General features: G+C 65.4%; 72 protein-coding genes and 3 pseudogenes. 34 read left to right on the plus strand and 41 right to left on the minus strand.

Translation table 11 applies throughout. The features are described from left to right. Window positions 1–302: 302 nt before the first annotated feature. The 8 genes from ACTOWJ_RS12940 to ACTOWJ_RS12975 form a co-directional block, all read right to left on the minus strand. Window positions 303–875, minus strand: a complete 573-nt coding sequence (locus ACTOWJ_RS12940; RefSeq protein ID WP_441335029.1) for a nucleoside 2-deoxyribosyltransferase domain-containing protein — start codon at window positions 873–875, stop codon at window positions 303–305. Between the two features lie 61 nt (window positions 876–936). After that, on the minus strand, window positions 937–2,316 hold the full coding sequence (locus tag ACTOWJ_RS12945; protein ID WP_441335030.1) for a leucyl aminopeptidase family protein: 1,380 nt from the start codon (window positions 2,314–2,316) through the stop codon (window positions 937–939). Continuing rightward, window positions 2,313–3,029, minus strand: a complete 717-nt coding sequence (locus ACTOWJ_RS12950; protein ID WP_441335031.1) for an HAD-IA family hydrolase — start codon at window positions 3,027–3,029, stop codon at window positions 2,313–2,315. Before ACTOWJ_RS12950 ends, ACTOWJ_RS12945 begins: the two co-directional genes overlap by 4 nt. Window positions 3,030–3,317: 288 nt before the next feature. After that, window positions 3,318–4,343, minus strand: a complete 1,026-nt coding sequence (locus ACTOWJ_RS12955; protein ID WP_441335111.1) for an AI-2E family transporter — start codon at window positions 4,341–4,343, stop codon at window positions 3,318–3,320. A gap of 559 nt (window positions 4,344–4,902) precedes the next feature. Next, on the minus strand, window positions 4,903–5,298 hold the full coding sequence (locus tag ACTOWJ_RS12960; RefSeq protein WP_441335032.1) for a hypothetical protein: 396 nt from the start codon (window positions 5,296–5,298) through the stop codon (window positions 4,903–4,905). Further along, complete coding sequence (locus ACTOWJ_RS12965; RefSeq protein WP_441335112.1) at window positions 5,295–5,777, minus strand: phage holin family protein; 483 nt, start codon at window positions 5,775–5,777, stop codon at window positions 5,295–5,297. Before ACTOWJ_RS12965 ends, ACTOWJ_RS12960 begins: the two co-directional genes overlap by 4 nt. Before the next feature lie 20 nt (window positions 5,778–5,797). Further along, window positions 5,798–6,160: a hypothetical protein gene (locus tag ACTOWJ_RS12970; protein ID WP_441335033.1), complete on the minus strand. Its 363-nt coding sequence runs from the start codon at window positions 6,158–6,160 to the stop codon at window positions 5,798–5,800. A gap of 225 nt (window positions 6,161–6,385) precedes the next feature. Beyond that, window positions 6,386–7,825, minus strand: coding sequence for a Do family serine endopeptidase (locus ACTOWJ_RS12975; protein WP_441335034.1), 1,440 nt, complete (start codon window positions 7,823–7,825; stop codon window positions 6,386–6,388). 871 nt (window positions 7,826–8,696) lie between these two features. On the opposite strand from ACTOWJ_RS12975, the gene ACTOWJ_RS12980 reads away from it, so the two are divergent. The 3 genes and pseudogenes from ACTOWJ_RS12980 to ACTOWJ_RS12990 all read left to right on the plus strand — a co-directional run bounded on the left by ACTOWJ_RS12980 (window position 8,697) and on the right by ACTOWJ_RS12990 (window position 12,596). After that, window positions 8,697–10,850 (plus strand): adenosylcobalamin-dependent ribonucleoside-diphosphate reductase, encoded by a 2,154-nt coding sequence (locus ACTOWJ_RS12980; protein WP_441335035.1) that lies wholly within the window; start codon window positions 8,697–8,699, stop codon window positions 10,848–10,850. Between the two features lie 314 nt (window positions 10,851–11,164). Then, window positions 11,165–11,671, plus strand: a pseudogene (locus ACTOWJ_RS12985) (hypothetical protein); the annotation flags it as partial. A 136-nt stretch (window positions 11,672–11,807) separates the two neighbouring features. Next, window positions 11,808–12,596, plus strand: coding sequence for a TSCPD domain-containing protein (locus ACTOWJ_RS12990; protein ID WP_441335036.1), 789 nt, complete (start codon window positions 11,808–11,810; stop codon window positions 12,594–12,596). An 82-nt stretch (window positions 12,597–12,678) separates the two neighbouring features. Here the strand turns inward: ACTOWJ_RS12990 and ACTOWJ_RS12995 are convergent, their stop codons facing one another. From ACTOWJ_RS12995 to ACTOWJ_RS13005, 3 genes are all read right to left on the minus strand, one after another. Next, complete coding sequence (locus tag ACTOWJ_RS12995; protein ID WP_441335037.1) at window positions 12,679–13,626, minus strand: FAD binding domain-containing protein; 948 nt, start codon at window positions 13,624–13,626, stop codon at window positions 12,679–12,681. Further along, on the minus strand, window positions 13,623–16,289 hold the full coding sequence (locus ACTOWJ_RS13000; protein WP_441335038.1) for a molybdopterin-dependent oxidoreductase: 2,667 nt from the start codon (window positions 16,287–16,289) through the stop codon (window positions 13,623–13,625). The genes ACTOWJ_RS12995 and ACTOWJ_RS13000 overlap by 4 nt, the downstream gene beginning before the upstream one ends. A 148-nt stretch (window positions 16,290–16,437) precedes the next feature. Next, complete coding sequence (locus ACTOWJ_RS13005) at window positions 16,438–17,283, minus strand: SDR family NAD(P)-dependent oxidoreductase (RefSeq protein ID WP_441335039.1); 846 nt, start codon at window positions 17,281–17,283, stop codon at window positions 16,438–16,440. Window positions 17,284–17,470: 187 nt separating this feature from the next. Between ACTOWJ_RS13005 and ACTOWJ_RS13010 the strand changes: the two genes are divergently transcribed. Further along, a complete protein-coding gene (locus ACTOWJ_RS13010) occupies window positions 17,471–18,097 on the plus strand; it encodes a TetR/AcrR family transcriptional regulator (protein ID WP_441335040.1) in 627 nt (208 codons plus the stop codon). Window positions 18,098–18,267: 170 nt separating this feature from the next. Here the strand turns inward: ACTOWJ_RS13010 and ACTOWJ_RS13015 are convergent, their stop codons facing one another. Both ACTOWJ_RS13015 and ACTOWJ_RS13020 read right to left on the minus strand, forming a co-directional pair. Next, window positions 18,268–18,594 (minus strand): hypothetical protein, encoded by a 327-nt coding sequence (locus tag ACTOWJ_RS13015; RefSeq protein ID WP_441335041.1) that lies wholly within the window; start codon window positions 18,592–18,594, stop codon window positions 18,268–18,270. Between the two features lie 600 nt (window positions 18,595–19,194). Then, window positions 19,195–20,097: a LysR family transcriptional regulator gene (locus tag ACTOWJ_RS13020; protein ID WP_441335042.1), complete on the minus strand. Its 903-nt coding sequence runs from the start codon at window positions 20,095–20,097 to the stop codon at window positions 19,195–19,197. 146 nt (window positions 20,098–20,243) lie between these two features. Between ACTOWJ_RS13020 and ACTOWJ_RS13025 the strand changes: the two genes are divergently transcribed. Continuing rightward, window positions 20,244–20,801: an ester cyclase gene (locus ACTOWJ_RS13025; RefSeq protein ID WP_441335043.1), complete on the plus strand. Its 558-nt coding sequence runs from the start codon at window positions 20,244–20,246 to the stop codon at window positions 20,799–20,801. A 28-nt stretch (window positions 20,802–20,829) separates the two neighbouring features. Here ACTOWJ_RS13025 and ACTOWJ_RS13030 read toward each other — a convergent pair whose 3' ends face one another. Continuing rightward, window positions 20,830–21,579, minus strand: a complete 750-nt coding sequence (locus ACTOWJ_RS13030; RefSeq protein WP_441335044.1) for an SDR family NAD(P)-dependent oxidoreductase — start codon at window positions 21,577–21,579, stop codon at window positions 20,830–20,832. A 143-nt stretch (window positions 21,580–21,722) separates the two neighbouring features. Next, window positions 21,723–22,568: an SDR family oxidoreductase gene (locus tag ACTOWJ_RS13035; RefSeq protein ID WP_441335045.1), complete on the minus strand. Its 846-nt coding sequence runs from the start codon at window positions 22,566–22,568 to the stop codon at window positions 21,723–21,725. 123 nt (window positions 22,569–22,691) lie between these two features. On the opposite strand from ACTOWJ_RS13035, the gene ACTOWJ_RS13040 reads away from it, so the two are divergent. Next, a complete protein-coding gene (locus ACTOWJ_RS13040) occupies window positions 22,692–23,270 on the plus strand; it encodes a TetR family transcriptional regulator (protein ID WP_441335046.1) in 579 nt (192 codons plus the stop codon). A 20-nt stretch (window positions 23,271–23,290) separates the two neighbouring features. Here ACTOWJ_RS13040 and ACTOWJ_RS13045 read toward each other — a convergent pair whose 3' ends face one another. Both ACTOWJ_RS13045 and ACTOWJ_RS13050 read right to left on the minus strand, forming a co-directional pair. Further along, window positions 23,291–24,004, minus strand: a complete 714-nt coding sequence (locus ACTOWJ_RS13045; protein WP_441335113.1) for a LysR substrate-binding domain-containing protein — start codon at window positions 24,002–24,004, stop codon at window positions 23,291–23,293. A 60-nt stretch (window positions 24,005–24,064) separates the two neighbouring features. Continuing rightward, window positions 24,065–24,247, minus strand: a pseudogene (locus tag ACTOWJ_RS13050) (helix-turn-helix domain-containing protein); the annotation flags it as partial. 111 nt (window positions 24,248–24,358) lie between these two features. Between ACTOWJ_RS13050 and ACTOWJ_RS13055 the strand changes: the two are divergent. The 3 genes from ACTOWJ_RS13055 (at window position 24,359) to ACTOWJ_RS13065 (ending at window position 27,663) form a co-directional block, all read left to right on the plus strand. Further along, a complete protein-coding gene (locus ACTOWJ_RS13055) occupies window positions 24,359–25,777 on the plus strand; it encodes an aldehyde dehydrogenase family protein (protein WP_441335047.1) in 1,419 nt (472 codons plus the stop codon). Window positions 25,778–25,898: 121 nt separating this feature from the next. Next, window positions 25,899–26,645 carry an SDR family NAD(P)-dependent oxidoreductase gene (locus ACTOWJ_RS13060; protein ID WP_441335048.1) on the plus strand — a complete coding sequence of 249 codons (747 nt, stop codon included), beginning with the start codon at window positions 25,899–25,901 and terminating at the stop codon, window positions 26,643–26,645. A gap of 538 nt (window positions 26,646–27,183) precedes the next feature. Then, entirely contained in the window at window positions 27,184–27,663 is a 480-nt protein-coding gene (locus ACTOWJ_RS13065) for a hypothetical protein (RefSeq protein ID WP_441335049.1), read from the plus strand. Window positions 27,664–27,752: 89 nt separating this feature from the next. Here the strand turns inward: ACTOWJ_RS13065 and ACTOWJ_RS13070 are convergent, their stop codons facing one another. Continuing rightward, window positions 27,753–28,646, minus strand: coding sequence for an AraC family transcriptional regulator N-terminal domain-containing protein (locus tag ACTOWJ_RS13070; protein WP_441335050.1), 894 nt, complete (start codon window positions 28,644–28,646; stop codon window positions 27,753–27,755). A 135-nt stretch (window positions 28,647–28,781) separates the two neighbouring features. Between ACTOWJ_RS13070 and ACTOWJ_RS13075 the strand changes: the two genes are divergently transcribed. From ACTOWJ_RS13075 to ACTOWJ_RS13090, 4 genes are all read left to right on the plus strand, one after another. Then, entirely contained in the window at window positions 28,782–29,534 is a 753-nt protein-coding gene (locus tag ACTOWJ_RS13075; RefSeq protein ID WP_441335051.1) for an SDR family NAD(P)-dependent oxidoreductase, read from the plus strand. Between the two features lie 49 nt (window positions 29,535–29,583). Beyond that, a complete protein-coding gene (locus ACTOWJ_RS13080) occupies window positions 29,584–29,895 on the plus strand; it encodes a hypothetical protein (RefSeq protein ID WP_441335052.1) in 312 nt (103 codons plus the stop codon). 387 nt (window positions 29,896–30,282) lie between these two features. Next, a complete protein-coding gene (secF, locus tag ACTOWJ_RS13085; protein WP_441335053.1) occupies window positions 30,283–31,224 on the plus strand; it encodes a protein translocase subunit SecF in 942 nt (313 codons plus the stop codon). Window positions 31,225–31,358: 134 nt separating this feature from the next. Then, window positions 31,359–31,811, plus strand: a complete 453-nt coding sequence (locus ACTOWJ_RS13090; protein ID WP_441335054.1) for a hypothetical protein — start codon at window positions 31,359–31,361, stop codon at window positions 31,809–31,811. A gap of 24 nt (window positions 31,812–31,835) precedes the next feature. On the opposite strand, the gene ACTOWJ_RS13095 is transcribed toward ACTOWJ_RS13090, so the two are convergent. Then, on the minus strand, window positions 31,836–33,752 hold the full coding sequence (locus tag ACTOWJ_RS13095; protein WP_441335055.1) for a potassium transporter Kup: 1,917 nt from the start codon (window positions 33,750–33,752) through the stop codon (window positions 31,836–31,838). 236 nt (window positions 33,753–33,988) lie between these two features. On the opposite strand from ACTOWJ_RS13095, the gene ACTOWJ_RS13100 reads away from it, so the two are divergent. The 5 genes from ACTOWJ_RS13100 to ACTOWJ_RS13120 all read left to right on the plus strand — a co-directional run bounded on the left by ACTOWJ_RS13100 (window position 33,989) and on the right by ACTOWJ_RS13120 (window position 40,867). Then, window positions 33,989–35,050 (plus strand): hypothetical protein, encoded by a 1,062-nt coding sequence (locus ACTOWJ_RS13100; RefSeq protein ID WP_441335056.1) that lies wholly within the window; start codon window positions 33,989–33,991, stop codon window positions 35,048–35,050. 380 nt (window positions 35,051–35,430) lie between these two features. Continuing rightward, entirely contained in the window at window positions 35,431–38,433 is a 3,003-nt protein-coding gene (locus ACTOWJ_RS13105) for an outer membrane protein assembly factor BamB family protein (RefSeq protein ID WP_441335057.1), read from the plus strand. Between the two features lie 714 nt (window positions 38,434–39,147). After that, complete coding sequence (locus tag ACTOWJ_RS13110; RefSeq protein WP_441335058.1) at window positions 39,148–39,351, plus strand: hypothetical protein; 204 nt, start codon at window positions 39,148–39,150, stop codon at window positions 39,349–39,351. Between the two features lie 522 nt (window positions 39,352–39,873). After that, window positions 39,874–40,233, plus strand: coding sequence for a BON domain-containing protein (locus ACTOWJ_RS13115; RefSeq protein WP_441335059.1), 360 nt, complete (start codon window positions 39,874–39,876; stop codon window positions 40,231–40,233). Between the two features lie 181 nt (window positions 40,234–40,414). Further along, on the plus strand, window positions 40,415–40,867 hold the full coding sequence (locus tag ACTOWJ_RS13120) for a PA2169 family four-helix-bundle protein (protein WP_441335060.1): 453 nt from the start codon (window positions 40,415–40,417) through the stop codon (window positions 40,865–40,867). Between the two features lie 140 nt (window positions 40,868–41,007). Here the strand turns inward: ACTOWJ_RS13120 and ACTOWJ_RS13125 are convergent, their stop codons facing one another. From ACTOWJ_RS13125 to ACTOWJ_RS13155, 7 genes are all read right to left on the minus strand, one after another. Then, window positions 41,008–42,321, minus strand: a complete 1,314-nt coding sequence (locus ACTOWJ_RS13125) for an FG-GAP repeat domain-containing protein (protein ID WP_441335061.1) — start codon at window positions 42,319–42,321, stop codon at window positions 41,008–41,010. A 78-nt stretch (window positions 42,322–42,399) separates the two neighbouring features. Beyond that, the gene (locus ACTOWJ_RS13130) at window positions 42,400–44,070 is read right to left on the minus strand and encodes a DUF1565 domain-containing protein (protein WP_441335062.1); all 1,671 of its coding nucleotides are present in this window, start codon (window positions 44,068–44,070) and stop codon (window positions 42,400–42,402) included. A gap of 155 nt (window positions 44,071–44,225) precedes the next feature. Further along, window positions 44,226–45,908 (minus strand): AMP-binding protein, encoded by a 1,683-nt coding sequence (locus tag ACTOWJ_RS13135; protein ID WP_441335063.1) that lies wholly within the window; start codon window positions 45,906–45,908, stop codon window positions 44,226–44,228. 3 nt (window positions 45,909–45,911) lie between these two features. Continuing rightward, on the minus strand, window positions 45,912–47,093 hold the full coding sequence (locus ACTOWJ_RS13140; RefSeq protein ID WP_441335064.1) for a lipid-transfer protein: 1,182 nt from the start codon (window positions 47,091–47,093) through the stop codon (window positions 45,912–45,914). Then, entirely contained in the window at window positions 47,090–50,182 is a 3,093-nt protein-coding gene (locus ACTOWJ_RS13145) for an SDR family NAD(P)-dependent oxidoreductase (protein WP_441335065.1), read from the minus strand. Before ACTOWJ_RS13145 ends, ACTOWJ_RS13140 begins: the two co-directional genes overlap by 4 nt. 28 nt (window positions 50,183–50,210) lie before the next feature. Then, complete coding sequence (locus tag ACTOWJ_RS13150; RefSeq protein WP_441335066.1) at window positions 50,211–51,362, minus strand: acyl-CoA dehydrogenase family protein; 1,152 nt, start codon at window positions 51,360–51,362, stop codon at window positions 50,211–50,213. A 94-nt stretch (window positions 51,363–51,456) separates the two neighbouring features. Next, the gene (locus ACTOWJ_RS13155; protein WP_441335067.1) at window positions 51,457–52,710 is read right to left on the minus strand and encodes a CaiB/BaiF CoA transferase family protein; all 1,254 of its coding nucleotides are present in this window, start codon (window positions 52,708–52,710) and stop codon (window positions 51,457–51,459) included. Window positions 52,711–52,835: 125 nt separating this feature from the next. On the opposite strand from ACTOWJ_RS13155, the gene ACTOWJ_RS13160 reads away from it, so the two are divergent. Next, complete coding sequence (locus ACTOWJ_RS13160) at window positions 52,836–53,918, plus strand: AraC family transcriptional regulator (RefSeq protein WP_441335068.1); 1,083 nt, start codon at window positions 52,836–52,838, stop codon at window positions 53,916–53,918. A 54-nt stretch (window positions 53,919–53,972) separates the two neighbouring features. Here ACTOWJ_RS13160 and ACTOWJ_RS13165 read toward each other — a convergent pair whose 3' ends face one another. The 4 genes from ACTOWJ_RS13165 to ACTOWJ_RS13180 all read right to left on the minus strand — a co-directional run bounded on the left by ACTOWJ_RS13165 (window position 53,973) and on the right by ACTOWJ_RS13180 (window position 57,502). Further along, window positions 53,973–55,265 carry a lipase family protein gene (locus ACTOWJ_RS13165; RefSeq protein WP_441335069.1) on the minus strand — a complete coding sequence of 431 codons (1,293 nt, stop codon included), beginning with the start codon at window positions 55,263–55,265 and terminating at the stop codon, window positions 53,973–53,975. 226 nt (window positions 55,266–55,491) lie between these two features. Then, window positions 55,492–56,379, minus strand: a complete 888-nt coding sequence (locus ACTOWJ_RS13170) for an RNA polymerase sigma-70 factor (protein WP_441335070.1) — start codon at window positions 56,377–56,379, stop codon at window positions 55,492–55,494. Window positions 56,380–56,516: 137 nt separating this feature from the next. Continuing rightward, a complete protein-coding gene (locus tag ACTOWJ_RS13175; RefSeq protein ID WP_441335071.1) occupies window positions 56,517–56,939 on the minus strand; it encodes a cupin domain-containing protein in 423 nt (140 codons plus the stop codon). Window positions 56,940–57,022: 83 nt separating this feature from the next. Further along, window positions 57,023–57,502, minus strand: a complete 480-nt coding sequence (locus ACTOWJ_RS13180) for a carboxymuconolactone decarboxylase family protein (protein ID WP_441335072.1) — start codon at window positions 57,500–57,502, stop codon at window positions 57,023–57,025. A gap of 169 nt (window positions 57,503–57,671) precedes the next feature. Between ACTOWJ_RS13180 and ACTOWJ_RS13185 the strand changes: the two genes are divergently transcribed. From ACTOWJ_RS13185 to ACTOWJ_RS13200, 4 genes are all read left to right on the plus strand, one after another. After that, the gene (locus ACTOWJ_RS13185) at window positions 57,672–57,944 is read left to right on the plus strand and encodes a sigma factor-like helix-turn-helix DNA-binding protein (RefSeq protein WP_441335073.1); all 273 of its coding nucleotides are present in this window, start codon (window positions 57,672–57,674) and stop codon (window positions 57,942–57,944) included. After that, window positions 57,941–58,960 (plus strand): LysR family transcriptional regulator, encoded by a 1,020-nt coding sequence (locus ACTOWJ_RS13190; RefSeq protein WP_441335074.1) that lies wholly within the window; start codon window positions 57,941–57,943, stop codon window positions 58,958–58,960. The genes ACTOWJ_RS13185 and ACTOWJ_RS13190 overlap by 4 nt, the downstream gene beginning before the upstream one ends. Before the next feature lie 166 nt (window positions 58,961–59,126). After that, the gene (locus tag ACTOWJ_RS13195) at window positions 59,127–59,897 is read left to right on the plus strand and encodes an SDR family oxidoreductase (RefSeq protein WP_441335075.1); all 771 of its coding nucleotides are present in this window, start codon (window positions 59,127–59,129) and stop codon (window positions 59,895–59,897) included. 52 nt (window positions 59,898–59,949) lie between these two features. After that, window positions 59,950–60,480, plus strand: a complete 531-nt coding sequence (locus ACTOWJ_RS13200) for an Ohr family peroxiredoxin (protein WP_441335076.1) — start codon at window positions 59,950–59,952, stop codon at window positions 60,478–60,480. Between the two features lie 40 nt (window positions 60,481–60,520). On the opposite strand, the gene ACTOWJ_RS13205 is transcribed toward ACTOWJ_RS13200, so the two are convergent. Beyond that, window positions 60,521–61,672, minus strand: coding sequence for an oxidoreductase (locus ACTOWJ_RS13205; RefSeq protein ID WP_441335077.1), 1,152 nt, complete (start codon window positions 61,670–61,672; stop codon window positions 60,521–60,523). Window position 61,673: 1 nt separating this feature from the next. Further along, on the minus strand, window positions 61,674–62,072 hold the full coding sequence (locus ACTOWJ_RS13210; protein WP_441335078.1) for a RidA family protein: 399 nt from the start codon (window positions 62,070–62,072) through the stop codon (window positions 61,674–61,676). Window positions 62,073–62,213: 141 nt separating this feature from the next. Here ACTOWJ_RS13210 and ACTOWJ_RS13215 point away from each other — a divergent pair, with 141 nt between their 5' ends. Then, entirely contained in the window at window positions 62,214–63,140 is a 927-nt protein-coding gene (locus ACTOWJ_RS13215) for a LysR substrate-binding domain-containing protein (protein WP_441335079.1), read from the plus strand. A gap of 22 nt (window positions 63,141–63,162) precedes the next feature. Here the strand turns inward: ACTOWJ_RS13215 and mqo are convergent, their stop codons facing one another. Beyond that, window positions 63,163–64,854 (minus strand): malate dehydrogenase (quinone), encoded by a 1,692-nt coding sequence (mqo, locus tag ACTOWJ_RS13220; protein ID WP_441335080.1) that lies wholly within the window; start codon window positions 64,852–64,854, stop codon window positions 63,163–63,165. A gap of 612 nt (window positions 64,855–65,466) precedes the next feature. Here mqo and ACTOWJ_RS13225 point away from each other — a divergent pair. Both ACTOWJ_RS13225 and ACTOWJ_RS13230 read left to right on the plus strand, forming a co-directional pair. Next, window positions 65,467–65,994, plus strand: a complete 528-nt coding sequence (locus ACTOWJ_RS13225) for a hypothetical protein (protein ID WP_441335081.1) — start codon at window positions 65,467–65,469, stop codon at window positions 65,992–65,994. Window positions 65,995–66,111: 117 nt separating this feature from the next. Then, window positions 66,112–66,366, plus strand: a pseudogene (locus tag ACTOWJ_RS13230) (alpha/beta hydrolase); the annotation flags it as partial. 71 nt (window positions 66,367–66,437) lie between these two features. On the opposite strand, the gene ACTOWJ_RS13235 reads toward ACTOWJ_RS13230, so the two are convergent. Further along, the gene (locus tag ACTOWJ_RS13235) at window positions 66,438–66,650 is read right to left on the minus strand and encodes a hypothetical protein (RefSeq protein WP_441335082.1); all 213 of its coding nucleotides are present in this window, start codon (window positions 66,648–66,650) and stop codon (window positions 66,438–66,440) included. Window positions 66,651–67,016: 366 nt separating this feature from the next. Here ACTOWJ_RS13235 and ACTOWJ_RS13240 point away from each other — a divergent pair, with 366 nt between their 5' ends. Further along, window positions 67,017–67,964, plus strand: a complete 948-nt coding sequence (locus ACTOWJ_RS13240; protein WP_441335083.1) for a DUF6929 family protein — start codon at window positions 67,017–67,019, stop codon at window positions 67,962–67,964. 138 nt (window positions 67,965–68,102) lie between these two features. Next, on the plus strand, window positions 68,103–69,797 hold the full coding sequence (locus tag ACTOWJ_RS13245) for an ArnT family glycosyltransferase (protein ID WP_441335084.1): 1,695 nt from the start codon (window positions 68,103–68,105) through the stop codon (window positions 69,795–69,797). 15 nt (window positions 69,798–69,812) lie between these two features. On the opposite strand, the gene ACTOWJ_RS13250 is transcribed toward ACTOWJ_RS13245, so the two are convergent. Further along, window positions 69,813–70,235, minus strand: coding sequence for an OsmC family protein (locus ACTOWJ_RS13250; RefSeq protein ID WP_441335085.1), 423 nt, complete (start codon window positions 70,233–70,235; stop codon window positions 69,813–69,815). 283 nt (window positions 70,236–70,518) lie between these two features. On the opposite strand from ACTOWJ_RS13250, the gene ACTOWJ_RS13255 reads away from it, so the two are divergent. Next, window positions 70,519–71,682, plus strand: coding sequence for a YncE family protein (locus ACTOWJ_RS13255; RefSeq protein WP_441335086.1), 1,164 nt, complete (start codon window positions 70,519–70,521; stop codon window positions 71,680–71,682). A gap of 22 nt (window positions 71,683–71,704) precedes the next feature. Here ACTOWJ_RS13255 and ACTOWJ_RS13260 read toward each other — a convergent pair whose 3' ends face one another. Further along, the gene (locus tag ACTOWJ_RS13260) at window positions 71,705–73,507 is read right to left on the minus strand and encodes an acyl-CoA dehydrogenase (protein ID WP_441335087.1); all 1,803 of its coding nucleotides are present in this window, start codon (window positions 73,505–73,507) and stop codon (window positions 71,705–71,707) included. A gap of 76 nt (window positions 73,508–73,583) precedes the next feature. Here ACTOWJ_RS13260 and ACTOWJ_RS13265 point away from each other — a divergent pair, with 76 nt between their 5' ends. Then, entirely contained in the window at window positions 73,584–74,408 is an 825-nt protein-coding gene (locus ACTOWJ_RS13265; protein ID WP_441335088.1) for a QsdR family transcriptional regulator, read from the plus strand. 713 nt (window positions 74,409–75,121) lie between these two features. Here ACTOWJ_RS13265 and ACTOWJ_RS13270 read toward each other — a convergent pair. The 3 genes from ACTOWJ_RS13270 to bla all read right to left on the minus strand — a co-directional run bounded on the left by ACTOWJ_RS13270 (window position 75,122) and on the right by bla (window position 81,524). Next, window positions 75,122–78,013 carry a LysM peptidoglycan-binding domain-containing protein gene (locus ACTOWJ_RS13270; RefSeq protein ID WP_441335089.1) on the minus strand — a complete coding sequence of 964 codons (2,892 nt, stop codon included), beginning with the start codon at window positions 78,011–78,013 and terminating at the stop codon, window positions 75,122–75,124. A gap of 394 nt (window positions 78,014–78,407) precedes the next feature. Continuing rightward, window positions 78,408–80,525 carry a gluconolaconase gene (locus tag ACTOWJ_RS13275; RefSeq protein WP_441335090.1) on the minus strand — a complete coding sequence of 706 codons (2,118 nt, stop codon included), beginning with the start codon at window positions 80,523–80,525 and terminating at the stop codon, window positions 78,408–78,410. Between the two features lie 117 nt (window positions 80,526–80,642). Further along, window positions 80,643–81,524: a class A beta-lactamase gene (bla, locus tag ACTOWJ_RS13280; RefSeq protein ID WP_441335091.1), complete on the minus strand. Its 882-nt coding sequence runs from the start codon at window positions 81,522–81,524 to the stop codon at window positions 80,643–80,645. A gap of 158 nt (window positions 81,525–81,682) precedes the next feature. On the opposite strand from bla, the gene ACTOWJ_RS13285 reads away from it, so the two are divergent. Together ACTOWJ_RS13285 and ACTOWJ_RS13290 are read left to right on the plus strand one after the other, a co-directional pair. Next, window positions 81,683–82,591 (plus strand): hypothetical protein, encoded by a 909-nt coding sequence (locus tag ACTOWJ_RS13285; RefSeq protein ID WP_441335092.1) that lies wholly within the window; start codon window positions 81,683–81,685, stop codon window positions 82,589–82,591. A gap of 154 nt (window positions 82,592–82,745) precedes the next feature. Then, entirely contained in the window at window positions 82,746–83,234 is a 489-nt protein-coding gene (locus ACTOWJ_RS13290) for a VirK family protein (RefSeq protein ID WP_441335093.1), read from the plus strand. Here the strand turns inward: ACTOWJ_RS13290 and ACTOWJ_RS13295 are convergent. Further along, window positions 83,228–84,778: an MFS transporter gene (locus tag ACTOWJ_RS13295; RefSeq protein WP_441335094.1), complete on the minus strand. Its 1,551-nt coding sequence runs from the start codon at window positions 84,776–84,778 to the stop codon at window positions 83,228–83,230. The genes ACTOWJ_RS13290 and ACTOWJ_RS13295 overlap by 7 nt on opposite strands. A 421-nt stretch (window positions 84,779–85,199) precedes the next feature. On the opposite strand from ACTOWJ_RS13295, the gene ACTOWJ_RS13300 reads away from it, so the two are divergent. After that, complete coding sequence (locus ACTOWJ_RS13300) at window positions 85,200–86,084, plus strand: LysR family transcriptional regulator (protein ID WP_441335095.1); 885 nt, start codon at window positions 85,200–85,202, stop codon at window positions 86,082–86,084. A 323-nt stretch (window positions 86,085–86,407) separates the two neighbouring features. Beyond that, entirely contained in the window at window positions 86,408–88,060 is a 1,653-nt protein-coding gene (locus ACTOWJ_RS13305; RefSeq protein WP_441335114.1) for a M28 family metallopeptidase, read from the plus strand. A 60-nt stretch (window positions 88,061–88,120) separates the two neighbouring features. On the opposite strand, the gene ACTOWJ_RS13310 is transcribed toward ACTOWJ_RS13305, so the two are convergent. Further along, a complete protein-coding gene (locus ACTOWJ_RS13310; protein ID WP_441335096.1) occupies window positions 88,121–88,921 on the minus strand; it encodes a hypothetical protein in 801 nt (266 codons plus the stop codon). Window positions 88,922–89,062 lie beyond the last annotated feature (141 nt).

An 89,062-nucleotide genomic window follows, 5' to 3' on the forward strand; every position in this document is an offset into this window, starting at 1 on the left:
CCAGGGTCGCCGTTTAGTGATGATCGGCGCTAAACAAATGTGCCGCAAATCACATTTTGTAGGAAAGGCGGGGCGAATGCCAAGTCTGGCCGCGGGGTATGTTTGAAACGGCTGAATCTGGGGCGTCTCGCGCCGAGGCGTCGGGGGTGCTCGGCCGGCAATGGCGGAAGGCTGGCGCCGAGGCGGGGACGTCGGCTTTTCAGGGGGCAGCGGCCGAACCCGGCCGCATCCGGGCCCGATCGGGCCGTGAGTAGCGGAAGCCGGAACTTGCGCGCGGCTCGGCTGCGCCGGCCGAGGCGGCCTCAGCCGGCGCGCTTGCGGCGCAGTTCGGCCAGACGTGCGCGCACCGCGTCGATCAAAGCCGGCAGCGACTCGTAGCGCGGCACGCCGTAGCGATCTGCGGTGATGTCGACATTGCCTTTGCGCCAGAACCCGTCCGGGCAGGCCAGCAACACCTTGCCCGAGCCGGCATGCAGGCCGAGTTCCAGCAGGCTGATCGGGCTTTGCGAGCCCGGCTGCAGGTACATAAAGATCACGTCCGCGCGTTGCAGCGCGGCCAGTTCCCATTCGACCTGACGGCGGAACTCCGGTTCGCTCGCCACCGGTTTCCAGGCCGGGTTCCAGTCTTCGCGGCGCGGATTGAGCAGCACTGCGCCTTCGTCGGCGAGTTCGCGCGCGACTTGCGCCTGCCAGTCGCTGGATCCGCCCATGTCGATGCTGCCGGCCAGGAACACGCTGAGCCGTCCGTCCTGGGGCAAGGCTTGCGGCGAGCGCACCACCTCCGAGGCCTTTGTGGCGGGTTCGGCGCCGAGCGCGGGCGTCGTCGTCATCGCCACGGTCATCGTCAGGGTCGCGAGCATCAGCAGTGCCTTCATCGGTGGGAACTCGAAAGCTGAAACCAGGGAGCGAACCGCGCGCGCGCGGCCGCCGCGGCGATCACGCCGCCGCGCGCGCCTTGAGCATCGCGTACACCGCGCGCAGCCCCTGCGCTTCGCCGCCGGCCGGGCGGCCGGCGCGGTCGGCGTCGTTCCAGCTGTACACGTCCAGATGCGCCCAGGCCAAATCGGCCGGAACGAAGCGCTCCAGGTACAGCGCGGCGGTCACCGAACCGGCCATCTTCGAGGGCCCGCCATTGGCGATGTCGGCGATGTGGCTGGTCAGGTAACGCAGGTACGGACGCCACAACGGCATGCGCCAGACCGGATCGCGTTGTTGCGTGCCCGCTTCCAGCCACTGATTGGCCAGCGCATCCTGATTGGAATACAGCGCCGGCAGATCCGGGCCCAGCGCGATCCGCGCCGCGCCGGTCAGAGTGGCGAAGTCGAGCAGCAATCCGGGCTTTTGTTCGCCGGCGTAGGTCAGCGCGTCGCACAGGATCACCCGGCCCTCGGCGTCGGTGTTGTCGATCTCCACGCTGATGCCTTGGCGCGTGGCGATCACCTCGCCGGGACGGAACGCATCCGGACCGACCGCGTTCTCCACCGCCGGCACCAGCATCGTGATCCGCAGCGGCAGCTTGCGCGCCATGATCAGCTCGGCCAGCGCGATCGCGTGCGCCGCGCCGCCCATGTCCTTCTTCATCCAGCGCATACCGTCGGCCGGCTTGAGGTCCAGGCCGCCGGTATCGAAGCACACGCCCTTGCCGACGATGGCCACGTGCGGATGCGCTTCATCGCCCCAGCGCAGCGCGATCAGACGCGGCGCGCGATGCGAGGCGCGGCCGACCGCATGGATCGCGGGGAAGTTCTGCGCGATCAGTTCATCGCCGGCCACCACCTCGATCTTGGCGCCGTGGCGCTGGGCGATCTCGCGCGCGATCGCTTCGAGTTCGTCCGGGCCCATGTGTTCGGTGGGCGTGTTGACCAGGTCGCGCACGCGCAGGCTGGCGGCGAGCACGGCGAAGACTTCGTCGTCGGCCGCGGCATCGGTGAGCAACAGCGCCGGTGCGCGCGAAGGCGTCTTGTAGCGGCTGAAGCGATAGCTGCCCAGGCCCCAGCCCAGCCGCGCCGCATCGCGGGCGGCATCGTCGTACTCGCCGTGCAGGCGCCAGCTGCCCGCGGGCAGCGCGAACGGCGCGTGGCCGTAGGAATACGGATCCAGCGCATCGCCGATGCCGAGCGCGGCGCCGGCCAGTTCGCCGTGCGCGCCGGGCAAGACCAGCACGCTGCCGGCCGAACCGTCGAAGCCTTGCGTCTGCGCCCAGGCGGCGGCCGCGGGCGTGAGCGCGTCGTGCCAGGCCTTGAAGCCGGCGCGGTCGACCAGGGCCAGCGGCAGTGCGCCGGCGTCGGAGGAAGTGAAGCCCAGGGGCAGAGTCATGCGGCAGCGGTGTCCGTGCGATGCGCCGTGTCCAGCCAGTCGGCCAGTTCGGCGAGGGTGGTGAATTCCAGATCGGGGCGCAGGTGATCGTGCGGCCAGGTGCGGTCTTCGCGATTGATCCAGCAAGTGCGCAGGCCGGCGCGCAGGCCGCCGACGACGTCGAGTTCGATGTCGTCGCCCACGTGCAGCACCTGCGCGGGCTCGAGCTCCAGGCGCGCGCAGGCGGCATGGAAAATGCTTGCGTCGGGCTTGGCGCGGCCGTGTTCGCGAGCGCCGAGCTGGAAGCGGAACAGCGGCATCAACCCGATCCGCACCAGGTCGGCGTTGCCGTTGGTCAGCGCCGCCAACGGCACGCGCGCGGCGAGGCGGTTCAATGCGGCTTCGCTGTCGGCGTAGTGCTCGACCTGGCAGCGCGCATCGAAGAACACGTCGAAGGCCGCCGCGGCCAGCGCGGTGTCGTCGCCGGCTTCGCCCAGCATGCGTTCCAGGGTCAAGCGGCGCTGCGCGGTGAAGTCGTGGGCCAGATCGGGGCGCTGCGCCGAGATTTCATCGCGCAACAGGCGCATCGCCTCGACCGTGAAGCGCTGCGAGGTGCGCGGCGCGTGTTGGCGCAGCCAGTCGGCGAGAACGCCCTCGGCGCGTTCCATGACCGGCGCGATCGGCCAGATGGTGTCGTCGAGGTCCAGGGTGATGGCGCGGACGGGAAAGTTCATCCGCCCATTTTAGCCCGTGCCGCGCCGCTGAATGGGTGATGCAGGGCAATTCGCGCCAGTAGAACTCGCCGGGCACGTAGTCGGCGACGTCTTCGCAGATCAACGCGTGGCGCGAGGCCGGCCGCGCATCGTCCCAGTGCGCGAACAGCACACCGGCCACGGTCGCATCGGTGGGGCGGTAGTGGACGTCGACGGCGAGGATCATGCGCGTGAAGTTTTCTTCGCGGTGGAATGCAGCGGACGCAGTGCGGCCGCCTCAGCGTCCGAGCGCGCTCGCATGAGCGCGCATCACTCCAGCAACCGCGCCCAACCGTCCATGCCTTCGATCCGCGCCAGCACCAGCTTCACGCACACCAGCATCGGCACCGCCAGCAACAGGCCGACGATGCCCCACATCCAGCCGAAGAACATCAGCGCCAGGATCAGCACCAGCGGCGACAGGCGCATGCGCCGGCCGAGCACGATCGGCGTCACCGCCTGCGATTCGATGGCGTGCAGCAGCAGATACAAGCCCGCCGGCAGCAGCGACGCGCCGGGATCGTCGAAGGCGACGAAGCCCATCAGCAGCATCACCCCCATGCCGATCAACGGGCCCACGAACGGGGCGAAATTCAGGATCGCCGCCATCGTGCCCCACAGCAGCGATTCGGGCAGCGGCACGCCCAACGCATACAGCGCGCCGGCCAAGGCCAGACCCAGGCCGGTGTTGATCAGGGTGATGGTGAGCACGTAGCGCGAGATTTCGCGCTCGATCGAATGCAGGATGTCGATGGTGAGTTTCTTCTTCTGTTGGCTCGGCAGCAGCGCGATCGCGTTGCGTTGCAGCGATTCGCCGAACACCATGAAGAAGAACGTCAGCAGCACCACCGCCAACACCTGGGCCACGTACTTGGGCGTGGAAGTCAGCGAGCGGTAGGGATCGTTGAGTTCGGTCTTGACCACCTGCACCGGCTTGGCGGTGCTTTCGCCGCCGGCGGCGCGGGCGAAGTTCTGCGCCGCGCGGTTGGCGTCCTGCAGCGGCTTGGTCATCTGCCGCAGCTTGGGGCCGACCTGCTTGAGTTCGCGCGGCACCTGGCGCACCCATTCGCTGGCCGGCTCGGCCAGTTGCAGGCTCAGCGCGCCGGCCACCGCCAGCCCGCCGATCAGCACGATCAGCGCGGCGATGAAACGCGGCAGGCGCAGTTTGCCGAGCAGGCGCAGGATCGGATTGCCGACCAGGGCGAAGAACGCGGCCAGCAGGATCGGCAGGATCAGTTCCTGCGCCGCCCACAGGGTGTAACCGACCGCCAGGGTGGCCAGGACCAGCAGCGAGATCGGCCCGCGCGGACGCGGCGGGGCGGCTTGCGGTGCGGCGGTGTGCGCTGCGCCGTCGTCTGCGTCGGCCGACGGCGGTGGCGCGGTCGTCGCGGACGGCGTCGGCGCTTGCGGCGCGGCAGGATCGGGCGATGGCGGCGTGGACGGATTCAAGGCGGCGGGATCGTGCGTTCGGCAGACGCGCACTGTGCGCCGTCGTGCGGGAGCGCGCCACTACGAATTGCGCCGGCGCATGAACGGGAACATGGGGCGTTCGGCCGCAATGCCGCGGCCGCGATCGAGGCTTCGAGGTCGGTCGCGGGAGGGCCTTCAGGCCCGACGCTTTTCGATCCGGAGTGGGGTATGAAGCAAAAGCGTCGGGGCTGAAGCTCCCTCCCACAAAAGACCTCGTCGATGCGTCGTGTCCGGTGCGTCGTGCGCGCGGCGCGCGGGTTTTGCCGCGGCTGCGGTCAAGGCTGTGAAGTTTTTTGTGGGAGGGCCTTCAGGCCCGACGCTTTTCGATCAAGACTTTTCGATCAACACAAGGCGGCGGCCTGTGATGCGATATCCGCGCGCAAACTCAAGCCGCATCGCGCCGAGGCGCCGGCCCGGATGCGCCGGCCGCGACTTGCGCGCTGTCGGCCGCATGCCCGGCCTCGCGCGCGGCGTGGCCGGCCTGGCTTGCGGCCTTGTCGGCCTGTTCGGCCGCTTCCTGAGCGCCGCTGCCGGCGAACAGACCCGACAGCATCGTCACCATCTGCATCAAGGTGCCGCTCTTGACCGCGATCTTGACCGGCTCGGCGCGGCCCATGACGAAGCCGCTGACCACGCCGGCGATGATGATCCGAGCGGGCGTCCAAGCCTCGCGCCAGGTTTTCTTCAAGATGTCCTTGCGCTCCACCGCCTGCTGATACCGCCCTTCCAGCAACTGCTCGCGCTTGTCCACCCGCCGTTGCAGACGATCGAACCGGCTCATCGCGCCTCCGTCTTGTGCGTTTCGATCTCGCGATCGTCGTCGTCGTCGTGCCCCAGGCCCAGCCGGCGCAGTTGCCGGCGTGTGGCCGACAAGCGGGTGTATTCGAAGTAACGCAATGCCTGCCAGGCGCCGATGCCGGTCACGATCAGGCTCAGCCCGGCCGCGGCGGACATCGAGGCCAGCCACGACCAGCCCAGCACGCCCTGCAGCAGCGCGATCAATGCGGCCATCAACAGCAACCACGAGGAGGCGCCGAAGATGATCGCCACGCTGACCCACATCAACGCCCGCCCCAGCGCGCTGCGCGCCAGGGCGAGGTCGGCGATCAACAGGCCGCGCAGGGCGCGGCCTGTATCGAGCGCGGCCGAGAGGCCTTCGCGCCCGGCATCGTGGATCTCGCGGAAGGCGTCGTCGAACGGCGGCGGCCCCTGACGGGGCTCGCGGCCAGCGCGCGAACCTTCTTCCGCGTCGCGGTCCATGCCTGGCGTGTCGCTCACGCTTACTTGTCGCCGCTGCGCGCGAGCTTGGCGATGATGAAGCCGGCGGCGAAGGCCACGCCGAAGGAGGCCAGCGGACGCTCGCGCACCAGTTCGGCGGCGCTTTCGATCAGATCGCGGCCTTTATCCATCAGCACATCGACCTGTTCGCGCGCGGCACCGCCGGCGTTCTCGGCTGCGGCGATGCCGGCCAGCGCACTGTCGGCCAGGCCGGACTTGACGTTGGCCTTGCCGATCTTGAGTTCTTCGCCGGCCACGCCGGCGGCGTTGCGGATCGCTTCGCCGGCATCGCTGGCGGCTTGCTTGAGGTGGCTGCCGGCTTCGCCGAGGTTGCTCTTGATGGCGTCAGTCGAGGTAGGGGTCATCGGGTGTTCCTCCGTGCTGCATGAGTGAACCGCTGAACGAGTCCAGGGTCCTAGCGGGTCGTCGAAGGGCCGGACGTTGCCGGCCTTGGACGGGGGTGAGCCGAACGCGCCGGGTAGGGCGCTGAAGTGGAACGATTCGCGGCGATCGGTTGCAGGTCGGATTTCATGCCCACTGCAAACCGATTACTGCCGGGCCGATCTTACCGGCCTGCCGCGCCGCTGCGGTTACTGCATTCGCACATCGCCACCGCCGTTGCCGCGGCGAATGCGCAGGATCAACTGTGCCGGAGTGCGTGTGAAGCTCGCGCGGAAGCCGGGAAGATCGTCGAATTCGCCGCTGCTGGCAGCAAGAATGATGTCGTCCTTGCGTAAATTGTTGGCTTCTGCGCGACTTCCGCGTGTCACGCTTTCCACCACCACGCCCGACAGGCCGGATTGGCGCAGGCGTTCGGGCAGCTCGCCGAAGGTCGCGCCGGTCAGGCGCGGATCCAGTTCGGTACCGGCGATCGACTTGGGTTGTTCGCGCAAACTCGCATTCAGTTGCAGCGGCTGGCCGTCGCGTCGCACGTCCAGCGCGATCTTGCTGCCGATCGATTGCAGGCCTTCGAAATTGCGCAAGGCATCGCGCCCGTCCAGGCGCTGGCCGTTGGCGCCGAGGATCACGTCGCCCGGACGCAGCCCGGCGGCCGCCGCGGCGCTGCCGGCGAACACGCGCGAGACCAGCGCGCCGCGCGGTTCGCCGAGCTTGAGCGCGGCGGCCAGTTGCGGGGTCACGTCCTGCGTCTCCAGACCCAGGGTGCCGCGGCGTACGACGCCGTTGTTGGCGATCAGCTGATCCTTGATGTTGCGCGCCAGATTGACCGGAATCGCGAAGCCCAGGCCGATATTGCCGGCCATGCTGCCCTGCGGGTTGAAGCTGGCGGTGTTGATGCCGATCAACTCGCCGTTGAGATTGACCAGCGCGCCGCCGGAGTTGCCCGGGTTGATCGAGGCGTCGGTCTGGATGAAGTTCTGATAGCCCAGCCCGCGCAGACCGCTGCGGCCGACCGCCGAGACTATCCCTGAGGTGACCGTCTGGCCGATGCCGAACGGATTGCCGACGGCGACCACGAAATCGCCGACCTTGAGCCCGTCGGAATCGGACAGGGCGATCGCGCTGAGGTTCTGCGCCGGGATCCGCATCAGCGCCACGTCGGTGTCGGGGTCCGAGCCGATGAAGTCGGCCTTGACCGTGCGCCCGTCGGCCAAGGTCACCGAGACCTCGTCGGCGCCTTCGATGACGTGGTGGTTGGTCAGCACGTAGCCGTTCTTGGCGTCGATGATGACCCCCGAGCCCAGCGACTCGTTGATCCGCTCCTGCGGGATGTTGGGGAACATGCGGCGGAAGAACGGATCGTTGGCGAAAGGATTGCGGATGCGCACGGTCTGCTTGGTGTGCACGCTGACCACCGCCGGGGTCACCTTCTCCAGCATCGGTGCCAGCGAGGGCAGGGTCTGTCCGCCCACCGAAGCCGGCAGCGCGGCGGTGGTCGGCAGCGGCAACACCGCGGCGGCGGCCGGCGAGGCCTGCGCCGGGGCCTGCAATCCTTCGCGGATCGCGGTGGCGGCGAAGCCGCCGAAGGCAGCGGCCAGGGCAAGAGTCAGCAAGGTCGGCAAGGGGCGCATCGCGTTGCGGTTCCGGGTTGCGTGGATGGGGGCGGAGCGAATGTTCCTGGCGGGCGATGAAGCGGGCGGGCATCGGGCGGGTGCCCGGGTCCGCTTCGCCTTTATTCCAGATCGTGGCGGCGGCCGCTGCGATCAAGCATCGCAGACGACGGTCTTCGACCGCGGCCGCCGAGACAGGTTCAGCGACGCGGGTGGGCAGTGTCGGAGACGGTCGATAAATAAGCGATGAAGTGACTGCGCGCAGGGTCCGCGGTCGTGGCACCGGCGAGGTCGCGATCGCTCATATCGGGCGCTGACGCAACCGCACACCGGATCGACGATCTGTGACAGGACTACGACGCAAAAAGCGTGATAGTCATCAACAAGCCGTTGACTTCCAGGAAAGCCGGGCGTAGCTTGAGTTCCCTGCGGGGCCACAACATCTAGTGGTTGGTTCTGTGGAGGGAGCCCAAGCGTAGGGGTTCAGCTTGGGACGGTCTCAGCGTCTCCTTAGAAGTGAGCGGGCTCATGACGAGAGCGGACGCGAACCTCAAATCATCCAATTCGGCCGCACGCGGCGCGTCTCCAACGCGACCGTGTGCATCGTCGTCGGTGGGGGGCTGACGGCGGCTGGAAATCCCCGCACCGGGCCCCGGCCTGGCGCAGGCTGCAAGACCCGCGACGGTTCCTACACACATGACTCGATACACAACATGTAGGTAAGGAAGTCCGAAGCGGGACACAAATAGATCGTCCCGATTACCGGTTCCACCGATCCACCCGCTGTACCGCGACACCCAGATACACCCCGATTACCTCGTACAAAAAAGAAACCACCGGCGGCGGGCGCAACCCAACGGCCCGCCGCCAATAGAACGGAGACGAAACAGGCATGAGCACCGTGCGCCTCGAGGCGGTCAAGAATCCGGCGGCAGAGCAAGAGATCGCCCTGCAGCCCGCGTCCCAGGACATCTGGGACAAGAAGTACCGCCTCAAGACCAAGAGCGGCGAAGCGGTAGACGCCGATATCGACGGCACCTATCTGCGAGTCGCCCGCGCTCTGGCCGACGCCGAGCCCAACGCCGAGAAGCAGCAGTACTGGTACGAGCGCTTCGCCTGGGCGCTGCGCCGCGGCGCGATCCCGGCCGGCCGCATCACCTCCAACGCGGGCGCGCTCGAGCACAAGCCGGCGACCTCGACGATCAACTGCACCGTCTCGGGCACCATCGAAGACTCGATGGACGGCATCCTCGAGAAGGTCCACGAAGCTGGCCTGACCCTCAAGGCGGGTTGCGGCATCGGTTACGAATTCAGCACCCTGCGGCCCCGCGGCGCCTTCGTCGCCGGCGCGGGCGCGTATACCTCCGGTCCGATGTCCTTCATGGATATCTACGACAAGATGTGCTTCACCGTGTCCTCGGCCGGCGGCCGTCGCGGTGCCCAGATGGGCACCTTCGACGTCAGCCACCCCGACGTGAAGGACTTCATCCGCGCCAAGCGCGAAGACGGCCGCCTGCGCCAGTTCAACCTGTCGCTGCTGATCACCGACGGCTTCATGGAAGCGGTCAAGTCAGACGCCGACTGGCCGCTGGTGTTCCCGGTCAACACCAAGGAACGCGGCGACGTCGATCTGGACAACGCCGAGCAAGTGATCTGGCGCGAATGGCCGACCGCGCGCAACTACATCGCGCGCGAAGACGGCCTGGTCGCCTGCAAGATCTACGGCCACATCCGCGCGCGGCACCTGTGGGACATGATCATGGTCTCGACGTACGACTACGCCGAGCCCGGATTCATCCTGATCGACCGCGTCAACGAGATGAACAACAACTGGTGGTGCGAGACCATCCGCGCGACCAACCCCTGCGGCGAGCAGCCGCTGCCCCCGTACGGCGCCTGCCTGCTGGGTTCGGTCAACCTGACCAAGTTCGTGCGCAACGCCTTCACCGACCGGGCCGAGTTCGACTGGGAGGAATACAAGGAAGTCGTGCGCGTGTTCACCCGCATGCTCGACAACGTGGTCGAGGTCAACGGCCTGCCGCTGCAGCGGCAGCGCGACGAGATCGTGCGCAAGCGCCGCCACGGCATGGGCTTCCTCGGCCTGGGCAGCACGGTGACCATGCTGCGGATGAAGTACGGCTCGGCCGAATCCTGCGAGTTCACCGAGCGCATCGCTCGCGAGATGGCCGTGGCCGGCTGGGAAATGGGCCTGGCGCTGTCCAAGGAGAAGGGCGCGGCCCCGATCATGGAAGAGCGCTTCGAGGTCACCGCCGAGATGCTGCGCAAGCGTCCGGAAATGAAGGCCGATGGCTGGAAGATCGGCCAGGACATCCCGGGCAAGGTGTTGCACGCCAAGTACTCGCGCTATATGCAGCGGGTGGCCGAAGTCGCCCCCGAGCTGGTCGAGGAACTGGCCGACATCGGCGCGCGCTTCACCCACCACAGCTCGATCGCGCCGACCGGCACCATTTCGCTGTCGCTGGCCAACAACGCTTCCAACGGCATCGAGCCGTCCTTCGCCCATCACTACAGCCGCAACGTGATCCGCGAAGGCAAGAAGTCCAAGGAAAAGGTCGACGTCTATTCCTTCGAGCTGCTGGCCTACCGCGAGCTGATCAACGCCAAGGCCATGCCGTTCAGCGAGGAGGCCGAGTCCAAGCTGCCGGACTACTTCATCTCCGCCGACGATATTTCCCCGAAGGAACACGTCGACGTCCAAGCCGCCGCGCAGAAGTGGGTCGACAGCTCGATTTCCAAGACCGCGAACGTCCCCACGGACTACCCGTACGAGGACTTCAAGGACATCTACCGCTACGCCCACGAGCAAGGCCTGAAGGGCTGCACCACCTTCCGCTTCAATCCGGCCGCCTTCCAGGGCGTGCTGGTCAAGGAAGCGGATCTGGAGAACACCACCTACCGCTTCGAGCTCGAAGACGGCAGCGTGCTGGAGGTCAAGGGCAACGAGCAGATCGAATACGACGGCGAGATGCATACCGCCGCCAACCTGTTCGACGCCCTGAAAGAAGGGTATTACGGCAAGTTCTGACGGCGCGCGAGCCGCCTCGCCCCGGACGTCGGATCGACTCCGGGGCCGACGCGGCCCGACCCGCCGCATTCAGCGTCACGGCCCGGCGACCGTCTTCGCCGCCGTCGGAATCCGGGCCGGTTCCGCGCGCGGAACCCGGCGATCGGGCCAGTCCCGACGCGCTGACAACCGCGACGAATCTCCCGGATGCGAACCGGTATGAGCGGCCACTGTTTTTCTCGCGCGCCGCGGGTATAGCATCACTCCGGCAACACCCCGATTGCTGCACGTAGCCACGCGTACCGCCATTAGAAATCGCCCACCAGGAGGGCATCATGAGCAACGGTAATGGAGTGACGGCAACCTTGACCCAGGCCGCCGAGAACGTGAAAGAAACCGCGTCCAACATCGGCGGCGCAATTGCGACCCGCGCCGAAGAAGCCGTGGCCTCGGTCAAGAAGACCGCGACCAAGGCGCGCAAGGCCGCCAAGAAGGCGGTCGGCACGGCGAAGAAGAAGCTCGCCGCCGCCAGCGCCAAGGCCAAGAAGGAAGCTTCGGCGCTGAAGGCCAGGGCCACCGGCAAGAAGCCGGCCAAGAAGGCCGCGAAGAAGGCCGCCAAGAAAGCCGCGCCGAAGAAAGCCGCCAAGAAAGCGGTGAAGTCGGCCAAGAAAGCAGTCAAGGCGGTGAAGAAGACCGCCAAGAAAGCCGCCAAGAAAGTAGCGGCCAAGAAGGCGCCGGCGAAGAAGGCCGCCAAGAAAGCCGTGAAGAAGGCCGCCGCCAAGAAGGCGACCAAGAAGGCACCGGCGAAGAAAGCTGCAAAGAAGGCCGCGAAGAAGAAAGCCTGACCGCGACCGACCTGTTCCCTCTCCCGTTCGCGGGAGAGGGTTAGGGTGAGGTCCGCTGCAGGCGCGCCGCACCCCTTAGCAAGCTCCAGTCTCACCCCACACAAGAACAAGCACCGCAGCAGGAGTCGGGCCCATGGCCGTCAAGATCGAAAAGAAAATCAAGGGCTACAGCGTCGTCACCCCGGAAGACAAGGCCAAGGAGGCCGCAAAAGCAGCCGCAGCCAGCGTGTCGGCCGTGAAAGCAGAAGAACTTGCGGTCGACAACGTCATCCAGATGCACGAACGCATCGAGCGTCCCGAGATCCTGATCGGCTCGACCTACAAGATCAAATCGCCGCTGTTCGAGCACGCGTTGTACGTGACCATCAACGACATCGTGCTCAACGCCGGCACCGAACACGAATTGCGCCGTCCGTTCGAGATATTCATAAACTCCAAGAACATGGACCACTTCCAGTGGATCGTTGCGCTCACGCGCATCATGTCGGCGGTGTTCCGCAAGGGCGGCGACGTGACCTTCCTGGTCGACGAGATGAAAGCCGTGTTCGACCCGCGCGGCGGGTACTTCAAAGCGGGTGGGGTTTACATGCCCTCGTTGGTCGCCGAGATGGGCGCCATCGTCGAAGACCACCTCAAGTCGATCGGCATGATCCACGACCCGGAAATCAGCGACGCGCAGCGCGCGCTGATCGCCGAGAAGCGCGCCGCCTACGAGCAGCGCGGCGCAAAAAAAAACTCTGAAGTGACCTCGTCGGCCACGATCACCGTGGTCGGGCCGCGCAACGAAGACGTCACGGTCACCGGCGATGGCGCCTCGTTCCCGCCCTCGGCCACGGTCTGCCACAAGTGCAGCACCAAGGCGCTGGTGTTGATGGACGGCTGCGCGACCTGCTTGAACTGCGGGTATTCCAAGTGCGGTTGAGGCAGGGCTTAGGTGAGCGATGGACCGCAAAGTTGTTGCCAGCCTCCACGCGACCTAGTCGCCGACTCAAGCGGCCGTTCGACTATTCATGTCCGCATTCGGCCAGTAGCAGCCGCTCGAACACGTCCCGAACCAATCCCTTCATCAGCGCTAATTTGTAACGGGTCATAGGTAAGGGCATTGCTCCGGAAAGCGCCTGGTTGGCCATCTCTGCGATGGTTGACTGGTTAACCGGCGCGCCCTGTGCGGCAGCTTCTGCAGCGAACAAGCGAAGCGGCACTGGCGCTACGCCGCCTGCTACAAGGCGAAGCAGTTCAAACGACCCGTCGGAGATTGTCGCGCGCGCCACGATCTCGACCAACGGCCATTCCGCGCGGCTGCGGCTGATCGCACGCTTGTAGAGTGCACGTTCGTTCGCGAGCGGAGGAGGCAGGTGTACGCTTTTGATGATCTCCCCGGGCTGAAGCAGATTGTCGACGAGGCCGTTGGAGCCGTCGCCCAATAGGTCGGTTATGGCGAGCATCGCTCTTAGATTGGTCATGACCGTTGCGTCGTAGGCCAGCAGCGCCGCCGCCAGTGTCGAAGGATGTGGCGCCACGCAGGGCCCAAGGTCGAACGCGACGCCATACAGATGATTGCCCGCGCGCGCGGGGCAAATCGGGTCGCCTTTCTTGAGGCACATCGTCTGCGGATTGCGGTAATACCAACAGCGGGAGCGCTGGGCGAGGTTGCCGCCAACGGTCGCCACGTGCCGGATTTGCGGAGTCGCAAGACCCTTGGCGGCGCCTGCAAGGCCCGGATAGGCGTCTGCAACCCTCGGATCGTTCGCTACTTCGGCGATACTTGTGAGAGCGCCGATGCGTGCAGCGCCACTGTCGTCCCAAGCAACTCCCTTCATGTCCGGCGACGACTGCACATCGATCAACCGGCCGCGCGAGACCCCGCTTCGCCGACGCTCAGAAAGATCTGTGCCGGCGGCCCGAAGTTCCGCCGGTTGTTCGGCGGTTATCGCCCGCGCCCGCGCATTCATGCCGCTGTCCTCAACATTGCGACAAGTCGATCGGGCCGAATGGGCGCTTGCTGCGGTCTGACGCCAATCGCATGGCGGATCGCATTGGCGATCGCGGCGGATGTTGGCACGGTGCCCACTTCGCCCAATCCGATGCCCCCACCAGGAACATGTTCGAAGCCGCCCTCATCGAAGTGGACCTCGATCATCGGCGTGTCCGAGATTCCGGGAATGCGATACTCCTCAAGATTGGTCGTCAGGATATCTCCTGTCTTGTCGTCGATCTCGCGACCTTCATAGAGCGCGTAACCAATGCCCTGGATCACGGCGCCGGCGACCTGACTACGCGCGAGTACGGGCGCAATGATCCTTCCGACTGCGATGCCGACCCGGACATCGAGTACACGGACATGGCCGAGCCAGGTATCGACCTCGACCTCAACCATTTGTACTGAACTCGGCACCCCGGCTCCGATCACGCGATGCGAAGCATGGCGCAGCATCCAGCCGAACACTGAACCCATGACGCCTCGCAACGGAGAGCGAACACCAGGTGCCGTCTGCGTGCTGTCTTCCGGACGCTCGGCTGAAACGCGCATGTCAGACGAAGCAGCAATCAATTCTCGCCAAAGTACATTCGAGCTTGTGACTGGCGTATGCCTTGTCTTCTGCTCGATCGCGGCTTTAAGCTTCTTAACCGCCAGCAGTATCGATGGAACAATTGAGGCTGTTGTCCTGCTGCCGCCAGACCCCGGTCCCTCGGGAAGTCGTGAGTCTCCGATGCGGACTTCGATCTCGGCGGGATCGAGCCCAAACTCGCGCGCAACCGTATTGGCGATCACCGTGCGAATGCCTTGACCCATGTCTTGCACGGCGGTACTGGCGACGATACGGCCGCTCTTAATCCCAAGTTGCACCTTGGAGCCAGGCTGCCAGATATAGAGCCAGGAGCCGGTGGCGACTCCCACGCCGCGTCGATAGCGGCCAGTCTTCGGCGTCTTGGAAGCGTTGCGCCACAGGTCGAGACTCGCCGCCCAATCATAGAGACGCTGGCGGTTGGGATCGGGATCCCAACGCTTACGCAGCGCGATTGGATCGACGTTCAAACGTAGCGCCGCCTCATCGACCGCCTGCTCGAGCGCGAAGGCCATCTGCGGTCCACCTGGCGCACGAAACGGCGCGCCAGGCGGCAGATGACTGATGACGTCATGGTCGACAAGATGCTTGAGTCTGCTCGGGTAGATGAAGCGAGCCAGCATGGCGACCGTTGAATTCACCGACGTTCCGGTATCGGCATAAGCCGCCATCGAGAGCGCTTTCAGCTTGCCGTCCTGCGATGGCAGCAGCGCGATCGCGATCTGCGAGGCGGGTCGGTAGCCGGTGACGGTGAGCTCTTCGTGTCGGTCATAGACGACCCGAACCGGCGCACTGGCTTCGCGGGACAGCGCTACGGCCGCGATGGTCTCCATGCCGACGGTCGATTTCGACCCGAACCCTCCGCCGACATGCTCAGCGATGATGCGCACGTTCTCCGTTTTGAGCTTAAACCGCTTGGCGATGCGATCCTTCAACTCGAACACGGCTTGGGTGGAGGCGTGAACTGTGAGCTGATCGCCGTCGAAGTGTGCGACGGTCGCATGAGGCTCCAGGCAAGTATGTGATTGCGTAGCGGTGCGGAAGATAGTCTCGACGAGCAGCGGGTCTTGCGCGTCGCGTGCAGTCTGAATTGCGCCAGCGACTTCCTTAGCTCCCCGCGCAGCCGCGCGCCGTCGCATCTTCATTTGCCAAGCCGCCGGAACGTCCGCACCTTCCGACACATTGCCCGGCGTCTTGTGCGATCCGGCAAACACGATCCTCGCATCCGGCTTGCGCTCCGCATCGAACCCCACAACCGCAGGCAAGCTCTCGCTGACAATGCGGATGGCCGCGAGGGCCTCTTGCGCGGTCTTGCGATCTTTCGCGGCGACAGCCGCGATCGGCTCGCCAACAAAGCTGATGATACGGTCGTCGCCAAGCAGCGAGACAGCCGCCGCCACGCCCGGAATCGCAAGCGCAGGCTTCAGGTCGAGATGATCGATGCGAGCGTGCGCCGAGCGCGAGCGAAGGATGAGTCCTTCGAGTCGTCCTTCACAATCGATGTCTGCGGTGTATTTCGCAGCACCAGTCACTTTTTCGCGTGCCTCGATGCGCGGCGAGGCGATCGCGTCCCCGTCGAAGTCTCCGGTGCAGGCCTGCGCGACCGCGCGCAGGATGTTGTCGTAGGCGCCGCACCGGCACAAGTGACCGGACAGCGCCGCTGCGATCTCATCCCGCGCGGGGGTTGCATTAGCCTGCGTATGCCGCCACTTATCGTGAAAGGCCGCGGCTTCGACGATGAATCCCGGCGTGCAGAACCCGCATTGCAGGGCATCGAGGGCCATGAACGCCTTTTGCACTGGATGCAACTTCCGCGCGCCGATGCCCTCGACGGTCACGACGGATTTGCCCACCGCCGCGTTGACCGGCATCAGGCAGCTCACCACCGGAACGCCATCGAGCAGCACAGTGCAGGCGCCGCAAACGCCAGAGCCGCAAACGAGTTTGGTACCGGTAAGTTTGAGATCATCGCGCAGCACATCGACAAGCAAGGCATCTGGGTCGTCAGACACCGTCTCGACGCGGCCATTGATGGTCAGCGCGTTCATTGCCGATCTCTGAATCCCATGCGTACGGGAAGTGGCAGTTTTTTTTGGCGCGAGACCTGCTTTCGCGCGGTTACCACCCGCCACCAACGTACGCACCATGATGTCGCCCTGGGCTGGAACGCATTGGCGAAGCGATTGGACAGAATGCTCATCGGCTAGGCGCCGTGCTCTGCGAGCCGCCACGGCGAATGATCGTGCTGGTCAGATCGGCGTGTTTGGAGACGCGCTTGGAAAACCTGCGACCCAAAGCGGGAAAGCGATCAATCCACTTCAGCGCGCGTGGGTAAAAGGCAAAGCCCGATTTTCCTGCCTCCACCGCGCTGACGATCGCGTCGGCTGCCTTCTCTGCCGAACCGAGTCCTGCCGGACCATCAAGCCAGTGCTCGACGCCCGCGATCTGCCGGACCTCTCGTGAGGCTGCGGTGTCGATCGCGCCGAAATCGAGTTCGACTACGCGCACGCCGCGCGGGCCAAGTTCCAGCGACATCATGGTAGACAGGGCCGCCAGCGCTGCGCGGGACGACGAATAGTGTCCAAGGTGCGGAAAAGCGGACACACGAGCCATCGAACCGATATTGACGATAACGCCCTCGCCGCGCTCGACCATGGCAGGGGCAAGGCCCGCGATAAGCGCAAGCGGACTCCAGACATTGGTTTCTAACTGGACGCGCGCTTCGTCACAGTCACCAACGACCCAAGTGAGTCCTTGCATCGTGGTGCCGGCGTTATTGATCAGGATGTCGACGCCGCCCAAGGCGTTCATTGCCTCCTGAGCAAGGCGGTCGGCCTCGCCGCGCTGACCGAGATCGGCCGGCAGCACGTGCGGCACGGTGCCGCCTTCGCGAGCGATCTCCGCCGCCAGGGCTTGAAGTCGCTCCTCCCGGCGCGCCGACAGGGCCAGGACCGCACCGGCCTTCGCCAACTTCTTTGCGGCGGCCCAACCGACACCGCCGGAAGCACCCGTCAGGAGAATGCGTTTTCCTTTCAGATTCATGAGCTTCGTTCTTCCACGAGGTCAATGGCATGGCGTGTTGCCGCGATGGGCCGCGGAGCCTATGATTACTTCTAACGACAGCGATCACTGTCGTTACTTGCGACAGTGATCGCTGTCGTTTGTAATGTCAAGTACTCGGAGCTTTCAGATGCGGACGTGGGCCAACGACGACCCCAAGGCGGCCTTGATGACCCGCAAGCGCGCGCAGATCGTCGAGGCCGCATTGAAGGCATTCCTCAACCACGGCTACGCGGAAAGTTCAGTCAACAAGATCGCCGATGCGGCCGGGGTTTCGATCAAGACGCTCTACCGCCATTTCGAGACCAAAGACGAACTCTTCAGCGCGGTGATGCAATTGGCTTGCTCGCGCCGACTCCCTGGCGCAGAAGGTTCCGAGTCGGGCCCGGACAACGCGGCTGATCCTGCCTGGTACGCCGAACGTCCCCAGGTCGCGCTGGTGCTCGCCGGCGAGGACTATTTGCGGCATGCCCTGTCAGAGGAACAACTCGCGATCTATCGCGTGGTCACGCGCGATGGGCACCGGTTTCCGGAACTAAGGCAGCGCTACCGTAAGGAAATCGTTGGCCACCAAGCCGTGTTGTTCGCCACCTATATTGGTCGGTGGCAGCCGTCGATGGGTTGGACGGTCGCTGACAAATACGGCGCCGCCGCCGCGTTTGGCGGCTTGCTGAAAGCAGCCTTCTTCGATGATGCGGTACAAGGTGGCCGCAAACCCACAGAAGAGGAGATATCCCAGTGCGCGCGGCGCGCGGCGGCGTGCGTGTTGAACTTGCTCGAAGCGGGGTTGCTGTAGGGAAGGTCCTAAAAACTTCCAACGCTCCCTAAAAGCGAGCTATGGGCTCGTGCTTGAAGAAGACAATCCGCGACGCTACTTCAGCATACCCTCCCTAAGCCCGGCCGCAGGCGCGTATGAACTATTCGTGGGGATCTGTACCGGACGTCGCAGCATGCCGCGAGTCCCTGTTAACCCGTCGCACCTGTAGCCAGATTAGTGACGTAGCGGCGAATCGATTCGGTCTTTCCGTTCGCCACGCAATGCCCGGTGGTCTCGCCACCGAGCTCAGTCAACAGCACGTTGCGAAACCAGTAGATCGCACGCTCCGCGTCGCCGCCGTTTGAATCCAGAAGTATGGCACTCACGCTGACCGAGTTCCGCATGTAGTCCTGCAGCTTCTCCGACTCTGGAGCGCGCAGGAGGGCCGTGCGATGCACGTGCGCAAGGTCGGCCAGACGTCGCACACTGATGCGCAGGCGTTCGGCGTAGGCCTTCGGAAATGATCGAGCTTTCACGCAGGCCTTCAGCGAAACGGGTTGAGTCTTCTCGCAGCACGGCACTCATGCGCCCGCTCTATGTAGAAAATATGATGCAATCACGATGCTCTCATGTGGGGGGCCAATCTGTCCCTGCCGTGCCGCTAAGTCGTTGAATCAGAAGGCGCTGGCCAGCGAACAGGTGAGAGTAGCGCTTTATGCGTAACCGTTGATGCGGAACTAGTGCCTTTTGCGGGCCTGGTACTAGAAGATCAGATGAGCGCGCATGTGTCATACGCTGTTGGTACGGGCTCATGATCAGCGCCTTACGGGCGAACCCACAGAAGTCCGGCGCCCCGGCTCAATCGGATTACCTGATCGGACTTCTCAAGGTCGGATTCTTATCGACGCGGGCAGGCGGTAAAAAATAAGTGCAGCACGTAAAGTCGTCGAGCGCAATCAGGCGCGCTGGCTCAAACGCAGTCCTACATGGCCGCGGCGACAAGACTCTGGTCTTCCTCGACAAGTAGTCATTGGTTCGATTGGTTGACGAGGACAGCCGCTCTTGAAGAGTCAACAGATACCGGATGACATAAGTGGGAAGAAGCGGGTCAAAATTGCCAGTAGGCATGACCCTTTCTATAGCGATCCCCAACGCCATGCTTCACGCAAACGCTCGATCAGGTAGTCAATGAACGTCCGCACGCGTGGTGTTAGATGGCGGTTGTGCGGATAGATCGCATGCAGCGGCGCGGCCGGTATGGAATATGTTGGCAACACGCGCCGCAACCGCCCAGCAATGATGTCGTCGCCTACGTCCCAGATCGATTTCAGCGCGATGCCGGCGCCCTGGAGTGCCCAGTGATGGGCCGCGCCACCATCGTTGGTGATCAGCGAACCTGTCACGCGCACCGCGGTGTTGTCGTTTCCTTCGAATCGCCACTCGGCGCGTGGCTGATCGCCGATCAGGATGCAATGGTGCTTGAGCAAGTCGCTTGGGGAAGCGGGGTCGCCGTGCTTTTCCAGATACGCGGGCGTTGCGCACAGCACACGATAGTTCGGCGCCAATGGGCGTGCGACCAACGAAGAGTCGGCCAGGCTGCCGAAGCGTACGGCCATGTCGAGACCGCTATCGAGCAGGTTCACTACGGTATCGGTGAGTTCCAGTTGCACCGAAAGTTGAGGGTGTTCTTGCTGGAAATCCGCAACGATCGGCGCGATCCATTGCCGGCCGAGATCGTTCGGTGCGGTGAGCCGTAGCAATCCATCCACGCTCTGGCGCCGCCGCGACATCAAAGCCTCGGCTTGCTCGACCTCGGCCAGGATGCGCAACACTTGGGCGTGGAACAGCGCCCCTTCTTCGGTCAGGGTCTGCCGACGCGTCGTGCGTTGAATCAGGCGTACGCCGAGACTCGTCTCCAACTGGGACAAGCGTTTACTGACCACCGCTAGCGACAGATCCAGTTCGCGGGCGGCTTCGGACAAGCTGCCGGCGGACACGATGCGCGCAAAGACCACGAGACTCGACAGGTTGTCGATCATGGCGGGCCCTATTCTCAATATTTCAGAAAGTATTCTTTCGCTTTGGCAGCGTATTTCATACCGAAAGGGAAAGCCACAATCGCGATCAACCGGCGAATCGCGTTCGACCGGACATCCAACCCTGCCTTATCGAACGGAGAATCCCCATGTCGTTGTCGCCCGCCCACCTGGCCCGTAGAAGTTTCTGGCTGCCTGTTTTCCTGGCCGCTGCGATGGCGACGCCCGCCTTCGCCGCAACCGATCCACTGGTACAGCCCGGTACCGTGATCGTGGACCATAGCCTGCCCAAGACGCAGGTCGCCGCCCAGCTATTGGCCGCGCGCCGCTACGGCACCTTCTGGAACAATGGAGCTGAAGCGCTCGCTCGCGCCGCGCTTGCGCCTGATTTCAAGGATTCCACGCTGCCGCCAGGCCGTGCGCAAGGTATCGCCGGGCCGCTAGCGGCATCCAAAATGATGCATGCGGCCGTGCCCGACCTGCGCTGTGAGATCAAGCAGATGATGGTGGTCGGCGACCGGGTCGTTTCTCATCTGCGCTTTACCGGCCACTTCAGCGGCCAGTTGAAGGGTGTCCAAGGCAAAGGACAGCCGATCGATTTCATCGCGACGGATATCTATCGAATCGTCGACGGGCGCATCGCCGAGAACTGGCATCTCGAAGACAATTTGACGTTCATGCAGCAAGTCGATCTGGTCGCCAAATAGAAGGGGATCGTAAGAAGAAAGCGCCAGCTCACGCTGGCGCTCCTCCGGCGACGAGCAAGTGCTGGCCGCTTACGAACGACGCCAAGTGTCCAGCCAGATATTCGGCGGCGTCGGCCACATCCTCCATCGTGCCCATGCGCTGAATCGGCCGGAAGGACTTGATGAAATCGCGGAATTCCGCGTTGACGCCTTCGCTGAAGACGCCCGCGCCTTCGATGGCGGTGGGCAGGATCGAATTGGCGGTCACGCCGCGGTGTCCGATTTCCTTGGCCAACACCTCGATCAGGAACTGCGCCGCGATCTTGCTGCCGCCATACAGGCCGCGTCCGGGCAACGGGTAGGCGGTATTGCTCGACCCCACGTAGATGATGCGTCCATGATCGGCGATCAGTCGTGCGGCGGCCTGCAAGGTGAAGAACGCGCCCTTGGTGTTGATGCCGAACAGACGATCGAAATCGGCTTCGGTGAAGTCGATGATCGGCTGGCCGACGAGCTCCACGCCGGCGTTGGCGACCACGATGTCCAGCGCACTGAAGCGCTCCAATGTTTCGCCGAACAAGCGCTCGATGTCGCCGACTTTCGATACGTCGGCCTGCACGGCGATGGCTTTCGCACCCAGCCGTTCGATAGACGCGACGGTATCCAGCGCGCTTTTAGAATCCGATTGATAGTTGACGACGACGTTCGCGCCCAACGCGCCGTAGCGTTCGGCGATGGCCTTGCCGAGGCCACGCGCTGAACCGGTGACGAGCGCGACTTTGTTCTTTAGATCGGTCATGAGATGTTTCTCCGGGCATGCGCACTCATGCCGCGAGAGCGGCACGAGTCGACGAGTGCTATGTGCGCGGTTGTGCCGGCGAGCCGAGCCTGCGAGGGCTCGGCGCATTACTGAGTGCCGGTAGTGCCCCGCGGCTGTCGATCTCAGGCCGAGGCCGGAAGATCGGTCGAGGACGCGGTGTCCTTCTGCGCTTCGACCTCGTTCAAACGCTCGGTCAGCGCCTTGTGGATCGCAGCGAACGAGTCGCTGCCCAACACCAAGCGCTTGGGCGCGGGCGTCTGTTCAACGCTGGCGATCATCGCGCTGGCCATCTTGGCCGGATCGCCGTTGGGCAGGCGCGTGGTGTCCTGCAGGATCGTGCGCACCATGCCGGCCGGCGTGCCCGCATAGGCATCGTTCTGGGCCGAACCGATTTGGGCGCTGCCGGAGCGGAACTGTGTGCGCGCACCACCGGGCTCGACGATGGTCACGCCGATGCCGAACGGCGCGAGTTCCTGCGCCATCGAATCGAAGAAGCCTTCCATGCCCCACTTGCTGGCGTGATAGAGCGAGGCGCCGGCGTGGGTGGCCTGGCCGCCATAGGTCGACAGCGCGAGGATGCGGCCGCCGCCCTGCGCGCGCAGATGCGGAAGCGCCGCGCGCACGACCTGGATCGGTCCGACCAGGTTGGTGTTGATCTGGTGGACGATCTGATCGTCGCTCAGTTCTTCGGCCGCGCCGAACAGGCCGTAGCCGGCGTTGTTGACCACCACGTCGATCTTGCCCAGGTCGGCGAAGGCTTGATTGACGACACGATGGATGGCCGGCGTATCAGTCACGTCGAGCTGTGCCAGCCACAGCCGGTCGCCGTACTGGGCCTGCAAGTCGTCCATCGACTCCAAGTTGCGGACGGTCCCGGCGACGCGGTCGCCGCGGGCCAGCAGTTGTTCGGTCATATGGCGGCCGAAGCCGCTGTTCACGCCAGTGATTAGCCAGGTGCGCTGTGTCATCTCGGGATCCTCGAAAGTGAATGGACCGGCTAACTAACTAGACGGTTAGATGTAGGTTGCGCCTATCTAACCGGTTAGTCAAGTGCTAGAATGCAGGCATTACGGACTGGTTGGGAGCGATTAATGCGGAACGCCGAAGCCTCACGCGAGCGGATACTGGAGGCGGCCATGGCGGAGTTTTCCGCCTATGGCATCGCCGGGGCTCGGGTCGATCGGATCGCCAAGACGGCTGGGTGCAACAAGAACCTGATTTACATCTATTTCGAGAGCAAGGAAGCGCTGTTCACCACGATTCTGCGCAAGCACCTGACCCGGGTTTACGAGGAGCTCGCGTTCGCGCCCGATGATCTGCCGGGTTATGCGGAACGAGTATTCGACTTCGCGTTAGCCAATCCCGATCTGATGCGGCTGATGGCCTGGTCTGGCCTGGAGCAGCCGCCCGAAGGCATGCCCGAGCGTGGCGCGTCGCGGGACGGAAAGGTGGCTGCGCTGGAGCAAGAGCAACTCGAAGGCCGGGCGGGTAACGCGTTCCCGGCCGGCTTTCTGCTGACCACGGTGATGACCCTGGCCACCGCCTGGTCGGCGGCCAATCCGTTCGGACCGTCGTTCGATCCGCAGGCGAGCACCGATCCTGAGACCTTGCGCAAGAACATCGGCAGAGCGGTGCGGTTGCTGGTGCAGGCTGACGAGCCTGACGCCTGATCGGTCAGGTCAGGCTTGGATCACTTCTTCGGTTTGGATGCCCTGAGCGGCTTTCGGCGGCCGATGCCGATCCCGTCGCTTGTCGCAGCGTTGAACTCATGGATGAGATCGATGAAAGCGCGCAGTCCGGCGGGAATGTGTCTGCGTCCCGAGTAGTAGAGACACAATCCGGCGAACGAAATCATGCACTCGTCCAGGACCCGCACGAGTCGCCCGCTCGCGACATCTGCCTCGATATACCACTCGGCGACCTGCGCCAAGCCGAGTCCCTGTCGCGCCGCTTCCAGCATCAGAATCGGCGCATCCAGGATCAAATTGCCGGGCACGTCGATGGTCTGCAGGTCGCCTTGCACCATGAACTCCCATGGCGATGGCGCACCGCTGGGGAGCCGGGCGCGGATGCATTGGTGCGCGGACAGATCGGCGAGCGAACGCGGCGGCCGATGCTGGACGAAGTAATCAGGCGCCCCGACCACCGCCATGCGCAGGTCCGATCCTATCGGCACGCGAATCATGTCGCGGGGTACGAGTTCGCCGACGCGAATACCGACGTCGAATCCTTCCGCGACGATATCGACCATGCGCCCCTCGGTGACGATATCGATCGTCATCGTCGGATAGCGGCGCAGGAATTCGAGCACGATCGGCTGGAAGATCATGCATGCCGCGCCGAGTGAGCTATTGATCCGGATGCTGCCGCTGGGCGTGGAGCGATGGTCGTTGATCGCGCTCATCGCGCTTTGAATCTGCGCGAACGCCGGCCCGACCTGGGCCAGGAATTCATGGCCGGCTTCGGTCAGCGACACGCTGCGGGTGGTTCGATGAAACAGACGCACGCCCAGACGCGCTTCCAGCCCGGCCACGGCGTTGCTGAGCGCGGAGGTGGACATATCCAGCTCCACGGCCGCGGCGCGAAAACTATGCCGCCGCGCCACCGCGAGCACCGCCTCGAACTCAATCAGGCCCGTCTTGTACATTGTCCATCATTCCAGGATGACGCATTCTTGTTTATGCGTCTTATCAAGATAATAGCGTGCCCATAGACTGCCTGCGACCCCGGGAATTCCGGACCCGATCGGAGCAGTCCCATGTACCACCTCTCTCAGGCTTATATCGACGGCGCCTTCGTGCCGGTGCAAGGCACCGAGGTCGTCGACATCATCAACCCGGCCACCGAGCAAGTGATCGGCACCGTCACTCTGGGTAACCGGGACGACGTGCGCCGGGCGATCGCCGCCGCTCAGCGCGCCCAGTCCGCTTTCGGACGTACGACCAAGCAAGAACGCATCGACATGCTCCGCCGGCTGCAGGCGGCGGTCCTGGCGCGCACGGACGACATCCGCGAAGCGACCATCGACGAGTACGGCGGCCCGCTGTCGCGCTCCCAGTGGGTCAGCGAGTACGCCTCGCAATGCTTCGCCACTGCAGTGAAGACACTCGAGTCCTATGAATTCACTCGCCAAGTGGGCGACGCCACCGTGGTCATGGAGCCGGTCGGTGTCGCCGCGCTGATGACGCCCTGGAACAGCACCGCCGGTTCGATCTGCAGCAAACTGGCCAGCGCGGTCGCCGCCGGCTGCGCGAGTGTGATCAAGCCCAGCGAGTTGAGCCCGATCCAGACCCACGTCATCGCGCAGGCGATTCACGAAGCAGGCTTGCCGCCCGGCGTGGTCAATATCGTGATCGGTCGCGGCGCGGATGTCGGCGCTGAAATCAGTACCAACCCGGGCATCGCCAAGATTTCCTTCACCGGCTCCACGCCTACCGGCAAGGCGATCCTGCGCGCCGGGGCAGAGACGATGAAGCGCGTGAGTCTGGCGCTCACCGGAAAATCCGCGACCGTCATCCTGGATGACGCGGATTTCAACGATGCCATCCCGAAGGCATTGAGCGCGGGCTTTCTCAACAACGGCCAAGCCTGCATCGCGGGCACCCGCATTCTGGTGCCGCGTGCTCGACTTGCCGAGGCCGTCGGGCTCGTAAAATCCACGGTCGCCAGCCTGCAAGTAGGCGATCCGCGCGCTCCGACGACGGTGATCGGGCCCTTGGTCAGCCAGGCCCAGTACGACCGCATCCAGCATTTCATTCGTGCTGGATTGGAGGAAGGCGCCACCCTCATTGCCGGCGGCGAAGGCCGCCCGGAGCGGTTCACGCGCGGATATTTCGTCAAACCGACGGTGTTCGTCGACGTGCGTAACGATATGGAAATCGCGCGGGAGGAAATCTTCGGGCCGGTGCTGTGCTTGCTGACCTACGAAAATGAAGACGAGGCCGTGCGCATTGCCAATGATTCGGCCTACGGATTGCAGGCCTATGTGTTTTCCTCCGATGTCGAACGCGCGCGCCGGATCGCATCCCGGTTGGAAGCCGGCGGCGTGATGATCAACGCGCTCAAGCACGAACTCACCGCACCGTTCGGTGGATTCAAACAATCCGGTCTGGGCCGGGAGTACGGCACCGCTGGCTTGGAGGCCTTCCTCGAAGCCAAAACCATCGTTTCGGCGTGAGCGACCACCGATACGCATTGGTGTCCAAGCAAACCTAAAGCCATTCGTTTCTCCGCTCTGCCGGCATGGCCGGACAGTGCAGAGATCTCACGCATTGAATCATTATTGGATGAAAACGCACATGAACAATCTGGCGAACAAAGTCTCCATCGTCACTGGCGCTTCGAAAGGCATCGGTGCCGCCATAGCCAAAGGCCTGGCCGAGAACGGCGCGGCCGTCGTGGTCAATTACGCAAGCGACAGGGCCGGCGCCGATCAAGTCGTCGCGCAGATCATCGAAGGCGGCGGGAAGGCCCGGGCGATCCAAGCCGACGTATCGAAGAGAGAAGACGTACTTCGCCTGTTCAAGCAAGCCAACGACGCCTTCGGCACGGTGAACGTCCTGGTCAATAACGCAGGCGTGTTTGCGCCCGGCCCGCTGGAGACGATCACGGAAGAGGGCTTTCATCGGCATTTCGACATCAACGTTTTGGGAACGCTTCTGGCCACGCAGGAATTCGCCAGGCAGAGCGGGGAAAACGGCGGCAGCGTCATCAACATCACTTCTTCGAGCGTCGAGAACGCCGGGCCCAACAGCGCTCTTCCGGTCGCATCGAAAACCGCGGTCGCGGCGATAACCAGGGTGCTTGCCGCTGAGTTGGGGGCGCGCAAGATCCGCGTCAACTCCGTCGCACCGGGCCCTACCGACACCGAAGGTCTGCGGAAGCTGGGGGTCGGTTCGGCCATCGTCGATTACGTGGTCTCGACTACGCCGATGGGGCGCATGGGCCAGACCGAAGACGTCGCGCCTGTGGTCGTGTTTCTCGCCTCCGACGATGGCGGCTGGGTGACGGGCAACCATATTCTCGCATCGGGCGGAGCGCGTTGAAGAAAGACAATAGCCCTGCCTGTCGGCGAAAAGCGCCCGTTTACCGCGTCGCCAGTTTCATCGAAGTACCCATCTCTTTCCGGCGGCGATTGCTGTCAAAGGCCATGAGTGATATGACCCGCCACGCTTGGCTGGACGCAGACGCCTCATTACCCGTCACAAGCTTGAACTAGCCTGGCCGCGGACCGGTTTCGGTTTGGATAAATCATCAGATATCCTCGGACGCGTGACCGGTTGCGTTGTTCTCTCTACTATTCTCCATCTGCCTAATGCGTGGGCCGAGGCTGTGCAGCACTGTGCGGGACTAGAGTAAGGCCACACAAAGTTCTACACACGCTTGTTCTTCAGGACGCGCTATGGTCATTCGATAAAATCACGTTTCGTGGCTCGACCTGGCTCGAGCGTAAGGTAGAAGATGATGCGATGGCCGTCGACAATTTATGGGGTTCACCTCATCACTTCTGCCGCAGCGGAGCCAGCGCTTTATCGTTGGAGCCATTGGCAAAGAGCCGTTCCAATACTAGACGATCTCGTGGGCTTGACTGCCGAGACTACCGCCATTCGCAGCTTCCAATTGCTGAAAGGCGACTCGAAGTGGCTCCCGTTCGGCCGGATGACATGGAACAAAAAAAATAACGAGAAATGGGCGGATAAATATTGGTCCGGTGAACACATCGGCCAGGAGCCAAATTTCACGAGCACTGAGATATGGGCGCCGGACTGGAACGCCGCCGCGAAGAAAGAGCGCGCGCCGGACGTGTTTGCGATGTTGGAGCGATTTGATTCGTCTCCTATCCGGCAAGCGCTCACTATTGCAATACGTGAGCCGATCTACAGCGACAATGCGGCTAAAATCAGAGACGCCGTTACTCGACTCGGGGCGCTGCTGCCAGACCCGGTTCACTACTTCGGGCACCAGCCCTGGGCGGAAAGCGTCTGGGATTCCTTTTACAGCAATGGCCTTAGTGATCGCGGCGCGTCCACACTGGTAAAGCAACTGGTCCGCTCTAGTGCTTAGTAATTAGAAGACGTTTTTTCTCGCATCGGGCGGAGCGCGTTGAGGATCGGCGATCAACGGAAGACACTCGATCGAAAGCTCTGCCACTCTTAGCGCCTGGTTGCCCTCAATGTCGCCCGAATCAGCGAGGCATCCTTGGCTGGCGGACGCCCGAAGAAACGCGAATAGTCCCGGGTGAATTGCGACGCGCTTTCGTAGCCGACCTCGAATGCGACCGAAGAGGCGTTGTGTGCATTGGCGATCAGCAACTGCCGCGCGTGCAACAACCGAATCTGTTTCTGAAACTGGATCGGACTCATGGAGGTGACGGCCTTGAAGCGGCGATGAAACGCCGAAGGACTCATCACCGCCGTCTTGGCCAGGGTTTCGACATCGACCGGTTCGGCATAGTGCTTTCTGATCCATTCGATCGAACTTCGCACCCTGGAGAGCGCGCTGTGCGGCATCGCAATGTCGCGCAGCATCCAACCCTGCGGCCCTTGCAGTACGCGGTAGAGGATCTCTCGCTCATAGGCCGGTGCCAGCGCGGAAATCTCGTCGGGACGACTCATCAAACGCAGCATCCTGACCCAGGCGTCGATCAGTTCCGGCGTAACCGGGCAGACACAAAAGCCGCTGGCCTCATCGGCGACCTGCGCTGGCGCAGGAAGATCGGCCAATAGCGCGGCGATCTTGTCCGCAGCGAGGGTCAGGCTGACTGCCAGATAGGGCCGTTCCGGGCCGGCTTGATGGACCACGCCCGTAGCGGGAACATCGATCGTCATGACGAAGTAGCTTGCGGCGTCGAAGTGGAGTACACGATTCCCAATCGTCAGGGTTTTACCGCCCTGCACAATCAGATTGATCATCGGCTCGTAGACACCCGCGAGCTGATGTTCCGGTATCTCTCCCTTGACCATGGCCACGCCGGGAATCCCGGTTTCGGTCCGGCGATTCCCAGCCGTCGCTGTCAAAAGGCGAAGTTCTTCTATTGCGGTGTACATACAGCGATTCTGCGCCATCGCTCGCGCCACGGCCAGACAGCGAGCAGGAATAGGCAAGAACCCAGCAGGATTTGCGGGAACACACCGCAGTCTTCGGACCTAGCCTGAGGCCCTTCAGAACGGTTGGAACAGCAGATGCAAATCGTCATCATCACCGGTGGCAGTCGCGGCATCGGTCGAGCGGCCGCGATCGCTTGCGCGCAGCGCGGGCTGGACGTGATCGTCACTTACAACACGCATAAGCCCGGTGCGGATGCCGTGGTTCGCGAGGTCCAGGCGGTGGGACGCCAGGCCGCGGTGTTGGCACTGAATGTGGCCGACACTTCCAGTTTCGATATTTTCGCCGAACAACTGACGCAGGTGCTCGGCGAAACCTGGGGTCGGACGTCGTTCGACGGTCTAGTCAACAACGCCGGCATCGGCGGATTCAATCCGATCGAATCCGTCAGCGAAGCCGAGTTCGACGGTTTATTCAACGTGCACTTGAAGGGGCCGTTCTTCCTCACCCAAAGGTTGCTGCCGATGATGGCCGACGGCGGCGCCATAGTGAACGTGACCAGCGCGACGACGCGCGTGGCGACGGCCGGGGTGGCGCCGTATGCCGCCTTCAAGGGCGGGCTGGAGGTATTGACGCGTTACATGGCCAAGGAATTCGGACTACGCCGTATTCGCGCCAATGCCGTGTCGCCCGGCGCGACCCGGACCGATCTGGGCGGCAATCCGCTCGACAATCATCCCGAGTTCGCCGAGCTTCTCGCCTCGCAGACCGCTCTGGGGCGTGTCGGCGAGCCGGAGGATGTCGGCCGCGTGATCGCAACGTTGCTGAGCGGCGACAGTAGCTGGATCAATGCGCAGTCGATCGAAGTAGGCGGCGGCTACTGCATCTGATACTCAGCTGTTCTATGCGCCTATATGGCGTGTCTTGATGGGCGACCCAATGAACCAAGCTATCGAAATCACCACATTCAAGTTGACCAAAGGTCGATCGGCGGCAGACTTCATCGCGGCCAATGCACAGGTCGATCCCTGGTTGCAGCGCCAGCCCGGCTTCATATCGCGGATCATGATCGAACAGGCTGGCGGCGGCATCATGGATCTGGTGATCTGGGAGCGCCCGCGGCAGGCCGAGGACGCTGCCCGGCGACTCATGATCGAACTGAAAGATGCCGCGGTCCACGACGCGATAGATCAGCGAACCGTCTCATGGTCGGTCGCGTCGATCATTCATCGTCTTGGACAGCAATCCTAAGCTTCATCCGGCGTGCGTAGTGATGCCCGTGGAGCTTTAACTGTTCGAGCAACGGCCGATCGGCAGCGACATATGACTCGCTCTCGCATGGTGCCTGGGAACCTTCGTTCTGGCTTACGTCCTCGCCATGACGGTCTACAGGCGCAAGATCGCCTGAGGGTGGGTCGGACAAACCGCGCGTCCACCCACCCATCGCATGACGGGGTGGGCGGGCGTGGCGCCTGCTCCCAATGCGCTCCCATGGTTCCGCCATTCGCGCAGGCCTGAGCCGTCGCGGCGCGACTGAGCCTGTTTACGCGGGATATACGCCCGAGCCGCAATTATGGAATGGAGTGTTTACGCCATCTGCCAGGACACTGCCTGCGATTCGTCCTGTGAGCGTACTCGGTGTTCTTCCCGCTTCGATTGGTCCCGCACGAAACGCGGATAAATTTCCTCGGCGTCAAGCACGTGACGCTGAGCGTGGCGGTGTTGATGCTGCTCGCGTCGATCGCGATCATCGCGATCAAGGGTTACGATCTGGCGCTCGAATTCACCGGTGGCGTCGCCACCGAGGTCAGGCCCAATGCCGGTGTCACGATCGACAAGATCCGCGAACGCGCGGCCGAGCAAGGCCTGCAATCGCTGCAAGTGCAGACCTTCGGCGGTGGCCACATCCTGATCCGCGCCGAAGCCGGGCAGGCCGAGCACGCGCAGGCGCAACAGGCCATCGAGCGCGCACTCGATCAGGCCGGAGGCGGGACGATCGTGCGCAACGAACTCATCGGTCCCCAGATGGGGCGCGAACTCGCGACCAACGGGGTGACGGCGCTGCTGTTCGTGCTGACCGGATTCCTGCTGTTTCTCACCGTGCGTTTCGAATGGAAGTTCGCGGTGGCCGCCAGCGCGACCTTGATGTTCGACTTGTCCGTGGTCGCTGGCACCGCATCGCTGCTCGAGTGGTCGATCGATCTGACGGTCATCGCCGGCCTGCTGTCGGTGATGGGCGTTTCGATCAACGACAAGATCGTGGTGTTCGATCGCGTTCGCGAGAACCTGCGACGAAGTCGCGACACCACGGCCAACATCATGAACAGCTCCATAAATCAGACCCTGTCTCGCACTATGATCACTTCTCTCGTTGTGTTTCTGTCGGTTCTCGCGCTGTTCTTCTACGGCGGAGAGAGTCTGCGCGGCATGTCGTCGGTGCTGATGACCGGCGTGGTCGTGGCGACGCTGTCGTCGATCTTCGTCGCCTGTCCGCTGTTGACCGACCGTTTCCTGGGCTTGCGTTCGCAGGATATGGTCCGCAAATCCGGCGGCGCCGACGATCTGGACCGACGCCCCTGAGATCCGATGCCGCGGCGCGCCATGCGCCGAGGCATTCGTCGTCGCCCGGGCCTGCGCGCATGCGCAGGCGTTGCCCGCAACCGCGTCGCCCGCTGCGGGTCTGCACGCTGCCCGGTATTCCCCCGGAGGCAATCATGTCGATCGTTCTGTTGCGTGGCCCGAAGCGGCCTAATGGCATGTACCGCGATCAGTGCGAAATCGATCGTCTGCTGCTGGTGCAGCTCATCATTCGCGCCCGTCGCGCGGGCCGGCGCATCGCCGTCCGCAATCTGGCCAGCGACAAGGCGATGATCGCTGCGATCGAGGAACAGCAAGTGCCGCAAGTCGAGGCGATTCTGCTCGATACCGGTGCCTGCGTGCGCGACCGCCGTATCCTGCAAGCTCTGCAGGCCTGTCGTCTGCCTTACGTGGAGATTCGCCCCAGCCATTTGACCGATGCGCGTTTGTGCGAGCCGGAAGGCATCGAGAACCGCATCGCTCTGGTGCGCGGCGTGCAGTCGCAGGCCTATGTTCTGGCGCTGTCCATCGCCCTGGAGCATCTCACCCGCGATGCAGGACTTGTGCCGCGCGACGCGATGGCGTCCTGACGGGGCGGCTGAGACGGGAGGGCGCTAGATCGCGACGCGACGGCCGATCTCTATGAGCCGGTTGTCCGGAATGCGGAAGAACGCCGTCGCCGGCATCGCGTTTCGCGCCAGATAAGCGAACAGCTTGTCGCGCCAGGCCATCATGCCGGTGCGATCGCCGGCGATGATATTTTCGCGGCTGGTGAAGAAGGTCGTCTCCATCGTGTCGAATCCCAGTCCGCGCACCGCGCAGGCGTCCAGCGCGGCCATGACATCCGGATCTTCGGCGAAGCCGAAACTGGCGCGGATGCGGTAGAAGTTCTCGTCCAGCCTCTCCACGACGACTCGTTGCCCGGGTTCGGCATAGGGCTCGTCGAGCACCTCGACGGTGAAGATCACATTGCGCTCGTGCAGGACCTTGTTGTGCTTGAGGTTATGCAGCAGCGCCTGCGGCGCCAGCTCGGGTTCGGTGGTCAGGAAGATCGCGGTGCCGGGCACCCGTACCGGCGGATGCGCGGTCAACGAGGCCGCGCACGGTCCGAGTGGAATGCCCTGGCCGCGGATATGTTGGGTCAGCAGTTCGCGCCCGCGACGCCAGGTGATCATGAGCGTGAACGCGACGACGCCCAGTACCAACGGGAACCAGCCGCCGCTGCCGATCTTCATCAGATTGGCGCCGACGAAGGCCAGGTCTATCGTCAACAACACCACCGCCAGCGGCAGCACCGCCAGCCACGGCCAATGCCACAGCCGACGCGCGACCAACAGGGCCAGGCAGGTGGTCATCAGCATGGTGCCGCTGACGGCGATGCCGAACGAAGCCGCCAGCGCGCTGGACGAACGGAAGCCCAGCGTCGCAGCCAGCACCAGGACCAGCAGGATCGAATTGACCGCCGGCAGATAGACTTGCCCGCGCAGCTCCGGCGAGGTCTGAAGTACGCGCATGCGCGGCAGATAGCCCAACTGCATGCCTTCGCGCATCATGGAATACGCGCCCGAAATCACCGCCTGCGATGCGATCACTGTGGCGCAGGTGGCCAATGCGATCATCGGATACAACAGCGCCTGCGGGACCATGCGATAGAACGGGCCGACGGATGCGGCGGGATCGTTCCACAGCAAGGCGCCCTGCCCGAAATAGCTCAGCAGCAAGCAAGGCAGAGCGACCGTGCTCCAGGCCAGACGGATCGGTTTGGCCCCGAAGTGACCCATGTCGGCGTACAGCGCCTCCGCACCGGTCAGCACCAGCACCGTGGCGCCCAGCGTAGTGAAGCCGGCGAAGCCGTTGCGCAGGAAGAAATTCACCGCGTGATGCGGGCTCAGCGCCGCCAGCACCTGCGGAGCGCGCAGCAGCGAAAGCAAACCCAGCACGCCGATGGTGAGCAGCCATATCAGCATCACCGGACCGAACAAGCCGCCGACCCGTGCGGTACCGAAACGTTGCACCGAGAACAGGACGAGCAGAATGACCACGCTCAACGGAACGATCCACGCGTCCAGTCCGGGTGCGGCGATCTTCAGACCTTCCACCGCCGACAGCACGGAGATGGCTGGGGTGATCACGCTGTCGCCGAAGAACAACGATGCGCCGGCCAGTCCGGCCATCACCGCCCACCAGCGCAGCCGCGGGTGTTCCTTCAACGCACGTTGAGCCAGGGCGAGCAGGGCCATGATCCCGCCTTCGCCCTTGTTGTGCGCGCGCATGATGAACAGCACGTATTTCAGCGATACGATTCCGATGAGCGACCAGAACGTCAAAGACAAGATGCCCGTCACGTTGTCGCGCGTAGGCCGCACGCCATGCGCACCGAAGGCTTCCTGCAGCGCATACAGCGGACTGGTGGCGATGTCGCCGAACACGATGCCCAGCGCTGCGACCGCCAGCACGGGAAGCGCCTTGGTGCCCGCGGATTCGTCGGTCGGCGCTGCCGCGTCTGGGAGGGGGCGGTGGCTGGAGGTCACTGGCAATGCTCTTTTTGATCGCAAAGCGCAGTTTCGAGCAGCTGCGCGTAAATTTGTCGTAAAAAATAGAGGCGCCGCTCACGAGTCTGGCCGCATCTGGCGCCATATGGGCGAACCCACACGGAACTTCAGGTTCCAGTCGACTAGGGCTTCCCCCAGGTGGGGACTCCAGCAGGTTGTGACGAGATCGGCTTCGCTGTTAGCGTGCGGCAACTTGCCAAGATTGCGATTTCGATATGAGCGTCATCTCCGGGTCCGGCGGTTATCTGCCTCAGGTCAACACGCAGCCCGCCGCTTCGAACTACGCGTCGACCGCGACTCGCGATGCCGCATCTCCGAGCCCCGGCCCCGTGGCGGCCGCGGAGGAAATCGAGCATATCCACCAGGGGGAGGGCTCTCCCTGGACCGCGCAAGGGCTTGGTTACGACGAAGCCGAACGGACCTTCTTCACCACCTACTATCGGGACGATCCGCCCGACACGATCACCATCGATCCAGGCAACAACGGCACGCAGATCGAGACGGCCAATCCTAGTCCTCAGGCCGATCTTCCGAACGTGCGGTTGTCGGTGCAGGATCGCGTCACCGGCGCTGAACTCCCGGATGTCTACCTTGCCGGCCCCGACGGCCGCCAGGAGCTGAGCAAGGGCGGCGGCGTCGCGGTTGCCGGCGAATACGTCTATGTGGCCGATTCGTCCCAGGTCTATGTCTATCGACGCGATGACATTTACAACGCCAGGCCCGGGCAGATCGTCGAGGCCGTGCGGGTGAACGAAGTCGAAGAGGGTTCGGCCAGCTACATCAACATCCACGACGGGAAGGCGTATGTGGGGCGCTGGGTCGAGAACCATCCGTGGCAGAGCGCCGCAGACGGCGACCCGGAAGTCCACGTGTACCAGATCGATCCCGAAACGGGACGCTTCGTCAACGAGGGCGGTGGCTATACCTACAACGTGGAAGATCCGCGCCGGACTTCCGCCGCACCGCTCGCCACGATCCAGACGCCGTACAACGTCCAGGGCATTGCAGTCGACGACGACGGCATCGCGTTCAGCGCAAGCTTCGGCGACTTCGGCCCGGCACCGAGCGATCTGATCTGGCAGGACTGGTCCGACCGGTCGAACTATGAACTGAGCGGCGATCGCCGCGAATACGACGTTCCGGACTACAACGAGGGTATCCAGATCGTCGACGGCGAAATTTTCGTCGCCACCGAAGAAGGCGCTGAAAAGTACGACGGCGAGGGTGGACTGAACGAGATCCGTCGCTACGACCTGGATGACGTCAAGGAAGGTTGAGTATCGTCCGATAGCCGTATCGGGACGGCCGTATCGGCAAGCAGCGCGCACGGACGAATACAGCGCAATCGCTACATCCATGGTCGCCGCCAGAAATCTTCTGGCACTGGCGATTCTTTGCGCCGAAGCCGCTTCATGCCGCAGCTCAGTCGTGGCGCGCATGGTCTGCCGGCGAGTTCGCCAGACATTTCCTCTGCAGCCGCCCATCCGATGTGCAGGTCGGCATGGGATGGCCATCACTCTTGTTCGCGCGACTCGAACAGGAACGGCGACAGAAAGCGCCAATTTGGGCTGACTGTCTACGCCGCGCCGCCGCTTTGTCACCCTTCGCTCCGCACGATGGCCGCCTACCGAACTACTCGGTTCCCGGAGCCTGTACGATGAAAAAGCGCGTTCACATTGGCCTGGCGGTTCTGTTCGTTCCCACGCTTGCGGCAGCGGCATTTGCTGCGTATCGATACGGCGAATCGGCTGCCGCACCCGGCGTCGGTGTCGGCATCTCCGCTCCGTCAGGCGCAACGGCCGCGGCACCCGCCGACAACGCAGGTATCGCGTATGCGGCGGCCTCGGACGTTGCACCGAATCCCGTCGTCACCGTCGCGGTCACCGGCACGGTATTTGCCGATACCGACGCAGACGGACAACGCGACGCGGGCGAAAGAGGTCTGTCCGGAATATCGGTCACCGACGGAAAGCTCTGGGCGACCACCGACGCCGACGGAAGGTACCGGATCGACATCGATCCGAAGCGGCGCAAAACCGATATGGTCTTCGTCGTGTCGCCCAACGGATACACCCCGACATTGCGCGCCGACTACGTGCCGCAATTCTTCCGTCCGATCGCGGAGAGCGCCGGACCGGTGTCGGGCGTCGATTTCGCGATGGTCCCCGATGCCGGTGCGAAGAATCCGAACGAACGATGGTTGATGGTGTCGGACATGGAAACCGACAACCGGATCGTCGACGGCGAGGTCCGGGCAGTGCGCACGCTTGCGAACTGGACCCGCCACGTCAAAACCCTGTCCGCGGTCGACGACGCCGGCCTGACCATCACCACCGGCGACATCACCGTCACCGACTACACGCCCGAGGCGCGGCGACAAGGTTCCTACGATGTCCTGCGTCGCGGTCTGACCGATGGCCGGCTCGGCCATCCGTTCTATCCGGTGATGGGCAACCACGATGCCACCGGCGCGGCCGACTACAGCAGTTCGATGGAATATTGGCGTCGCAATCTCGGCCCGGAGTGGTACAGCTTCGACCGTAACGGCCGGCATATCGTCGTGTTGGAGAACAACTACGATACGTCCAACATCGCTCCGCAGTTGGAATGGCTCAGGGAAGACCTGCGCCGTCATGCGGCAGGCAAGCAGGTGTTCGTGTTCGCTCACCGCTCGCTGTTCTCCGTGTGGAGCGGCGGTGCGAGCATCCAGCCCATCGTCGACGAGCTCGCCAAGTACAACGTGCGCATGTTCGCCGCCGGCCACAACCAACAGGCGGGATTCCGACGCGGCGCGTTCAAGCGCTCGGTCGAGGTCAACAACATGGGCGTATACGGCCTCGATGGCGCGCGTCCTGACTTCAAGGTCCTGGATTTCAGCCAGATCAGCGACGACCCCCGCACCCGGCGCAATGAAGACGTGGGCTATGTCACCGGCGTCCATCGTCAGTTCGAGGTGTACGACGTTACCGCGCTGGTGAGCCCGGCGCAGAACGGCCGCTACGGCGCTTTCGGTACTGTTCCGATCGAACTGTATGCCGAAGACGGCGGCAGAACGCCGTCGAGCGCTTCGCTGACGATTCGCAACGCGTTCGGCTGGGTGGTCTGGCGCAATCGATCGATGCCGTTCGGCCGGAAGTCCGCGCCGACCGGCGTTGAGAATTGCTACATCGCGCCCGAAGCGGGCGCGAAAGCCGAGCCCTGCCCGCGCGCGCGCCACGCCTGGACGCGCGTGAGCGATCAGATCGCGGGCTTGCCTGCCGGCCGTTACAGCGCCGAGATGGTGGCGGTCGACACCCAGGGACGGGCATGGCCCACGCAGCGCACTCGTTTCGAGGTATTGCCGCGCTTCGCCATCGCCGAACCCAGAGCGGGCCAGGAATGGGCGCGACAAGGCGGCGACGAAGCCGGCCGTTCGGCCAGCCAGGACGATCCCGGCGCGTGGTTGGATCTGCGCTGGACCGCGCACACCGGCGAGCAATTCCATCTCAACGGCGCCGCGGTCAGCCGCGGCCGCTTGATCGTGGCCTCGCAGGCCTTCGACTCGCCCTACAACATGATGCTGGCTTACGACCTGCGCAACGGTCGCGAACTGTGGCGGACCTATCTCGACGGCGACGCCGAATCCTTTCCGACCGTGCATGCCGGTCGCGCCTACCTGACGACCGGCGTCGGCCGGACCTATGCGCTCGATGTCGCCAGCGGACGCGTGGCCTGGGAAACCATCGACGACGAGTATCGCTTCGGCCCGACCGTGCGCCGCTACGCGCAAACCGGCGGCCCGCTGAGCGTGTTCCGCTTGCCGTCCGGAAACTCGTCGTCGCGCGCACGCAACGTGGGCGTGTATCAGAACTGGGAACAGATCATCTGTCGCGATGCCGATACCGGCGAACGCCTGCCGGGCGGCTTCAAGGCACCCACCGGCTGGGGCGAATTTCACAGCACCGCGGTGCGTTTGCCTGGTTCGACTTACGCGTACCTGCACTCCGGCTCCAGTCAAACGTTGATCCAGATGGATCTGTCGACTTGCAGCCAGGTCGCGAAGGCGGACACCGGCGGCGATCTTTTCTCGCACTCCTCGCCGACCTTCACCCAGCCCGCCAACGGCGTGCCGCAGGTAGTCACCGCGACCTGGAGCGGCGTTCGCGGACACGATCTGAACACCAATGCGGTGAAGTGGTATGCGAACCTCGGCGCGGGCACCAGCACCGGTGCCTGCCCCGCCGGCCCGCCGCCCGTGACCAGCCCCGCGACGTGGGGCGACATGGTCTACGTCGCCAGCCGCGACGGTGTGGTGCGTGCGTACGATACGCAAAGCAGTAATCCGGCCACGCCGGTGTGGACGACCGAACTGGGCTACGCGGCCGGCAGAAGTCCGGTGGACGATGTCACCCGCGTCGAACCCGGTTGCGCCAACATCGAAGTCGGCGCGCCCGCCATGCATGCGCTGGTCACCTCCAGCGTGGTCTATGTTGGCACCTGGGACGGTCGCCTGATCGTGCTCGACCGAAAAAGCGGTAAACAGATCACCCAGTACAACCTGGGCGCCGGCGTGGCCTCGGCGTTGTCGGTCAGTGGCGATTGGCTATTCGCACTCACCGACGACGGCACGGTGCACGCGCTGGTGGCTCGACGCAGCCGTCTGCCGTGGTCACCCAGGTAACGGCAGGAGTCCCGCCCCACTCTTGTTCGGTACGCGAACAGGAATGGCCATAACCGGGACGGTACCGTCCGCTTGGAGCAGTTTCGGGGCTGCGAATCGGCTTCGGCTCGCTACTTGAAGAGCGTCATCTTCAATCAGCGGGGTCGCAGTGGCGGCCCTGCAGTTCGGAGGGGCTGGGTTTTCAGTTATCCGATCCCCACGACAAGGGCCGCCGATGCGGCCCTTGTCGTATCCGGGATTCGGGAGACAGTGTCCGGCCCGAGGGCCGGCAGGGCGCTGTCTTGGCCTTGCATCCAAGCAGTCACAAGCCGTTTCCATCAATGAGCGCATACTGCGCCGGCATTCGGTAAGCCCGAGAATGCGCCGCGGTGCCGGTGCGAAGCTGGACGAGACGTCTTCAAGGGCGAATACAGCGCAAGCGCTACTTCGGTTCGAGATGAGCCATGGCCGACCAGAGAACACGCACATGAGCAGGCCCAACCAACGAGAGTGGAATCTGGCCATGGCGCGCGGCGTGGCTGCGCGCCAAGCCGGACGGCCCATCACCGCCGTGCCGGAGCGCGGCGCGAACGAAAAATCCCGCGTGCTGAGGGAGGCATGGGAAAGCGCGTGGCGGATAGAGGACGTGCGCCGGCAACGATGACGCGACGGTTCGGATCGGCGGCCGTCGGAGGCGCCGGGCGATATGGCCGATCACCAGCAGGAGGTCCCGCGATGGAAACCACGATCACTCATTATCGTTGCGGCGATTGCGGAAGCGAGCAACTCGTGCAGCCGAGCAATCCCCATCCCGACGACATCATCACCTGCGTCAGCTGCGGTGCGACCTGGACCGTTCGCGAAGTGCAACAAGCCAGTCTCGAAGCGACGACGTTGGCCGCCATCGACAAGCTGGACGACGTGATCGGCAAGGACTGAGTCCGCTGCAGCGGCGGCTTGCCTTACCCAGACGATCGCCGGGACGAGTGCACGATCTAGTTTCGCGTTCGGCCGTGCGGGCGCGTAATAAGCGGCAGATCACCCACGCTCATCGGTATCGTGTTTTTCCCGCTTGGCGCGATCGGTGCGATCCACCGATAAGCGCCGGCGTAAACCGCGCGCCACACACAACGTGTAGCCACGTTAAACGCCCGGCCCGTTGGCGCTCGAGCATGCGTTCTCACTCAATCCGTTCTCATCGGATCGGTCTTCATTCACTTCACTAACGCGATCGTTCGTCGATTCAACGCAATGCCATGGCTCGTCATCGCATCGGCGGTGCGACCATGCGCGCCCGGCTCGCGTCGGTGAGTCTGAACCGGACGGTTTCCGCTCACGCCTTCGTCCCCCGTTGTTAACGAAGCGCGGCCTAGTTTCGTCGCAAGCGACAAAACGGCCACATCACCCGCGATCGCCGCGTGCATTGGCAGACGCAGCGATCCGCAACAACGGAGCTACCCAATGAAATCATCCACTCTTGTTCTCGGCACCCTGTTTACCGTTGCGCTGTCGAGCGTAGCCATCGCGTCTCCTCAGACCGCAGGTGGGAATGCTCAGGCGACGGCGGCCACGACTACCGACGAATCCACTCAGCCGGTAGGCGACACCTGGATCACGACCAAGGTCAAGACCGAACTGGTCGCCAAGAAGGGCGTTCCTGGCACCGACATCAACGTCGAAACCGTCAACGGCACAGTGACGTTGTCCGGTCACGTCACCAAGGCGCAGGCGAAACGTGCGATCGCGATCGCCGAAGGCGTCAAGGGCGTCAAGAACGTCGATACGAGCGCGCTGGTCACCGACGAGGCGGCCCACAAGTAAGCGAGCGGTCCAACGGCTGAGCGATGGGCTCGACGAAGCAGCTACCGCGCCGCGTTCGAGCGCGAATCGAACGTCGTCGTAGACATAGAACGTGGATCGCGGGCGATCAGGCTGCGGCCTGAGGCCTTCACAGTCCGGCGCCGAGCGCCGGCTTCCCGAACACTTTGCGCCAGGAGTTTCAATGAATATCGACACCAAGATCACCCACAGCCTTAACGATTTGATCGAAATTGCGCGCGACGGCAAGGACTTCTATGCCGAGGCGGCTAAGAAGGTCGAAGACACAGAACTGTCGGCGTTGTTCATCCGCATCGCCGGCGTCAAGGACGAACTCGTCACTTCGCTGGGCTCGGCCGTGGTCGCCGCGGGCGGCAAGCCGGCCGATCACGGGACCTTCGTCGGCACGATGCAGCAGTTCTACGGCAAGGTCCGCGCGACGCTCGGCGACAATAAATACGGTTATGTCGCCGAGCTCGAAGAATCGGAAGACCGCCTGTTGAAGGCGTTCAACGATACGCTGAACGATGCCGATACGCCTGCCGCCGCGCGCACCGAAGTCGAACGTCTGCTGCCGCGCGTTCGCGAGTGCCACAAGATCATGAGCAACCGTAAGCACGCTATGAAAGCGGCGTAATGAAATCGGTCGACCGACCGTTCGATGATGCATGATCCAACCGATTGACGATAAGGGCCGCAGATGCGGCCCTTATCGTATCCGCGGCGCGGCTATCGCCGATGGCTCGCGATGGCCGCGACGGCGCTGTCCGCCTGCGGCTATCGACTGTTGTTGATCAACACCGCCAATCCGCCGGCGCCGGCCACTGCGATATCGATCTTGCCGTCCTTGTCGAAGTCGGCGAGCACCGGGGTCTGCGGCAACAGCGCGGACGGCAGGTCTTGGCGATTGACGAGCTTGCCGGTGCCGTCGTTCTCGAACACGGTCTGCCAGATGCCGACGACGGAAGAGACCACGATGTCCGGGTCGCCGTCGTTGTCCAGGTCGGCGATGCGCACGGCCACAGGGCCGGGCACGAAGGTCGAATTCTTGAGCAGATCGGCCAGGCCGGCCGGTGCTTGCGTGGTCAGGCTGCGGTCGATGCGTTCGCGTTCCTGCGCCACGCGCTGGCGGACGATGTCGTCGTCCGGTCCCTCGCGTCCGATGTCGGCGTAGTCGGTCCTGGCGAACGGTTCGCGGCCGGCGTCGGACAGGAATACGCCGGATAGGAACACGGAAATGTCGAAGCTGAAGGAGTTCGCGGTGACGTAATCGTCGACGCCGTCGCCGTCTAGATCGGCCACGGCGACGTCTTCCGGAATCACGCCGGCGCGCAGGTTGCGGACCTTGCTGAAGGTGCCGTTGCCGTTTCCCTTCATCAGCACCACGCCCTGCAGTGCGCCGTCGAGCACGGCGATATCGGGGTAGCGGTCGCCGTTCAACCGGGTCTGCCTCAGCGCGGCGCTGACGCCGAGCAACGGGCTGTTGAGGGTGAACGGATAGCTGCCGCGCAGTTCGCCGCGGCCGTCGCCGAGGAAGGTGGTGATGCCCAGCACCGTGCCGGTCACCAGATCGAGCCTGCCGTCGCTGTTGGTGTCGAGCAATGGACTGAACAGTTGCCCGCCGAGCGCGACGAACTTGGTGTCGCCGGCGCGGAAGCTGCCGTCGCCGCGACCCAGCAACACCGCCACGAACGGGCCGGTCTGTACCGAGATATCCGCATTGCCGTCGCGATCGATATCGCCCACGCCGACCGATTGGGTGGCGTAGAGGTAGGGCATGTCGAACAAGCCGGTCGCCGGATCCTTGAGCTTCACCGCGATCCGGATCGGCGGACCGAAGCTGCCGTCGCCCTTGCCGAGCATCACCACCGGGGTGCTGAAAGGAAGGTAGGGCGAGGCGATGACCAGGTGCGCGTTGCCGTCGTTATTAAAATCCGCGGTGTCCATCGAATCGGCCGACGGACCCGGGCCGATGAAGTCGCCGGTGGGATAAATCTTGGCCGCTTCGAACGAGATCGCCGCCTGCGCGGTTGTACCCGCTATCAGGCCGCAGGCGGCCAGCAGCGCCAGAACCAGAGTCTTCGCTTTCATCGTGATGTTCTCCCGTGGGGTGGATCGAACGGCCAGCGTCGCCGCGGCGCGGAGCTTGGTGATTCAGACGCGCCGGCTTCAGCGCCGGCAGTGCGCGGGCGCGGCGGTCGCGACCGGCGTGAACCGCGCGTCGCCCATGACGATCGGCGCGCGCCACCACGGCGGCGCGTTGGCTTGTCCCCACCAGTTGCGCTCGAGAGCCGCGTGCAGCCCTTTGATCTGCAGATCGTGTTTGCCGCCGCCGTCGAAGCAGTTGTTGCCCACGCTGCCCAGCGCGCCGCCGCCGAAATCCAGCGTCGCCTGGGTCGGCGCGGCTGTCAGCAGACTGCGTTCGAGGTTGAGGTTGTCGCCGCGGCCCGCGCCGAGGTCGCTGTTCTGTATCCGGCCGCTGAGCCGGCTCACCGGCGCGAGAATGGCGAGTTTGAGGTTGTGGAAACGGTGGCCGACGATGCGGCTGTTGTCGATGTCGAAATGGATCCGTTCGACCGCGCCAGCGCCGCTGAGGCTGGTCATCGCGTTGGAGCTGATCGTCACGCCGTTGTTGACGCAGTTCTCGAGCCGGCTGTTGCGCACTTCCAGCCACAAGGTATTGCCCGCGCCGGCGCTGGTCATCACCAGGCAGTCGCCCAGATTTCCGGCGTAGGTAAAGGGACGAGCGAGGTTCTGGAACGGCGCGCCGGTCGAGTCCTTGGCGATCACGTTGTCGAGTTTGAGTTCCAGGTACGAGCCGATGCCGAGGTTGAGGCCTTCGATGACATCGCCCGGTACGTCGACGAACGAACTGTTGCGCACTTGCACCGCGGCGCGTGCGGCGCCGCTGTTGATGACTATTTCCAGGCCGTTGGCCGACCACCCGCCCAGGCTGCGGTAGAAGGTGTTGCGGTTGATATCGGCGATCAGCTGCGAATCGCCGGCAAGCGTGGCGAACACGCCTTCGGAATCCGAACTCGGGCTGCCGGCATCGCCGATGTCGTATTGCGTGTTGCGATCTAGCGCGGCGTCGAGCCGGGCGCGGTCCAGCGTCTGCATGCCGATCGCCAGCACCGACAAGATGCCGCGCAGCAGCGGCCCCTGCTTGATGCCGTACACGGTGTTGCCGTCGATGCGAGCGGTGTAGTCGGCGTCGCCGGACAGACGCAGGTCGATGCCGTCGCCGCATTCGGAATGGCGGACGATGTTGTCGTGCACCGCCACGTGGCCGTCGCCGTGGTCGGCATCGATCATGATCGCCGCCCAACCGTTGGGCAACGGCAGCGGCTGCGGAATCACGATGCCGGGAATGGAACTGGGAATGCTGATCGGCGGGATGATCAGCCCGAGCGCGCAGCCGCGGTTGTGGCCGACGATCTCATTGTCGTGAACGCGCACGCCCGGCGCGTTGCGGCCGTAGATGCCGCCGCGCCGCGGGTTCTCGATCAGCAGGCCGGCGACTTCCGCGCCCGGCGCCAGAACGACCGCATCGCCGTCTAAACCGCTGCCGGTATTGGTGATACGCGCCGCGCGATCGGCGCCGGCCGCTTCGCCCAGCAAGACCTGTCCGGGTTTCAGCGCGATGCCGCCGTCGAGCGGCGCCCGGGCGAGCGGCGCGGCCAGGACCACGATGGTGTCGCCGGGTGCCGATGCCTGTTCGACCGCGCGCAGCGAACGATAAGGCCGCGCGCGGCTGCCGTCGGCGACCGCACTTTCCGCTGCGTCGGCACCGACATGGAGCAGCTTGCCGCTGGCCGATGCGGTCCCGAAAGTCGTCATCGGGCAAGCGGCCGCTAGCAGCAATGCGATCGCCTTGATCCGCCGGGCACGCGGTGTCGGTGAAGTCATCGAGCATGGTTGTCGCATGACGTCCTCTGCATGGTTGGGCGGAGGGGTTCCGCCTTCGGGCTGCTTGGTCGGGCGTGATCCGTCGCTCAGCGCGACGGTTCCTCCCAGACGATGGTTTCGTCGCGCTCGCCCATGCCGCCGGCGACCCACGCGCCGAAGCGCTGCTCGACCTCGTCGCGCCGCACCTTCATCGCCGGAGTCATGATTCCGTTGTCGATCGTCCATGCCTCGCGCACGATGCACAGGCGGGCGATTTTCTCGTGGCTTTCCAAACCGGCGTTGACCTGTTCCATGTCCTCGCGCAGTTCGTTGCGCAGTTGTTCGCGCGGTTTGGATTTGGCGTGAGCGGCGAGGGTCATCAGCATCACCGGCTGGGTCAGGCCGGCGCCGATCAAGCACATCTGGTCGATGTCGGTATTGCGCGCCAGCGCGCCTTCGATCGGCGCGGGCGCCACGTACTTGCCCTTCTGGGTCTTGAAGATGTCCTTGAGCCGGCCGGTGATGTAGAGATAGCCGTCCGCGTCCAGGCGGCCCTTGTCGCCGGTTTTCAGCCAACCGTCGTCGGTGAAACTGGCGCGGGTCTGTTCGGGATCTTCGTAATAGCCGAGCATGACGCCGGGATGGCGCAGCTGGATTTCGCCTTCCTGCGACAGCCGGAAACCCGCATCGGGCATCGGCCGGCCGACCGAACCGAAGCGCACTTCGCCTGCGATATTGAGCGAGCAGTAGGCGCCGGACTCGGTCGGCCCGTAGCCTTCCTGGATGGTCACGCCGAGCTTGTCGCGGAACCAGGCCAAGGTCGAGGGCGGAATCGGCGCGGCGCCGGTGAGGCAGAAGCGCGCGCGATCCAGGCCGATCGCGCGCCGCAGCTTGCGCCTGAGCACGCGGCCCACCAGCGGCAGCGACAGCAACATATCGAGCCGGCGCTGCGGCAGTTTGTGCAAGATTCCCGCCTGCAAGCGCGACCACACCAGCGGCACGCCCATGAACCGTGTCGGCGCGACCTGCGGCAACTGCTCGGCGAGCTTGTCGAACGATTCCAGAAAATGCACCTGCGCGCCCCACAGCAGGCTGGCCATTTCCACCGCCAGGCGTTCCAGGAAATGGGCCAGCGGCAGGTACGAGAACAGGCGCTCATCCTCGAGCGGCGGCGGTGTGACCTTGTCGAACGCGCCGCGCAGATAGCGCAGGTTGCGCCCCGACAGCAGCACGCCCTTGGGATTGCCGGTGGTGCCGGAGGTGTAGATCAACAGCATCGGCCGTTCCGGCGCGGGCGGGTGATAGCTGCGCAGCGGCTGCACACCCGCAGCGAAGTGGTCCCAGTCGTCGTCGCCGCGCGGCGCACTGGGATAAGGCAGACGGATCTTGAGCAGGCCGTCGGGCACCGCGGCGAGGAAATCCTCGCCATCGCTCATCGGCCCGAGAAACAGCGCCTTGGCCCGGCTGTGTTCGAGCATGTAGCGGGTGACCTTGGCCGACTGCTTGGGGTACAGCCCGACCGGAAGATAGCCGGCCATCTGGATCGCAAGGTCGGCCAGCACCCAGTGCGCGGTGTTGAGTCCGCTGATCGCGATCCGGCTGCCGGCCTCCCAGCCTTGCGCGCGCAAGGCCGCGGCCATGCATGCGACTTCCTCGGCCGCTTCGCGCCAGGTCCACACGCGCGTTCTGCCCTGGTTGGGCTGGAACAGCCACGCCTGCGTCGGGCACAGCCGCACCCATTGCAGCAGCGCTTCGACCGGCAAGGCTTGCGAGTCCGGGCGCGCGATCATCGGTCAATCCCGGCGGTACATGGTGACCACGCAGGCGCCGCCCAGGCCGAGATTGTGCTGCAGCGCGATCCGCGCGCCCTCGACTTGCCGCTCGCCGGCGGTGCCGCGCAATTGCCAGGTCAGTTCCGCGCATTGCGCCAGCCCGGTCGCGCCCAGGGGATGTCCCTTGGACAGCAGGCCTCCGGACGGATTGACCACGTAACTGCCGCCGTAGGTGTTGTCGCCGTTGAGGATGAACGATTCGGCCGCGCCTTCGCCGCACAGGCCCAGCGCTTCGTAGCTCAACAACTCGTTGGCGGTGAAGCAGTCGTGCAGCTCGATCACGTCCACGTCTTCCGGGCCGATGCCGCTGCGTTCGTAGACTTGTTGCGCGGCCTCGCGACTGAGGTCGTAACCGACCATGCGGATCATGCTGCCCGCGTCGAAGCTGGAGGCGTAGTCGGTGGTCATGCTCTGCGCGACGATCCGCACCGGCGCGGCGATGCCGTGGCGGCGGGCGAACTCGGGCGAACACAGCACCGCGGCGGCGGCGCCGCAAGTCGGTGGGCAGCATTGGTAGCGGGTCAGCGGATCGAACACGTCCTCGGAGGCGAGGATCTGTTCGATGCTCAAGGGTTCGTTGAACAGCGCGTAGGGGTTGCGCGCGGCATGGCGGCGCGCCTTTTCGGCGATCTTGGCGAAGGTGTCCTTGCGCGTGCCGTAGCGCCAGCGGTACTCGCGCCCGGCGCCGCCGAACATCTGCGCCGCCACCGGCGCGGCGGTCATGCCCTGCACGTCGGCCATGACCTGCGCGTGCCGGCCCAGCGGGGTTTCGCGATCGTCGAACTTGGAGCCCAGCGCGCCCTTTTCCATTTTCTCGAAGCCCAGCGCGAGCACGCATTCGGCCGCGCCGCTTTCTACCGCCTGCCGCGCCAGCCACAGCGCGGTCGAACCGGTCGAACAGTTGTTGTTGACGTTGACCACCGGAATGCCGCTGAGCCCGAGTTCATAGACCGCGCGCTGGCCGCAAGTCGAATCGCCGTAGACATAGCCGGCATAGGTTTGCTCGATGCGCTCGAAGCCGATGCCGGCGTCTTCGAGCGCGGCCAGGCCGGCCGCGCGCGCCATCTCGAAGTACTCGGGGCTGGCGCCTGGCTTGGCGAAGCGGGTCATGCCGACGCCGAGAACGCAAACGGGAGTGCTCATGCCTGGGTGTCCTCATGGAGGCGGTCGGCCGGGGTCGGCGCGGCCGACCGCGGTTCGGCGCGGTGGGCGGCGAGGCGATCGAGCGAGTGCGCCAGGCGCAGTTCGCCCTCGACCCGCAGACGGCCGCGTTGGAACAGATCGTGGGCGCGAGCGGTACCGGCGAACAGCGCGCTCAAGTCGCGATCGTTGATATGGAACGTCGCCGTCGCGGCCTGGCTGATGCTGCTGCGTATCGACGGCTTGGGCTCGCGCAGATCCGCGGTCCAGCCCGATTCCGGAGCGTCGACCTGGAACGACACGACGCAGCCGGCCCAGTCCGGCGGCGCATCGCCGGCGGTTTCCCAGTGCCTGCTCAATTCGGCGAACAGCCGCGGCAGATCCGAGGCGCGCGGCGGCGCGCCGTCGGTTTGCGCGCGAGTGGCTGGCCCGCGGGGGGCTGGCCCGGTCGCGACAGCGGCAGACGACCGCTCGGCCAATACCGCCTGCAACAGCGCCGGATCGATCTTCTGCAGAAACATCAGTTTCTGCGAGGCCATGATGTTGCCGGCGATCTTGAGCTTGCCGCCGAAGTACAGCTTCTGCGCATCGGCGTGGCCGGTGCTCATCGCGACGAAATCGGCGTCGTCCAGTTCCAGGGTCGCATCGGCCGATTCGTCCACGCCCTCGGCTACCGTGCCGTCGCCGGACTTCAGATCCAGGAACCATTGCGATTCGGGCCGATGCAGTTTGAACTGGAAACGCGTGCGGACCTGATCGCCCAGCCCCGGGTTGTCGGCGATGTGGCGGCGGATCGTTTCGAACAAGTCCGTGGACGTCGCTTCGAGCGGCGCGGCGACCGCGACCGGGTCTTGCGCGGCGGCCTGCGCTGTCGCGCCGGCACGGCGCGCCTGCACGCGCGCAAAGGGCTCGGTGCCGATCGCGTGCAGCGCGGCGAGTTTCTGCGAGGCCATGAGGTTGCCGGCGATCTTGAGCTGGCCGCCGAAGTAAAGCTTCTGCACTTCGCCGATAGGTCGGGTGACCAAGGTCTGCACATGCTCCTCGTCGAGTTCCAGCGTGCAGTCGGCGCGTTCGGCCACGCCCGGCCGGCATTCGCCGGCGCCGTTGCGCAGATCCAGCACCCAGTCCGAGTCGGGGCGATGGACCTTGAACTGGAACACGGTGGCGACTTGCGATGCCAGCTCCGGATGCCGGGCGACATGTTCGCCGATGACCTCGAAGGCTTCCACGGCGGTGAGGTGGTTCGCGGCCTCGGGCGTATCGGTGGCAGCGGGCGGCGACGATGCCGCCGCCGCTTGCGCCGGTTCGCCCAGTTCCAGCGCGGCGTGGCTCACCACGAGCTTGTCGCGTTCCTTGACCTTGGTTTCGAACACGAAGCGGTTCTCGCCGTCGCGCCAGATCCGCGTCACCAGCGTTTCCCCCGGGAACACGCTGTCGGCGAAGCGCACCCGGATGCTCTTGAAACGGCGGCCGTCGTTGCCGGCGAAACTGCGCAGCACGTGGCGCGCGACGAAGCCGTAGGTGCACAGCCCATGCAGGATCGGCCGGTCGAAGCCGAACGCGCGCGCGAACGCCGGATCGGCGTGCATCGGATTCCAATCGCCGGAAAGCCGGTAGAGCAGGGCCTGATTGGGATCGGTGCGTTCCTCGACCACCGCGTCGGGTTCGCGATCCGGCGCGGCATTGCGTTCCGAACTCGGCCCGCGTTCGCCGCCCCAACCGCCGGCGCCGCGCACGAACAGGCTGATCTCGTTGTAGGCGAGTTTCTCGCCGCTTTCGTCGAAGCTGTCGCAGCCGATCACCACGACCGCATGTGGATTCTTGTCGTAGGCGGTCTTGAAGGCGAAACGATGGGTCAGCTGCGCTTTCGGCGGCAGCGGACGCAGCAGTTCGGTGTATTGCTCGCCGTGCAGGATCCGGTCCAGGCCGTAGTTCAAGCCCTTCAGGCCGCGACCGTCGCGGGCGAGGTTAAGGAAGGTATTGAGCGCGGGCATCACCGCATACGTCGGCACGGCCTGGAACTGATCGCCCAGTTCGTAGACGTAACGCAGCTCCTGCGGGTCCAGCGCGTCGCGCGCGGCGCCCACGCCAAGCGCGTACAAGGCCAGATCGCGTTCGTCGTAACTCGATTGCGCTTCCAGGGTGTCGGCGCTGGCCGCATCGAGATCGATGAACTCGTTGCCGCCCAGGCGCGGTTTGGCCGCGCCTTCCAGAATCGGCGCGACCGATTCGGTGGTGGAGGTCGGGTAGGTGGGCGCGGCGAAATCGGCGATCTCGCCCCAGCGCGCCTGCATCTGTTCCGGACCCAGGCCGCCTTGCGGAAAGAACACGCCGCCGCTGCGTTGCCAGCGCAGTTTGCCGACGTAACCGGCGCCGACTTCGAACAGGCCCTTGGTCTGATCGCAGCGCTCATGGCACAGCCACGCGACCAGGGCGGTGACCGACTCGGGCTTGAGCAGGTCCAGCACCTCTTGCGGCAGCACGGTCGACAGCAGGCGCGAAGCCGCCACCGGCGCGATCACATTGACGTGGATGTTGCGCGCGCGGCCTTCCTCGGCCAAGGTCTGGGCCAGGCCCACCACGGCGAGCTTGGCCGCGCTGTAATTGGCCTGGCCGAAGTTGCCGTACAAGCCCGCCGCCGAGGTGGTCATGACGATGCGGCCGTATTGCTTGTCGCGCAGGATCGGCCAGACCGCCTGGGTCACTCGCATCGAGCCGAGCAGGTGCACCCGATAGATCAGGTCCCAGTCCTGCTCGCTCATTTTTTGGAAACTAACGTCGCGCAGGATGCCGGCGTTGTTGATGAGGATGTCGACGGTGCCGAAGGCGTCGATCGCGGCCTGCGCGATCGCCTCGCCGTTTTCGACCGAATCGTAATTGGCCGCGGCCTGCCCGCCGGCGGCGACGATCTCGGCGACCACCGCATCGGCCGCATGCGTGCCGGCGCCGCCGCCATGAGCGCCGCCGCCGAGGTCGTTGACCAGCACGCGCGCGCCGCGCGCGGCCAAGGCCAGCGCATGCGAGCGGCCCAGGCCCGCGCCGGCGCCGGTGACGATGGCGACTTTTCCGTCGAATCTAAGTGTTTCGGTCATTGCCGGGTTCTCCGTGATCGCCCGCCGCTTACAGCGAACGGGCGATGATTTCCTTCATGATTTCGTTGGTGCCGCCATAGATGCGCTGCGCGCGCGCATCGAGGTAGGCGCGCGCGATCGGGTATTCGAGCATGTAGCCGTAGCCGCCGTGCAGCTGCACGCATTCGTCCACGACCTTGCACAAAAGATCCGAGCACAAGTATTTCGCGGCGGCCGCGGCGTCGATGGGCAATTGGTCGCGCAACACCAGTTCGGTGCAGCGGTCGACGAACACCCGCGCCATCGCGATCTCCGATTTCATCTCGGCGAGCTTGAACCGGGTGTTCTGGAACGCCGCGACCGGTCGGCCGAAGACTTGACGCTGCCCGACGTAATCCTTGGTCAGGGCGAACGCGGTTTCGGCGCCGGCGATGGAGGTGATCGCGATGATCAGCCGTTCCCAGGCCAGTTCCTGCATCAGCATCATGAAGCCCTGATTCACGCCGGCCTCGCCGCCGAGCACGTTGCTTTTGGGCACGCGCACCTGATCGAAATGCAACGGCGCGGTGTCCTGGGCCTTGAGTCCGACTTTCTTGAGCGGCTTGCCCTTGACGAAGCCCGGGCGGTCGGCCTCGACCAGGATCAGGCTGATGCTCTTGGCGCCGCGGTCGAGCTGATCGTCCATGCGCACCGCGACGATGGCCAGATCGCATTGCAGCCCGTTGCTGATGAACATCTTGGCGCCGTCGACGATGTAATCCTCGCCGTCCTCGCGCGCCACCGTGCGGATGCTCTGCAGGTCCGATCCGGTGCCCGGTTCGGTCATCGCGATCGCGCCGACGCTCTCGCCGCTGGCCATGCGCGGCAACCAGCTGCGTTTCTGTTCTTCGCTGCCGTAATGCAGCAGGTAATTGGCGACGATATCGGAATGCACGACGAAGCCGACACCGCTGGCACCGACGGCGAGCTGTTCTTCCATCATCACCATGCTGTGCAGGCGGTCGCCGCCGGCGCCGCCGTATTCGGCGGGGATCGCGCAGCACAGCAAGCCCAGTTCGCCGGCGCGGTTCCATAGTTTGCGGTCGACCTGTCCGGCTTCTTCCCAGGCCTCGTGGTACGGCGCCACGTCTTCGCGGAAGAATCGCCTGGCGCTGTCGCGGAATGCATCGTGGCCGGCGTCGAACAAGGTTCTGGGGAGCATGCGTTACTCGATGGTTGGGCGGACGATGGCGATGGGAGGATCCGATCTTGCGCGGACGCGGGCGCGGCCGTGAGTCGGCGGCGCGCCAGATCGCTTAGCTTTTCGGGACAAGGCGGACGACGGAGGTGACCGCGGCACCCGCTGCGGCGACGTCCTGCGGCGGTTTCAGCACGGCCTCGTTGTCTGCGCCGAGTTCGGGCGTGTCGCCGCTGCGAGTCGACGCGTTCTCGTAGCGAATGGGGCAGGCGAACGCCGGTTTTCCGCGAAAGTCTTCGACCATGCCGCGCGCCAGCACTTGTTCGTCGCGTAAGGCTTCGCCGAGCGTGAGCACCGGCGAGACGCAGCAATCGACCGCGTTCAAGCGGCGCAGCCAGTAATCGCGATCGCGCGAACGCAGGATCAGCGCCAGCACGCCGTGCAAGGGCGCGAGTCTGCGCTTGAGCCGTTGCGGGTCCAGCGGCGGCGAGGGCGCTCGCTGCGGCGCCGGCGCGGCGCTGTCGAGGCGGACAGATTCGGCTTCGCGATCAACGCGCCCGAATGCCCAGCGCAGCGGCCACGGCGCGGACTCGCGCAGCGCCGACAACAAGGCGCGGAAGAACTTGGGCTCCAGCGCGGCGACCGCCAGATGACGGCCGTCGCGGCAGCGATAGACCCGATAGTTCGGCAGTCCGCCGGTCAGCATGCCATCGCCGCGGGTTTCGACCTCGCCGCGCTCGCGCAGGGTCGACAGCGCGATCTGCTGCAAGGCCAGGGTTCCATCGAGCATCGCCACGTCGACCATGCAGCCTTGCCCGGATTCGCGCGCGCCCAACAACGCGGCGAGCACGCCGGTCGCCGCGGTCAGCGAACCGCCGGCGATGTCGGCGATCTGCACGTTGGCCAAACCCGGCAGCCCGCCGCCGTTGCCGAGTTGGTCGAGCACGCCGGCGTAGGCGCAATAGTTCATGTCGTGGCCGGCGCGGTCGCGGTAGGGGCCGGTCTGGCCGTAGCCGGTGATCGCCGCATAGACCAGACGCGGGTTGATCCGCTTCAAGGCCGCATAGCCGCAACCGAGCTTGTCCATCACCCCGGGGCGGAAGGATTCGATCACCGCGTCGCAGCTTTCGACCAGGCGATGAAACGCTTCCACGTCCTCGCGGCGGGTCAGATCCAGACTGACCGAGCGCTTGCCGCGGTTGACCAGCGCGAACAACTCCGGCGACAGCCGGCGCGCGTAGTCGCCGCCGTCGGGATGCTCGATCTTGATGACCTCGGCGCCGAGCTGAGCCAGATACAGCGTGCACAGCGGACCGGGCAACAGGCGGGTCAAGTCCAGCACGCGCACGCCGCTCAACAAGGAATTGCTCATGGACGCTCCGCGGCCCGCGAAGTGTGATGGGGCAGGCCAACCGGTTCAGTTTCCCCGCGATGCGCCCGTTGCAATCAGTACCGAGCATGTCAACATGATTAGCATTAAGGGCCACGATGAGACCGATGCGCTCTACCACGCCCCCGCCGACGCGCGCGGCCGATGCCACCGCGGATCGCTCCCGCCCGCGCGCGCCGTTGCGCAATTCGCTGCCGGCGGCCTACCTGCGCAAGATGCTGGAGCTGGCGGCCGAGCGCGGAGTCGATCCGGCCGAGTTGTTGGTCGGCAGCCGGCTGACCCTGGAGCTGCTCGACAATCCCAACCTGCGGGTCATGGCGCGCGACGCGGCGTACGTGATGCGGCGTACGGTGGAGCTCAGCGGCGATGAAGGGCTGGGCATGGAGTTCGGCCTGCGCACGATTCCCAACGCGCACGGCTATCTGGGTTACGCGGCGATGAGTTGCATGACCTTGCGCGATTCGCTGAGCCTTGTGATGAACTACATCCACCTGCGCGAGCGCGACGTCAGCCTGCATCTGTTCGAGCAGGGCGAAATCGCCGTGCTCGAAGCGCGCGACACCCACGACCTGGGGCCGTGGCGGCAGCTGATCCACGAGTCGATTCTGATCGGCCTGACCCGCATGAGCGGTTTCATGCTCGGCGAGGCGCAGCCCGAATTCGAACTGTGGTTCGACTGGCCGGAACCGGCGTATTACCCACGCTTCCGTTCGCGCATCCCGCCGGTGCGTTACTCGATGCCGGCCAATCAACTGCGCTTGCCGCGCGCGTATCTGGACCGGCGTCTGATCACCGCCGATCAGGCCGCGGCGCGCCAGGCCACCGAACACATCCAGCGCGAAGCGGCGAGCGCGAATCTGTCCGAGGTGAATCTGCTCGAGCGAGTGCGCAGCGAACTGGGCCGTGCCGACAACGGCTACCCGGGGTTGGAGCAAGTGGCCTCGCATTTGTTCATGTCCGGCCGCACGCTCAAGCGCAAGCTCGGCGAACACGGCGTGGGTTTTCAGGAACTGCTCGACGAAGTGCGCGAACGCGATGCGATGCGGATGCTGGCCGATCCGGACACCGACATCCAGGCCATCGCCGCCGCGCTGGGCTATCAGGACCCGCCTTCGTTCACCCGCGCGTTCCGCCGCTGGACCGGGACCACGCCGAGTCTGGCGCGGCAGCGTTTGATGAGCTGCGACTGAGCCATGCCGTTGCCGCGCAGCGCCATCGCATGCGCGGCAACGGGTTCCCCATGACTAATTGCAACTGCGCGCGATCAGCGGCAACGCCGCGCGGCGACCGTTGAGGCGGCTGTCGAGATAGGCCACGGCCGAGGGCAAGGCCGCCGCGACGAAGGCCACGTGCTCGCCGGCGATGCCGCGCCAGTAGTGCACCGGCGTGCCGGCCTCGCACCAGGCTTGCACCAGCCGGTCGGTGCCTTCGATCGGGATCAGCTCATCGAAGATGGCGTGATACACGAAGATGTCGAAGTCCGGCGACTTGCCCGGCTGCGGCAGGTTGATCTTCGGCAAGGTCGCCAGTACGCCGGGTGCGTTGAGCGGATCGGCGACGGTGGTGTAGTCGGCGAAATGCCCGATGAAAGGCGCGTTGAGAATGTCCGTGCTGATGCCCAGGCAGCTGTCCTTGGTCGCTTGCGCCGCGGCGACGCCGCGCGCGTTCAAGATCGGCGTGATCATCTCCGGATAGGCGCGGTTGACGCCGATCACCGCCGAGTAGCCGAGGAAGAAAAACGCATTGCCCAGGCCGCTGTCGAAGGCGTTGACCGCGCTGCCCAGATCGGCGGGCGTGCCGCCCGACGCGGTGCCGACGATATTGAGTTCCGGCGCGTAACTGCGCTTGAGTGTCGCCGCCCAGGCCGTGGCCAGTCCGCCGCCGGAATAGCCCCACATCGCGATCGGCGTGGCGCTCCTGGACAGTTTGAGCGGTTTGAAATTGAGCGCGGCGCGGATGCCGTCCAGGGTGATTTGTCCTGCGATCTTGCCCACCGCGTAAGTCGAGTCGGGGCCTTGATGGTCGGGTATCACCACGGTCCAGCCCAGGGTTTTCAGGCCGATCAGATACTGCGCCGGTTCGAGCTGAGCGCTGAAGCTGAAGTCCGGAATGATCTCACCGGCGACCTGGTGCGAAGGCGCGCAGCCCAGGCCCAGACTGTCTTCGGCGTATTGATACGACACCAGCTTGCTCGCGCCGATCTGCGACACCGGTTTGACCACGGTGGCGACCGCGGCGATCGGGCGATCGTTGTGATCGCGCGAAACGTATTGGATCCGCCAGGCTTGATTGAGCATCGGGATGCCCAGGCTGGGACGGAACAGGATCGGACGCGATTGCAGCACCGTGCCCACCGGCAGGTTCGGAAACGGTTTGGGTTGGGCGTAGAACGGATCGGCGTCCGGTGTCGCCGCGAACGGCACCTCGGCGGCGGCGAGCGCGGGCGCGATGGTCAACGCGATGGCCGCCAGCGTGGCCGCGCGGCGGAACAGACTGCGCCGGCAAGCGCGCAGCGGGCGGGTACGGAGCGAGAACATGACGGAACCTCCTCGGCTGAAGGCATCGGTTGCATCGCGTCGGGATCGCCGGCCGATCGTATCGATCGATCGCGCCTGCCGATCGCATCGCGACCTTCACATGCGCACGGCGCGGGCGCGAGCGGCGAACAGGCCAAGGTGGTTAGCGGATCGGGCCGGCCGGCCGAATCTGCCCAGGCCGGCGGCGCGGCTATATCGCGCCGATTTCGCGCCGAGCGCGAGCGGCTCAGCCGAGAAACGGCGCGTGGTCGGCGGCGATCCGCCGCAGTTTGGCGGGATTGCGCTGCACCTGGATTTGCACGATGCGCTCGCCGTCGGTGTCGTAGGACTGCGCCGACTCCAGTTCATCGCCGAAGTAGCGCAGCACGCCCAGGCGCCCGTTGATCGAGGCCAATTCGATGCGCAAGTCGTGCTTGTGCCGCAGCGTGCAGGCGAACAGCAATTGAGCGATGCGCTGGCCGCCGACCATCGGCTTGGGGAAACTGGTGACGACGCCACCGCCGTCGCCGATGAGGGTGGCCGATTCGGCCATCATCGCCTTCATGGCGTGGAAATCGCCGCGGGTCCAGGCCTGGGCGAAGCGCTGCATCAGGCGTTGATGCGCCTGGGCCGAAACCACATAGCGCGGGCGTTCTTCGCGCAGCTGGCTCTTGGCGCGATGCACGATCTGCCGGCACGCGGCCTCGCTCTTGTCGAGCGTGCGCGCGATGTCGGCGTAATCGGCGTCGAACACTTCGCGCAGCAGGAACGCCGCGCGCGCTTCCGGGGCGAGCCGTTCGAGCACGGTCAAGAACGCGACCGACAAATCGCTGGAGGCTTCCTGCAGCGCTTCGGGCGTGTCCGGCGCATCGCTGAGCACCGGTTCGGGCAACCAGATGCCGACATAGTGTTCGCGGCTGGCGCGCGCGCGCCGCAGCCTATCGATCGAGCGCCGGGTCGTGGCGACCACCAGCCAGGCGTCCGCGTCGCTGACATGGCCGGGCGCGGCTTCGTTCCAGCCCAACCAGACGTCCTGGACCACGTCCTCGGCTTCGGCCAGGGAGCCGAGCATGCGATAGGCCACGCCCAGCAGGCGTGGTCGCAGTCGGGTAAACAGATCGGTCGCGCCTTCCATAGAACCCAGGTCGAAGCAGGGGGCCCGTTTGTGACGGGCCTGGCTTGTAAGGGAGCTTGCCGTCGGAGACTCGATTGTGAGGCATGCGGCGCCCGGTCGGCGAAAACCGCCCCCGCCGGACGCCGCCGCGGCCCGGCTCAGGGCACCGGGATCGACACGGGCTTGTCGATATCCTTCAACAAAAACGCCAGGAACTTGGCGGGTTTGTCCTTGCTGGCGTTGCGCCCGACGGTGTGCACGTCGTCGGGGCCCTCGTGGAAACTCTGGCCTGGCGTCAGCGTCACTTCCTTGCCGCCGGCCACGCCCATCACGATCGAACCTGCCAGCACATAGACCACGGCGTGAGCGTCGTGACGATGCACCGAGTCGGCGCCGCCCGGCGGGAATTCCACTTCGAGCAGCACCAGTTCCTTGCCCGGATAGTCGGACAAGGGCTTGGTGGTGATCGTCTTGACGGTGGGAGGCGACGCGCCGGTGGCGTGCGAGCCGTGAGCGCCGTGAGCGGCGGCGGCGCCGGAGCACAGCAGGGCGAGCAAACTGAGCGAAGCAACGATACGCATGACGGACTCCGAGGTTCGCCGTCGCGAAAGACGGCTTGGGGAAATGGTCGCGCGCGCGACGGTCGGCGGCGCGATGGCCGGCTTCAGGCCAGTTGGGCCTTGTCCAGACCGAAGGCCTTGTCCTGCGTGCCCGGCTCGACGCGGAAGCCGACATTGACGCGATTCCAGGCGTTGATCGCCATCACCGCGAAGGTCAGGTCGGAAATTTCCTTCTCCGACAACTGGGTGCGCACACGGTCGTAGATGTCGTCCGCGACGCCCTGCGGCGACAACTGGGTCAGCGCTTCGGTCCACGCAAGCGCCGCGCGTTCGCGCGGAGCGAACAGGGTCGATTCGCGCCAGGTGGCCAGATGGTGCAGGCGCAGCGGGCGCTCGCCATGGATGGTGGCTTCCTTTACGTGCATGTCCACGCAGAACGCGCAGCCGTTGATCTGCGAGGCGCGCAGGGAGACCAAGTCCTGGATCGAAGGTTCGATCGCCGACTTCTTGATCTGCATGCTGAACTCGATGAGCTTCTTGAACAATTCCGGGGACTGCTGTTGGTAATCGATGCGTTGACTCATGACGGACGCTCCAGGAAGGGTACGGGCGGGCGCGGTCGCGCCCGGTTTGTCGTCAATCTAGGCCCTGCCGCGGTGCGCCGGTAGGCCGCTGGAAGGGCGCGCGGTGTTGAGCGCGGCGCACCAATGCCCGCGGCTGTCACAAGCCGGTGCGCTGCGACGACCTTGATGCATGACTACCTCCGAGCTTTCCGCCAGTTCCGCTGAGACCGGATCGAACGTCGATCGCATCTGGTCCGAGTTCATGGTCACGTTGGACGCGCTGCCGCCGCAGGTGCGCGCGGCGTTCTTGCTGCATGAAGTGTTCGAGGCCGGTTACGACGACATCGCCCGGCTGATCGGTCAACCGACGCAGGTGTGCCGCGACCATGTCGACCAGGCGCGCGCGCTCGCGCTGAGCCGGATGTTGCCGCTGTGTCGGCCGGCGAAGGCGGTAGCGCGATGAACGCCACGACCCGGATGCCGGCCGATCATTCCGATTCGCTGTCCGACAGTTTCTCCGCCAGTTATTCCGGGGTGGTGGCGTTCATCGCGGTCGCCACCGAAGGCAGTTTCGCGCGCGCGGCCGACCGCCTGGGCGTGGGCCGCTCGGCGGTCAGCCGCAGCGTGCAGAAACTCGAGGGGCAACTGGGCGCGCGCTTGTTCTCGCGCACCACGCGTTCGACCTCGTTGACCTGCGAGGGCGAACTGTTCTTCGAGAACTGCCGCCCCGGCGTGGAGCGGATCCTGCAGGCGCTGGAGGAAATGCGCGATCTGCGCGAAGGGCCGCCGCGCGGCCAGCTGCGGATCGGGTCGACGCACGGATTCGGTCGCAAGGTGCTGGCGCCGTTGATGGCCGACTTCCGCCTGCGCTATCCGGACATCGGCCTGGAACTGGTGTTGGACGAGCGCCCGGCCGATCTGGCGGTCGATCGGGTCGACGTGGCATTCCGCGACGGCCGCCTGGACGACAGTCAGGTGATCGCCAAACAACTGATCCCGATGCAGATGCTGGTCTGCGCATCGCCGCAGTACGCGCGCCGGCACGGCGTGCCGCGGTCGGTCGAGGAACTGCGAGCGCATGCCTGTATCCACCGCCGCCTGCCCAACGGCCGGCTGCGCGATTGGGATTTCAAGATCGATGGCCGCGCGCGCGGGCTCCTGCCGTCGGGCGATATCGTGTTCAACGACGATGAGCTGACGCTACAAGCCGTGCTGGACGGCCAAGGACTGGCGCAGATGCCGGGTTTCCAGGTCTGCGACGCCCTGCGCAGCGGTGCCCTGGTGTCCTGCCTGGACCCGTTCGCGCCCGACGACGGCGGGCATTACCTGTGTTACCTGAGCCGTCGGCAATTGCCCAAGCGCATCCGCGCCTTCATCGACTTCGCCACCGCGCGGATCCGCGCCCTGGACCTGGACTGCGCGCTGGAACTGCATCGCGGCCGCGGCGATCCGGCGCGCATGGTCGCTGTCGCGGGTTGACGGCGGCCATTGGTGCGTGGCGGGAAACATCGTGAATCCGGCGGCAGGGCTACTATCGGCGCAGGCGCGCTCCTAGCATCTTCGTCGTCGCAGTCATCGCGCCGGCCGGTTCGCTCCTGTCCCGCAGCGGCGCCGGTTGCCCCGTCAGGACTTGGAGAGGTGGATCATGAAATTAGTCGTCATCGGCGGTACCGGACTGATCGGAAGCAAGGTGGTCGCGCGCCTGCGCGAGCAGGGACATGAGGCGATCGCCGCGGCGCCGTCGACCGGTATCGATATCCTCAGCGGCGAAGGGCTCGATGCCGCGATGGCGGGTGCCGACACGGTGGTCGATCTGGCCAACTCACCGTCCTTCGAAGACGCCGCGGTGATGGATTTCTTCCAGACCGCCAGCCGCAACGTGCTGAGCGCGGAGATCAAGGCGGGCGTCGGGCACCATCTGGCGCTGTCGGTGGTCGGCACCGAGAAACTGCAGGACAGCGGCTACTTCCGCGCCAAGCTGGCCCAGGAAAAATTGATCCGCGCGTCCGGGCTTGCGTACACCATCGTGCATTCCACCCAGTTCTTCGAATTCCTGCCGGGCATCATCCAGTCCGGCGCCGACGGCGGCACGGTGCGCCTGCCGACCGCGCTGGTGCAGCCCATCGCCTCGCAGGACGTCGCCGAAGCGGTCGCGCGCCTGGCGCTTCGGCCGCCGATCAACGGCATCGTCGAGATCGCCGGGCCCGAACGCGAGCCGTTGTCGGAGCTCGCGCAGCGGTTCATGCGCATCGTCCAGGATCCGCGCGAAGTGATCGGCGATGCGAAGTCGCGTTATTTCGGCGCCGAACTGCAGCGCGAGTCCTTGGTGCCCGAGCAGGCGGCGTGGCAGGGCGAGTTGAACTTCGAGGCTTGGCTCGCGCAGTCCCAGTACGCACGTTACGCGCCGCAGGCTTGAACCGTCGATCGCGCGGCCGCCGCCGAGCGAAAACGCGTCGACGTTGCCCGCCATGAGTCCGTTGCGGCCGCCATCGCCCAAGCTGCTGGACAAGTATCGCGGCGACGACGCGTTCGCGCTTTACACCGGCCGGGTGCGGGTGACCGGCGGCGAGGCGGCGCACGGGCGCGCATCGGGCGTGGCGACGTCCGACGACGGCGCGCTCGCGGTGAACCTGCGCCTGCCCATCGAACTGGGCGGCCCGGGCGGCGGCAGCAACCCGGAGCAACTGCTCGCCGCCGGTTATGCCGCCTGCTTCCATGGCGCGTTGACCTTGCTGGCCGGTCGGGCGGGAATCGTCGTGGGCGAGCTCATGGTGGAGGCTGCGGTGACCTTCGCGCGCGACCCCATGGACGGATTGTTTGCGTTGTCGGCGGATGTCCGCGTGCATCTGCCGGGTTTGGATCGCGTGCTCGCCGCCGAGTTGGTGCGCAACGCCGAACGCGTGTGTCCCTACGCAAAAATGTTCCGCCACGGCATCGACCATGTGGTGGCGGTTGCAAACCCATCGCAGTCGGCGGATTCGCGCGAGGACGCGCTCTGATCGCCGTCGCGACTGAAGGCCGGCCGCGCTCGCGACCCGATCAGCGCGCGCTTTGTCGTTGTTCCGTGCGCAGGCGTTCGCGTCGCCGCTCGGCGTTGTCCAGATCGGCGAGCGGATCGATCAAGCCGCGGTCGAAGGCTTCGACCGGCTGGCCCTGCAGGCATCGGCGTGGCCAGTCGGAGTGGGTCAACGCACCGCGTCCCAAGGCGACCAGATCGGCGTCGCCGCGCGCGAGCAAGGCGGCGGCTTCTTCGCGCAGGTGCAGCGATCCGTTGGCGAAGACCGGCACCTGGGCATGACGCTTGGCCAACGCGGCCAAACTGAGGCCGTCGCCGAAGGCCGGTTGCCAGGCCTCGAACTCGGTGGTGTGCAGGTAGTCGATCGGCAACTTGCCGAGCGTGCCGAAGATCGCCGCGGCCTGTTCGACACCGCCGCTCCATTTGTGCACGAAGTCGTTGACCTTGGCTTGCGATACGCGCACGCCGAGCGGGAAATCCGGACCGACCGCCTCGCGCACCGCTTCGACCGTCTCCACGGTGAGGCGCAGGCGCCGTTGCAGATCGCCGCCGTAGCGATCCTCGCGCAGATTGACGCCCTCGCTCAAGAACTGATCGAGCAGATAGCCGTTCGCGCCGTGCAGTTCCACGCCGTCGAATCCGGCCTCGCGCGCCCGCGTCGCGGCCTGCGCGAAGCCGTCCACCGCCGCGGCGATCTCCGCTTCGGACATCGGCGTCGGCAACCGGTACTCGCCGCTGCCGCGATAGAACGCCATCTGCACGCCCTTGGGGCGGACCGCCGAAGGGCCGCGCGTGTCGGCGCGATGCGGATTGGCCTGGGCCAGTGCGCCGGCGTGCATCAGCTGCGCGATCATGCGGCCGCCGCGCTCGTGCACGCCTTCGACGATGGGCCGCCATGCGTCGCGTTGCGCATCGTCGGACAGGCCCGGCTGGAACTGATAGCCCTGCGCGTAGGCCTTGTCGGTGTAGATGCCTTCGGAGATCACCAGGCCGAAGCCACCGTCGGCGAAGGCGGCGTAGTACTTGCCCATGCGTCGCGTCGGCTGGCCGTCGGGCGCGGCGCTGATGCGGGTCATCGGCGCCACCGCCAGCCGGTTGCGCACAGTCAGCGTACCCACGCGCAATGGCGCGAACAGCGGTGAGGTGGGGATCGAAGCGTCTGCGGCGATGGCCATCTCAGCGATGTCCGCCGGAGGTGGTGATCGCGGCGATCGCCTCGATCTCGATCATCGCCTTCGGGTCGTACAGCGCCTTGATCTCGGCGATGGTGTCGGCAGGATAGGGCGCGCTGAAGAACGCGCGGCGCAGTTCGACCACGTCCTGGAAGTGGCTCATGTCGGTCACGAAGATCGTCACCTTGATGACGTCCTTCAGGCTCGAACCGCCGGCTTCCAGCGCGCGGCGCAGATTGGCGAAGGCCTGTTCGCCCTGGGCGCGGAAACCGCCGTCGACGATCTTGCCGTCGTCGCCGGCGCCGGCCTGTCCGGAGACGAACAGCAGATCGCCGAAGGCGATGCCCTGCGACAGCAGATAGGGCTCGTAGGGGTCGGGTTGGGTGACGACTCGTTGCAGCATGATCGCGGTCCTCGCTAGCGATTAAATGAAGTTTTACTCAGCTGGTCAGAACCGGCTTGGCGAGTAAATTGGTCTCATATCTGCGCTTTGACAAACGCGAAATTGTCAGGCATAAGATGAGAAAATTTCATCTATAGGCTTATGCGCCGCCGCCTGCCCCTGTCCGCCCTGCGAGCCTTCGAATCCGCCGCCCGGCATGGCAGCTTCAGCCGCGCCGCCGGCGAACTCGCGGTCACGCCCACCGCGGTCAGCCATCAGATCCGTTCGCTGGAGGAATCGCTCGGCGTGCCGCTGTTCGAGCGGCGCGCGCGCAAGGTGGCGCTGACCGAAGCCGGCAGCCAGCTCTACCCAGTGCTGCGCGACGGCTTCGATGCGTTCGAGGGCGCGTTGGAGCGCTTGGCGCGAATCAGGACGCGGGCGGCGGTGACGGTCTCGGCGACCAACGCCTTCACCTCGAAATGGCTGCTGCCGCGGGTGGCGAGTTTCACGGTGCTGCATCCGCAGATCGATCTGCAGTTGCACGCCTCCGACGAAGCGGTCGACCTGGTCGGCGGCGGCGTGGACATCGCCATCCGTTACGGGCGCGGCCCTTATCCGGGATTGTTGGCCGAACCGATGTTCGCCGACGACTTCGCGCCGGTGGTCAATCCCCGGTTGGGCGTGCGGGTGCCTTCGGATCTGGATGCGGTGCCGATCATCCACTTCCAATGGAAGCGCCATCACCCGCTCAATCCGACCTGGGAAGCCTGGTTCGCGCGGGCCGGCCTGGCGTGGCGCTCAGCGAGCGGCGAACTGCGTTTCTCCGACGAAAGCCATGCGATCCAGGCGGCGGTCGCGGGGCAGGGCGCGGCCTTGTTGAGCTTGGCCCTGGTGCGCGATGAGATCGCGGCGGGGCAGTTGGTGCAGCCGTTCGGGCCGGTCCTGGCCGGCCACGCCTACCATTTGGTGACCGACCCCGAACGCGCGACTAGCCCGAGCGTGAGCGCGGCGCTGGAGTGGTTGCGCGCGCAAGTGCGCGGGCTGTCCGGGCCGGCCGCGCCGGCCGCGCCGGGCGACGCAGCGGCCTGACGCGGCGGCGCCGCGCCGCGGATTACAGCGACTGCAGTTCGGTGTTGTCGTTGCGCGGTTTGCTCTGCGCCGCCGGCTGCGGCTGCGCGGGCAGCGCTTGCGGCACCGTCGCGCCGGCCACCGGCACCTCCAGATACGGCAGGCGCAGGGCTTGGCTGGTCGTCTTGCGGATCTGGTTGGTCAGCTCCGCGCTGTCGTTCAGACGGCGCCCGTACGACGGCACGATCTGCTGCAGGCGCGTGCGCCAGCCGGCGTCCATCTGCTGCGGAAAGGCCTTGGCGAGCAGGTCGAGCATGATCGGCGGCGAGGTCGACGCGCCCGGCGAAGCGCCGAGCAACGCAGCGATGGTGTGGTTCTTGTCGGTGACGATCTCGGTGCCGAACTGCAGCACCGGGCCCTTGACCGGATCGCGCTTGATGATCTGCACGCGCTGGCCGGCGGTGACCAGCTTCCAGTCCTCGCGCTTGGCGTTGGGGAAGTACTTGAGCAATTCGGCGTGACGGTCGGCGTCGTCCAGGCTCGCCTGGCCGATCAGGTACTTGAGCAGGTCGAGGTTTTCGCCGCCGACATCGAGCATTTCGATCACGTTGTCGTGGGTCACCGAGGAGTACAGATCGAACCACGAGCCGTATTTGAGGAACTTGGTGCTGAACAACGCGAACGGGCCGAACAACACCACCGGCTTGCCGTCGAGCTTGCGCGCATCCAGGTGCGGCACCGACATCGGCGGCGAACCGGTTTCGGCCATGCCGTAGGCCTTGACGCTGTGACGATCGGCGATGGCCGGCGCCTGGAACGCGAGGAACTGGCCGCCGACCGGGAAACCGGCGTAGTCGCGCGCTTCCTCGATGCCCGACAACTGCAGCAGCTTCAAGGCCGCGCCGCCGGCGCCGATGAACACGAAACGCGATTTGACCGTCGATTCGGTATCGGTCTTGAGATCCTTGACCGTGACGTTCCAGGTCTTGTCGTCGCTGCGGCGCAGCGCGGTGACTTCGTTGCCCAGATGCAGTTTGAAATTCGGCGCGCGCTGCAGGCCTTGGGTCAGCTGTCGGGTGATGACGCCGAAATTGACGTCGGTGCCGAGCGGCATATAGGTGGCTGCGACTTTCTGTTTGGGATCGCGGCCTTCCATCAACAGCGGCGCCCACTTGCGGATCTGTTCGGCGTCCTCGGAATATTCCATGCCGTAGAACAGCGGGTTCTTGACCAGGGCGTCGCGGCGCTTGCGCAGATAAGCGATGTTCTCGTCGCCCCAGACGAAACTCATGTGCGGGGTCGGATTGATGAAGTCCGAAGGCTGGTGCAAACGGCCTTGGGCGATCTGATGCGCCCAGAACTGGCGCGAGATCTCGAACTGCTCGGCGATCTCGACCGCGCGCTTGGTCTCGACGCTGCCGTCGGGCAATTGCGGGGTGTAGTTGAGTTCGGCGAAACCCGAATGGCCGGTGCCGGCGTTGTTCCAGCCGTCCGAGCTTTCCTCGGCCACGCCGTCGCGGCGCTCGTACAACTGGATGTTCCAGTCCGGTTGCAGTTCCTGCAGATACGTGGCCAGGGTCACGCTCATGATGCCGCCGCCGATCAGCACGACATCCACGGGCTGGTCGTTGCCGGCGGGCGGCACCGAGCGCTGATACAGGGGCCAGTACAGGAACACGATCCCCGTCAGCGCCAGGATCAGCAGAACGAGCAGGAGTTTGCGGAGTTTTTTCATAGTCGCGGGTAACCGGGGAAGTTTCGATGCCATGGGACCGGGAACGGCGTGAAGAGGCCGTTCACGCGTCGCGGACGGACGCTCGGGCCGCGCGGAAGGCCAGGACCCCGCGCCGTGCTCGAGCACGATATCGGTTCTCACCGCGGCGAAGTGAGTCCCGATCCCAGTATCCAGATCCAGCCGCGGGCGGCCGGGCGGTTCGAGGTCGCTCGAATGTCCGGCTTTGCCCGTTTGTGGGTCTGCGCGAATCGCTGCACCTGAAAAGGACGGGTGCTGCGCGAGGCCGAACGACGCCGGGTCCTGGCGCGAGCGCGGGCCCGGCGGGCGGCGATGCGGCTTGAGCCGTGCTTGCGCAGGCTGCCTGCATTCGGATGCCCTCTGAACGTATCCGCGCGAGGCGCTCTTAGCCGTGAAGCGCTGAAATCCGCGCGGCCAGCGGATCGATGCGACCGCCGCGTATTCAGGCCGCGGCCTAGGGTCAACCCCGGGTGTTCTGCTCGATCCGTGGGGAGTAGCGTCCTATTCGACCATCGGGTTACTTGCAATGGCTTGAATCAGCGAAATCGCATTCGCCACCGATCGATCCGACATACAACGACAAGGAGTGCAGTCATGTCCGTGAACGGACCCTCAGGAGCCGACAGCTCATCACGCGCAACGCAAGGCGGCGTTTCCGCCGGCGCCGACCCGGATGTCGCCGACAATCTCGCGGCGGCCCAAAACGAAGCAGCGAAGGCGGCCGCCGCCGGAATGGCTGCGACGCGAGCCTTTGCCCAGCGCATGCCCGCCGCGGTCGACCGCGCGGCCGACGTAGCCACCGAGGCGGCGAGGGCCGCGGAGAAAGCGGCCAGGGCGGCCACGTACGCGGCCGGCAGAAATCCGACCGAGGCCAATCTCGAGGCCGCCAGAGCGGCGCGCTCGGTGGCAGTGGATGCGGGCTATTCGGCTCTCGCCGCGCGTCGCGCCGCGGAGACGGCGGAAAAGCGCGGCCCCCGGCCGAGCCATCAGGTGGATCCTCCGGCCGATCCCCGCAATCTGATCACCCACAATACGATCAACCAGCTCGATACGATTGCCGTTAACGGTTCCTCGCAGACTTACGCGGACGTGGCGCTAGGCAATAGGCCTCAGCAGTCCTAGCATCCGTCGCCGTCGCGATCGCACACAAGGCCGGCTCCAGCCGGCCTTGTCATGTGTAACGCCGTTGTCTGTCCGGTGGACGACAATCGGTCCTTCAAGGCGCCGGAGACGTTCGAGCTCAAGCCGGACATCCACGTCAGCGCGCGAACGCCGCCGACCTTCCTGCTGCAGGCGACGAACGACAACGTCGACGACGTGAATCATTCGCTCGCCTACTACATCGCGCTGGAGAAAGCCGGCGTTCCGGTGGAGATGCATTTGTACGCGGCGGGCGGACATGCCTTCGGGCTGAGGCCTTCGAAGCATCCGGTGACGCAGTGGCCGCGCTTGGTGGAGACGTGGTTGGCCGCCATCGGTGTGATCGGCGAATAAGCCGGGCCGCGCGGCATCGCGGCGACGGACCCGCCGTCGCCGCGATGCCGCCGGTCGCACAAGGCGATGGATCAGTGGCCGCAGTGTAGGTAACCGATGTAATAGTCCTTGGTCACGGTGCCGGTGACCCTGAGGTTGCCATAACAGTCGTGAATCGCCGTGCCGACTTCGACGCCGTCTTTATAGTAGCTGCGGATCTCGCCCGGCGGCGGCAGCAGCGAGGCAGAAGCGATCGTGCTGACCGCGGCCAGGACCAATCCCAGTACAAGTTTCCGATTGCGCATTTGCAGATTCCTCCGTGATGGCGATGATTAGGCGAACCGCCGCGGTGCGCGGATGTTCGCCGTCGCGAATGCGTCTGCATCACGAACTCGCGACGGACCGATAGTAGTGCGCCATGGCAAGCGGCCGTACCGGCGCGTAGAGGTTTTCCGGCCCGGAATGCAACTTGGCGCACAAATCGCGTTGCAAGGCTGGGCGAAACACGCGCAGCGATTTCGCGCTCGCGGGCTTTATTCAGAGGGCTTGAGTGCGGGAATAGCTGAGTCGCGATGCCCGATGCGAGGATGAATCGGCGATTCGCGCGAATCGGCGCCATTGCCGGAGCCGCAGGCTTGCTAGGCTGGACGCAAGCATGGATTGGCCGGACGATGAATCTTCAACCGCTGCGTCGCTTGACTCTCGCTACCTCGCAAACCGCCACGCCGGATCGCCTCAGCGCCGCGAGCGGCATCGTGGTCGCCGGCGAGTTCATGTACGCGATCGCCGACGACGAGTTGCACCTGGGCGTGTTCGATCTGGGCGGGCAAGGCCTGAGCGGACAAGGCCTGAGCGGACAGGGCGCGGGCCGCTGGGTGCGGATCTTTCCCGGCGATCTGCCTGACGCGGCGGCGCTGCGAAAAGCGCGCAAGCCCGACCTGGAAGCCTTGCTGCGCCTGCCGCCGTTCGCCGCTTATCCGAGCGGCGCCTTGTTGGCGCTGGGTTCGGGATCCACGCCCGGGCGCCGAGGCGGCGTCTTGTTGGGGCTCGATGGCGCCGGCGCGCTCAGCGGCGCGCCGCGCGCGGTCGATCTGTCCGCGCTGTACGCCGCGTTGCAGCGCGATTTTCCGGCGCTGAACATCGAGGGCGCGGTGGTGCGCGGGCGCGATCTGGTGCTGCTGCAACGGGCCAGCGGCGGTCATCCGTACAATGCGTTGATCCGGTTTCCGCTCGACGATGCGCTGCAGGCATTGAGCGTCGGCGGCGACCTGCGCCTGCCCGCGTTGCCCGCCACGGTGTCGCGGGTCGAGCTGGGCCGAATCGACGGCGTCGCTCTGGGTTTCACCGACGCGGCCGCGTTGCCCGATGGCCGGCTGATCTTCAGCGCGGTCGCGGAGAACGTCGATGACACCTATCACGATGGCCCCTGCGTCGGCGCGGCGATAGGCAGTCTGGACCCGGACGGGCGGCTGCTCACCCTGGAGTTCGTGCGGCCGGTGCGCAAGATCGAGGGGATCGATGCCCGTCAGGACGGCGCGCTGATCCGACTGCTGCTGGTGACCGACGCCGACGACCGCGGCGCGGCCGCCGAATTGTTCAGCGCCTCGCTCACATTCTGAGGGTGTTCTGAGGGCGTATCCGCCCGCGACGGCCGTCGCGGGCGGGATCAACGCAAGCTGGCGCTCAGCGCCCGCCGCGGAACGATTCCCGACCGGTGTCCGACACCGATCCGACGCTCGGGTCGCTATCATTCCGCCATGCAGACGATCGAATACGACCGCCGGTACCGGGCGATACGACTCAACGACACACTTCTGTTCTGGGCCCTCGCGGCCCTGGTGCTCGGCGCGGGCCTGGGCCTGCGCGACCCGTGGCCGGCCGACGAGCCGCGTTTCACCCTGGTCGCCAAACAGATGATCGAAAGCGGGGACTGGCTGTTCCCGCACCGCGGCCAGGAGCTGTATTCGGACAAGCCGCCGTTGTTCATGTGGCTGCAGGCGGTCGCCTACAGCGTCTTCGGCAACTGGCGCGTGGCGTTCCTGCTGCCGTCGTTCCTGGCGGCGATGGGCACGCTGTGGTGCGTGGTCGATCTGGGCCGGCGGCTGTGGACGCGCCGGGTCGGCCTGTACGCCGGTTACGCCTTGCTGTTCGCGCTGCAATTCACCTGGCAATCCAAGAAGGCACAGATCGATCCGGTGGTGGTGTTCTGGATCACCCTGGCCAATTACGGATTGCTGCGCCATCTGCTCGGTGTCGCGCGCGAGCGCAAGCCCGATTGGCCGATGTGGATGCTGGGCTGGGCCGCGGCCGGCCTGGGCACCATCACCAAGGGCGTCGGCGCGATCGCCTTGTTGATGCTGATTCCCGCCGGCATCGCCTCGCTGCGCGGCTGGCCGGTCAAGGTGCACGCGGCGCGGGCGAAGTTCTGGCTCGGACCGCTGGCGTTCGTCGCGGCCGCCTGCGTATGGCTGGTGCCGATGCTGATCGCGGCGCAGGGCCAACCGGGGCCGGAGTACGCGAACTACGTCAACGACATCCTGTTGCGGCAGACCGCCAAGCGTTATGGCGCCTCGTGGGATCACGGCCAGCCGACTTGGTATTTCCTCGAAGTGATCGCGACCATGTGGTTGCCGACGATGCTGGCCTTGCCGTGGGCGATTCCGGCGTGGCGGCGCCGCCTGCGCCGCCGCGATCCGCGTTATCTGCTGCCGTTGGCGTGGTGGGTATTGGTGGTGATCTTCTTCAGCATCCCGGGCGGCAAGCGCGACATGTACATCCTGCCGGCGCTGCCGATGGTCGCGTTGGCGCTGGCGCCGCTGCTGCCGGGGCTGCTGCGCAAGAGCGCCGTGCAGTGGACCGCATTCGGCTTCACCGCATTGTTCTCGCTGGCCTTGCTCGGCGGCGGCCTGACGATGTGGTTCGGCGATCCGGGGTTCGAACGCCGCTTCGTCGCCGAGCGTTCGCTGGAAGACGTGTCGCAGGCGCTGGCCGCCAGCGTGGTCATGATCGGCTGTTGGGGCCTGGCCTGCCTGTCGTGGACGCGGCGGCGGCGCGCGGTGGCCGGTCTGATCGCGACCTTGACCGGGTTGTGGGTGGCGTTCGGGCTGCTGATGGCGCCGCTGCTCAACGATTCTTCGTCCGGGCGCGGGCTGATGACCGGCGTCGGCCGCCACATCGGCCCCGATGCGGAACTGGGACTGGTGTCGTGGCGGGAACAGAATTTGCTGATGGCCGATCGCCGCGTCGCCGAATTCGGCTTCAAGGCCGAGTTCGCCGAACAGATGCGCCGCGGATTGCGCTGGCAGCGGCGCGCGCCACAGTCGCGCTGGTTGTTGGTGCAGGACGTCGCGATGCTCCCGTGCATCGACCTCGCCCAGACCCACCACATGGGCAACGCCAACCGGCGCGGCTGGACTCTGGTGCCGGGCAGCGCGATCGCCGGCTGCGATTAGCGCGGCCGGCGCGGCTCAGGCCTGGGCCGCGGCCGTATCCAGCGAGGTCGCGATGCGCACCTCGCCGGTCAACACTTTGTGGATCGGGCAAGCGTTGGCGATCTGCAGCAGGCGCTCGCGTTGTTCGTCGCCGAGTTCGCCGTGCAAGGTGATCCTGCGTTCGATATCGGTGCCCGCCGCCGGCTTGCCTTCGGGATTGAAGCGCAACGCGACCTCCACGGCGGCCAGCGGCCATTGCTTGCGTGCCGCGTACATGCGCACGGTGATCGCGGTGCAGGCGCCCAGGCTGGACAGCAGCAGGCGTTCGGGCGTGGGGCCGGTGTCGCCGCCGCCGAGGTCGGCGGGTTCGTCGGCCTGCCAGGTGTGGCCGCCATCGTCGATGAAGGTCACCACGTACGGCGTGGCTTGAGTGGCGGCATGGACGGTGGCGATGGTCATCGAAGTTCCTGAGGCGGGGCGGCATCGGTGCCGGCGAGGCAGACCATAAGGCCGCGGTACCAGGCGCGCCAGCCGGGCGTGCCGCACGAACAGTCCCATCAGGCGAACGATGGCGGCGCGGAACCCGCTTCGATGGAGCGAGTTCGATGGATGGGGCGCGGGATGGGGCGCGGCGGTCTGCAACGGCGCGCACGCCGCGAATCGTTCGAACATGACATTCGACAGGGGCCGTCGGCGCCGCGCTTGCCGATCATCGGCATTCCTCTCCGACGGACCTGTCCCCATGAACGCACGCCTGTTGCCGCTGGCTCTCGCATTGGCCTGCGTGCCGCCGGTCGCCGCCGCGCAAGTGGTCGGCGTGGCCGTGGATTCCAAGGTGATCCTGGTCGACGGCAAGGGCGCAATACCGGCCGCGCCGGCAGGCGATTCGGCGGTGTTCTTCAAACTCGCCGACGGCCGCTTGAGCAAGCTCGGCGAGGTCGAGGTGCCGACCAGTTATCTGGGCCCGCCGGCGGCCATCGCGGTGTCGGCGCGCGGCGATCTGGCGCTGGTGGCCGCGTCGACGCGGCTGGATCCGGCCGATCCCAAACGATACGCCGACGATCAGACCTTGTCGGTGATCGATCTGTCGGGCAAGACGCCGCGGGTGACCCAGACCCTGGCCCTGGGCGTGCGTCCGTCGGCGGTCAAGTTCCATCCCTCCGGCACGATGGCGCTGGTGACCTCCAATCCCGGCAACGCGCTGGTGTGGCTGTCGATTCGCGACGGCAAGGTCGCCATCGCCGAGACCCAGAAACTGGCGGCCGATCAGGGCCCGTTGTCGGCGGCGTTCTCGCCCGATGGCACGCGGCTGCTGGTCACCCAGGCCGATGCGCATCGTGTTTCGTTGTACGCGGTGGAGAACCAGCGTATCCGCCTGCCCGCGATCCGCGACATGGTCGCCGGGGTGATTCCGTTCACGCCCTCGTATTGCGGCGACGGCGGGCTGGCGGTGGTGGCCAACTTCGGCATTCCCGATGCCGGCAACGGCGATATCGACACGGTCAGCCTGATCGACACCCACGGCGCCAAACCGCGGGTGATCGACACCGTGTCGGTGGGTTCGGCGCCGGAAGACGTGGTCTGCTCGCCCGACGGGCGTTACGCGGTCGCGGGCGTGCAGAACATGAGCAACCGGCCCAAGGATCATCCGTTCTATTCGCCCAACAGCCTGCTGGTGCTGTTGAAGATCGAAGACGGCCGCTTGCGGCGCGTATCGCAGGCGCCGATCGGCGCCTGGAGTCAGGGCGTGGTGTTCGGCGCCGATTCGACCACCGTGTTGGCGCAGAGCATGGACGATCGCGCGCTGCATCTGTTCAAGGTCGAGAACGACACGCTGCAGCGCGCCGGCGCGCCGATCGTGTTCGACAACGGCGCGCCGGGCAGTATCGGCATCGCCGGCCGCTGAGCGGCGGGCGCGCCGCGCGGCCTCAGAACCAGTCGGTCTGCATGCGATAGGCGCTGTCGTCGCCTTCGCGCACCAGCTTCGCCGCGAGTTCGGCCTGCGGCAGTTCGTGGGCGAAGAAGAACCGGCAGGCCTGCAGCTTGCCGCGATAGAACGCGGTATCGACCTCGCTCGCGCCCGTCAGCGCGCGCTGCGCGATCGCGGCCTGACGCAGCCACAGCCAACCGATCGTGAGGTGGCCGAGCAACAGCATGTAGTGGCCGGCATTGGCCAGGCCCAGCCGCACTTCGCCGCCGGCCATGCGCTGGCCGGCCGCGAGCGTGGCCGCGCCGGCTTGTTGCGCGATGGCCTGCAACTGCCGCGCCAGATCGCGCAGCTCGTCCTGTGCGGCCGCCTCGGCGCAGGTTTCGCCGACGTGCTGCAGCAACAGTTTCAGCGCCGCGCCATCGTGCATCATCGCCTTGCGCCCGAGCAGGTCCAGCGCCTGGATGCCGTTGGTGCCTTCGTGGATCGGGTTGATGCGATTGTCGCGGTAACACTGCTCGACCGGATACTCGCGGGTGTAGCCGTAGCCGCCGAGAATCTGGATCGCCAGTTCGTTGGCCTTGAGCGAGTAATCCGAACCCCAGGCCTTGATGATCGGAGTGAGCAGGTCCAGCAGCAGCGCGCTGTCGCGGCGCACCGCTTCGTCGGGATCGCGCGCCTGATCGACCAGCAGTGCGGTGTAGAAGCCCAGCGCCTGTGCGCCTTCGACCCAGCACTTTTGCAACAGCAGCATGCGCCGCACGTCGGCGTGTTCGATCAGCGCCAGCGGCGGCGTGGCCGGATCCTTCTGATCGGGATGGCGGCCCTGATGGCGTTCGCGCGCGTACTGCAACGAGTACAGATACGCCGCACTGCCTTGCTGCACCGCGCCCAGGCCGACGCCGATGCGTTCCTCGTTCATCATATGGAACATGTAGGCCAAGCCCTGATGCGGCTGGCCGACCAGATAGCCATGGCAATCGCCGGCCTCGCCGAACTTCAGGAAAGTGTTGACGCTGCCGCGCTGGCCCATCTTGTGATTCAAACCGGCCAGGCGCACATCGTTGCGCGGGCCGCGGCTGCCGTCGTCGTTGATCCGCCAACGCGGCACGATGAACAGACTGATGCCGCGCACGCCGGGCGGGCCGCCGGGAATCTTCGCCAGCACCAAGTGCACGATGTTCTCGCCGAGTTCGTGATCGCCCGCGGAGATCCACATCTTGGCGCCACTGAGACGATAGCTGCCCTCGGCTTGCGCTTCGGCGACGGTCTTGATGTCGGCGAGCGAGGAGCCGGCCTGCGGCTCGGACAGGCACATCGTGCCGTAGTAGCGGCCCTCGACGATGGGTTTCATGTACGTGCGCTTCTGCTCGTCGCTGCCGTAGGCTTCGAGCAGATTGGCCACGCCGCGCGCCAGCGCCGGATAAGCCACGGTGGAGGGATTGGCCGCGGAGAACATGCAATCGCAGACCGCGCCGATCACGAACGGCAGCTGCATGCCGCCGTCCTCGAAGTCGGCCAGCACCGCCATGAAGCCGGCCTCGTTGAACGCCTGCAGGCCTTCGCCGATTTCCGCAATCAGTTCGACCCGGCCGTCGACCATGCGCGGCTCGTTGAGATCGCTCTTGCGGTTGTGCGGCAGGAACTTGTTCACCGCCAAATGGTGCGCCAGTTCGATCGCCGCATCGAAGGTTTCGCGGCCGTGTTCGGTGAAGCGCGGGTAGCGGATCAGGCGCTCGACATCGAGCAGCTCGTACAGCATGAAGTCCAGGTGGCGGCGGTCGATCAGAGGGCTGGAACTCATGCTTGCGCTCCACGGTATGGTGAGTCATTCTTCACATGTGACTCATTAGGAGTCAAGCCGGAGATTCGTTCAGACTATGCCCAGCTCCAGGCTCAAGCCCAAAACCGGTGCGGCCAAAGGCAAGCTCGCTGCCGTCTCCGGCCGGCCCGCAAAGCCGGAAGCGGGCGCGCGCGCGGCGAAGAAAACCGCGCGTTCGCGGCCGGCACCGACGCAAACCGCGCCCGCAGCGACTCGCCTGGGCCGCGCCCTGCGCGATCCGCCGCCGCGCAAAGCCACGCCGCTGGACTTGTTCCGCGCCGCGCGCCGCGACTGGATCGCGGGCGAGCGGTTGGACATCGGTGCATTGGCCGGCGCCCTGGGCATCGGCCGCGCCACCGCATTTCGCTGGGTCGGCAGCCGCGAACAACTGCTGGGCGAAGTGATCTGGTCGCTGTGCGAGCCGCTGTTGCAACAGGCCGTCGCCGCGACGTCCGGGCGCGGCCCGCGCCGCGTCGCGGCGATCTGCGAATACGCGATCCGGGCGATGCTGGTGTATCCGCCGCTGCGGCGTTTCATCGCCCAGGACGCAGAATTCGCGCTGCGCCTGCTCACGTCCAAGCAAGGCCCGGTGCAGGAGAGGGTGATCGGCAAGGTGCGCGAGCTGTTGCAGCATCAATCCGAGCAGGGCGCGCTGAGCCTGCCGCTCAATGTCGATACCCTGGCGTATCTGATCGTGCGGCTATGCGAGTCGTTTCTGTATGCCGACGTGATCAGCGGGCAGCGGGTGGACCCGGCGGAAGCGGGGTTGGCGATCGAGTTGTTGTTGTCGGGGAAGGTTGAGCCGCGCCGTTCCAAGACCGCAGGCACCTCAGCCAAGGCGGCGTTGCGCGACCGCAGCAGCAAACGCTTGGGCCGGACCTAGCCCACGCCGGACGCTTAGAGGTCTTTTGTGGGTTTGAGGTCTTTAGTGGGAGGGCCTTCGGGCCCGACGCCGTGCGATCAGCCGCTACGAAGGTCCGATGCGATCGGACCGAAAAGCGTCGGGGCTAAAGCTCCCTCCCACAACTGGCGCTTTCAGCGCGCCGGAACCTACGAGGTCTTTTGTGGGAGGGCCTTCAGGCCCGACGCTGTTCGGTCAGCGACCATGAAGCTCGATGCGACCGGCTCGAAAAGCGTCGGGGCTGAAGCTCCCTCCCACAACGAGCGCTTTCAGCGCGCCGGAACCTGCGAGGTCATTTGTGGGAGGGCCTTCAGGCCCGACGCTGTTCGGTCAGCGACCATGAAGCTCGATGCGACCGGCTCGAAAGCGTCGGGGCTGAAGCTCCCTCCCACAACTGGCGCTTTCAGCGCGCCGGAACCTGCGAGGTCTTTTGTGGGAGGGCCTTCAGGCCCGACGCTGTTCGGTCAGCGACCATGAAGCTCGATGCGACCGGCTCGAAAGCGTCGGGGCTAAAGCTCCCTCCCACAACGAGCGCTTTCAGCGCGCCGGAACCTGCGAGGTCTTTTGTGGGAGGGCCTTCAGGCCCGACGTCGTGCGATCAGCCGCTACGAAGGTCCGATGCGATCGGATCGAAAAGCGTCGGGGCCGAAGCACCCTCCCGCAAGCGCAGGCGGCGCCTGCTCGGTCGCGGGGGATCAGGCGTGCGGCAACGGCGGTATCCCGAAATCCCTCACCACCGCGTCGATATGCCCGACGGTGCTGACGTTGTCGTGGACCTTGACCGGGAAACCGCCGGAGGCGATGTAGGTTTCCGGGCGGAACACATTCGTGTCGTTGCCGAGCTTGCCCACGTCGCCGTCGAAATCGTCCAGGGCAAAGTGCAACTGGCTGCGCAACTGGTCGAGTTTGTCGCCGGGCATGTTGTTGACCCAATCGACGAATTGTTGGCGGTGCGCCGGGTCGTCGAGCTTGTAACCCTTGGCTTCCGCATAACGCGTCAGCATGGTCACCGGGCTCCAGCCTTCGCCGCTCTGATCGACCAGCGCCTTCGAAGCGGCCTCGCTGAAACCGGCGTGCTTGAGGAACGAGGCCGAGGTGTCGTTCATATGCGCGTTGGAGAACTCCACGCGATCCTTGATGGTCAGGCCGATCGTCGCGGCCGCGACCAGGGCGATGCCGACCGGGCCCAGCCAACTGCCCGCGCCCAACGACGCGGCGAAGCTGGTGCCCGACAACGCGGCCATGGTGCCGCCGACGCCGCTGGCCAGATACAGACCACCCTTGACCGGGTCGCCGTTCTGGGAGAAGAACTGCTCGCCGGCGTTGTAGTAATCGAAACCGGCGCTGAGGTAACCGAACACGCGGTCGGCGCGGCCCAAGCGGCCCGGATCGATGTTCTGGCCGTTGAGCTTGTTGCCTGCGCCGAAGCGTCCCGCCGGCGAGTCTTCGACCACCAGCCCCAGACCGACCGCGAGCTCGGTGCCCTTCTGGCCCAGCGCGCCGGCATCGATGATCGCCTTGAGGTCGTTCTTGTTGATCTGCCCGTCCTGGGCCTTGCTGTACGAATTGACGAAGCCGACCGCGGCGAAGCTCACCCCGACCAGGCGCAGCAACTGGCCGGCCGGCTGGTTCTTCTCGAAGGTCGGGCGATAGCCTTCGGCGGTGAGGCGGTCGTCGATGTTGTTCATCGCCTCGGCGTGGCTCTTGAGCTTGCCGACGAGGTCGTCGACGGTGTCGCCCGCCTTCGGCAGAGTGCCCTTGAGCTGATCGACCAGCTTGACGTAGTTCTGGTACTTGCTGCCCTCGGTGTCCATGCCGAGCAGCTTGATCAAGGTGGGATTCTTGAGTTTGTCCATGGCCTGCTCGGCCTGGGTGATGCTGGCCGGGTTGCGCGGGTCGTAACCGTGCGCGGCGTTGAGCACGTCGTTGCGGATGTAGGCGTTGACCAGTTCCTTGCCGAGCTTGATGCCTTGCTCGCCGACCTTGGCGCCGTAGGCCAGGTTCTGCATCAGCCGCTTGCCGGCGGTGGTGTCGATGTAGTCGGGATGCTTCTTCAGCGCCAGGCTGATCGCGTACGAGGACTTGCTGTCGCCGAGCAACGCGTCGATGGCCTTGTTGGCCGCGGCCTGCTGCTCCGGCGGCGCGCTCTTGAGGCTGTCGATCTGGTCGAGCAGGGTCTTGCCTTCGGTGGCGACCTTGCTTTCCAGGTCGGCGACCTTCTTCTCCCAATCCGGGCCCTTCTTGGCGGTGTAGTCCTTGATCGCCAGATCGAGCTGTTCGGGCGTCATCGAGCCGCCGTGGTTGGTGATGAGCCAGGTGAGCTCGTCGGTTTCCTTCGCCAGCGCGTCGACATCGGCCTTGACGCTGCCGGCGTACATCTGCACGCCCAGGGTCGCCGATTCCATGATCCGGTCGCCGCCGCCGGCCTTGGCGATCGCCACCAGCAGGTCCGGGCGCGCGCCTTCGGACACGGCCAGATGGATCTGCGGGGCGTCCACCGGCAGATCGACCATGCGCTGGATCAACGCATCGCCCTGCGGCGTGCCGCCGACCTTGTCGGCGATGTGCACCAGCGAACGCGTGCCTTCGATGGCGATGCGGATGCTGTAACCATCGCTTTCGGCGCGCTTGAAGAAATCGTTCAAGGCGGTGATTTCGCGCCCGACCAACTCGTTGGCAATGCGTGGATCGGCGCCTTCGAGCATCTTCTCCAGATTCTTCAGACTTTCGGCCGGTTTGGCGCTGGGCCCCATGCGCGAATCCTTCCACGGCTCGCCTTGCAGCGGGCCGGTGAATTCCGGCGCGATCTTGTCGTTGACCAGCTTCTGGTATTCCGGGCTCGACAACAGCTTGGTCTGCGCCTCGGGCGAGAGCTTGGGCAGATCGCGGCTGAGCGACTCGACCGCGCTCTTGCCGCTGGGCATGGCGTTGGCGACCGACAGCGTGCTGTCGATTTCGTGCTGCACGGCCACGTCCTTGACCGCGGTTTGCGCGGCGGCCTTGGCGGCAGGATCGTTCTCGTAGCGCTTGATCACGCTGGCGCCGTACTGCTCGATCGCCTTGGCGTCGAAGATGTCGCCGGTGGGACGCGAGTGCGCATCGAACTCGGCCTTGATCTCCGCCGCGATGCTGGTGCGAAAATCCGTGCGAGCGGTATCGACCTGGCCGGAGTAACTGTCGTGCAGGCCCTGGTAGATGGAGTCGTTGGGCGTGCCCTTGTAGTTGGCGGTGAAGGCGGTGAGGTTGTCGTCGGCGGTCAACAGCTTGCGCATCGCCGCGTCGCTCTTGGCCTGCTCGGGCGTGGCGTTGGGCGCGGCCTTGGGTTCGGCGTGCTGCTTGACGGTCGGGACGACCAGATCCTGGCCGGGATTGACGCTGCCGTATTCGATGCCGTTGCGATCGGCGATCTGCTGCGCGGTGACCGGCGTTTCGGGCGTGCTGTATTGCTTGGCGATCGACTCCAGACTCTCGCCGGGCTTGACCTGATGCTGTTGCTCCTGCGGTTGCGGCGGCAGCACCGGCACTTGCGCGGGCAACTGCGGATACTGCTGATGCGACGGAACGCCGTCGAGAGTCGGAAAGCCCATGAGCGCCTGCGCCTGAAAGTGGTATCGCAGGATTAGAACAACCGCGCATTGCAGCGGCTAGCTAGGGCAAGCACGGATATTGCTTGTCATCGTGTTGAAACAACGCGCGCGATTATCGAGATGTGTTCGATGGTGCGCGAATATCGCATCGTCGATGGCGATCACGGAAAAACGAAGAGCCCTTCTCCCGCTTGCGGGAGAAGGTGGCCCGAAGGGCCGGATGAGGGCACGCGGAATCGAGTGGCGCGGGCGCTTGAAGGTCGCGTGCCCTCACCCCGGCCCACCCCGGCCAAAACGCATAGCGTTTGGGCGTTCGCGGACGCGCGAGCTGTTGGCTCGCAAGCAGCGTCCGCTCACCCCGCAAGCGGGAGAGGGAGATGGGGGGCGATCTTCGTTATTCCAGCGTCACCGCCAGATCGCGCCGCGCCATCGCCTCATTGCCGCTGTAATCGCGCGCAGTGATGCGCAAGGTGTAGTCGCCGGCCGCCAGTTCGTTGGGCATCCACACGCCGGCGCTGATACGGCCATCGCGCACGGTATTGGTCAGCACGTAGCGGAAGCGGGTGATCGCGCTGCCGTGCACGGTGACGCCGCTGTCGGGCGCGTAGATGGTCTTGACCGCGTCTTCGGGCGAGGGCAGGCGGTTGAACTCGATGTTCATGCGCGGTTGCTCGTAACCCGGCAGCGGTTGTCCGGCCGCGTCGAGCCATTGATAGCCCAGCGCGTACAGCCCGAGGCGCCGGCGCGGAAGATTGTCGTCGACCTGGTCCCAGGCTTCGGCCACGATCTGCAAACCCGACAAGGCCCGCGACACCAACAGCCGGCCTTTGCGTTTCTCGCGCAACGGTTGTGCCAGCGAATCCAACAGATCGATACGCTCGATGCGCGGCGCGTAGTGATCGGCGTAATGGGCGAAACCCAGGCTGACCGCATTGCGTTCGTAACCGGCGGCGCCCACGCTGAGGTGCACGTGCGCCATCGGGTTGATGGTGCCGAGCACGTCGCCGGTCTTGAATCGGGTGCCGCGGCGCAGGCGCATGCGTTCGAGTTTGCCGGTCTCGTCCAGGGTCGGCACGAACCGCGCCGGATCGATCGCCTCGCCCTTGGCGGTGCGGCCGACCCGCATGTGGATGTAGTTGATGTCGTCGAGCCCGGCGCCTTCGCCGAGGTTGCCGTAACCCCACGAACTCGACGGATGGCTGACCTTGGCGTCGGCGATGGCCAACACTTGCTGGCCGATGTCGCCGCGGATATCGAGCCCGCCATGCAAGTGATGACGGCTTTCCTGGTGGCCGTCGCCGCGCACTTCGCCGAGCGTGCCGACCACTTCGTGCCAGCCGTCCTGCGGATGCAGCGGCCAGCGTCCGCCGGTGTCGGGCAGTGGATCCAGCGGCGAGGGCCCGGCGACGGTCGCGATGGCTTGCGTGGTGGCGGGCGCCATGCGGTACACGCGATAACTCGCGCCGTCGCTCAGATACACCGCGCCGTCGCGATCGAGCACCATCGCCGACGGGCGCGACAAGCGTTGTTCCTGCACGCCGCCGGTCAGCAGCGTCCACTGACCGTCGGGTCGGATCTGGTAAGTCTGACCGGATGCGGAATCGCCGACGTACATCACGCCGTCGTGAGCGATCGCCAGCGCCGAGGGCCGGCGCAGCGGCGAGTACAGCGGAGTGCCGTCGGCGGCGAGCATCGTCGCCAAGCTCAGCGTGCTGACGTCGCCATCGGGTTCGACTCTGCGGATCGCTTCATTGCGCATGTCGGCGACCCACAACAGACCGTGCGCGTCGAGCGCCAGCGCGGTCGGGGTGTCGAAGCGCGCGATCGCTGCGGCGCCGTCGACCAGGCCCGGCGCCGGGCCGCCGGCCAAGGTGCTCACCGTGCCGTCGGGTTGAATCACCCGGATGCGGTCGTTGTAGGTGTCGGCCACGAACACGCGGCCGCGCTGATCCACGGCCACGCCGATCGGCCCGTTGAACTGCGCCTGCGCGCCGGGTCCGTCGAGAGAGCCGGGCGTGCCGGTGCCGGCGAGCGTGCTGACCACGCCTTGTTTGGAAATCTTGCGGATCGCATGGTTGCCGGTGTCGGCGACGTACAAATTGCCCAGGCTGTCCAAGGCCAGGCCCGAGGGCGTGTTGAACGCCGCCGCGGTGCCGATGCCGTCGACGAAGCCTTCCACCGAACCGGCCACCGTCGCCACCCGGCCGTCGGGACGGATCGAGCGGATGCGGTTGTTGTCGCCGGCGTCGGCGACGTACAAGGTGCCGTCGCCGCTGCGCGCCAAGCCGTAAGGATCGGCGAAGCGCGCTTGCGCGCCCGCGCCGTTGCGCATCCCGCGCACGCCGTCGCCAGCCACCAGTTCCAACTGCGCCTGCCAGCCCAGCGGTGTGGGCGGCACCGGCGCCGCCGCGGGTTGCAACAAGGCGGCGGTCTTGGGTTCGAACACGAAAGTCGCGGCGAGCGCCGCTGCGGTAAGGCCGATCGCGAGCCAGATCCAGGATGTGCGGGTCATGCGGTTCCTTGACATCGGGACGGCGCCGTCGCGGCGCTGTCCTCCTGGACCAATTCTAGATCAGCGGCTTGCGGGCGTGGCTTTCAAGCCGCCTCTGCGGCCGACCGCGCACAAGGTTTAGGCGCCCCAGGCCTCGTACACCAGCCGCGCGACCGAGGCATGCGCCGCATTGCGAGCAGCGCCGTCGTGTGCGGTGCTGTGCAGATAGCTCACGATCAGAATCGGCGCGCGTCCGGGCGGCCAGACGATGGCGAGGTCGTTGTTGTTCTCGTCTCCGGTGCCGGTCTTGTCGCCCACGCGCACGCCCTTGGGCAGCCCCGCGCGCAGGCGTTCGTCGCCGGTCTGGTTGGCGATCAGCCACGCGGTCAGTTGTCGCCGCGACGATTCCTTCAACGCATCGCCCAGCAATAGCCTGCGCATGGTCGCGACCTGCGCCAGCGGCGAGCTGGTATCGCGCGGATCGTCGGCCGTGCCGCGGTTGAGCTCGGGCTCGTTGCGATCCAGGCGGGTGACGGTGTCGCCGGTTTCGCGCAGGAACGCGGTCAGTCCGGACGGGCCGCCGACCAGGGGCAACAACAGATTCGCGGCCGGGTTGTCGCTGAGGGTCATGGTCGCTTCGCACAGTTGTTCGACCGTCGCGCTGGAACCCACCAGCGGTTGGGTGAACGGCGCGTGCGGAAGCATGTCGGCGGCGGTGATCGGCAGCTTGCGCCGCAATTCGAGTTTGCCCAGTTCGACCTGGTGCAGCACCGCCGCGGCCAGCAGGAACTTGAAGGTGCTGCACATGCGGAAACGCTCATCGCCGCGCCAGTCCATGCGCCGGCCGCTGCCGGTGTCGAGCGCGGCCACGCCGAGGCGGCCGCCGCTGTCCTTTTCCAGCGCGCTCAAGCGCGCGCGCCAATCCGGGGCCGGGCTCAGCGCGGCGGCGCCGAAACTGGCGCCGGTGCCGGCGGCGAGCAGCAGACCGCTGGCGCATTGCAGAAAATGGCGTCGTTGCATGAGGCGGGATCTCCTTCGGGGCGAGCCTGGATTATTCGCAGGCGCGCGATCGGCGACAAACGAGGATTTCTCGCGGCTGGCAAAAGAAATCCTTGCAGCGGCGCAACCGCCCTCGCGTGCAGCGCATCGTAGGCCATGGACACCCACCGAGCGACCGCATGAACACCAGCACTACCTTTATCGTCTATGCCTCGTTGTTCGCCGTGGTGATCGCGCCGTTGGCGTTCGGTGTGTACGGCCTGTCGCGTCGCGCGGCCGCATCAGCGCCGCGCGGCTCCTGGGATTGGCGGTTGTCGCTCAACTCCGGCCTGGTCTACGCATTCAGCTTCGGCCTGATCTTCTTCATCCAGGAATTGTTTCTGGTGGTGCCCAAGGCCTTTACGCCGGGGCTGAAGCCGACCTTGTTCCACAACAATCATCACTGGGACGGCGCCAATCCGTTGGCGCACTTGTTCCAGGGCACCGGTGCGCTGGCGATCGTGTTGACCGCGATCGGCTTCAGCCTGTGGTTCAAGCTGCGCCCGCCGCGCTCGGCGACGATGCGCTTGTTCGTGCTGTGGACGGCATTCCACGGCTATTTCCAGTCGCTGCCTCAAGTCGTGGTGGGCTCGGTGCTGCCGCAGAACGATGTCGGCATGGCCTTGCGTTATCTGGAGTTGGGATTGGCGACGCGATTGACGTTGGCGATCGTCGCGCTGGTGCTGATCGTGATCCTGGCGATCGCGTTCGTGCGGCCCTTGCTGGAACTGGCCACGCAGCCCGGCGAGGTGGCCACGCCCGCGCGCCGTGCCGGTTTCATGCTGCGCACGGCGAGCTTGCCCGCGTTGCTGGCCTTGCCGGTGATCGTGGCGATGCGCGTGCCGGGCAGCGTGGATCAGGTCGCGATCGTGCCGGTGGCCGAGTTCGTGATCGGCGTGTTCTGGCTGCAGGCGGCCGCGTGGTGGGTGCGGCCGCGCGGCACGGGACAGGCGATGCCGGCCGGCACGGCGTGGGGCGCGGCAGCGGCGGTGATCGCGCAGTTGCTGATCTTCCAGTTCGCCTTGCGGCCGGGGATCGCGTTCTTCTGAGCGCGGCGCACTTTGCGCGATCGGGCCGCAGCCGCGCATTCATCCATCGGCCGGGTGTGCGGCTTTGTGACGAAGCGTGCGGATGTGATCGCACGCAGCATCGGCCGCGGCGCGACCGTTAGGTTAACGGCACTTCCCCTGACACGGTGCCGCCATGGTCCGAATTGGTCTGTTCTCTCTCACCGCCGCCGCTGTGCTGTCCGCCACGAGTGCGTCGGCACGGGCGGCCGAAGATTCCATCCAGACCCAGCGCTTGCGCCACTACGACGGCGTGCGCGCGTTGCTGTTCGCCGGCGTGCCGGTCACCGCGGTGTTCACTCCGGGGCAGTGCGGCGGGCCGCACGTGGCGGGTACGGCCGCGAGCAAGGCTGCGAGCAAGGCCGCGATCCCGGAGGTGTCCGGCGGCTTCGCCGTACGCGATTTCATCGAGGTCAAGGACAGCAACATTGGCTTCGCCAATCAGCACCTCACCGTGCGGCCCGACGGCAGCGCGGTGTTGGAACTGGTGCAATACCGATTACTGCCTGACGACACCGCCACGGTGAAGACGAATTTTCTCTCGCCGGTGACGTATCAGGCGGTATCGCCGCCGCTGAACTTCCAGTGCAAGATCGGCCAGGGCCTGGACTTCGTCGCCTACTGACCGCAGGCCTCGGCCTTCGCGCCCGCGATGTCCGCAACGGCGCGCGCGGGCGCGAACATCGCCAGACTCAGCGCCGCCAACACCCACACGCCCAGGCCGCCGTACCACAGCACCCAACCGAAGCCATGGATCAGCGCGTCGTGGGCGATGGCCAGCGCATCGCCGGGCAGACGCAGGGATTGCAACGCGCCCAAGTCGCCGGCGGCGACGCGCGCGGCCAGTGCGCGCAGTTGCGTATCGCCGAGCGCCGCGCCGTACACCGAGCGCAGATGCGCGGCGATGCCGGCGATCAGGATCAAACCCATCAAGGCGATATTGATCGCCAGGGTGATCAGTCGCGCGCTCATGTCGATGCCCGAGGCCATGCCGGTGCGCGAGGCGGGCACCGAACCGGTGGTGGTGTTGCTTACCGGGCTGTTGGTCAGGCCCAGTCCGAACCCGGCGAGCAAGGCGCCCGGCAGCATGGTCATCCAGCTCGCATCGGTCATCGCGCTGCCGTAGCGCATCGCCACCAGGCCCAGGCCGATCGCGAACAGGCCCAGCGGAATCACCCGCGCGGCGCCGTAACGCGACGACCAGCGTTCGGCCAGCGGCGGCATTGCCAAGGTCGGCAGGGTGTACGCGAGCAAGGCCAAGCCGGCGCCGACCGTGTCGTAACCCAGCGCGCTCTGGAAGTAGATCGGCAGATAGATCATCAACGGCCAGAAGCTGAAGTTCATGCCGATCGAGCCCATGATCGCGCCGGAGAACGCGCGGATGCGGAACACGCCGAAGTCGAACATCGGATGCGGATGGCGGCGTTCGACGATCACGAATGCGATCAGGCTCGACAGGGCGACGATCAGCACCGCCAAGGTAGCGGGGTGACCGTAACCGGCTTCGGGCGCCTGAGTGATGTAGTAGGTCAGGCCCAGCACCGCGATCGACAAACTCAACAGGCCGGCGATATCGAGCCGGTGCGACGGCGGTTCGCGCGATTCCTCCGCGCCCAGCGCGATCAAGGCCCAGGTCAGCGCGGCCAGCGGCGCGTGCACCAGGAACACCCATTGCCAACTCGACACGGCGATGATCGCGCCGCCGATGATCGGGCCGAAACCCAGCCCGGCGCCGAACACGATGCCGAAGACTGCGAAGGCGCGGCTGCGCTCGCGGCCGTCGCGGAACTGATGCGAGAGAATCGCGAACTGGCTGGTCAGCATCGCGCCGCCGGCGATGCCTTGGGCAAAGCGTCCGGCGATCAGCACCGGCATGCTCTGCGCCAGACCGCACAACAGCGAAGTCAGGCCGAAGCCGATCACGCTGATCACGAAGATGCGCCGGCGCCCATAGCGATCGGCCAAGGTACCCGCGGCCATCAACACGGTGGTGCAGGCCAGGGTGTAGGCGTTCATCACCCACTGCATGTCGCGCAGATCGCCGTGCAGTTGTTTTTCCAAGGTCGGCAGGATCACCGGCACGCTGGAGATTTCCAGGCCGAACATCAGCGCGGCCAGACTGATCGCGGCCAGGGCGAGAGTGTTCTTGACGGAAGGGGACAAAGGCATTGCAGCGTCCTGGATAAGAGCGGCCGATGGTCACGGCCAAGGCATGGCGTCGCCGCGCACGCCGATGCGGCGCGGTTCGGTATGAAGACGAAGGGGCGATCGCGTTGGTGCGAGGCCCATGCAGGAAATCTTTTGTACGAGGTCTTTTGTGGGAGGTCTTTTGTGGGAGGTCTTTTGTGGGAGGGGCTTCAGCCCCGACGCTTTCCGGTCAGCGCTCGCGAATGCATCGGCTTCGGATCGAAAAGCGTCGGGGCTGAAGCCCCTCCCACAAAAGACCTCGCACCTTCACGAGGCTTGGCGGCACCCGCCTCAGCGGAGCCACGGCGCCCATTCTGGCTACACTCAACTCATGAGGGAAATGATTTAATTTTGTAGAATCCATTAACCGCCGTCATCAATCGGCCTGCCCCCAGGCGACCCCATGGACTTCGATCCGACCCTGTTGCGCACCTTCGTCGCCGTCACCGAAACCGGCGGTTTCACCCGTGCGGCCGAGCGTCTGCACCTGACCCAATCCGCGGTCAGCCATCAGATCCGGCGCCTGGAAGAACAGGTCGGGCGCGCGCTGCTCCATCGCACCACCCGCCGTCTGACCCTGACCGAAGACGGCGAAGACTTCCTGCGTCACGCCGAACAGATCCTGCAATCGCTCGACGCGCTGTCGCGGCGCTTCCAGCCTTCGCCGATCACCGGCGTGGTGCGTTTCGGCGTGCCGGAAAATTTCATCGGCGACCGCCTGCCCAATCTGCTGTGCCAGTTCTCGCGCGCGTTTCCCGATGTGCGCATGGACGTCAACGTCAGCATGAGCATGGACTTGCGGCAGATGATCGACGCCGACGAACTCGACGTGGCCGTGGTGATCGCCTTGCCCGGCGGTGTCGGTGACGAGGTGCTGCGGCGCACGCGATTCGTCTGGGTGGCGGCCGACAGTTTCGACGTCGCGCCCGGCCGTTCGCTGCCGTTCGCGTTCTTTCCCTCGCCGTGCATCAACCGCCAGATCGGCATGTCCGCGCTCGACGGCACGCCGGTGGAGTGGCATGTGGTGTTCACCTCGCCAAGCCAGCAGGGCTTGAACGCGGCGATCTCCGCCGGCCTGGGCATCACCGTGATGATCGAAGACGACGTCTTGCCCGGCATGCGCATCGTCGACGGCCAATACGGCCTGCCGCCGTTGCCGCCGGCCGAATTCGTGCTGCTGCGCCGCCCCGGCGGCTGCACGCCGGCGGTGGCCGAGTTCGGCAAGCTGGTGTTGGAGCTGCCGGCGAGCGCGCCGCAACCGGCGCGCATGGCCGCAAGGGTGGCATAGCGCCGTTGCCGCAGCCCTCCCCCTGTAGGAGCGGCGCAAGCCGCGACCGCGCCACCTCACCTGCGATGCAACCAGCCAACTGGCCCGCAACCCGCAACCAAGCCATCCCACATACGCCACAACCTGCCACCCCGCGGTCGCGGCTTGCGCCGCTCCTACAGTCGGCTGCCGAGGCAATCACCCAGCCCCGCAACGCAACGGGCCCAACGGCCGATAGACCCATCACGCCCTCCTGGCTAGTATCGGCCGACCACACAAGGGGCCCCACCATGAAACTGCCGATCGCCACACCGCTGGCGGTGCTCTGCGCCGCCATCCTGTCGATGCCCGCCTATGCCGCCAAGCCCGCCAAGGCTCCCAAGCCGCCGAAAGCGCCGACCTTCGACACCAAGCGCCTGGCCGAAGAAGTCAAAACCCTGTCCTCGGACGAGTTCGAAGGCCGCGGCCCGGCCACGGCCGGCGAGACCAAAACCATCGACTACGTGACCGCCCAACTCAAGGCGGCCGGCGTCCAGCCCGGCGGCGACCTCAAGGACGGCAAGCGGCTGTGGACCCAGGCCGTGCCCCTGCTGCGTTCGGAAATCGTCGGCACGCCCACCGTGTCGGTGTCGGTCAAGAAGAAAGCCCGCCCGCTCGCCCAGGGCAACGAGATCGCCATCCGCGCAGCGCTCGACGGCAGCAAGAACGTCGCCATCAAGAACGCCCCGCTGGTGTTCGCCGGCTACGGCGTGACCGCGCCCGAGCGCCAGTGGGACGACTTCAAGAATGTCGACCTGAAAGGCAAGATCGCCATCGTCCTGATCAACGATCCGGATTTCGAAACCGGCGACGGCAGCTCTGATCAGAGTGCATTCGGTGGCAAGGCCATGACCTACTACGGCCGCTGGACCTACAAATACGAAGAAGCCGCGCGCCGCGGCGCCGTCGGCCTGCTGATCGTGCACGAGACCGACCCGGCCTCCTACGGCTGGGCCACGGTCAAGAACTCCAACACCAACACCATGTTCGACGTGGTCCGCGACAAACCCGCCGACCAGCACCCGACCATGGAAGGCTGGATCCAGCGCGACTTCGCCGTCGACCTGTTCAAGCGCGCCGGCCTGGACTTCGAAAAACTCAAGAAGCAAGCGCAGACCCGCGAGTTCAAACCGGTCACGCTGAAAAACGTCACCCTCTCGGCCAACTACGCCGTCGACAGCCAGGTCATCACCTCGCAGAACATCGTCGGCCGCATCGAAGGCAGCAAGCGCCCCGACGAAACCGTCGTCTACAGCGCCCACTGGGACCACCTGGGCGTCGGCCAGCCCGATGCCAGCGGCGACAAGATCTACAACGGCGCCGTCGACAACGCCACCGGCACCGCCGCGCTGATCGAAATCGGCCGCGCCTTCGCCAAGGGCAAGAAGCCGCAGCGCTCGGTCGTGCTGCTCAACGTCACCGCGGAAGAAAAAGGCTTGCTGGGCTCGGAGTACTACTCCGCCCGCCCGCTGTACCCGCTGGCCAAGACCGTCGCCGTGATCAACATGGACGCCCTGGACCCCACCGGCCCCGCGCGCGACTTCACCACCTCCGGCAGCGCCAAACAGGAACTGCTCGACCAACTCATCGCCACCGCCCAGCGCTGGAACCTCAGCTACGTCACCGACCCGAAGCCCGAGGCCGGCCACTTCTTCCGCTCCGACCACTTCCCCTTCGCCAAGCGCGGCGTCCCCGCGATCTCGTTCGGCTCGGGCGACGACAAAGTCGAAGGCGGCAAAGAAGCCGGCGACGCCGCACAGAAGGCCTACACCGCCGACCGCTACCACCAACCGGCCGACCAGTTCGAAACCACCTGGACCTTCGCCGGCATGGCGCGCGACATGCAGATCCTCTACACCCTGGGCAACGATCTGGCCAATTCGACCAAGTGGCCGAATTGGAGCGAGGATTCGGAGTTCAGGGCGGCTCGGGATGAGACTGCGCAAGATCGCAAGTAGCCTGGCAGCGACCAGAAAACAAAAGGCCCCATTTCGGGGCCTTTTGTTTATTCAGAGGCATTAACGGGCTCCGCCTTCCCTAATTGCGTTCAACCATTCCCGCACATGGGCTCCATCGTTAAATCGATCTGTAAATAGAAGCTTCAACTCTTCAATGGCATACGTCCAGTCGTCGTAGCTCTTCCGAAGAAGGACGTCCCCGGCTTCAATGCTTCTAATTTCGCGTTCTGTGGCAACGCACCAATTTAGGAACTGGATCCAGGAGAGCCTCAGCCATGGTTTGCCTGTGCCGCTACGCAGGATTGAAAGGATTTCGAGTGAAGCGGGGTTCTTGGCAATATCAATGTCGTTGTGCCATCCCACGCGGTCAAGACGTAGTACTTCTTGGTCGCGGGTCAAGGTGAGAAGGCGTTCGTCGTTCCATGATGGAACCATCCGTCCTTCCCTTTCTTCGGGGCTCCACCTCGATGGCGAGAATCTCCTGACATTTAGATATTTCCCAGAAGATATGTCAGCCGCCCCAGCGGCCTTCCAAAGCACGAGGTCATGAGCACAGAACGCCACATGCACACGTAAATGCTTTGAAAGCATGCGAACAAGGTGGATGGCTGAGGCAAGAGCCGATGAATCTTTCAGCGGTTGACGTTGGGGAATATCTTCAACTAGGAAGGTGAGGTACATGCGCTCGCATTTCGATCCGCTGAGTATCGAGGCAATTTCCATTGCTCTTTGTGGGTCGCTTAAGTGATACAGCGGGATCACTGCAGTAAGAAGGCAGTCGAGATGATGACTTGTTGCGATGTCACGAGTTTGATCGCCAATGTCTGCTATGAATTGGACTGTCCAGGGAAATATAGACATTTCCGGCCTATGATTGGACTGTCCAGGGAAATATAGACATTTCCGGCCTATGATCCGAGCATAGGAGGAAGACCATGAGCACACAGCGATTTACTCCGGAATTCAAGCAAGAAGCGGTTCGGCAAATCGTCGAACGCGGCC

Source organism: Lysobacter sp. CA199 (assembly GCF_052078715.1).
Taxonomy (GTDB): Bacteria; Pseudomonadota; Gammaproteobacteria; order Xanthomonadales; family Xanthomonadaceae; genus Lysobacter.

Excerpts from the sequence above, each read along its gene's own strand:
- ACTOWJ_RS13180 (WP_441335072.1), bottom strand. The coding sequence starts at position 57,502 with ATGAGTCAACGCATCGATTACCAACAGCAGTCCCCGGAATTGTTCAAG.
- ACTOWJ_RS13275 (WP_441335090.1), bottom strand. The coding sequence starts at position 80,525 with ATGACCCGCACATCCTGGATCTGGCTCGCGATCGGCCTTACCGCAGCG.
- ACTOWJ_RS13120 (WP_441335060.1), top strand. The coding sequence starts at position 40,415 with ATGAATATCGACACCAAGATCACCCACAGCCTTAACGATTTGATCGAA.
- ACTOWJ_RS13225 (WP_441335081.1), top strand. The coding sequence starts at position 65,467 with ATGTCCGTGAACGGACCCTCAGGAGCCGACAGCTCATCACGCGCAACG.
- ACTOWJ_RS12945 (WP_441335030.1), bottom strand. The coding sequence starts at position 2,316 with ATGACTCTGCCCCTGGGCTTCACTTCCTCCGACGCCGGCGCACTGCCG.
- mqo (WP_441335080.1), bottom strand. The coding sequence starts at position 64,854 with ATGAAAAAACTCCGCAAACTCCTGCTCGTTCTGCTGATCCTGGCGCTG.
- ACTOWJ_RS13235 (WP_441335082.1), bottom strand. The coding sequence starts at position 66,650 with ATGCGCAATCGGAAACTTGTACTGGGATTGGTCCTGGCCGCGGTCAGC.
- ACTOWJ_RS13185 (WP_441335073.1), top strand. The coding sequence starts at position 57,672 with ATGACTACCTCCGAGCTTTCCGCCAGTTCCGCTGAGACCGGATCGAAC.
- ACTOWJ_RS13255 (WP_441335086.1), top strand. The coding sequence starts at position 70,519 with ATGAACGCACGCCTGTTGCCGCTGGCTCTCGCATTGGCCTGCGTGCCG.
- ACTOWJ_RS12990 (WP_441335036.1), top strand. The coding sequence starts at position 11,808 with ATGGCCGTCAAGATCGAAAAGAAAATCAAGGGCTACAGCGTCGTCACC.
- ACTOWJ_RS13115 (WP_441335059.1), top strand. The coding sequence starts at position 39,874 with ATGAAATCATCCACTCTTGTTCTCGGCACCCTGTTTACCGTTGCGCTG.
- ACTOWJ_RS13070 (WP_441335050.1), bottom strand. The coding sequence starts at position 28,646 with ATGTACACCGCAATAGAAGAACTTCGCCTTTTGACAGCGACGGCTGGG.
- ACTOWJ_RS13110 (WP_441335058.1), top strand. The coding sequence starts at position 39,148 with ATGGAAACCACGATCACTCATTATCGTTGCGGCGATTGCGGAAGCGAG.
- bla (WP_441335091.1), bottom strand. The coding sequence starts at position 81,524 with ATGCAACGACGCCATTTTCTGCAATGCGCCAGCGGTCTGCTGCTCGCC.
- ACTOWJ_RS13310 (WP_441335096.1), bottom strand. The coding sequence starts at position 88,921 with ATGTCTATATTTCCCTGGACAGTCCAATTCATAGCAGACATTGGCGAT.
- ACTOWJ_RS13200 (WP_441335076.1), top strand. The coding sequence starts at position 59,950 with ATGAGTCCGTTGCGGCCGCCATCGCCCAAGCTGCTGGACAAGTATCGC.
- ACTOWJ_RS13060 (WP_441335048.1), top strand. The coding sequence starts at position 25,899 with ATGAACAATCTGGCGAACAAAGTCTCCATCGTCACTGGCGCTTCGAAA.
- ACTOWJ_RS12940 (WP_441335029.1), bottom strand. The coding sequence starts at position 875 with ATGAAGGCACTGCTGATGCTCGCGACCCTGACGATGACCGTGGCGATG.
- ACTOWJ_RS13125 (WP_441335061.1), bottom strand. The coding sequence starts at position 42,321 with ATGAAAGCGAAGACTCTGGTTCTGGCGCTGCTGGCCGCCTGCGGCCTG.
- ACTOWJ_RS13305 (WP_441335114.1), top strand. The coding sequence starts at position 86,408 with ATGCCCGCCTATGCCGCCAAGCCCGCCAAGGCTCCCAAGCCGCCGAAA.
- ACTOWJ_RS13020 (WP_441335042.1), bottom strand. The coding sequence starts at position 20,097 with ATGATCGACAACCTGTCGAGTCTCGTGGTCTTTGCGCGCATCGTGTCC.
- ACTOWJ_RS12980 (WP_441335035.1), top strand. The coding sequence starts at position 8,697 with ATGAGCACCGTGCGCCTCGAGGCGGTCAAGAATCCGGCGGCAGAGCAA.
- ACTOWJ_RS13055 (WP_441335047.1), top strand. The coding sequence starts at position 24,359 with ATGTACCACCTCTCTCAGGCTTATATCGACGGCGCCTTCGTGCCGGTG.
- ACTOWJ_RS12970 (WP_441335033.1), bottom strand. The coding sequence starts at position 6,160 with ATGACCCCTACCTCGACTGACGCCATCAAGAGCAACCTCGGCGAAGCC.
- ACTOWJ_RS13290 (WP_441335093.1), top strand. The coding sequence starts at position 82,746 with ATGGTCCGAATTGGTCTGTTCTCTCTCACCGCCGCCGCTGTGCTGTCC.
- ACTOWJ_RS13045 (WP_441335113.1), bottom strand. The coding sequence starts at position 24,004 with ATGAGCGCGATCAACGACCATCGCTCCACGCCCAGCGGCAGCATCCGG.
- ACTOWJ_RS13130 (WP_441335062.1), bottom strand. The coding sequence starts at position 44,070 with ATGACGACTTTCGGGACCGCATCGGCCAGCGGCAAGCTGCTCCATGTC.
- ACTOWJ_RS13240 (WP_441335083.1), top strand. The coding sequence starts at position 67,017 with ATGAATCTTCAACCGCTGCGTCGCTTGACTCTCGCTACCTCGCAAACC.
- ACTOWJ_RS13075 (WP_441335051.1), top strand. The coding sequence starts at position 28,782 with ATGCAAATCGTCATCATCACCGGTGGCAGTCGCGGCATCGGTCGAGCG.
- ACTOWJ_RS13090 (WP_441335054.1), top strand. The coding sequence starts at position 31,359 with ATGTCGATCGTTCTGTTGCGTGGCCCGAAGCGGCCTAATGGCATGTAC.
- ACTOWJ_RS12960 (WP_441335032.1), bottom strand. The coding sequence starts at position 5,298 with ATGAGCCGGTTCGATCGTCTGCAACGGCGGGTGGACAAGCGCGAGCAG.
- ACTOWJ_RS13175 (WP_441335071.1), bottom strand. The coding sequence starts at position 56,939 with ATGCGTATCGTTGCTTCGCTCAGTTTGCTCGCCCTGCTGTGCTCCGGC.
- ACTOWJ_RS13205 (WP_441335077.1), bottom strand. The coding sequence starts at position 61,672 with ATGGCCATCGCCGCAGACGCTTCGATCCCCACCTCACCGCTGTTCGCG.
- ACTOWJ_RS13040 (WP_441335046.1), top strand. The coding sequence starts at position 22,692 with ATGCGGAACGCCGAAGCCTCACGCGAGCGGATACTGGAGGCGGCCATG.
- ACTOWJ_RS13190 (WP_441335074.1), top strand. The coding sequence starts at position 57,941 with ATGAACGCCACGACCCGGATGCCGGCCGATCATTCCGATTCGCTGTCC.
- ACTOWJ_RS13135 (WP_441335063.1), bottom strand. The coding sequence starts at position 45,908 with ATGATCGCGCGCCCGGACTCGCAAGCCTTGCCGGTCGAAGCGCTGCTG.
- ACTOWJ_RS13140 (WP_441335064.1), bottom strand. The coding sequence starts at position 47,093 with ATGAGCACTCCCGTTTGCGTTCTCGGCGTCGGCATGACCCGCTTCGCC.
- ACTOWJ_RS13265 (WP_441335088.1), top strand. The coding sequence starts at position 73,584 with ATGCCCAGCTCCAGGCTCAAGCCCAAAACCGGTGCGGCCAAAGGCAAG.
- ACTOWJ_RS12965 (WP_441335112.1), bottom strand. The coding sequence starts at position 5,777 with ATGGACCGCGACGCGGAAGAAGGTTCGCGCGCTGGCCGCGAGCCCCGT.
- ACTOWJ_RS12975 (WP_441335034.1), bottom strand. The coding sequence starts at position 7,825 with ATGCGCCCCTTGCCGACCTTGCTGACTCTTGCCCTGGCCGCTGCCTTC.
- ACTOWJ_RS13210 (WP_441335078.1), bottom strand. The coding sequence starts at position 62,072 with ATGCTGCAACGAGTCGTCACCCAACCCGACCCCTACGAGCCCTATCTG.
- ACTOWJ_RS13295 (WP_441335094.1), bottom strand. The coding sequence starts at position 84,778 with ATGCCTTTGTCCCCTTCCGTCAAGAACACTCTCGCCCTGGCCGCGATC.
- ACTOWJ_RS13025 (WP_441335043.1), top strand. The coding sequence starts at position 20,244 with ATGTCGTTGTCGCCCGCCCACCTGGCCCGTAGAAGTTTCTGGCTGCCT.
- ACTOWJ_RS13080 (WP_441335052.1), top strand. The coding sequence starts at position 29,584 with ATGAACCAAGCTATCGAAATCACCACATTCAAGTTGACCAAAGGTCGA.
- ACTOWJ_RS13170 (WP_441335070.1), bottom strand. The coding sequence starts at position 56,379 with ATGGAAGGCGCGACCGATCTGTTTACCCGACTGCGACCACGCCTGCTG.
- ACTOWJ_RS13005 (WP_441335039.1), bottom strand. The coding sequence starts at position 17,283 with ATGAATCTGAAAGGAAAACGCATTCTCCTGACGGGTGCTTCCGGCGGT.
- ACTOWJ_RS13270 (WP_441335089.1), bottom strand. The coding sequence starts at position 78,013 with ATGGGCTTTCCGACTCTCGACGGCGTTCCGTCGCATCAGCAGTATCCG.
- ACTOWJ_RS13250 (WP_441335085.1), bottom strand. The coding sequence starts at position 70,235 with ATGACCATCGCCACCGTCCATGCCGCCACTCAAGCCACGCCGTACGTG.
- ACTOWJ_RS13150 (WP_441335066.1), bottom strand. The coding sequence starts at position 51,362 with ATGCTCCCCAGAACCTTGTTCGACGCCGGCCACGATGCATTCCGCGAC.
- ACTOWJ_RS13010 (WP_441335040.1), top strand. The coding sequence starts at position 17,471 with ATGACCCGCAAGCGCGCGCAGATCGTCGAGGCCGCATTGAAGGCATTC.
- ACTOWJ_RS13260 (WP_441335087.1), bottom strand. The coding sequence starts at position 73,507 with ATGAGTTCCAGCCCTCTGATCGACCGCCGCCACCTGGACTTCATGCTG.
- ACTOWJ_RS13000 (WP_441335038.1), bottom strand. The coding sequence starts at position 16,289 with ATGAACGCGCTGACCATCAATGGCCGCGTCGAGACGGTGTCTGACGAC.
- ACTOWJ_RS13165 (WP_441335069.1), bottom strand. The coding sequence starts at position 55,265 with ATGTTCTCGCTCCGTACCCGCCCGCTGCGCGCTTGCCGGCGCAGTCTG.
- ACTOWJ_RS13195 (WP_441335075.1), top strand. The coding sequence starts at position 59,127 with ATGAAATTAGTCGTCATCGGCGGTACCGGACTGATCGGAAGCAAGGTG.
- ACTOWJ_RS13030 (WP_441335044.1), bottom strand. The coding sequence starts at position 21,579 with ATGACCGATCTAAAGAACAAAGTCGCGCTCGTCACCGGTTCAGCGCGT.
- ACTOWJ_RS13245 (WP_441335084.1), top strand. The coding sequence starts at position 68,103 with ATGCAGACGATCGAATACGACCGCCGGTACCGGGCGATACGACTCAAC.
- ACTOWJ_RS13035 (WP_441335045.1), bottom strand. The coding sequence starts at position 22,568 with ATGACACAGCGCACCTGGCTAATCACTGGCGTGAACAGCGGCTTCGGC.
- ACTOWJ_RS13105 (WP_441335057.1), top strand. The coding sequence starts at position 35,431 with ATGAAAAAGCGCGTTCACATTGGCCTGGCGGTTCTGTTCGTTCCCACG.
- ACTOWJ_RS13300 (WP_441335095.1), top strand. The coding sequence starts at position 85,200 with ATGGACTTCGATCCGACCCTGTTGCGCACCTTCGTCGCCGTCACCGAA.
- ACTOWJ_RS13145 (WP_441335065.1), bottom strand. The coding sequence starts at position 50,182 with ATGACCGAAACACTTAGATTCGACGGAAAAGTCGCCATCGTCACCGGC.
- ACTOWJ_RS13155 (WP_441335067.1), bottom strand. The coding sequence starts at position 52,710 with ATGAGCAATTCCTTGTTGAGCGGCGTGCGCGTGCTGGACTTGACCCGC.
- ACTOWJ_RS13100 (WP_441335056.1), top strand. The coding sequence starts at position 33,989 with ATGAGCGTCATCTCCGGGTCCGGCGGTTATCTGCCTCAGGTCAACACG.
- ACTOWJ_RS13160 (WP_441335068.1), top strand. The coding sequence starts at position 52,836 with ATGCGCTCTACCACGCCCCCGCCGACGCGCGCGGCCGATGCCACCGCG.
- ACTOWJ_RS13285 (WP_441335092.1), top strand. The coding sequence starts at position 81,683 with ATGAACACCAGCACTACCTTTATCGTCTATGCCTCGTTGTTCGCCGTG.
- ACTOWJ_RS12995 (WP_441335037.1), bottom strand. The coding sequence starts at position 13,626 with ATGAATGCGCGGGCGCGGGCGATAACCGCCGAACAACCGGCGGAACTT.
- ACTOWJ_RS12950 (WP_441335031.1), bottom strand. The coding sequence starts at position 3,029 with ATGAACTTTCCCGTCCGCGCCATCACCCTGGACCTCGACGACACCATC.
- ACTOWJ_RS13215 (WP_441335079.1), top strand. The coding sequence starts at position 62,214 with ATGCGCCGCCGCCTGCCCCTGTCCGCCCTGCGAGCCTTCGAATCCGCC.